107 protein-coding genes, 1 tRNA gene and 1 pseudogene (2 of these 109 only partly in view) are annotated in these 115,343 nt (G+C 45.6%); 66 read left to right on the top strand and 43 right to left on the bottom strand.

Annotated elements, in window-relative coordinates; genetic code table 11:
• Nucleotides 1-947: the 5' portion of a 2-hydroxyacid dehydrogenase gene (locus C1S74_RS26340; RefSeq protein ID WP_045398906.1), read on the bottom strand. It extends 49 nt beyond the left edge of the window; 947 of the gene's 996 nt are visible here — the first part of the coding sequence; its start codon is at nt 945-947; its stop codon lies beyond the left edge, outside the window.
• A gap of 176 nt (nt 948-1,123) precedes the next feature.
• On the opposite strand from C1S74_RS26340, the gene C1S74_RS26335 reads away from it, so the two are divergent.
• Nucleotides 1,124-1,606: a L,D-transpeptidase family protein gene (locus tag C1S74_RS26335; RefSeq protein ID WP_045398904.1), complete on the top strand. Its 483-nt coding sequence runs from the start codon at nt 1,124-1,126 to the stop codon at nt 1,604-1,606.
• A gap of 29 nt (nt 1,607-1,635) precedes the next feature.
• Here C1S74_RS26335 and C1S74_RS26330 read toward each other — a convergent pair whose 3' ends face one another.
• Nucleotides 1,636-2,343, bottom strand: coding sequence for a glycerophosphodiester phosphodiesterase family protein (locus C1S74_RS26330; protein WP_045398902.1), 708 nt, complete (start codon nt 2,341-2,343; stop codon nt 1,636-1,638).
• Nucleotides 2,344-2,633: 290 nt separating this feature from the next.
• Here C1S74_RS26330 and C1S74_RS26325 point away from each other — a divergent pair, with 290 nt between their 5' ends.
• The 20 genes from C1S74_RS26325 to C1S74_RS26230 all read left to right on the top strand — a co-directional run bounded on the left by C1S74_RS26325 (nt 2,634) and on the right by C1S74_RS26230 (nt 20,682).
• Nucleotides 2,634-3,299 (top strand): response regulator transcription factor, encoded by a 666-nt coding sequence (locus tag C1S74_RS26325; protein ID WP_045398954.1) that lies wholly within the window; start codon nt 2,634-2,636, stop codon nt 3,297-3,299.
• Nucleotides 3,299-4,672, top strand: coding sequence for a sensor histidine kinase (locus C1S74_RS26320; RefSeq protein ID WP_045398899.1), 1,374 nt, complete (start codon nt 3,299-3,301; stop codon nt 4,670-4,672). The genes C1S74_RS26325 and C1S74_RS26320 overlap by 1 nt, the downstream gene beginning before the upstream one ends.
• Before the next feature lie 209 nt (nt 4,673-4,881).
• Complete coding sequence (locus tag C1S74_RS26315; RefSeq protein WP_045398897.1) at nt 4,882-6,972, top strand: TonB-dependent siderophore receptor; 2,091 nt, start codon at nt 4,882-4,884, stop codon at nt 6,970-6,972.
• A 75-nt stretch (nt 6,973-7,047) separates the two neighbouring features.
• Nucleotides 7,048-7,815: a DUF3450 domain-containing protein gene (locus tag C1S74_RS26310; protein WP_045398895.1), complete on the top strand. Its 768-nt coding sequence runs from the start codon at nt 7,048-7,050 to the stop codon at nt 7,813-7,815.
• Nucleotides 7,816-9,183, top strand: a complete 1,368-nt coding sequence (locus C1S74_RS26305; RefSeq protein WP_045398894.1) for a MotA/TolQ/ExbB proton channel family protein — start codon at nt 7,816-7,818, stop codon at nt 9,181-9,183.
• A complete protein-coding gene (locus C1S74_RS26300) occupies nt 9,183-9,737 on the top strand; it encodes a MotA/TolQ/ExbB proton channel family protein (RefSeq protein ID WP_009705136.1) in 555 nt (184 codons plus the stop codon). The genes C1S74_RS26305 and C1S74_RS26300 overlap by 1 nt, the downstream gene beginning before the upstream one ends.
• Complete coding sequence (locus C1S74_RS26295) at nt 9,734-10,138, top strand: ExbD/TolR family protein (RefSeq protein WP_005438299.1); 405 nt, start codon at nt 9,734-9,736, stop codon at nt 10,136-10,138. Before C1S74_RS26300 ends, C1S74_RS26295 begins: the two co-directional genes overlap by 4 nt.
• Nucleotides 10,138-10,758 (top strand): energy transducer TonB, encoded by a 621-nt coding sequence (locus C1S74_RS26290; protein WP_045398893.1) that lies wholly within the window; start codon nt 10,138-10,140, stop codon nt 10,756-10,758. The genes C1S74_RS26295 and C1S74_RS26290 overlap by 1 nt, the downstream gene beginning before the upstream one ends.
• Nucleotides 10,755-11,927 carry a tetratricopeptide repeat protein gene (locus tag C1S74_RS26285; protein ID WP_045398892.1) on the top strand — a complete coding sequence of 391 codons (1,173 nt, stop codon included), beginning with the start codon at nt 10,755-10,757 and terminating at the stop codon, nt 11,925-11,927. Before C1S74_RS26290 ends, C1S74_RS26285 begins: the two co-directional genes overlap by 4 nt.
• Nucleotides 11,928-12,101: 174 nt before the next feature.
• Nucleotides 12,102-12,959 carry a CPBP family intramembrane glutamic endopeptidase gene (locus C1S74_RS26280; protein ID WP_045398891.1) on the top strand — a complete coding sequence of 286 codons (858 nt, stop codon included), beginning with the start codon at nt 12,102-12,104 and terminating at the stop codon, nt 12,957-12,959.
• Nucleotides 12,960-13,095: 136 nt separating this feature from the next.
• On the top strand, nt 13,096-13,725 hold the full coding sequence (locus tag C1S74_RS26275; protein ID WP_045398890.1) for a PepSY-associated TM helix domain-containing protein: 630 nt from the start codon (nt 13,096-13,098) through the stop codon (nt 13,723-13,725).
• Nucleotides 13,726-13,748: 23 nt separating this feature from the next.
• The gene (locus tag C1S74_RS26270; RefSeq protein WP_045398889.1) at nt 13,749-14,288 is read left to right on the top strand and encodes a DUF2271 domain-containing protein; all 540 of its coding nucleotides are present in this window, start codon (nt 13,749-13,751) and stop codon (nt 14,286-14,288) included.
• Between the two features lie 16 nt (nt 14,289-14,304).
• On the top strand, nt 14,305-15,135 hold the full coding sequence (locus tag C1S74_RS26265) for a DUF4198 domain-containing protein (RefSeq protein WP_045398888.1): 831 nt from the start codon (nt 14,305-14,307) through the stop codon (nt 15,133-15,135).
• Between the two features lie 44 nt (nt 15,136-15,179).
• A complete protein-coding gene (locus C1S74_RS26260) occupies nt 15,180-15,500 on the top strand; it encodes a hypothetical protein (protein WP_045398887.1) in 321 nt (106 codons plus the stop codon).
• Nucleotides 15,497-16,051, top strand: a complete 555-nt coding sequence (locus tag C1S74_RS26255; RefSeq protein ID WP_045398886.1) for a DUF6162 family protein — start codon at nt 15,497-15,499, stop codon at nt 16,049-16,051. The genes C1S74_RS26260 and C1S74_RS26255 overlap by 4 nt, the downstream gene beginning before the upstream one ends.
• 23 nt (nt 16,052-16,074) lie before the next feature.
• Entirely contained in the window at nt 16,075-17,001 is a 927-nt protein-coding gene (locus C1S74_RS26250) for a metal ABC transporter solute-binding protein, Zn/Mn family (RefSeq protein WP_045398885.1), read from the top strand.
• Complete coding sequence (locus C1S74_RS26245; RefSeq protein ID WP_045398884.1) at nt 17,001-17,726, top strand: metal ABC transporter ATP-binding protein; 726 nt, start codon at nt 17,001-17,003, stop codon at nt 17,724-17,726. The genes C1S74_RS26250 and C1S74_RS26245 overlap by 1 nt, the downstream gene beginning before the upstream one ends.
• The gene (locus tag C1S74_RS26240; protein WP_045398883.1) at nt 17,726-18,601 is read left to right on the top strand and encodes a metal ABC transporter permease; all 876 of its coding nucleotides are present in this window, start codon (nt 17,726-17,728) and stop codon (nt 18,599-18,601) included. The genes C1S74_RS26245 and C1S74_RS26240 overlap by 1 nt, the downstream gene beginning before the upstream one ends.
• 14 nt (nt 18,602-18,615) lie before the next feature.
• Nucleotides 18,616-19,485 (top strand): metal ABC transporter substrate-binding protein, encoded by an 870-nt coding sequence (locus C1S74_RS26235; RefSeq protein ID WP_045398882.1) that lies wholly within the window; start codon nt 18,616-18,618, stop codon nt 19,483-19,485.
• A gap of 213 nt (nt 19,486-19,698) precedes the next feature.
• Nucleotides 19,699-20,682 (top strand): porin, encoded by a 984-nt coding sequence (locus C1S74_RS26230; protein ID WP_045398881.1) that lies wholly within the window; start codon nt 19,699-19,701, stop codon nt 20,680-20,682.
• A 109-nt stretch (nt 20,683-20,791) separates the two neighbouring features.
• Here the strand turns inward: C1S74_RS26230 and C1S74_RS26225 are convergent, their stop codons facing one another.
• The 4 genes from C1S74_RS26225 to speA form a co-directional block, all read right to left on the bottom strand.
• The gene (locus C1S74_RS26225; protein WP_045398880.1) at nt 20,792-22,957 is read right to left on the bottom strand and encodes a S9 family peptidase; all 2,166 of its coding nucleotides are present in this window, start codon (nt 22,955-22,957) and stop codon (nt 20,792-20,794) included.
• A 266-nt stretch (nt 22,958-23,223) separates the two neighbouring features.
• Nucleotides 23,224-24,429 carry a multidrug efflux MFS transporter EmrD gene (gene emrD / locus C1S74_RS26220; protein ID WP_045398878.1) on the bottom strand — a complete coding sequence of 402 codons (1,206 nt, stop codon included), beginning with the start codon at nt 24,427-24,429 and terminating at the stop codon, nt 23,224-23,226.
• Nucleotides 24,430-24,692: 263 nt separating this feature from the next.
• Entirely contained in the window at nt 24,693-25,613 is a 921-nt protein-coding gene (gene speB, locus C1S74_RS26215; protein WP_045398877.1) for an agmatinase, read from the bottom strand.
• Between the two features lies 1 nt (nt 25,614).
• Nucleotides 25,615-27,525, bottom strand: coding sequence for an arginine decarboxylase (speA, locus tag C1S74_RS26210; protein WP_045398953.1), 1,911 nt, complete (start codon nt 27,523-27,525; stop codon nt 25,615-25,617).
• Nucleotides 27,526-27,861: 336 nt separating this feature from the next.
• On the opposite strand from speA, the gene C1S74_RS26205 reads away from it, so the two are divergent.
• The gene (locus C1S74_RS26205; RefSeq protein WP_045398951.1) at nt 27,862-28,596 is read left to right on the top strand and encodes an MBL fold metallo-hydrolase; all 735 of its coding nucleotides are present in this window, start codon (nt 27,862-27,864) and stop codon (nt 28,594-28,596) included.
• A 74-nt stretch (nt 28,597-28,670) separates the two neighbouring features.
• Here the strand turns inward: C1S74_RS26205 and C1S74_RS26200 are convergent, their stop codons facing one another.
• The 3 genes from C1S74_RS26200 to C1S74_RS26185 form a co-directional block, all read right to left on the bottom strand.
• Nucleotides 28,671-29,099, bottom strand: coding sequence for an ATP-dependent zinc protease family protein (locus C1S74_RS26200; protein WP_005432588.1), 429 nt, complete (start codon nt 29,097-29,099; stop codon nt 28,671-28,673).
• Between the two features lie 61 nt (nt 29,100-29,160).
• Nucleotides 29,161-30,066, bottom strand: coding sequence for a 30S ribosomal protein S6--L-glutamate ligase (gene rimK, locus C1S74_RS26195; RefSeq protein ID WP_005438260.1), 906 nt, complete (start codon nt 30,064-30,066; stop codon nt 29,161-29,163).
• 322 nt (nt 30,067-30,388) lie between these two features.
• Nucleotides 30,389-31,003, bottom strand: a complete 615-nt coding sequence (locus C1S74_RS26185) for a TetR/AcrR family transcriptional regulator (RefSeq protein WP_005438259.1) — start codon at nt 31,001-31,003, stop codon at nt 30,389-30,391.
• Nucleotides 31,004-31,158: 155 nt separating this feature from the next.
• Here C1S74_RS26185 and C1S74_RS26180 point away from each other — a divergent pair, with 155 nt between their 5' ends.
• Both C1S74_RS26180 and C1S74_RS26175 read left to right on the top strand, forming a co-directional pair.
• Nucleotides 31,159-32,172 carry an MBL fold metallo-hydrolase gene (locus C1S74_RS26180; protein ID WP_045398875.1) on the top strand — a complete coding sequence of 338 codons (1,014 nt, stop codon included), beginning with the start codon at nt 31,159-31,161 and terminating at the stop codon, nt 32,170-32,172.
• A 96-nt stretch (nt 32,173-32,268) separates the two neighbouring features.
• Entirely contained in the window at nt 32,269-32,613 is a 345-nt protein-coding gene (locus tag C1S74_RS26175) for a DUF5329 family protein (RefSeq protein WP_045398874.1), read from the top strand.
• Here C1S74_RS26175 and C1S74_RS26170 read toward each other — a convergent pair.
• Complete coding sequence (locus C1S74_RS26170) at nt 32,581-33,480, bottom strand: LysR family transcriptional regulator (RefSeq protein ID WP_038896566.1); 900 nt, start codon at nt 33,478-33,480, stop codon at nt 32,581-32,583. The genes C1S74_RS26175 and C1S74_RS26170 overlap by 33 nt on opposite strands.
• A 527-nt stretch (nt 33,481-34,007) precedes the next feature.
• A complete protein-coding gene (locus C1S74_RS26165; RefSeq protein ID WP_045398872.1) occupies nt 34,008-34,253 on the bottom strand; it encodes a hypothetical protein in 246 nt (81 codons plus the stop codon).
• Between the two features lie 167 nt (nt 34,254-34,420).
• On the opposite strand from C1S74_RS26165, the gene C1S74_RS26160 reads away from it, so the two are divergent.
• Entirely contained in the window at nt 34,421-35,287 is an 867-nt protein-coding gene (locus tag C1S74_RS26160; protein WP_045398871.1) for a helix-turn-helix domain-containing protein, read from the top strand.
• 696 nt (nt 35,288-35,983) lie between these two features.
• Here the strand turns inward: C1S74_RS26160 and C1S74_RS26155 are convergent.
• Complete coding sequence (locus C1S74_RS26155; protein ID WP_005438242.1) at nt 35,984-36,322, bottom strand: YggL 50S ribosome-binding family protein; 339 nt, start codon at nt 36,320-36,322, stop codon at nt 35,984-35,986.
• 210 nt (nt 36,323-36,532) lie between these two features.
• Between C1S74_RS26155 and C1S74_RS26150 the strand changes: the two genes are divergently transcribed.
• Complete coding sequence (locus C1S74_RS26150) at nt 36,533-38,569, top strand: PhoX family protein (RefSeq protein WP_045398869.1); 2,037 nt, start codon at nt 36,533-36,535, stop codon at nt 38,567-38,569.
• A gap of 107 nt (nt 38,570-38,676) precedes the next feature.
• Here the strand turns inward: C1S74_RS26150 and C1S74_RS26145 are convergent, their stop codons facing one another.
• Both C1S74_RS26145 and C1S74_RS26140 read right to left on the bottom strand, forming a co-directional pair.
• Complete coding sequence (locus C1S74_RS26145) at nt 38,677-40,068, bottom strand: glycoside hydrolase family 1 protein (RefSeq protein WP_045398867.1); 1,392 nt, start codon at nt 40,066-40,068, stop codon at nt 38,677-38,679.
• A gap of 147 nt (nt 40,069-40,215) precedes the next feature.
• The gene (locus C1S74_RS26140) at nt 40,216-42,276 is read right to left on the bottom strand and encodes a sensor histidine kinase (RefSeq protein ID WP_045398866.1); all 2,061 of its coding nucleotides are present in this window, start codon (nt 42,274-42,276) and stop codon (nt 40,216-40,218) included.
• A 178-nt stretch (nt 42,277-42,454) separates the two neighbouring features.
• On the opposite strand from C1S74_RS26140, the gene C1S74_RS26135 reads away from it, so the two are divergent.
• Nucleotides 42,455-43,804 (top strand): sigma-54-dependent transcriptional regulator, encoded by a 1,350-nt coding sequence (locus tag C1S74_RS26135; RefSeq protein ID WP_045398864.1) that lies wholly within the window; start codon nt 42,455-42,457, stop codon nt 43,802-43,804.
• Between the two features lie 48 nt (nt 43,805-43,852).
• Here C1S74_RS26135 and brnQ read toward each other — a convergent pair whose 3' ends face one another.
• Complete coding sequence (gene brnQ, locus C1S74_RS26130; RefSeq protein WP_045398863.1) at nt 43,853-45,163, bottom strand: branched-chain amino acid transport system II carrier protein; 1,311 nt, start codon at nt 45,161-45,163, stop codon at nt 43,853-43,855.
• Nucleotides 45,164-45,999: 836 nt separating this feature from the next.
• Between brnQ and C1S74_RS26120 the strand changes: the two genes are divergently transcribed.
• The 4 genes from C1S74_RS26120 to C1S74_RS26105 all read left to right on the top strand — a co-directional run bounded on the left by C1S74_RS26120 (nt 46,000) and on the right by C1S74_RS26105 (nt 51,400).
• Nucleotides 46,000-47,010, top strand: coding sequence for a TAXI family TRAP transporter solute-binding subunit (locus C1S74_RS26120; protein ID WP_005374185.1), 1,011 nt, complete (start codon nt 46,000-46,002; stop codon nt 47,008-47,010).
• A gap of 88 nt (nt 47,011-47,098) precedes the next feature.
• The gene (locus C1S74_RS26115; protein ID WP_045398861.1) at nt 47,099-49,222 is read left to right on the top strand and encodes a TRAP transporter permease; all 2,124 of its coding nucleotides are present in this window, start codon (nt 47,099-47,101) and stop codon (nt 49,220-49,222) included.
• An 8-nt stretch (nt 49,223-49,230) separates the two neighbouring features.
• Entirely contained in the window at nt 49,231-50,463 is a 1,233-nt protein-coding gene (gene lhgO, locus C1S74_RS26110; protein WP_045398860.1) for an L-2-hydroxyglutarate oxidase, read from the top strand.
• A gap of 415 nt (nt 50,464-50,878) precedes the next feature.
• Nucleotides 50,879-51,400: a GrpB family protein gene (locus tag C1S74_RS26105; protein WP_045398858.1), complete on the top strand. Its 522-nt coding sequence runs from the start codon at nt 50,879-50,881 to the stop codon at nt 51,398-51,400.
• Nucleotides 51,401-51,447: 47 nt separating this feature from the next.
• On the opposite strand, the gene C1S74_RS26100 is transcribed toward C1S74_RS26105, so the two are convergent.
• Nucleotides 51,448-51,855 (bottom strand): cystatin, encoded by a 408-nt coding sequence (locus tag C1S74_RS26100; RefSeq protein WP_045398857.1) that lies wholly within the window; start codon nt 51,853-51,855, stop codon nt 51,448-51,450.
• Between the two features lie 169 nt (nt 51,856-52,024).
• Between C1S74_RS26100 and C1S74_RS26095 the strand changes: the two genes are divergently transcribed.
• Both C1S74_RS26095 and C1S74_RS26090 read left to right on the top strand, forming a co-directional pair.
• On the top strand, nt 52,025-53,269 hold the full coding sequence (locus C1S74_RS26095) for an NADH:ubiquinone reductase (Na(+)-transporting) subunit B (RefSeq protein ID WP_045398856.1): 1,245 nt from the start codon (nt 52,025-52,027) through the stop codon (nt 53,267-53,269).
• Between the two features lie 294 nt (nt 53,270-53,563).
• Nucleotides 53,564-54,964: pseudogene (locus tag C1S74_RS26090) on the top strand (tryptophanase).
• Between the two features lie 99 nt (nt 54,965-55,063).
• Here C1S74_RS26090 and C1S74_RS26085 read toward each other — a convergent pair.
• Both C1S74_RS26085 and C1S74_RS26080 read right to left on the bottom strand, forming a co-directional pair.
• Complete coding sequence (locus C1S74_RS26085) at nt 55,064-55,675, bottom strand: DUF2913 family protein (protein WP_045398854.1); 612 nt, start codon at nt 55,673-55,675, stop codon at nt 55,064-55,066.
• Between the two features lie 30 nt (nt 55,676-55,705).
• Nucleotides 55,706-55,789, bottom strand: a tRNA-Leu gene (locus C1S74_RS26080).
• Nucleotides 55,790-56,350: 561 nt separating this feature from the next.
• Here C1S74_RS26080 and C1S74_RS26070 point away from each other — a divergent pair.
• The 3 genes from C1S74_RS26070 to C1S74_RS26060 all read left to right on the top strand — a co-directional run bounded on the left by C1S74_RS26070 (nt 56,351) and on the right by C1S74_RS26060 (nt 59,950).
• Nucleotides 56,351-57,559 carry a NupC/NupG family nucleoside CNT transporter gene (locus tag C1S74_RS26070; protein WP_038875278.1) on the top strand — a complete coding sequence of 403 codons (1,209 nt, stop codon included), beginning with the start codon at nt 56,351-56,353 and terminating at the stop codon, nt 57,557-57,559.
• Nucleotides 57,560-57,766: 207 nt separating this feature from the next.
• Nucleotides 57,767-59,041: a sugar phosphate nucleotidyltransferase gene (locus tag C1S74_RS26065; RefSeq protein ID WP_045398853.1), complete on the top strand. Its 1,275-nt coding sequence runs from the start codon at nt 57,767-57,769 to the stop codon at nt 59,039-59,041.
• Between the two features lie 111 nt (nt 59,042-59,152).
• Nucleotides 59,153-59,950 (top strand): helix-turn-helix domain-containing protein, encoded by a 798-nt coding sequence (locus tag C1S74_RS26060; protein ID WP_045398852.1) that lies wholly within the window; start codon nt 59,153-59,155, stop codon nt 59,948-59,950.
• Between the two features lie 24 nt (nt 59,951-59,974).
• Here C1S74_RS26060 and C1S74_RS26055 read toward each other — a convergent pair whose 3' ends face one another.
• Both C1S74_RS26055 and C1S74_RS26050 read right to left on the bottom strand, forming a co-directional pair.
• Entirely contained in the window at nt 59,975-61,060 is a 1,086-nt protein-coding gene (locus C1S74_RS26055; RefSeq protein WP_045398850.1) for a DUF3541 domain-containing protein, read from the bottom strand.
• Between the two features lie 69 nt (nt 61,061-61,129).
• Nucleotides 61,130-61,738 (bottom strand): alpha-ketoglutarate-dependent dioxygenase AlkB family protein, encoded by a 609-nt coding sequence (locus C1S74_RS26050; RefSeq protein WP_045398849.1) that lies wholly within the window; start codon nt 61,736-61,738, stop codon nt 61,130-61,132.
• A 140-nt stretch (nt 61,739-61,878) separates the two neighbouring features.
• Between C1S74_RS26050 and C1S74_RS26045 the strand changes: the two genes are divergently transcribed.
• A complete protein-coding gene (locus tag C1S74_RS26045; protein WP_045398847.1) occupies nt 61,879-63,237 on the top strand; it encodes a diguanylate cyclase in 1,359 nt (452 codons plus the stop codon).
• Nucleotides 63,238-63,608: 371 nt separating this feature from the next.
• On the opposite strand, the gene C1S74_RS26040 is transcribed toward C1S74_RS26045, so the two are convergent.
• Nucleotides 63,609-65,165, bottom strand: coding sequence for a DUF3612 domain-containing protein (locus tag C1S74_RS26040; protein ID WP_080774276.1), 1,557 nt, complete (start codon nt 65,163-65,165; stop codon nt 63,609-63,611).
• A gap of 174 nt (nt 65,166-65,339) precedes the next feature.
• On the opposite strand from C1S74_RS26040, the gene C1S74_RS26035 reads away from it, so the two are divergent.
• Nucleotides 65,340-65,918: an aldolase/citrate lyase/malate synthase family protein gene (locus tag C1S74_RS26035; protein WP_045398845.1), complete on the top strand. Its 579-nt coding sequence runs from the start codon at nt 65,340-65,342 to the stop codon at nt 65,916-65,918.
• Between the two features lie 104 nt (nt 65,919-66,022).
• Here the strand turns inward: C1S74_RS26035 and gefA are convergent, their stop codons facing one another.
• Nucleotides 66,023-67,036 (bottom strand): diguanylate cyclase GefA, encoded by a 1,014-nt coding sequence (gefA, locus tag C1S74_RS26030; protein WP_045398950.1) that lies wholly within the window; start codon nt 67,034-67,036, stop codon nt 66,023-66,025.
• 298 nt (nt 67,037-67,334) lie between these two features.
• Here gefA and C1S74_RS26025 point away from each other — a divergent pair, with 298 nt between their 5' ends.
• Genes C1S74_RS26025 through C1S74_RS26015 form a run of 3 tightly spaced genes read left to right on the top strand, consistent with a single transcriptional unit; the run spans nt 67,335 to nt 70,938 of the window.
• Entirely contained in the window at nt 67,335-68,687 is a 1,353-nt protein-coding gene (locus C1S74_RS26025; RefSeq protein WP_045398843.1) for a DASH family cryptochrome, read from the top strand.
• Entirely contained in the window at nt 68,687-70,231 is a 1,545-nt protein-coding gene (locus C1S74_RS26020) for a cryptochrome/photolyase family protein (RefSeq protein ID WP_045398842.1), read from the top strand. Before C1S74_RS26025 ends, C1S74_RS26020 begins: the two co-directional genes overlap by 1 nt.
• A complete protein-coding gene (locus C1S74_RS26015; protein ID WP_045398840.1) occupies nt 70,231-70,938 on the top strand; it encodes an SDR family oxidoreductase in 708 nt (235 codons plus the stop codon). The genes C1S74_RS26020 and C1S74_RS26015 overlap by 1 nt, the downstream gene beginning before the upstream one ends.
• A 62-nt stretch (nt 70,939-71,000) precedes the next feature.
• Here the strand turns inward: C1S74_RS26015 and C1S74_RS26010 are convergent, their stop codons facing one another.
• Both C1S74_RS26010 and msrB read right to left on the bottom strand, forming a co-directional pair.
• On the bottom strand, nt 71,001-71,147 hold the full coding sequence (locus C1S74_RS26010; RefSeq protein WP_082039034.1) for a DUF2256 domain-containing protein: 147 nt from the start codon (nt 71,145-71,147) through the stop codon (nt 71,001-71,003).
• Nucleotides 71,148-71,456: 309 nt separating this feature from the next.
• Nucleotides 71,457-72,599, bottom strand: coding sequence for a peptide-methionine (R)-S-oxide reductase MsrB (gene msrB, locus C1S74_RS26005; protein WP_027726693.1), 1,143 nt, complete (start codon nt 72,597-72,599; stop codon nt 71,457-71,459).
• A gap of 185 nt (nt 72,600-72,784) precedes the next feature.
• Here msrB and C1S74_RS26000 point away from each other — a divergent pair, with 185 nt between their 5' ends.
• The 3 genes from C1S74_RS26000 (at nt 72,785) to C1S74_RS25990 (ending at nt 74,230) form a co-directional block, all read left to right on the top strand.
• The gene (locus tag C1S74_RS26000) at nt 72,785-73,183 is read left to right on the top strand and encodes an OsmC family protein (protein WP_005530136.1); all 399 of its coding nucleotides are present in this window, start codon (nt 72,785-72,787) and stop codon (nt 73,181-73,183) included.
• 110 nt (nt 73,184-73,293) lie between these two features.
• On the top strand, nt 73,294-73,848 hold the full coding sequence (locus C1S74_RS25995) for a sugar O-acetyltransferase (RefSeq protein ID WP_045398838.1): 555 nt from the start codon (nt 73,294-73,296) through the stop codon (nt 73,846-73,848).
• A gap of 148 nt (nt 73,849-73,996) precedes the next feature.
• Nucleotides 73,997-74,230 carry a hypothetical protein gene (locus C1S74_RS25990; protein ID WP_038868564.1) on the top strand — a complete coding sequence of 78 codons (234 nt, stop codon included), beginning with the start codon at nt 73,997-73,999 and terminating at the stop codon, nt 74,228-74,230.
• Nucleotides 74,231-74,303: 73 nt separating this feature from the next.
• Here the strand turns inward: C1S74_RS25990 and C1S74_RS25985 are convergent, their stop codons facing one another.
• Nucleotides 74,304-74,486 carry a hypothetical protein gene (locus tag C1S74_RS25985; RefSeq protein WP_009705084.1) on the bottom strand — a complete coding sequence of 61 codons (183 nt, stop codon included), beginning with the start codon at nt 74,484-74,486 and terminating at the stop codon, nt 74,304-74,306.
• A 199-nt stretch (nt 74,487-74,685) separates the two neighbouring features.
• Here C1S74_RS25985 and C1S74_RS25980 point away from each other — a divergent pair, with 199 nt between their 5' ends.
• Entirely contained in the window at nt 74,686-75,303 is a 618-nt protein-coding gene (locus tag C1S74_RS25980) for a TetR/AcrR family transcriptional regulator (RefSeq protein WP_231578796.1), read from the top strand.
• A gap of 23 nt (nt 75,304-75,326) precedes the next feature.
• A complete protein-coding gene (locus tag C1S74_RS25975) occupies nt 75,327-75,644 on the top strand; it encodes a DnaJ family domain-containing protein (RefSeq protein ID WP_009696887.1) in 318 nt (105 codons plus the stop codon).
• A 43-nt stretch (nt 75,645-75,687) separates the two neighbouring features.
• Here the strand turns inward: C1S74_RS25975 and C1S74_RS25970 are convergent, their stop codons facing one another.
• Nucleotides 75,688-76,596: a LysR family transcriptional regulator gene (locus C1S74_RS25970; protein ID WP_045398835.1), complete on the bottom strand. Its 909-nt coding sequence runs from the start codon at nt 76,594-76,596 to the stop codon at nt 75,688-75,690.
• Nucleotides 76,597-76,745: 149 nt separating this feature from the next.
• Here C1S74_RS25970 and yjjG point away from each other — a divergent pair, with 149 nt between their 5' ends.
• Entirely contained in the window at nt 76,746-77,420 is a 675-nt protein-coding gene (gene yjjG, locus C1S74_RS25965) for a pyrimidine 5'-nucleotidase (RefSeq protein ID WP_041054186.1), read from the top strand.
• A gap of 85 nt (nt 77,421-77,505) precedes the next feature.
• On the opposite strand, the gene C1S74_RS25960 is transcribed toward yjjG, so the two are convergent.
• Nucleotides 77,506-77,997, bottom strand: coding sequence for a hypothetical protein (locus C1S74_RS25960; RefSeq protein WP_005442324.1), 492 nt, complete (start codon nt 77,995-77,997; stop codon nt 77,506-77,508).
• Nucleotides 77,998-78,256: 259 nt separating this feature from the next.
• Between C1S74_RS25960 and C1S74_RS25955 the strand changes: the two genes are divergently transcribed.
• Nucleotides 78,257-78,796, top strand: coding sequence for an NUDIX domain-containing protein (locus tag C1S74_RS25955; RefSeq protein WP_045398833.1), 540 nt, complete (start codon nt 78,257-78,259; stop codon nt 78,794-78,796).
• Nucleotides 78,797-78,916: 120 nt separating this feature from the next.
• Here C1S74_RS25955 and C1S74_RS25950 read toward each other — a convergent pair whose 3' ends face one another.
• The 3 genes from C1S74_RS25950 to C1S74_RS25940 are packed head-to-tail and all read right to left on the bottom strand — an operon-like array spanning nt 78,917 to nt 80,043.
• Nucleotides 78,917-79,330 carry a DUF6559 family protein gene (locus C1S74_RS25950; protein WP_045398832.1) on the bottom strand — a complete coding sequence of 138 codons (414 nt, stop codon included), beginning with the start codon at nt 79,328-79,330 and terminating at the stop codon, nt 78,917-78,919.
• A 35-nt stretch (nt 79,331-79,365) separates the two neighbouring features.
• Nucleotides 79,366-79,686: a DUF4377 domain-containing protein gene (locus C1S74_RS25945; RefSeq protein ID WP_045398830.1), complete on the bottom strand. Its 321-nt coding sequence runs from the start codon at nt 79,684-79,686 to the stop codon at nt 79,366-79,368.
• A gap of 18 nt (nt 79,687-79,704) precedes the next feature.
• Nucleotides 79,705-80,043 (bottom strand): hypothetical protein, encoded by a 339-nt coding sequence (locus tag C1S74_RS25940; RefSeq protein ID WP_045398829.1) that lies wholly within the window; start codon nt 80,041-80,043, stop codon nt 79,705-79,707.
• Between the two features lie 182 nt (nt 80,044-80,225).
• Between C1S74_RS25940 and C1S74_RS25935 the strand changes: the two genes are divergently transcribed.
• Nucleotides 80,226-80,729 (top strand): hypothetical protein, encoded by a 504-nt coding sequence (locus tag C1S74_RS25935; protein ID WP_045398828.1) that lies wholly within the window; start codon nt 80,226-80,228, stop codon nt 80,727-80,729.
• On the opposite strand, the gene C1S74_RS25930 is transcribed toward C1S74_RS25935, so the two are convergent.
• Together C1S74_RS25930 and C1S74_RS25925 are read right to left on the bottom strand one after the other, a co-directional pair.
• On the bottom strand, nt 80,726-81,577 hold the full coding sequence (locus C1S74_RS25930; RefSeq protein ID WP_045398827.1) for a DUF3626 domain-containing protein: 852 nt from the start codon (nt 81,575-81,577) through the stop codon (nt 80,726-80,728). The genes C1S74_RS25935 and C1S74_RS25930 overlap by 4 nt on opposite strands.
• Nucleotides 81,578-81,704: 127 nt before the next feature.
• Complete coding sequence (locus tag C1S74_RS25925; RefSeq protein WP_045398826.1) at nt 81,705-82,961, bottom strand: SGNH/GDSL hydrolase family protein; 1,257 nt, start codon at nt 82,959-82,961, stop codon at nt 81,705-81,707.
• 437 nt (nt 82,962-83,398) lie between these two features.
• Here C1S74_RS25925 and C1S74_RS25920 point away from each other — a divergent pair, with 437 nt between their 5' ends.
• Both C1S74_RS25920 and C1S74_RS25915 read left to right on the top strand, forming a co-directional pair.
• Nucleotides 83,399-85,774: a S8 family serine peptidase gene (locus tag C1S74_RS25920; protein WP_045398824.1), complete on the top strand. Its 2,376-nt coding sequence runs from the start codon at nt 83,399-83,401 to the stop codon at nt 85,772-85,774.
• Nucleotides 85,775-85,783: 9 nt separating this feature from the next.
• The gene (locus C1S74_RS25915; protein ID WP_045398823.1) at nt 85,784-86,146 is read left to right on the top strand and encodes an ATPase; all 363 of its coding nucleotides are present in this window, start codon (nt 85,784-85,786) and stop codon (nt 86,144-86,146) included.
• Nucleotides 86,147-86,231: 85 nt separating this feature from the next.
• On the opposite strand, the gene phnX is transcribed toward C1S74_RS25915, so the two are convergent.
• The 3 genes from phnX to phnW form a co-directional block, all read right to left on the bottom strand.
• Nucleotides 86,232-87,047: a phosphonoacetaldehyde hydrolase gene (gene phnX, locus C1S74_RS25910; RefSeq protein ID WP_045398821.1), complete on the bottom strand. Its 816-nt coding sequence runs from the start codon at nt 87,045-87,047 to the stop codon at nt 86,232-86,234.
• Between the two features lie 356 nt (nt 87,048-87,403).
• Nucleotides 87,404-88,783, bottom strand: coding sequence for an aspartate aminotransferase family protein (locus tag C1S74_RS25905; protein WP_045398820.1), 1,380 nt, complete (start codon nt 88,781-88,783; stop codon nt 87,404-87,406).
• Between the two features lie 26 nt (nt 88,784-88,809).
• Nucleotides 88,810-89,913 carry a 2-aminoethylphosphonate--pyruvate transaminase gene (gene phnW, locus C1S74_RS25900; protein WP_045398818.1) on the bottom strand — a complete coding sequence of 368 codons (1,104 nt, stop codon included), beginning with the start codon at nt 89,911-89,913 and terminating at the stop codon, nt 88,810-88,812.
• 266 nt (nt 89,914-90,179) lie between these two features.
• Here phnW and C1S74_RS25895 point away from each other — a divergent pair, with 266 nt between their 5' ends.
• From C1S74_RS25895 to C1S74_RS25865, 5 genes are all read left to right on the top strand, one after another.
• The gene (locus C1S74_RS25895; protein ID WP_005384363.1) at nt 90,180-91,190 is read left to right on the top strand and encodes a putative 2-aminoethylphosphonate ABC transporter substrate-binding protein; all 1,011 of its coding nucleotides are present in this window, start codon (nt 90,180-90,182) and stop codon (nt 91,188-91,190) included.
• A 1,083-nt stretch (nt 91,191-92,273) separates the two neighbouring features.
• Nucleotides 92,274-93,380, top strand: a complete 1,107-nt coding sequence (locus tag C1S74_RS25880) for a putative 2-aminoethylphosphonate ABC transporter ATP-binding protein (RefSeq protein ID WP_045398817.1) — start codon at nt 92,274-92,276, stop codon at nt 93,378-93,380.
• 8 nt (nt 93,381-93,388) lie between these two features.
• The gene (locus tag C1S74_RS25875; protein ID WP_045398816.1) at nt 93,389-95,113 is read left to right on the top strand and encodes a putative 2-aminoethylphosphonate ABC transporter permease subunit; all 1,725 of its coding nucleotides are present in this window, start codon (nt 93,389-93,391) and stop codon (nt 95,111-95,113) included.
• A gap of 9 nt (nt 95,114-95,122) precedes the next feature.
• Entirely contained in the window at nt 95,123-95,827 is a 705-nt protein-coding gene (gene phnR, locus C1S74_RS25870; protein ID WP_005442366.1) for a phosphonate utilization transcriptional regulator PhnR, read from the top strand.
• 66 nt (nt 95,828-95,893) lie between these two features.
• On the top strand, nt 95,894-96,799 hold the full coding sequence (locus C1S74_RS25865; RefSeq protein ID WP_045398815.1) for an EamA family transporter: 906 nt from the start codon (nt 95,894-95,896) through the stop codon (nt 96,797-96,799).
• 67 nt (nt 96,800-96,866) lie between these two features.
• On the opposite strand, the gene C1S74_RS25860 is transcribed toward C1S74_RS25865, so the two are convergent.
• Both C1S74_RS25860 and C1S74_RS25855 read right to left on the bottom strand, forming a co-directional pair.
• Complete coding sequence (locus C1S74_RS25860; RefSeq protein WP_045398814.1) at nt 96,867-97,418, bottom strand: outer membrane beta-barrel protein; 552 nt, start codon at nt 97,416-97,418, stop codon at nt 96,867-96,869.
• Nucleotides 97,419-97,454: 36 nt separating this feature from the next.
• Entirely contained in the window at nt 97,455-98,360 is a 906-nt protein-coding gene (locus tag C1S74_RS25855) for a VirK/YbjX family protein (protein ID WP_045398813.1), read from the bottom strand.
• 483 nt (nt 98,361-98,843) lie between these two features.
• Between C1S74_RS25855 and C1S74_RS25850 the strand changes: the two genes are divergently transcribed.
• The 6 genes from C1S74_RS25850 (at nt 98,844) to C1S74_RS25820 (ending at nt 105,572) form a co-directional block, all read left to right on the top strand.
• On the top strand, nt 98,844-99,203 hold the full coding sequence (locus tag C1S74_RS25850) for a DUF3316 domain-containing protein (RefSeq protein ID WP_045398811.1): 360 nt from the start codon (nt 98,844-98,846) through the stop codon (nt 99,201-99,203).
• Nucleotides 99,204-99,460: 257 nt separating this feature from the next.
• Nucleotides 99,461-100,861, top strand: coding sequence for an FAD-dependent oxidoreductase (locus C1S74_RS25845; protein ID WP_045398810.1), 1,401 nt, complete (start codon nt 99,461-99,463; stop codon nt 100,859-100,861).
• A gap of 113 nt (nt 100,862-100,974) precedes the next feature.
• Complete coding sequence (locus C1S74_RS25840) at nt 100,975-102,099, top strand: M14 family metallopeptidase (RefSeq protein WP_045398809.1); 1,125 nt, start codon at nt 100,975-100,977, stop codon at nt 102,097-102,099.
• A 613-nt stretch (nt 102,100-102,712) separates the two neighbouring features.
• Nucleotides 102,713-103,678, top strand: coding sequence for an outer membrane beta-barrel protein (locus C1S74_RS25830; RefSeq protein WP_038868247.1), 966 nt, complete (start codon nt 102,713-102,715; stop codon nt 103,676-103,678).
• Between the two features lie 119 nt (nt 103,679-103,797).
• Nucleotides 103,798-104,667 carry a LysR substrate-binding domain-containing protein gene (locus tag C1S74_RS25825; RefSeq protein WP_038868249.1) on the top strand — a complete coding sequence of 290 codons (870 nt, stop codon included), beginning with the start codon at nt 103,798-103,800 and terminating at the stop codon, nt 104,665-104,667.
• Nucleotides 104,668-104,786: 119 nt separating this feature from the next.
• A complete protein-coding gene (locus tag C1S74_RS25820) occupies nt 104,787-105,572 on the top strand; it encodes a phosphotransferase enzyme family protein (RefSeq protein ID WP_045398808.1) in 786 nt (261 codons plus the stop codon).
• Here the strand turns inward: C1S74_RS25820 and C1S74_RS25815 are convergent.
• The gene (locus C1S74_RS25815) at nt 105,569-106,459 is read right to left on the bottom strand and encodes a LysR family transcriptional regulator (protein ID WP_045398807.1); all 891 of its coding nucleotides are present in this window, start codon (nt 106,457-106,459) and stop codon (nt 105,569-105,571) included. The two genes, C1S74_RS25820 and C1S74_RS25815, sit on opposite strands and share 4 nt — an antisense overlap.
• 209 nt (nt 106,460-106,668) lie before the next feature.
• Here C1S74_RS25815 and C1S74_RS25810 point away from each other — a divergent pair, with 209 nt between their 5' ends.
• A complete protein-coding gene (locus tag C1S74_RS25810) occupies nt 106,669-106,908 on the top strand; it encodes a VPA0252 family protein (protein ID WP_009705043.1) in 240 nt (79 codons plus the stop codon).
• A 226-nt stretch (nt 106,909-107,134) separates the two neighbouring features.
• Nucleotides 107,135-108,406 (top strand): Nramp family divalent metal transporter, encoded by a 1,272-nt coding sequence (locus C1S74_RS25805; RefSeq protein ID WP_038868255.1) that lies wholly within the window; start codon nt 107,135-107,137, stop codon nt 108,404-108,406.
• A gap of 82 nt (nt 108,407-108,488) precedes the next feature.
• On the opposite strand, the gene C1S74_RS25800 is transcribed toward C1S74_RS25805, so the two are convergent.
• Both C1S74_RS25800 and C1S74_RS25795 read right to left on the bottom strand, forming a co-directional pair.
• Nucleotides 108,489-109,964: a peptide MFS transporter gene (locus C1S74_RS25800; protein ID WP_038876517.1), complete on the bottom strand. Its 1,476-nt coding sequence runs from the start codon at nt 109,962-109,964 to the stop codon at nt 108,489-108,491.
• 373 nt (nt 109,965-110,337) lie between these two features.
• Nucleotides 110,338-111,708, bottom strand: a complete 1,371-nt coding sequence (locus C1S74_RS25795) for an L-serine ammonia-lyase (protein WP_045398806.1) — start codon at nt 111,706-111,708, stop codon at nt 110,338-110,340.
• Between the two features lie 144 nt (nt 111,709-111,852).
• Between C1S74_RS25795 and C1S74_RS25790 the strand changes: the two genes are divergently transcribed.
• Nucleotides 111,853-112,689, top strand: a complete 837-nt coding sequence (locus C1S74_RS25790; protein ID WP_045398805.1) for a YdcF family protein — start codon at nt 111,853-111,855, stop codon at nt 112,687-112,689.
• Nucleotides 112,690-112,704: 15 nt separating this feature from the next.
• On the opposite strand, the gene C1S74_RS25785 is transcribed toward C1S74_RS25790, so the two are convergent.
• Both C1S74_RS25785 and C1S74_RS25780 read right to left on the bottom strand, forming a co-directional pair.
• On the bottom strand, nt 112,705-113,364 hold the full coding sequence (locus C1S74_RS25785) for a hypothetical protein (RefSeq protein WP_038868264.1): 660 nt from the start codon (nt 113,362-113,364) through the stop codon (nt 112,705-112,707).
• 261 nt (nt 113,365-113,625) lie between these two features.
• A complete protein-coding gene (locus tag C1S74_RS25780; protein ID WP_038876511.1) occupies nt 113,626-113,886 on the bottom strand; it encodes a putative hemolysin in 261 nt (86 codons plus the stop codon).
• Nucleotides 113,887-114,114: 228 nt separating this feature from the next.
• Here C1S74_RS25780 and C1S74_RS25775 point away from each other — a divergent pair, with 228 nt between their 5' ends.
• The gene (locus tag C1S74_RS25775; RefSeq protein WP_005443683.1) at nt 114,115-114,633 is read left to right on the top strand and encodes an NUDIX hydrolase; all 519 of its coding nucleotides are present in this window, start codon (nt 114,115-114,117) and stop codon (nt 114,631-114,633) included.
• 403 nt (nt 114,634-115,036) lie between these two features.
• On the opposite strand, the gene C1S74_RS25770 is transcribed toward C1S74_RS25775, so the two are convergent.
• Nucleotides 115,037-115,343 carry the end of a lytic transglycosylase domain-containing protein gene (locus tag C1S74_RS25770; protein WP_045398948.1) on the bottom strand. 371 nt of this gene lie beyond the right edge of the window, so only the last 307 of its 678 coding nucleotides appear in the window; its start codon lies off the right edge, out of view — the gene reads right to left on this strand; it ends in the stop codon at nt 115,037-115,039.

The raw sequence follows: 115,343 nt of genomic DNA, 5'->3' as shown, positions 1-115,343 counted from the left end.
ACGTTACTTAGGGTCACAGACGCGATGTTGTTGAGGGCTTCATGAGTCAAGAACGCTTGGTGTCCAGTGAATAGTACGTTGTGACATGCAGACAAGCGGCGGAACACGTCATCGACAATCACATCATTGGATTTGTCTTGGAAGAACAGGTCTTTTTCATTATCGTACACATCTAAGCCTAAAGCTCCGATTTTGCCTTGTTTTAGCGCCTCAATCGCCGCAACTGAATCAAGTAGTTCGCCGCGGCTAGTGTTGATGATCATTACACCGTCTTTCATTTGCGAGAATGCTTTCTCATTCAACAGGTGGTAGTTCTCTTCACTCATCGGACAGTGTAGCGAGATGACATCTGCGTTAGCATAGATCTCTTCAAGAGAGCAGTAACGCGCGCCCATCTCCAACGCAAGAGGGTTTTCATATGGGTCGTAACAAAGAACTTCCATCCCCAGCCCTTTAAAGATGCGCATGGTGGCGATACCTATCTTACCAGTTCCTACGACACCAACAGTCTTGCCATAAAAGTTAAAGCCGACTAGACCTTCTAGGTTGAAGTTTGCGTCACGGGTACGCTGGTAAGCTTTATGCAAGCGTCGATTCAGACACATCATCATTCCGACAGTGTGCTCCGCCACGGCTTCTGGTGAATAGGCAGGAACGCGAACAACTTGTAAACCAAGTTCTTTCGCCGCTTCCAAATCGACCTTGTCGAAACCTGCACAACGCATCGCAATCAGTTTCGTGCCGCCAATGGAAAGTTGTTTTAGAACCGGAGCAGACAAGTCATCGTTTACAAAGGCGCAAACAACCTCGCAGCCCTGTGCCATTTTTGCAGTTTTAGACGTTAATCTAAAATCATGATAGTGAAATTCGAAGTCTCGGTTGTTTTTGATTTTGTTGAAAGAGGCTTCGTCATAGGATTTTGCACTGAAAAAAGCAATGTTGAGCATAATACCCTCTCTATTTGTGCTGAATTTGTAAAGTAATCTCCTTATAAAGTAAGCCAATTTTAGTGTAATGAGTAGTTAAATTTGCACACATTAAGTTTGCTTTAGTGTGACCATCTGACTAGCATGGTTGCTCTTTTTTGTGTTCCCCTTAAGTGGATGAGTTAGGCGTTCTGGCGATGTCAGTAAAATGGTTGTCTTTGATCTTGTGTTGTACGTTTATGTCCGGTGCTCACGCAGCGGTCGATTTGGTAAAAGTTGATAAGTCGAAGCGTAGGATGTACCTGATGGAGAATGGCGAGGTCGTTAAAGAGTATCGCATCGCATTGGGTGCTAATCCAAAAGGGCACAAGCAAGAAGAGGGTGACAATAGAACTCCAGAAGGTGATTACACGTTAGATTACGTGATCAACGATTCTGCTTTCTACCGTTCTGTGCATATCAGTTATCCTGACGCGATTGACCGTTTGGAAGCGCATCGTCGCGGTGTCGCACCTGGAGGGGCAATTAAAATTCACGGTCTTAAAAATGGTGAGACTCAATCACCTCAATTTATTCAAAGCTTCGATTGGACTAACGGTTGCATTGCCATTACTAACGAAGAAATGGACGAATTTGTCAAGCTAGTCAAAATGGGAACCCCAATTACTATTGAATGGTAATGAAGTTCCTAATATCGACATCTCAGCTACTACATAAAACGACTTGGATGGTCACTAAAGATGCCATCCAACATTGGCAGATGTTTTAGTTTGTTGGGATTGTTCACTGTGTAGCACATCACCTTATAGCCTGCTTGTTGTAGCTTATTGATTTGGCGTGAGCGAACCCAGTTAATATTGAGGTTACAGCTGTAGGCATCTACTTCTTCGAGCAATAATCGGTCTTTTCGAGTAAAGAATTCACTTAGCACACCTAGTCTATAACCCTCACAATGCTTGTGCAGTGCTCTAATTACGTCATGACTGAAGCTTGATAAAAGGATGCGTTCTTTAGGTAAAGGACCGTCTAGAAGAGTTTTAGCCGCCATTTTAGCAACGTCATTGGCAGAGTGATGATCTACTTTAACCTCGATATTAAGGTTTAGGTCATTTTCTGCTGCAAGCTCTAGGAGTTCAGATAATGTCATGATGGATTCATTGGCGAATTCATCGCTGAACCAACGACCAAAATCTAACGCTTTGAGCTCAGATAATGTCATTTGGTCAACTCGACCTTTACCGTTGCTACAGCGGTTTACTGTATGATCGTGGCAAACCACCAAAACGTTATCCTTGGTCGGTTGTACGTCGACTTCAACCCAATTTAACCCTAAATCGATCGCAGCTTGAACGCTGACTTTCGTATTTTCGGGGAACTTACCTGCCACACCTCGGTGGCCAATCAAAAGCGTTGTCATATTAAGTCTGTGTCTCAAGAATGAAGTGCCCAGAATTGTACTCTTTTTTATGGAAAATAAAGTGCGAGTTTTGTTTCTTGTGGTATCCGATGATTATCGATGCATATTTAAAGAAAGATATTTCATCTATAAACAGCGGCGATGAGAACATAACTAATTGGTTTGTGTAGCCCTTTTTGATAAGGGCTTTTTTGGTATTTTTTATGCTCAAAAACCCTAAAAACTATAGTTGTTTAATCTGCAAATGAGTAATAGAATGCGAACCATTTTTATTTAACTGGTAGTGGATGATGTCACGAATTTTGGTCGTAGATGACGATGTTCCGTTGTGTGAACTATTGGAAGCCGTGTTGCAAGAAGAAGGGTATACGGTCTCGTCAGTCCACTGTGGTGAAAGCGCGTTACAGTACATGGAAAAAACGCCTGTTGACCTCGTCTTACTCGATGTAATGTTACCTAACCTCAGTGGTATGCAGGTGGCTCGCCGTATTTGCCAACGATTCGCTACCCCTATACTGATGTTGACAGCATTAAACGATGAGAACTCGATGCTTGATGGCTACCAAGCTGGCGCTGACCAATACATCGGTAAGCCATTCAACGTCCCCGAACTGCTTATGCGTATTAAGGCGATTCTTCGTCGTGTTGGCTTAGAGCGTCAAAGACAGGCTATGTGTTGTACTGTACAGAGCATGAGTGACCATCTCAACAGCCTTCCTTTAACTGGAACGGAAGCAGAGCTGTTGAGTTACCTCGTAAAAAACCAAGGTGTCGTGATCTCTAAAGCGGAATTACAAACAAAAGTCCTTAAAAAGGAACTGAGCCCGTTTGATCGAAATCTGGATATGCACATCAGTAATATTCGACGTAAATTGGTAGAAGCTGGCTTATCCAAACAGCACATCAAAACGTTTCGAGGTAAAGGCTACAGCTATCTAGAGGCGGTGACTGGCTAATGAAGTTAGTTTGTCCATCTTATATTGCTAAGCGCAAAGACAGTCTTGCTTTTCAATTATTTAGCTACATGACGGCGATTGTTATTAGTATTTTGGCGGTCCAAGCGGTTGCCGAGCAAGCGTTAGTGAAAGCCATGCTTAAGGTTCCAGCGAGTGTGAAAACTGAAATGTTGGACCTAGCTCATCAAGCTAACGTGCTGATCGAAGACGGCGATATGGACGAATTAGCGGATTGGGCGAATGCACAACACTTTTATTTGTTTGTACTAGATGAAAATCTACAGCCACTGACGCATCGTTTGATGCACCCTCACTTCGAATTTAAATTGAAATTCAAAAGAAGCCTTGATGAGCAACTAGAAGGTAAGGTCAGCCGACCAATTTTTAGTATCCCCTTAGTCGGTAATAATAGTTTAGTGATTCAGTTGCCGCATCGCTTGCACCCTGCTCATGCTTTTATTTTGTATTTCTCGATCATAAAAGTGGTTATCGCAGCCGTGATTCTTGCGTTATTTTCGCTCTTAATGGCAAGGAATCTACAACAACCTTTAGACCGGTTACGAGAGGCGAGTAAAAGGCTATCAAACGGTGATTTCAATGTTAGCGTAGTCGATGAACTCCAATCCAATACGCGAGAGTTTAATGAATTAGCTCAAGACTTTGACCATATGACAAGGGAGATCCATTCTCTGGCTGAAAAGCAACGACGATTGATTCGCGACGTTTCCCATGAATTACGTACACCACTTGCTCGTCAAAACTTAGTCTTACACCTGTTGCGTAAGCGTGTCGGTGAAAGCGAACAAAGCCTTGTGACGCGAATGGAAGAAGAGGCGAATGAGCTAAACCATTTAATTGGTGAAATCCTAGAATTTAGCCGATTAGAGAACGCTCGCTATGACACCGAGCTAAAGCGTAGCGATTTAGAGGTATTGCTCGTTCCTCAAATTGAGCGTTGTAAGATTGACTTGAAAGCGGGGCAAGGGTTGTATTTTGCGTCTGATGCAATGAGAACAAAAGTACAATGTGATGAGACTTTGGTTGTTCGTTGTTTGAATAATTTGGTTGGAAATGCAATCAAATATGCAGGGGAGTCAGCTCATATAGAGATTTCTCTCTCGAATAAATCAACAGACAATAATCACTATTTAGCTGTCACCATTGCTGATAATGGGCCAGGTATTCCACAAGGCAAGCTGTCTGACATCTTTGACCCATTCACGCGCTTGGATGCCTCTCGAGACAAAAAGCTAGGTGGTTATGGTCTTGGATTAGCGATTGTAAAAGAGTCCATGCGTATGATGGGCGGAAAAGCGATGGCATCGAATCGTCTCGAAGGTGGGCTTGCCGTCACGTTGTTCTTTAGACAGTAAAAAACCATGTTAAATGCAATGCTTAAGTGTGATTTTGATCACGAATGGTGATTGCTTGACCGCTTTGTGCTTTACAAAACTTTACGAATGCAAAGAATGTAAATTTAATGCAAATGGTAATGGTTATCACTTATATTCACTGCCGAAATAATTAGAAGGGAATCGCATAGCTTTTATGTGCGACCCGAGAATAGTCGGAGTGAAAGGATATGTTTACTAAGAGCCAGTTGGCATTAGTGATCGGTGCGGTGCTAGCGGCACCAGCAGTGGCAGAAGTTCAAGCAGCAGATGAACACCTAGTAGTAGAAGGCCGTGAGTTCGGTTACAAAGCGGATACCAATACAACAGCCATGCGTATGGAAATGACGCAACTGGAAACTCCAGGACAAGTTGCTGTCATTGATGAAGCGGTTATCGATGAGCAACGTGCAAGTACGCTAGGTGAAGTACTACAAAACGATGCGAGTGTTAGCGCAGGAGGCACCAGCCGTAACCGTGAGCGCTTCTCGCTACGTGGTTTTGAACTGAGCAGTTCAGATGGCTTCCTACGTGATGGTCGTCAGCATTGGTCACACTACCGTCAGCCAATTGAGCTTTTAGAGCGTGTTGAAGTTCTGAAAGGTCCGTCAGGTCTACTTTATGGTAAATCTGAGCCGGGTGGCCTTGTGAACATGGTTTCTAAGAAGCCAACAACAGAAACGCAAGCAAGCTTAAGCCAAGATATCGGCTCAAATGATCATTCACGAACTGTACTTGATGTCAGTGGTGCGCTGAATGATGCTGAAACATTACGTGCGCGTGCGATTCTTGCAAAAGAAAGCTACGGCTCATGGCGTAAATACGGTGATGGTACAGAGCCACAAACTGACCGCGTAGTAGGTGGTTTGGTCGTGGAATATGACATCACAGAAAACGTCATGGTTTCAGCACACTATGACCGTACGAAAGATGACGGCGGCGTTGATTCTGGTGCTTACATCGTTGATGGCAAAGCCGTTCGTGGTGACAAGTACATCTGGGATGCACAGTGGTCAGAGATTGACAACGATGTTGAAAACTATGGTATCGACATCAATGCTCAAGTGACAGACAACGTGAATGTTAAAGCGGGTTACAACCGTCAAGACTTTAAACGTTTCGATGTAGAGTCTTACCCTAAATTCGATATGTACGAAGAAAACGGTACGATCAAGCACAAGGGTAACGAGCGTTCTGATCACTGGGTGTTTGATACTGCTTATGTAGATGTAACGACTGACTTTTCTCTGTTTGGTACAGATAACACTTTCTTAGTCGGTGCAAACTACTTGGATTACAGCTACGACCGCTTTATGGCTTTCCATGATGGCGAGTACGTACCAGCTGGTGAGACGGTTGTGAAGCCAGAGCCAACAAGCTCAAAGAGATGGCCAACAAGCGAATATGATACTTGGGGTATCTACGCACAAAACATGATGACGATTAACGATTACTGGCAAGTACTTGCGGGTGTTCGTTACGATGAAAAACGCAGCGATGAGCTGACAGAAAGTCAGGTGTCACCAAAACTAGGTGTGATTTTCCACCCTGCAAGCAATGGTTCTATTTACGTTCAGTACTCTGAAAGCTTTATGCCTCAAGGTACGGTAAATGGCACAGATTACACCAACGATGGTGAAGAGCTTGATGCAGAACGCGGGATCTCTTACGAGATGGGTACTAAATGGGAGCTGTTTGACGAGCGTCTATTGGTCTCTGGTGCTGTGTTCGATATCACGCTAGAAAACATCGCGCTTGATGTTGAAAATGGCGTTAACGCTGGCGGTGACGTTATGTACAAGAAGACTCAAGATGGTGAGCAAGTACACCGCGGTGCAGAAATTCTAGCTCAAGGTTTTGTTACTGAAGAACTTTCGCTAACTGCTTCTGCAATGTACTTAGACGCAGAAATCACAGAAAGTGCGGACTACAAAGGCAACCGTCCAGCGGACGTTCCTGAGTTTTCAGCAAGTGTTTGGTCGAGCTACAAAGTTCAGAACAACACAGATGTGAACCTAGGTCTGATTTATGAAGGTGAGCGCTACGGTGACGCAGCGAACACATTTAAGAAAGATGGGTATGCACGTATTGATATGGGCGTTGCGTACACTCACAAGTATGATGAGAACTTAGATATTGTGGCTCGATTCAATGTAGAAAACTTGTTTGATACTGACTACCTAGCAGGTGGGGGTAGCACTAACAGTAAACAAGAAGGAGCTAGCGGTGTAGTGATAGGCGAGGGCCGAAACTACATGGCGACAATTCAGTTCAAGTACTGATAACAAACTGATTTTTAAAGGGGAAGGGTTGTCTTCCCCTTTAGTCGTTTTTGGAAAACAGAAAATATAACTCGTATGAATCTAATGAAATCAAGTATCGCTCTGTTGATCACATCGGTTTTGATTCCCGTTCAAGCGGAAAATCTTAACGATGCTCAAGCTGTGCAGAGTAAAACTAACCAAGCGTCTGCGGTAAGCCAGAAGCGTATCGATGCAAGTGCCGAGAAGTCTCTGTCACTAGAAGCTGAAATTGAACAGTTGAATGAAGAAGTCAGCAACTTGACGATTTATCGCGACCACCTTTCAAACCTTGTTGATAGCCAAAACGAGGAAGTGGCAAGTTTGAATGAGCAAATTGAGCAAATCGCTCAAACTCGTCAAGGTGTGGTCCCGCTTATGTATCACATGCTGGATGGTCTAAAGACTATCGTTGCGAATGATAAGCCGATCCGCAAAGCGCAGCGTGAGGAGCGTATTGCTAAGCTTGATGCCATGATGACTCGAGCAGATGTCGCGGATGCTGAAAAGTTTCGTCGTATTCTAGAAGCGTACCAAATCGAAATGGATTACGGCACTAAGATTGGTATCTACCAAGGCAAGATTGCATTGGAAGGCAACGATCAAGTTGAAGCTGATATTCTTTACTTAGGTCGCGTGTCTCTGGTTGCGCGTAGCCTATCTGGTGAACAGTTCTGGAGCTGGTCACAACAACAGAACGCATGGCAGTCCGTTGGCTCAGAACAAAAATCTGAACTCGATAAAGCGTTTGCCATGGCAAATAAACAGATCGCACCAAGCATGCTAACTCTGCCAGTGTCTCTAAACGTAGCGGAGGGCAAATAAATGATGAAGAAATGGCTATCGGTTGCATTAATTTCTACTGCTGCGCTTTTACCGCATACGACGTTTGCAAGTGACACTCTGCTGCAAAAAGCACAACAAGAAAATCGCCAACAGCAATCCCATAACGTGGCTCGTGAATCTGGTTTTAACAAGACTCAACAAGAGCTACAGGCAATGAAGAATAAGCTTGTAGCAGAACGTGCAGCGCTACAAGCGGAAGCTGATACGCTGAGCGTAACGTTCGGTGAAAATGAATCTGAGCTTGCTCAACTAGAAGAAAAGCTTCGTCTAGAAACGGGCAGTTTAGGTGAGCTATTTGGTGTTGTTCGTCAAAACGCAAAAGAGCTGGAAGCAGAACTTAAGCATTCCGTTACTGGTGTAGACGCAAACTCATACCAGCAAAATATCGATGATATCGTTGCCGCTAAATCACTACCAACTTTGCCTCAGCTTGAAGCGATGTGGCGCAGTATGGAAGAACAAGTTAAAGCAAGTGGTGAGCTGGCGAAAGTGTCATTCACTCTGCTTGATGGTGAAGGTCGTGAACAAACGGTTAGCGGTGTTCGCCTTGGCTCAATGGCGCTATTGGATGACGCTGGTTACGTGAAGTGGAACGGTCAACGCGGTGATGCGGTGAGCTACCTCCGCCAACCAGAAAATGGACCAACAGCAAGCTCGCTGAACTCGGGTGAAATCGATTCTTTAGTGATTGACCCATCACGTGGGATCTTGCTTGAGCAATTGGCAAATTCACCGACAATGGCGGATCGCCTGAATGCCGGTGGTGTCGTTGGTCAGATCATTCTTGGCTTGTTAGCGGTTGGTTTGATCATCGCGTTGGTTCGTGGTGTGTCATTGATGATTGCTCGTCAAAAAATCGCCAAACAGTTAAAGACCCCAGCTCAGCCAGAAGACAACCCGCTTGGTCGTATTCTTGCGGTATACCAAAAAGACAAACATCGTAGCGTTGAAGCGTTAGAGCTTCGTCTGTTAGAAGCAGTAGTTGACGAGCAGACTCACCTTGAGAAGGGTTTGTCGATGCTGAAACTGCTTGCTGCTCTAGCACCGATGCTTGGTCTATTAGGTACGGTAACAGGCATGATCGAAACGTTCCAAGTGATCACTCAGTTTGGTAATGGCGATCCAAAAGTCATGGCAGGTGGTATCTCTATGGCGCTAGTTACAACTGTTCTTGGCCTTGTTGCGGCAATGCCATTGCTTCTTGCTCACAACGTATTGAGCTCTCAAGCAGAGAACATTCGCAATATTCTTGAAAAGCAAGGCATTGGTCTTGTTGCGGAACAAGCTGAGCGCGATATGCCAAAAGGCAAAAACAACCCTAACACGACAGCGGAGAACGCAGCGTAATGGAGCAGATCCTACTCAACACATTGGGTTTGATCAGTGAGGATTGGGCCTCAACCTTGATGAGCTTTATGCAGCAAGGTGGCCAAATCCTATGGTGGCTAGCAGCCGTTGTTGCGGTGTGTTGGCTACTGGTTATGGAGCGTGTACTTTACCTGACAACGGAGTTTCCGAAGGTGAAGAAACAGCTTTGTGAGCAGTGGCTAGCAAGACCTGACCACCACTCTTGGTACGCGCATCAAATCCGCGAAGGATGGATTGCAAAAGCACACATTGAACTGCGCCAAAACCTATCAACCATCAAAGTACTCGTGGCGATTTGCCCGATGTTAGGTTTGCTAGGTACGGTGACTGGCATGATCACGGTCTTTGATGTGATGGCCACACAAGGCAGTAGCAATCCAAAATTGATGGCTTCAGGCATTTCACTTGCAACACTGCCAACCATGGCAGGTATGGTTGCGGCACTTGCAGGCATGTTTGTCCATGCACGTTTGAGCAAAGTGTGTGAGCGTAAAGCCCTCCAGTTAGAACAATCTTTAAGGAGTCAGAAGTGAGACTCGGACGTAGAAATAATCAACAAGATGAAGCCCAGATCGATTTAACATCGATGTTGGATATCGTGTTCATCATGCTGATCTTCTTCATTGTGACCAGTTCATTTGTACGTGAGTCAGGTGTAGAAGTTAACCGACCACAAGCCTCGAACGTGGTTAGCCAAAAAGACGCAGGCATTTTTATTGCGGTAACAGCGGCGAACGATGTGTACATCGATAAACGTTTGGTGGATATCGAACGTGTAGAAGCGACCATTGAGCACTTGTTACTTGAGCAACCAGAGGCATCACTTGTCATTCAAGCGGATGAACATGCATACAACGGAACGGTTGTGAAGGTGATGGATGCGGCGAAAGGTGCTGGTGTGAAGAACATCGCATTGGCAGCGGAGAAACCTTAATGGGCAGGCTACTACTCGCGCTACCAGCGTCAATTTTGATTGCGGTGAGCTTGTTTAGCTTTATGGCGTGGATGGTCGACAAAGGCAATCAACGCGCACCTCAACCGTCAGAGGCGGTGCGCTTTGACATGGTGATGGTCGAGAATGATGCTGATGTTCAACGTCGTCAACGTTCTGTTCCTGAACAGCCAGAACCACCAAAAGCACCAGAACCGATGGATTTGTCTCAAGCGGAAACCCAAGTAGAGCCGATGAGCCAAGTCACGCCAATCAGCGCATTGGGTTTGAACACTGTGCTAGATGGCATTGCGATCAGTGCACCTAACTTAAAAGGCACGATGGGCAACCAGCAAGCATTGCCTCTGTACCGCGTTGATCCTCGTTATCCAAGCAAAGCACTGAAACGTAAAATGGAAGGTTACGTCATCATGCGATTCACGATAGATGCCGCGGGTCGCCCAAAAGACATTGAAGTGATTGATGCCAAGCCAAAGCGTATGTTTGAGAAAGAAGCGGTTCGAGCGCTTAAAAAGTGGAAATATCAACCAAAAGTTGAAGATGGTGTTTCAATTGAACAGTTCGGGCAAACCGCTAGAGTGGAGTTCAAGTTAGCCAAATGATGAAGAAATTCTTAATCGGTGCTGTGTTAAGCCTAAGTGCTTTTACCACCGTCGCGAATGAACTCAGTCAATACACGGCGACTCGTGTTCAACGTGCCCATAATATGGCTCAAGAAGACAAGCTAAAAGAGGCCATTTCAACATTAGAAGCTTTGGATTTGTCCCGTGGTTATGACCAGGCGTTCGTTGCCCGTATGTTGGGTATCTTTTATTGGCAGAATGACCAAGTTAAGTCTGCGATTAAACAGCTTGAAATCGCTGTTAACAGTGGACTGCTGGAAGATGAACAAGCATGGCAAACGCGCAAAATGCTGGCTGATATGTTGCTTAATGAACAGCAGTTTTCTAAAGCCTTGCCACATTACTACGACTTGAGTAAATCGGTTCCTGAGAGCCAAAAGGCGTATGAAATTTGGCTGCGTATTGCACAGTCTCATTACCAGTTAAGTCAGTGGAATAAAGTTCTCTCTGCAATGGCTCGTTATGAGAAATATGGCCAGCCAGACGAGATGGCACCATTATCCATCAAGCTATCTGCAGAACTTGAACTGAAAAAATGGCAGCCTGCGATTGGCACGATCAAACGTTTGATTGCGATTGAACCTGAGCGTGTGGAATGGTGGCGTCAGCTTGTTGCTCTGTATCTACGTGTGGATGATGATAAGCGTGCTCTTGACGCTTTGGCTCTTGCGAAGCTGAAAGGCGTAGAGTTGAACCAAGATGACCTCAAACTTCTTGCTCAACTTTATGGAAAGCGCGGTATTCCGGAACGAGCGGCTTTAATATTGGGCGAACTAAATGGTGTGAATTCAGATAGTAAACTCAAAGCTCAGCAGGCAACTTACTGGCAAATGGCGAAAGAGTGGGAAAAGTCGATCGCAAGCTGGCAAGTTGCAGCGAAGCTAAACCGCCAGTATTACTGGAATTTGTCGCAACTGCTTGTTCAAGAGGGACATTACAAAGATGCTTTGATCGCCTTGGATAAAGTCTCTGGTCGTAAAGCGGATGTGGCTTTGGTAAAAACGCGTGCATACTACAAGCTAAAACGCATTGAAGATGCGCTTGCCAACGCAAAACGTGCGAATGAAATTGAGCCTTCAACTCAAGCTGAGAGTTGGGTGAAATACCTATCCCAGTTGCGTAAAGCGAAAGCAAGCCAGAATAGCTAAGTACATGTGATAGTAGACCATGTATCAATGATCGAAAGGCCCGGGTTATATCTCGGGTCTTTTTGTTTGTAAATATTGAGTCTGGTTCGATCTCTTTTTAAATATCATAACGTTATATTACCGGTATCCAGCGATAAGACTGGAACGTCAGCTTTTGTTTATAAGGATAATACAATGATTCTCGATTCCGACATCTGGCTATGGTGCCCACTAATTTTGGCGATAGCTGCGGCTTTTCTCCGCCATACTGGAGTCACGCTAGTATTGCTTGGCATCACCTTGTTTGGCGGCTTTATTCTCGGCCGTATTGAACCTATCGCCTTGGTCAGTTCTTTGTTTGTGCTTGGCGTGTCGTACCGAATTCCAAGTCTCGCTCCAATGCTTAAAGCGCAGCCAAAAACGAAATCCATTTTCTATTTGGGGTGGGGAGTCGTGATTGTTTGGTGTGTCTTGTTGTTTGTCCATCTGATCCCGGGATTCAATAATCTGCAAGTGCTCGACAAGGTATCTGCGGGGCCGTTGAGTACCCCATTCTCTATGTACCTTAACTTAGACAAGCCACTTGCCTTCTTTGCGCTCTTACTGGCTTATCCTATTTTGCTAGGTGGTGAGTCAAAGGTAAGAGTCAAACCGGCATTGCTGGTGATGACTCCTTTGCTCTTGTTGCTGCCTATTGCGTCAGTGCTTGGTGCTTTAAAGCCTGAATTGAGTTTGCCATCTTGGTGGTGGTTATTTGCTTTGAACAACTTAGTGCTGACTTGTGTGGCAGAAGAAGCGCTATTTCGTGGATTTATTCAGCAGTCGCTATCCCGTCGCTTTGACTGGCGAGTAGGCTTGGTAGTAGCGAGTCTTTTATTTGGTTTGGCTCATTTTGCTGGTGGTCCACTATTAATGGTATTTGCCGTGCTTGCAGGGGCTGGGTACGGTTTGGTCTTCCATTTTACTGGCCGTTTATGGTGCGCTGTGCTCGCTCACTTCGTGTTTAATTTCTGCCACTTGGTTTTCTTTACTTATCCAATTTTAGCTCGATAACGCCCCTCCTATTTGCTCCCGTCAGTATCGACGGGAGTAATGCTTTTTGACCAAACGTAAACAATGTAAATTAAATGCCAATACGAATGATTATCACCTAAATTACATCCTCATTTACTGGTGATGATTGTTTTCTATGTTGCTCAAAAGCAAAGGCGTCCAAACTTGGGCACGTCGTCTGCACATTTATATTTCTATGGCTCTTTTATTAGTGACGCTGTTTTTTGCGTTAACTGGTATTACGTTGAACCGACCAGAACTGTTTGAGCGCAGTGAACCCATCATTCAGCAACACACACTCACAGTTCCTTCCGAGCAACTATTTGCGAGTGAGGGAAGCTTCCAACCTAATCGCTCTGCTCTGTTGAGTTTCTTAACACAAGAAACAGACCTACGAGGCACACCATCAGCACTCGATGTGTATACCGAAGTAGAGGATGGTGAATTGATGATTGGTGAGCTCTCTTTAGATTTCAAAGGCCCTGGCTACAACGCCACTGTTTTCGTCGATATGACGACCGGTGAAGCTGAAGTTGAAACCACTAACTACGGTTTGATCGCACTACTTAATGACCTGCATAAAGGACGTAACAGTGGTGATACATGGAAATGGTTTATCGATATAACAGCGCTTCTTATGGTGTTTTTTGTGCTAACCGGTGTGTGTTTGCTGCTTCCAAAGAAAAAGACTTTTAGAACGTCAATGCAGTGGATGAGTTTTGGCACTGCGTTATCGCTCGTTATTTATTTTTTCGCTGTGCCATAACAGCCTATTCAGAGAAAAAACCGATGTTAAACACAGGCCGAATTTTTCGCCGTTACCCGTTTAGTAAAGCCGCATTGCTCGCGGCTTTATCTCCTTTGCCGCTTATGGCCGCTCCTTTTCCAGATAATGCCAAAGTCGACTTTGAGTTTGAGTTACCAAAGATTGATACCTCGATGTATGCAAGACCTTATGTCGCAGTATGGATCGAAGATGAAAAGCGTAAACCAGTCAAAACCATTCAGCTTTGGGTAGGTAAAGATGAGTGGTTGAAAGATCTTCGTAGTTGGTGGCGCAAAGTGGGTCGTTACGATCGCGAACTGGTCGATGCTGTAACGTCAGCCACTCGACCTGCAGGCCAATACCGATTCGTTTGGGATGGCACCAATGATGATGGTCAACGACTCGAACAGGGCAATTACACCCTACATGTAGAAGTAGTGCGTGAACACGGTGGCCGTAATTACCTACGTCAAAAAATGCAGTTAGCGGACAGTGAAGTGCGCTACCAAATAAAACCAACGGAAGAGACGGGCGTAATTACCGTCAATTACCAAGTTAAGTGATAGAGAAGGAATAACAATGAAAACCAAAATGAAAGCGGTGGCATTAGCAAGTGTAATGGCAATGGGGTTAGCGGCCGCGACAACAGCACAAGCGCACCCTCGTTGGGTTCTCCCTTCTCACTTTACCGTATCAAAAGAAGGCGGTGATTGGTTAACGTTCGACGTGACAGCGTCTCACGGTACGTTTGTATTCGATAAGCCTGCAGGTAGTGAGCAAGCATTCGTGGTCATGCCAGATGGTCGTTCTGAGCGTCCGAACTTTGTGGTACGCGGTAAGCGCCGTTCGATGTTTGACTTCTACTTCGAAGAAGAAGGCACACACAAAGTGGCTATCAACAACCAACCTAGCTACTACACCCAGTACAAAGCGGGCCGTCGCGATACAGTTAAGTGGTCGAAAGCAAGTAAAGCAGACCGCGCAAGTGTGATTCCTGAAAAAGCACGCGATGTCGTTACCCAACTTAGTTACACACGTGCAGAAAGCTATGTGACAGTTGGTATGCCAACAGAGAAGGCATTGGAGATTGAAGGCAAACTGCTAGAAATGAAGCCTCTTACACACCCTTCAGACATTATTGAAGGTGAAGAGGTGACATTCCAATTCTTCTTTAATGGTGAGCCTCAGAAAGGTGTTACGGCGGAAATCACTCGCGAAGGTACTCTGTATCGCAACCACCAAGAGCAAATCGATGTGGTCAGTGACAAAGAGGGAAAAATCACTTTCACCCCAGATGTAGCAGGGCGCTACCTAATGAAAGCAAACTACAAGGGTGAGCTGAAAAACGATCCACTTGCAGACAAAGCAAGCATGAACGTGCATCTAACGTTTGAAACTCAACTTAACTAATCAAAATTTGGCTCAGCCTTACGCTGAGCCAATTTGGATACATCATGAAAAACATTTCTATTCTTAAAACTTCGGTTTTTGTTGCTGGTTTGGCTTCCTTTCAAGCAATGGCCCATTTCCCTTTGATGAGTTGTCACTTAGAGCAAGAAAAAGTGATTTGCGAAGCTGGTTACTCAGATGGTTCAACCGCTGTGGATTACGATGTCGAAATGTACGACTACGACGATAATCTGATTGCCAAGGTGACTACCGACAAACGTTCTATTGCCGAGTTTTCTCACCCTCAAACCGACTTTTATCTTGTCTTTGATGCTGGACATGAAAATCCGGTAGAAGTGGATGTGGTTGAGTTAAAAGAGAAATGATCACACAGAAGATTCGACCGGATAACGGCAGTCGAGAAGGCAAATGGGTTGCTTTGACCATCGCAGGTATTCTTGCGGTCTCCACGATTTTGCTGCCTCACCATCAAGCCGAGACAGAACATACTGAAGTGCTGGTTCATCAAGTTCTCATCACTGACCTTGAACAAGAAGAACTTGCGATGATTGCCGAGTTAAAGTTGGCACATGAAGAAATTCGAGATCTTCATCTAGATACTGGCAAGTGGCCTGCCGTCAGCGAATTGGAAGAATTTTGGGTTGCACCATTTGTACAAGATCAAAGCTGGCAGCGAAAAGGCTCTCATCAATGGCAACGGTTAGATGCAGGGATTTACCTCGGTGTAAGGCAAGATGAAAAAGGCGCGGCTTCCATGCTTCTCGATAGTCGTAATGAACACGCCGACATTTGGTTTATTCAATCCACAGCAAAGGCGTCTGATTTATCTCTTGCGGAAATAAGCGAACGCCAGAAGCAAGGTTGGCAACAAATTGTTCTTGTCCCTGCTACGTCTTCAAATGCTCACGCCCATTAAGCTCAATTTTAACGATAACAACTATGATGAAACGATCTTTTCTACGTCGAATTATAACGGCTAGTGCATTTCTGGCAGTAGCTTCATCGAGCTTTGCAGCAGATAAGCTCAATATTGGTATTACGCTTCAACCTTACTACAGCTATGTGAAAGCTGTGGTCGGTGACAAAGCAGAAATTCTACCGCTGGTGGATGCAGGCTTTAACCCTCATAACTATTTACCTCAACCTAATGATTTAAAGCGTTTGAAGCAAATGGATGTGATTGTGGTCAATGGTATCGGCCATGATGATTTTGCTCTTAAAGTGATTCAAGCTTCACAACGTGACGATCTTGTGGTGATAGAGGCTAACAAAGAAGTCCCACTGTTACCTGCGATGGGGCAATCAGTCGGTAAAGGCGCAGTTAACCCGCATACGTTTGTTGGCCTATCGACCACGATTCAAAAGGTTTACACGATTGCGAGTGAGCTAAGCAAGCTCGACCCAGAAAACGCGGCGTTTTATCGTAAGAATGCGCGCTCTTACGCAAAAACATTCCGCCTTTTGAAGCGTGATGCCATGTTGTCTTTGGGGCAACTTGATACAGCAGGCATGAAGGTCGCTACTACGCATAATGCTTATGGTTACATCTTGCAGGAATTCGGCGTTGACGTCGCAGCAGTTATCGAACCTGCTCATGGTGTAGAACCAAGCGCGAGCCAGTTACAAGAGACGATAGAGAAGATTCGTCAATCTGGCATTGATGTGCTGTTTTACGAATTAAACATGCCAAATCGTTTTGTTGATACGATCGAAGAAGCGACCGGTGTTCAGCTTTATCGCTTTTCTCACATGACTCATGGCGAATACGAAGCCAATAAGGTTGAAGTCGAAATGCGTGAGAACGTCGCGACTCTGATTGAAGCGATGAAGTTCGTTGCAAGCAAGCACGAACAGGAGAAAGCTTGATGTTAGGGCCTTCTATCTCTCTCAACAGGGTAAGCCTTCAATATGGCGACAACCTGATTCTACAAGATATCCAAACCAAATTTGATGCTGGCCAATGTCACGTCATCATGGGGCCTAACGGTGGTGGGAAGACCTCTCTTTTGCGCTCTGTTTTGGGCTTAACCCCATTTACTGGTGACATTTCTGTCCATTGGCCAGACAGCAAACATGCTGCGAGAATCGGCTATGTACCGCAAAAAGCCATGTTTGAAGCCAGTCTGCCGCTCACGGTTATGGATTTCGTATTGCTTAACCAAACCAGAGTGCCGCTGTTTTGGCGACGTAAGACCAAGCAAACTCAACAAGCGCTTGCTCAACTAGAGCGCGTTGGTATGGCTTCACGCAGCGACCGACGAATGGGGCAGTTATCGGGTGGTGAGCAGCAGCGTGTTTTATTCGCTCAAGCTTTATTAGACGATCCAAGTCTGCTTGTTTTGGATGAGCCAACGACAGGCATGGATGAGCAAGGTGTTCGTTACTTAGAAGGTTTGATTCATGAAGTGGTTGCTGAAGGTAAAACAGTGCTAGCGGTTCATCATGATGTAACCGCAGTACGTCGTTTAGATGCGCAAGTGCATGTCGTGAATCGTCAGATTGTGTCATCAGGCCATCACTCTGAAGTGCTAAGTCCAGAACGTATTGAATCTCTATTTAAGCACTACACTGCAAAAGTGGAGGCGGCGTAATGGATTGGTTAAGAGAGCTCGCTCTGCATGGTGTGGAAGCTGGTTGGCTAAGTGACAGTTTTGCTTACGCGTTTATGGTCAACGCGATAGTGGCTGCGCTCATTCTTGGTCCCTTGCTGGGTGGTTTAGGCACGCTAGTCATTGCGAAGCGTTTAGCGTTCTTTTCAGAGGCGGTCGGTCATGCAGCACTAACGGGTATTGCAATTGGTGTACTGCTTGGTGAGCCACCAGAAAATCCTTTCATCGGCTTATTCAGCTTTTGTATGATTTTCGCATTGTTGCTGCATTTCGTGCGAAATCGAACCAATGTGCCTTATGACACGTTAGTCGGTGTGTTTCTTGCGCTGGCTTTAGCGGTTGGTGCGGCGTTGCTGATGTATGTCGCACGTAAGATCAATATCCATATGCTAGAAAATGTCCTATTTGGCTCGATATTAACCGTAACCGACAGAGACATTACGATTCTAGCGGTCAGTTGTTTGATTATTCTGCTATTGCTGATCCCGACATTTAACCGAATCTTACTGACTTGCATTAGCCCTGATATCGCGCGAGTTCGTGGTTTCAATACGAGCTTCTACGATTACTTGTTTGTCATGATGATCACATTAGTCACCATTGCAGCTGTAAAGATCATCGGAGCTGTGTTGGTTGGTGCATTGCTGCTAATTCCGGGAGCGACGGCGAGACTGTTAACTAAACGTATGGGAAGCTTTGTTCTGCTTTCTTCTTTGCTTGCTACTATCGCTTGTTTAGTTGGAACCGTGTTGCCTATGGAGTTGGAGTTACCCGTGCCGTCGGGCGCATCGATAATCATCGTTTCTGCGATCTTCTTCTTAATGGCAACGATTTACCGAATCGTGCGCAAAGCTTAATTGAGTACTCGAACATGAATAGCAAAAAGTTAATGATGAGCTTGGGTTTAGTCGCGGCGAGTACGTTCGCTCCTGTTACCTTCTCTAAAGACATTCTTACCAGCACACCCGTTACTTACATGTTGTCAGAACAACTGATGCAGGGAACTGGGGTAGAAACATCTTACTTGCCACCAAAGCGTTATGGTATTGAGCGACTGGTAAACTGGTTTTCAAGCAAAGGTCAGCAACAAGCAATTAAAGCAGGACAGGATGCAACAGTTGCCATCACGTTAGGAGCTATTTGGCAACAAGACCCAACTTATGTTTATGCTCGTCAAGGAAACATTCGGTTGATAGAGATTGACGCTTCTCAAGCCATCTCTCCAAGAGCACAAGGCGTTGCTGCGTTGACACTGGATAATGGTGAAACGTCTAAATATGCATGGATGAACCCCACAAACTTAATCCGAATGGCTTCGATAGTGGGCGAGGATCTACAAAAGGTTTATCCTCAATATCAAGCTCAAATAGAAAAGAATCAGCAAGTGTTGATGTTGGATGTGCGTGAGCTAATCAACCAACAACAAGAATTCATTTTCGAAAAAGAGATCGATTCGGTGGTATTACTAGGCGAATCACTAGAAGATTTTGCCTCTGGAAATCAACTGTTCGTTGTTGACCGTCAATTCAAGCCAGAATTAGAATGGTCGGAAGCAGACAAACTATCTTTAAAAGCTCAGTTTGAAGAAGATGAAACTCTGTGGCTGGTGACGGACAAACGTCCATCAAAAATGCTTATTTCTTTGGTTTCACAGGATCGCATACTGCAAGTTGATGTTATTGACCGCTGGGGCAGTAAAGGTATCAAAAGTGAGAAACCACTCGCACGCTGGCAGTTGTAACACGTAAAATGCTACACAAATTATGAAGGGAACTGAAAAGTTCCTTTTTTTTATGTGATAAAGGTCAAAAAATAACCACTAATACCACTAATTGCATAAGAAAGTATTTGTTTCATTTATATTTCATTACTACGTTGTTATCTGTTCGTTGCGATTAATGCGTTTTTTTGCTGTCGGGACGAACCAGTACAAACAACTATATGGATGTTAACAATGAAAATGAAAACTCTAGCCGTTGCAGTGGCGGCTCTAGCAGGTGGTTCTCAAGTCTTCGCAGCAGAAGTTTACAACAGCGACGGCACATCTCTTTCTATCGGCGGCCATGTATCTGTGGGCGTTGGTGAGTACTTCGAAGAAGACGTTAAGGTTCATCAAGTATCTCCACGTATCAACGTTGGCGGTAAAAAGGACATTGGTAATGGCGTAACTATCGACGCTAAAGGCGAATGGTCTCTGAACTACCTTAATGGTGGCGACAACTCCTTCTCTACTCGTCTAGGTTACATTGGTGCTACCCATGACCAATACGGCCGTTTAGTAGTTGGCACACAATGGGCACCATACTACGATGTAGCAGGTGTGGCAGATATTCCAATCGCTTTTGCCAATGATTTCTTATACGCATCTGGTTACTACGAGCTAGGCTCTTCTCGTGCAGAGAAAATGGTAAGTTACCGCAAAGGTTTTGAATTTGGTGAGGGCTTTGGTCTAAACCTAGGTCTAGGTTGGCAAGGTCAGAATGGTGACTTTGATGATCGTGGGCAAATCGCACTAAGCACTGAGCTAGCAGGCTTTGGTCTTGGTTATGTATACAGCGGTGGTGATGTTAAGTTTGGCACTAAGTCAGAGTCAGCAACTTCTCACGTGTTCTCTGCTAACTACGGTAAATACGGTTCAGGCCTATACGCAGCATTAGTATACGGTATGAATGACTACTTCTACCTTGGCTTAGAAGAAACTAGCCAGCTTGAAGGTCTATTAGCCTACGGTGTTAACGACTGGACATTCAGTATTAACTACGAAGGTGTAGAGAACGATAAAGACAGCAAAACAATCACTAGCGAGACTGCCCTACAGGCTGAATACGCAGTAACTCCTGCTTTCGTTACATTTGCTGCATACCAGTTTGATCTAGGTAACGACTACAACAACGAAGAAAACGACTACTGGACGCTAGGTGCTCGTTACTACTTCTAATAAATAGGACAGTTTCTACTGCCTAAACACATTTATTGTGTTAACGCCTACTCGCTGTGAGTAGGCGTTTTTCTTTTTATATCAGCTCAAAAACAGCCCCTAATAGAGCTTATTTCGTTTCCAACAAATCTAAGAAGAAAGCGTACTCAAGCGCATCTTCTTTCAATCGTTTAAATCGGCCAGATGCACCACCGTGACCTGCTTCCATATCGGTTTTAAACAACAAGACATTATCATCGGTTTTCATTTCACGAAGTTTGGCTACCCACTTCATCGGCTCAAAGTATTGAACTTGCGAGTCATGCAAACCCGTTGTCACTAACATGTTCGGGTAATTCTGAGCTTTCACGTTGTCGTAAGGTGAGTAGCTCAGCATGTAGCCGTAGTAGGTTTTATCGTTCGGGTTACCCCATTCATCGTATTCGTTGGTTGTTAGAGGAATCGACTCATCCAACATGGTTGTCACTACGTCAACAAACGGAACGTGCGCGCCAATACCACGGTAGAGCTCTGGTGCTTGGTTGATAATAGCGCCCATCAATAGGCCGCCCGCAGAGCCACCAACAGCAAACACTTTATCTTTTGCGCCATAACCTTCTTCAACCAGTCCTTTGGTTACGTCGATGAAGTCATTGAAGGTGTTTTGTTTAGTCAGCTTTTTGCCATCTTCATACCAAGGACGACCAAGCATTTCTGAACCACGAATATGCGCGATTGCGTACACGAACCCGCGATCAAGTAAGCTCAGGCGGGTTGAGCGGAATGTTGGCTCGATGGTTGAACCGTATGAGCCGTAACCGTACTGGTAGATTGGGTTGGTTCCGTCCTTCTTGAATAGGTCTTTGCGGTAAACCAATGAAACTGGTACTTGTTTGCCATCACGAGCAGTCACCATGATTCGCTCTGACTGGTAGTTATCGGCATCAAAATCACCAAGTACCGGTGTTTGCTTCATGATTTCAGATTCACCTGTATTTAGGTCGAAATCATAGTAAGTCCCCGGTGTCGTCAGGCTGCTGTAGTAGATGCGAACTTTTGAATTGTCTAATTCAAGGTTGCCCGTTAGGTAAGCGGCAAAAGCCGTATCATTAAACTCGAGTGGAAACTCTTTGCCTGTCGATAATTGACGAACCTTCACGGTCGACAATCCATTCGTGCGCTGCTCGTAAACAAGGTGATCGTCGAACAAGTCGAAATCGACTAGCTGAGAATTATCGTTAGCAGGAATGACATCGACCCATTTAGAACGATCGCGCATCTCTTCCGCTTTCACTTTCATCAAACGGAAGTTTACTGCTTGGTAGTTGGTGTAGATGTAGTACCAATCGTCCAGTTTAGCAATACTGTATTCAATGCCGGTCTCTCTAGGGTAGAAAGCTTCGGCTTTGGCGTTCGGGTTGTTTGCATCAATTACAGACACGCCACTTGTCTCGGTACTTGAGTGCCAAATGTAAACTTGCTCACCATCCTTACTTTTACTCAAGAAGGTGTAGTAAGCGCTGTCAGTTTCTTCGTAGATAAGCTCATCGCTAGTCTGAGGTGCACCCAATACATGACGGAAAACCTGGTAACCTAACAGCGTTTGAGGGTCTTTCTTGATGTAGTAGAAGGCTTGGTTATCGTTTTGCCATGCGATTGCACTTGATGCACCTTCAATTTCATCTTTTAGATATTCACCCGTCGTGAGGTCTTTGATCTTGATGGTGTAAATACGGCGACTCAGCGTATCTTCGCCATAAGCCAACAAGTTTTCATTTGGGCTAATCGTTAAGCCGCCAATACTGAAAAACTCATGTTCTTTTGCCAGCTCGTTAACATCTAAGATGACTTGCTTATCTTTACCTGCAAAGTCTTTCGCACGCAGATGTACTTCGTATTCGTTGTCGCCTGTCACTTCATTTGAGTAGTAGTAACTGCCTTTACGAACTGGAACTGAATTGTCATCTTTTGCAATACGCCCTTTGATCTCTTCAAAAAGCTGTTCTTGCAGTGCTTCGGTGTGTTTTAAAACGGTTTCTGTGTACTGATTCTCTTGCTCAAGGTGTTGCAAGATTTCTGGATCTTGGCGTTCATCATCGCGCATCCAGTAGTAATTATCGATTCGTGTATCACCATGAATATTCATTGCATGAGGGACTTTTTTTGCAACGGGTGCTTGGGTTTGTTGAGCAACGAGTTGCGATTGGGAGTAATGGTTCATGGTTGGTAATCCTTGATTGCTGCATCCGGCGACTAGCGCGACCGATACGGCCAACGTGGTTAAAGTGAAACGCATCTGTGTATCCTTATTGTGTACTCTTCTCGTGTTTTTTCGCCATTCATTTATCTTGCGAGTAAAAGTACGTTTGTGTTCTTCCAGTGAATATCTTTATATCGAATGGCAAACGAATAATTTCTGTATAAGCAACTGTTCTTTTTAGCAAAGATTGGATGGGATGTTAAATGCAATTGCTGGTGGATGAGAGCTAAAGGGTAAGATGTGTGCAACAAAAAAGGGACACACTTTTCAGCATGTCCCTTTTGGGTGATGAGAGTCAGATTTTAGATCGCCAATGGCATTTCGTTTGAGTGATCGTGCTTGCGATTAACCCAACGCAAACCAAACATAGCAATGATCGACATTGCCATCATCAAACAACCTAGCGGCATTTGGTCTTGTGCCGGGAAGAACGAAGCCAACAGCGTCGCGATACCCGCACCTAGGTTTTGCATGCCACCCAAAATCGCACCGCCAGTGCCCGCGTGGTATGGGAACGGTGAAAGTGCGCCTGTTGTTGCCGCTGGGAACAAAATGCCCGCACCCAAGAAGTAAATGGTTGCACCGCCAATCAGAGTCAATGCCGTTGTTAGACCAAACAGACCTGGAATCAATACCACTGCTGAGCCAACTAAGATAGCCACTAGACCAACATTTAAAGCACGGCGCTCAGAGCGACGTTGTGCGATGTAGCTCGATAAGCCCGCGCCGACCAAGTAACCCGGAATCGGCAAGACAAACAGCAAGCTTACTGTGGTTGCTGGTAAACCAAGTACACCACCCAGTAGCACACCTGCAGCGGCTTCAAATACGGCTACGCCAGCGAATGTTGCGACCAGTACTAACAAGAAACCTTGGAAGCGTTTGTCAGACAGAACGAATTTGTAGCTGTTGGCAACCGACTCATGTTTGCGTCGTTCTTTTGGCAGTGTTTCCATCATGCTAGTCATCATTGTGATCACAACGGCGATACCAAACAGTGCAAGGAATAAGTAGCTAGAACGCCAACCGAAAGCTTCTGTTAGGTAACCGCCCAATACTGGCGCGATCAATGGTGAGAAAATCACACACATGCTGATTAGGCTGTTTGCACGGTGTAGCTCTGCGCCTTCAAAGCAGTCACGAGTCAGTGTTCGAGACATCGCGCCACCACAACCGATACCTAAACCTTGGATAAAGCTACCCGCCAAGAACCATTCGTACTCATGAGCAAATAGCGCCACCAAAGTACCAAGAATGTAGATGATCAAACCCGCAATGATGATCGGCTTGCGACCAAGACGATCAGAAAGCGTACCGTACACGAACTGCGATAGACCATAAGGGATCAGGTAACACGCCATCACAGCTTGAAGTGAAGACGCTGATACCAAGAACTCACCCGCCATATGACCGATAGAAGGCACGTACATCGTTTGAGTCATTTGACCTACGGCAGTCAGAATTGCGATTAAAAAGGTAAGTTTCGCTAATGGAAACGAGGCGGACATTTGCGTATCTCTCCAGAAATTTAAGACGTAAAAAGCCTTAGCGCTCCATATAGAAGAGCCAAATAAACAAAGTGATTAGGGAATCTAGGCGCGAGATATTAGAGCTTGAGTGCCGACTTAGCAATTAAAAAGTGTGAAGTTGAGCAAGATAAAAATCTATAATTTGGATTAGAAAAACTAATCTAATTTTGAGGTGCTTTAAAAACAGAAAAGGGAGCCGAAACTCCCTTTGAAATACAGTAATGACTTTGAATAAACTTTCGTTATTCGCGACCTGAAGCGTAGGCATAAAGCAACTCAAGTGCGATAGTTGCGCCAGCCAATGCCGTTACATCGCTGTGGTCGTAAGGAGGAGAGACTTCCACTACGTCCATACCTACGATGTTCATGCCAGCGAAACCACGAATGATCTTCAGAATTTTATCTGAGTTCAGACCGCCACAAACTGGTGTACCTGTACCTGGTGCAAACGCCGGATCCAGACAGTCGATGTCAAAAGTGACATACACAGGCTTATCCGCAACCGTTCGACTAACCTCTGCCAGAATCTCTTCCACTGACATGTCGTTCGCTTGCATCGCATTGATGACATTGAAACCGTGATCTTGCTGGTCATACTCTGTACGGATACCGATTTGAACAGAGTTCTTCGCAGAAATTAGACCTTCTTTTGGCGCATGGTAGAACATAGTACCGTGGTCGTAAGAACTGCCGTTTGCGTAAGTGTCAGTGTGCGCATCGAAGTGAATCAAAGCCATTTGACCATGGTGTTTTGCGTAAGCACGTAGGATTGGTAGCGTGATGAAGTGGTCACCACCCAAGCCTAGCATTGTCTTACCGCTCTTTAGAATTTCACTTGTTGCTGCTTCTAGACGGTAAGTGAAATCTTCAGCATCACCACAATCGAACACAAGGTCACCTGCGTCGATCACTTTCAATTTATCAAATACGTTGAAGTCCCAAGGGAACTTCTTGCCTTCCCAAGCAAGGTTTACTGACGCACGACGAATCGCATCTGGACCCATGCGCGCACCAGGACGACCAGATGTCGCCATGTCCAGAGGAACGCCAAGCACTACTACATCAGCGTCTGCCGAAACAGGGTTCTTAATGTATGGACGACGTAGGAACGACATAGAGTTGGAGTAAAGCGAATAATCGGTTTTAGTAAACAAATCATTCATATCAGAAGTCCTCTAAATAGGTGTAGCCAGCCAAACCTTGTTCAAGTTCAGCCAGAATTTGTTCTTGTTCATTGGCTTCAACACGTTCAGAAACCAATTGTTTGTAATTGTCACGAATCGCATCTACGTCGATATGAACGTAGCGCATCATGTCCTCTACGCTATCACCTTCGTTGATGTAGCTGATCTCAAATTGACCTGCTTCATCAACGTTGACTACTGCACTGTGGGTGTCACCGAATAGGTTGTGCATGTCACCAAGGATCTCTTGGTATGCGCCTACTAGGAAGAAGCCCATTAGGTACGGTTTGTCTTTGCTCCATGCTGGTACTGGTAGCGTGCTCTCAATGCCTTGGCCATCAACGTAGTGGTCAATTACGCCATCGGAGTCACAAGTGATGTCCAACATCACCGCACGACGCTCTTCCACATCACCAAGACCAGAAAGCGGCAGAACAGGGAATACCTGATCAATACCCCATGCGTCTGGCAGGGATTGGAAAAGAGAGAAGTTCACGAAGAACTTGTCTGCAAGACGTTCGCTCAACTCATCCAAAATAGGACGGTGGAAACGGTTCTTAGTACTCATTTGGCGACTTAGCTCGAAGTAAATGCGTAGCGACAGTTGTTCTGCCCACGCACGTTGTTCAAGGTTTAGTACGCCAGTCGCGAATTGTGAGTGAACCTCTACCAAATCGCTTTGGGTATCGTTGTAAATTTCAATTAATGCACGCGCATCCGTACCATCTTGCAGGTTCTCCCAGTTTCGCCACATGTTTTGTAGCAAGAATGGAGCGTCTGCAGCTGGCTCGAACACTTCTTCCGGTTGGTATGTTTCAGTACCAATAACGTTAGAAATCAACACTGCGTGGTGTGCAGTCAAAGAACGACCCGATTCAGAGATGATCACTGGCATCGGTTGTTCGTACTGCTGACATACATCGCCTACCGTGTTCACGATGTTGCGTGCGTATTCTGCAAGGCCGTAGTTCATCGAGTTCGAAGACTGGCTGCGTGTGCCGTCGTAGTCTACTGCTAAACCACCGCCAACATCGAAGTAATCAATGTTTGCACCCGTGGCACGTAATTCACAGTAGAAACGTGCGGATTCATTCACACCATTACGCACGTCACGGATGTTTGCCATCTGTGAGCCAAGGTGGAAGTGAACCAATTGCATGGTGTCCAGTTTGTCTTCGCGTTTTAGACGATCAATCACGCTCAATACTTGAGATGCAGATAGACCGAATTTCGATTTTTCACCGCCGCTTGCTTGCCATTTACCCGCACCTTGAGATGCAAGGCGGATACGCAAGCCAAGACGTGGTGTTACGCCCAAGCTTTTTGCTTCTTCAAGTACTAGATCAAGCTCAGATAGCTTCTCTAGTACGATAAATACTTTGTGACCAAGCTTTTCACCGATCAGTGCAAGACGCACGTATTCACGGTCTTTGTAGCCATTACACACGATCACGGAGCTGCCTTGTTGAGCTAGTGCAAGTACGGCCAATAGCTCTGGCTTACTGCCTGCTTCAAGACCCAGCTGTTTATTTTCTAGCTGTGCTTGGCTTGCTAAGATCTCATCAACCACTTCACGTTGTTGGTTTACTTTAATTGGGTACACCAACAGGTATTTGTTTGGATATTGGTATTCTTCAATTGCTTGGTTGAAAGCTTGGCAAATGCCATGCACGCGTTGGTGTACGATTTGTGGGAAGCGCACTAACACAGGCAGATTCAACTGCTTAGCTTCTAGTTCATTTACAATCGCACTGAAAGGGATTTGGTGTGCACGGTCACTACGAGGAGATACGTAAACCTCGCCTTGGTTATCAATTCCGTAGAAGCCTTGGCTCCAGTAGTGAACGTTGTAGTCCGCGCGGATGCGGTCTAATTTAGTTGCTTTTTCCAACTCGATTCTCACAAAAATGTATTTAAGCCCTCATTGGAAATAGAGGAGAAAATACAAAAAAGCAAATCATGAGGCGCTAACCTCATACCCTGACACGAACTCCGTGTGCGCGCATTAACGGATAAAACCCAACCAGAGTCTAATGATTAAAATTTGTGATTTCGATTAACAACTGTTGTTGATGGTTGGTGTCAACATTTATTTAACAGACTGTCCATTCTGCTGTTATAGTTGGTCTGACCAGTAAGGATTTGGTCGAAGAAAAATAAGAACAAAGACTCAACAAAACAAGGACATGTTTTGCAGCTGCACAGAATTCAGGGATACATCCAAACCATGTATCTCGCCGAGTATCCAGACAAATTGATGCTGCTTGATGGTGCAAGTCGAGCGGATATTCCTCACCTCAAAGATTTTATTGAGCACCAGCTCAATCGCCCGTTCACCGACCTAACACTGGTTGTCGTTACACACATGCACCCAGACCATGCTGGTGCGGCGCACAAGCTAAGAGATTTGACGGGTTGCCAGTTATTGGCAGCAAAACGAGACACGCATTGGTATGGTGGTTTTGATGGCTGGTTGATGCATCTAACAGATCTGATTTTGGCACGATGGATGGCGAACCGAATGCGCAAACCCAAGCGCAACTTATGGTATTCGCGAAAACTAAGGCCGGATATTGAGCTTGTGGATGGAGAGGAGATTCCAGGTTTTACTGATTGGCAGATATTGGAAACACCAGGGCATACCGACAGGGATTTATCGGTTTATCACGCCGAACAGAGTGTGTTGTACGTAGCGGATTTAATGGTGCAGGTAAAAAGCCATTTGATCGCGCCATTTCCTATTTTTCATCCCAACCAATATCGCAGTTCGTTAAAGCGCGTTTTTGAGATGAAACCAAACTGTTTATTGGCGGCACATGGGGGAGAGGTTGAGTTTGATGAAGACGCGTATCAACACATCATCAATACCGCACCAGTTAGACCCATTACGCATTGGCGAGTAACGAAGATCAAACTTAAAGGATTAATGCGTTCTGTTCTGAAAAGGAAGAACGACAGATAGTAGAAGGGCAGCTAGAAAATCAGAGAAGAGCCAGATGAGCGACCACGGAGTTCGCTCATCTGAAGCTACGGGGATTATGGAGCCAATAAGTGAGATTGGCTCGGGTCTACCAGAACTTTGTCTGCCATACCCTGACGACCTAACAACATCATGTAAGTCATCTTTTCACGGTTAGTTAGCGTGATGTCGATTGGCCACTCTTGGTCGCCCATGCGTAGCATCGTTGTGATCACGCAGCGGTGTTCGAAAGTACCGTTTGATGATTTCACTTTGCGGTTCGCCTTCAGTGGAGCTTTACAGCGAACGACTTGCTCTAAGTGGTAAACATCTGGGTGTAGATCGAACTCTACGTATGACTGACCGTCTTGTTCAGTGCACTCTAGGTTATCTACGTGCAGAGAAGAAGTCTGTGCGCCTGTATCAATACGCGCTTCAAGGTGAGTAATCCCTAACTCAGGTAAGCAAATTGCTTCGGCGTTCCCAATGATCATTTTCTGATTCATAGTGTCATCCTAGCGATGAGTTAAAAGAGAGCCCTTTATCAGGCTCTCACTCAAACAATTATCAGCCTTTACCGCGAGTACGGTTAGCGTTTGGTTTTGCGTTCTTCTCGATGAAGTCGAAGATCATGCCAGCAACGTCTTTTTCAGTTGCTGATTCGATACCTTCAAGGCCTGGAGAAGAGTTCACTTCCATTACCACAGGGCCGTTCTTCGATTGAAGAATATCAACACCACATAGGTTTAGACCCATCACTTTCGCTGCGTTGATTGCTGTTGCGCGCTCTTCTTTGCTTAGTTTTACAAGCTGAGCAGAACCACCACGGTGAAGGTTAGAGCGGAACTCGCCTTCTTTTGCTTGGCGTTTCATTGCTGCGATAACTTTGTTACCTACTACGAAACAACGGATGTCTGCGCCGTTTGCTTCTTCAATGAACTCTTGCACCATGATGTTTGCTTTTAGGCCCATGAATGCTTCGATCACGCTTTCTGCTGCTTTCGTTGTCTCAGCAAGAACAACACCGATACCTTGAGTACCTTCAAGTAGCTTGATAACCAATGGTGCGCCGCCAACGTTTTTGATCACGTCCTGAATGTTGTCAGGGTGGTGAGCAAAACCTGTGCGAGGTAGACCAATGCCTTTACGTGATAGCAGCTGCATAGAGCGTAGCTTGTCACGAGAACGGCTGATTGCTACTGACTCGTTCACACAGAATGTGCCCATCATTTCAAACTGACGTACAACCGCTGTACCGTAGAAAGTGATAGATGCACCGATGCGTGGAATAACCGCGTCGTACTTTGGCAATTCTTCACCCATGTAACGGATCTTAGGGTTGTTACTCGTAATATCCATATAACAGTGCAGAGTATCGATAACATCAACTTGATGTCCGCGCTCTTCACCCGCCTGCTTTAGGCGCATGGTTGAATATAGATTCTCATTACGAGAAAGAATAGCAATACGCATGGCAATTCCTTAGTAAGTCAGTACCAAATTAAAAATGTAAGTATAGAGTATAGTGAGTGGGTGTAATTGATGTGACAGAATCCACTCTCTTCAGCGACTTAGAATTGTGGTTGGACAACCACGTCGTCAGAGGTGCGAACCTTAGGGCGTTTTCTCAGTAGATGAAAACGAAAAAATATCGTCGATACGACAAAAATAATTTATCGAACTCTCACGCCTTGCTGCATGCGACTGTCAAGGGAATGAAAAAGAAAAATGAGTCAAAATTTCATCAATTTACTATGGCATAAATCACAAAAAGCGGCCATGCAGCCGCTTTTTGTTATTGAACTAAGTAATGACTTAGGAAGAGTTCAGCCGTTTGGGTGGCTAAAACCCTAGATTCTTCCAAGGTTAGCGAAGCTCGCATCCCCATCAATTGTGGCCAGAATGCGCTGCCTTTAATTAAGTTGTGCAATTGAATGCTTGCCACGTCCACATCATCCACCTTCAATGTGTTTTTCTCTGATTGTTGAGTGAGCCAACGGTACAAGGCCGTTTCTTGCTTCGACATGTGTTCCGCTTGTTCTTTGAGATCTTCCGGCTTAAACAAGAAATGTCCGAAAGCCACTTTCGCCAGTTCAATATAATCAGGTGCGGTTACCACGATAATTTCGCTGTACAACAATTCGACCAGTTGATCTTTGAGAGGAAGTGTTGGTAAACGTTCAATGTCGCTATCCATCATTGAAGAACGCCATAGTTCGGTTAGTAACTCTGTCACGATCGCTTCTTTAGAAGGGAAGTGGTTGTAGACCGTACGCTTAGAGACTTGTGCAATAGCAGAGAGCTTATCCATGCTGGTGTTTTGCACCCCAAACTCTTGGAACGCTTGCTTTGCTGCGCACAAGATGGCTTCTCTTTTGGTCTCACTGCGACCTTTTCTTTTTACATTCATAAACTTGCCGAGTTAAGAAGATCATTTCTGGATCTATTTTACACTAAGTAGTTTACTTTTGATAATTAGAATGTAAACTGCACCGTGTAGTTTACTTTTGTTCGGGTTAACTTTTTATGAAAAAAACTTTGCTAGCCACAGTAGGAGCGTTCGCGATGGGTACATCAATGATTTCTTGTTCTAATGTTGATACTGAAAAAGCGCCAACATACCCGGACAAATTTGCAAACACAGAGTTGGAATACAAAAGCAGCTTGGGTGACATGTTCGGCATCATGAAAGCCTACTTTACGACTGAGCGCCTCAATCCAACGCCAACGATTGAAATTCCGGTTCATGCAATGACCGCGAATCAACTGCTAGAAGAGCAAGATGACGTTATCTACCGTTTAGGTCACTCAAGCGTATTAATGAAGCTCGATGGCAAACTGGTCATGACTGACCCTGTATTCAGTGATCGCGCGTCTCCTGTGCAATGGGCGGGGCCAAAACGTTTTCACCAAACACCAATCACGCTAGAAGATTTACCAAGTATCGATGTGGTAGTGATCAGCCATGACCATTACGATCACCTAGATAAAGCTTCTATTAAAGTGCTAGGCGATAAAGTGGGCACTTTCTTGGTGCCGTTAAAAGTCGGTCAGTTGCTAGTCAACTGGGGCGTGCCTAAGGAGAAAGTGATCGAGCTAGATTGGTGGGAGTCACATTCTGTCGACGGCATTGAATATACACTGACTCCGACTCAGCATTTCTCTGGTCGAGGTTTGACAGACCGTGATACGACACTGTGGGGCAGTTGGGTTATTAATGCACAGCGACACAAAGTGTTCTTCAGTGGTGACTCTGGTTACTTCAATGGCTTTAAAGAGATTGGTGAAAAGTACGGTCCGTTTGATTTCACTATGATTGAAACCGGCGCATACAATGAACTTTGGTCAGACATTCACATGTTCCCAGAGCAAAGTGTTCAAGCACACATTGATGTGCAGGGCAAAGTAATGATGCCGATTCACAACAGTACGTTTGATCTGTCGATGCACGATTGGAATGAACCGATGCAACGTGCGTTAGACATTAGTGAAGAGCGCGGTGTAACGTTAGTGAGCCCTGAGATTGGTCAACGTTTGGCGATTGCGGAGCCTCAGCCTGCTAAGGCGTGGTGGCAATAATGGCTGAGCTAAACAGCCAAACACCAGAATAGTTAAGTCACTTATTAGTAGTTACTTGGTAGTAGTTACGTGGTCAGGGCTAAGGATAAAGATGCAATGAAAGCAAAGTGGACGCTGTTACTTACATTAAGCATTCTGCCTACCTTTGCACTAGCAGGGGTAGAGCAAGATATCTCGACGTTGATAAAGCGAGTTGAGCAATCCTCTTGCACCTTTATCCGCAACGGCAAGGCGTACACTAATCAAGAAGCGGCAGAACACATGCGCAATAAATGGGATTACGCCAAAGATGACGTTGATTCTGTAGATGTGTTTATAAAAGAGGTTGCGTCAAAGAGCTGGTTATCTGGCAAACCATATTGGGTGGATTGCCAAGATAAACGCATTACCAGCGAAGAGTGGCTAACATCATTGATGAGCCCCACCAATCACATCCAATAATACTTCTTTGATGGTCTGGTATCGCAGCGGCAGAGTGCGGCTGCGTTTTCTCACCAAAAACAAATCTTCGTATACTGGTTGTTTTAACTCAGCCACATACAACTCTTCTCTTAATGGAAAGCTTTCCACCGCACTGTAGGGCAAAACGGTAAAACCCAGTCCTTTGCTGACGGGCAATAGAATCTGACTGAGTTGGTTAACGTAGCCCGATAATGGCATGTCACTGACCTTGATCTCTTTGAGTAAAGGCTCTGCACATTGGTCGAAAAACAACGTCATATAATGTTCAGCATCAGGGTGACCAATCACGCCGCAACTTCGAAGCAGCTCAGGTGTTAACGTTTTTCCATGATAGGACTTTGGTAAGATCAAACACAGCGCTTCTCTGCCAATTTGTTCACTTTGGAAAACACTCTTGTTGGGAGAGTAAGTCACGATGCCCATATCAATACGGCCGTCAGCAACCCCATTTAGAATCGACTGGTTTGGTGCCGCTTCCAAGTGAATCGACAATCCGCGATGCTGGGTTTGTTTTTCAAGCAGTGGATCAAACAGCATCAAGGCAAGTGCTCCGGAACAAGCCAGCTTGCAATGACCTGCAAAAGGATCATCGAAGCTCAGATCTTCCAGTAAGTTTTTCTCTTTCTCTTCCAACTCTAACGCGTAGGCATACACCATTCGGCCTTGCTCTGTCAGCTCAAAGCTTTTGTTCTCGCGCTTAATCAATGGGTGCTGACAAGCTTGCTCTAGCTTTTTGATGTGCTGACTGACACCGGGCTGAGTCATATAGAGCTTTTCTGCTGTCTGAGTAAAGTGGCCGACTTCGACAAGAGTTTTGAATGTGTGTAACCAAACTGGATTAAGCATAGGACGTTGTTTGCTCAGCGTTTATTAAAGAAAGCGTTTCGAGAGAAAGTGTAGAAATAATAGCATGATGCGTGGAATAACGCAGAGGAGGATGGTAAATGACAGGCAAAATAAAACCCCGCCTGGTTTCCCAGACGGGGCTTATTCTTTTTCGCAGCAATCCGGCTACTAATAGGTGCTCCCTGCATCTATCCTTGATTGTGGCTAAGTCCTTTAACCGAGTTCCTTGTTCATCGCCTTCCTAGCGGTGTCCATTCTTGCCTATCATCCTGACGGGCGAACTCTATCCTAGAGCTTAACTACATCCTTGCTGACAACTCATCCTAAGCTATCAAATCTTCATCCTGAAGATACCCAATCCTTTAGGCTTTTTTCCTGTTCCCGCCAACATCCTGTCGACACACTTAGTATTGTTGTTTTGCTGATTACTCTCAATCAGCGAGGTAAAAAAACTTTGGCAGCGAATATTGCTTAAAAAAGGATAATTATTAATTTTCAGTTAGTTAGGTTTGTTGTTCGATTTGTTCTTAGTCAAAAATGGTCGATTTGCTTACATCGCTTGTGAGAGATCTCGCACAAGGTGACGAGCGAATGTACGAATCGGCGTCTTTATCGTCTTGTTTAAGAGTTTGCTCAAGATCACAACTCGACTTGTAGCCATAAGATTTGGCGATGGTATTGGATGAAATCCCCATTTCTTTTATCGCAAACGCAGCCCACTCATCACGAGTTTTTTGCATGATCTGGCGTAGCTTGGTTTTAAAGTTACTCATAAAAGCTCCTTAGTTAGCTTGTCTTTACAAGAGAAGAATAAGGAGCGTGATGAGGCTTAGTTGATAGTATGCCGCTCAATATCAATACTATTGAGGCGTGATGAATAAAATGCTCGTAATACTGATATTATTTGCGCGTGAAACAATACTATCTTGTGGGGTATCAAATGGCGCACATCGAAAAAGTACCGCAAAGGCCTGGTTTTTCTTGGCGCTACCGTCGTATTGATGAACCAGCGAAAGAATACGATTTTCATTTTCACGATGACGTTTTTGAGTTGGTTATCCACCGCCACTTTACTGGAATCTTACACATTGGGCATCACGAGCTAGAGGTGACCCACAACCAGATGCTGTTAATTGCGCCCGGTGTGCCTCACTCTATTCACTCCACGTTGGTAGAAAGCAACTGCGAGACTCATGTGATTTGGTTTAAGCGTGAGTGGATCGCGAACCTAATGTTCTATTGTACTGAGTTACGCAAACTGGACCCGTTGTTGAAAGCCGCAAATAAAGGAGTGGTGTTCTCTGAGAGGACTGCACAGCAAGTCGTGGATCTTCTGCAAGAGTTGATGAAAGTGCCCGCGATGGAGCAATTGTCGAGATTCATTCATATCCTATCTTTGGTTGCCCATGACGAAGCGGCAAAAACCTTGATGACGCATTCTTATCTTTCGATGAGTGAACACGAGCAACAAGAAAGAGAGCGCGTCGCAAGTGTGAATGCGTATCTTGAGCAGCATTTTGCCAGCAAGGTGACATTGGCCGATTTAGCCAATTACTTGTCGTTGAGTGAAAGTGCGGTCACACGATTGTTTCAAAAGCACTTTAAAGAACCGTTTAGCCAACGCTTGATGAAGCTACGAATCAACCATGCCGCGGATTTGTTGCAATCGACGGAGTTACCAATAGGAATTGTGTTTGAGCGAGTTGGGTATCGCAATCAAGCTTTGTTTAATCGCCACTTTAAAACCTACAAGGGACTGACTCCGAGAGATTACCGACAGCATTACCAGCAGCGAATCCAACCTTAGTTTGAGCATGTGCGTACTTTTGTTGTGTACTAAACTGGAATTTATGTGCAACTGGTATATTATTTGCTAGGTTATCTAAGAATCGTTATTAAGATTCGATGACAGGTAAAATTGGGAACTTGATTGCCATATTTCTGTCATAAGTGATGAGTAAGTTGACCGTATCAACAAGATAAAAGCAGCTTTACTGGTCAAAAAATGACTGCAACGCTTCTACTTTTATCATTATGTTGTGAAATTAGTCACGGTTAATTGATTCGTTCCTCGATAGATTGAAGAGGAATACAACCTTAGACAATAAGCTCAAGATGAGCGTTACCTATATAGATGAGGGAGATTGCTATGAAAAAGATGAGAAGAGCTCAGCTACATCGTGTTCGAATCCAATACTGGAAAGACACAAAGACTGAGACTGCTAAAAAAGCATAGTAAACCATACTCAATGGCACTGAGCTGGCAATGGACGGATAACCTTCCATAAAATGCCAGCTCTAAAATTATCTAGCACATCCATACTTTCCAAGACTCTAAGCTTCCTGCTTTCCTAAACAAAGCTTCCAAAACAGCCAAACGTTCCACTCTTTCTAGCTTCATCATTTCAGCACAAAACCATAGCCTTAAATGCAAAAAAGCCAGTCCGAAGACCAGCTTTCTCATTACTTGCTCAACTCTGTTTGTTACAGAGTGATTCCGTAATTACAGGTAGTTTGCGTCAACCAGTTCGCCAGCTTTTGCGCTGCTTACTTCTGGGCGAGCTTGTAGCCAAGCTAGAACCTGTGCTTTTTGTTCTTCAGTTGCGCTTTCGTAACGCTCTGTTGAACATAGGAAGCCTTCAAACAGCTCTAGACCGCCGCCACCGAAGCAAAGGTTTAGGCCATCAATGTAGTCGATAAACTCATCAACGAATGCATCGTAACGGTCAAAGTCGTTGATGTCAGTCTCACAGCTGATCTCAAAACCTAGGATTGCGAATTCGCCTAGGAACAGCTTCTTGCGAAGACGACGATTTTTGTTATCGATTTTATCTAGTTTCATGATTATTTCTCGTAGATGATTTGAGTAAACCTTATACCTCCAAATCTAGCTCAGCCCAAGCAAAATCGAAAGTACATAGAATAGAGGGAGGATTTATAACATTTTCTAAACACAAAGTTCATAAAGATAGACTAGTTCTGTCACTTTTCTCTTCCAAACTTCCCTCGCTCACAAACCTATAATTCAACCTAACACTGGGAAAGCAACACCATGAGTAAGGAAACCTTCGACGCGACGCGTTACAACCAGAGTAATAACAAGCCTTTTGAAGAAGTACTGGAAGCGAGCCTATCTCGACGCAGTATCCTGAAAGGTGGCCTAGGTATCAGTGCGATGACCGCTTTTGGCGCATTTGGTCTATCAGGGTGTAACTCATCTGACTCGGGCACTTCTGCGGGGAGTGGTTCTGGCGTTTCAAGTGCAGTCCTCAATTTTGATTCGATTCCGGGCTCTCTGACGGATGCAGTATCGATTCCGCAAGGTTACGTAGCACAAGTATTGGTGCCATGGGGGACGCCTCTAAACGCACAAGGTAACGCTTGGAAAGACGACGGCAGCAACACAAGTACCGACCAGCTGAATGCATTGGGTATGCACCACGACGGCATGCACTTTTTCTCGCTAAACGACAGCGACACTGACGGCTTGTTGTGTATCAACCATGAGTACATTGATACCGCTGCTCTGCACCCAAGCGGTCCGACAGCTGTGGGCGGTGTGCGAACTATCGTCGATGAAGTTCGTAAAGAAATCAACGCACATGGTGTGTCTGTGGTTCGCGTTCAACTTGAAGACAACATGTGGAAGTTGGTGGATACCGATCCACTAAACCGCCGTTACACTGGCGCGACAGTCATGGATCTTTCTGGCCCTGTCGCGAATACAGAATTGACCGTAACTCGCTTCTCACAAGATGGCAGCCAAGCGCGCGGTACACTGAACAACTGTGGTAATGGTTTCACGCCTTGGGGGACTTACCTAACGTGTGAAGAGAATTGGCCGGGTTACTTCGTTAACGCTGGCGTTCGTACTGAAGAACAAGATCGTATTGGTGTCGATGACACTAGCACTCGTTACCTATGGGAAACGTTAGCGGGTAATGCCGAAGAGCGTTTGGACGAATTCACGCGATTCAATGTAGAACCAACAGGCGCAAGCGCATTGGACGATTACCGTAACGAGGCGAACGGTCATGGTTACATTGTTGAAATCGACCCTTACACGCAAAACTCACGTGCGAAGAAGCGTACTGCACTGGGGCGTTTCCGCCATGAAGGCTGTACATTCGGCAAGCTTGAAGAAGGCAAACCAGTGGTCTTTTACTCTGGTCACGACTCTCGCTTTGAGTACCTATACAAATTTGAATCTGCGGCAACGTGGGATCCTGCGGATGCTAACCCTGATAACCGCTTGGCGATGGGTGACAAGTACATGGATGAAGGCACGCTATATGTGGCGCGCTTCAACGAGGACAGCTCTGGTACTTGGTTACCATTGACGCTAGACAGCACGACAGTTTCTGGTGGTACTTTGGCAGATAGCTTCAATTCTCTAGCAGAAATCATCCTGAATACGGCGGGCGCAGCCGACCTTGTTGGCGCGACACCAATGGACCGCCCTGAGTGGTGTACTGTTGACCCATTCACAGGCTCGGTTTACCTGACGCTAACGAACAACACTAAGCGTACAGAGGAAACTAACCCTGCAAACCCACGTTTGAATAACAAGTTTGGTCACGTAATCCGTTGGGATGAAGGCGAAGCAGCAACAGACTTCACGTGGGATATTTTTGTGTTTGGTTCTCCAGCAAACGGTGATGCGGACACTAACCGTTCGAGCTTGACCGAGCTTAACCAGTTTGCGAGCCCAGACGGCTTAGCGTTTGACCCTCGCGGAATCCTATGGATTCAAACGGACAACGGTGCAGATGAAGTGACGTCTTACACCAATGACCAAATGCTTGCAGTTGTACCTTCAAAACTGACGGATGAAAACGGCACACAAGAAGTGATCGGTGCAGAAAACCAAGCTGAATTGAAACGTTTCTTTGTTGGCCCTAACGGCTGTGAAGTAACGGGCTTTACCATCAGCCCAGATTACAAATCGCTGTTTGTGAACATCCAGCACCCGGGTAACTGGCCATACAGCGACAATGCTGCAGAAGAAACACCTGCTGGGATGACACTGCGTCCACGTGCCGCGACGGTGGTTATTCGCCGTGAAGACGGTGGTGAAATCGGTGTTTAACCAATAGGTCATACGACTGAAAATCGGGAATAAGAAAAGCCCTGCGTTTGCAGGGCTTTGTTGTTTTCTATCTAAATAAACATGCACTTTACATCTAGACAAGTAACTTAGTTTTTGAGCGAGCCGCCCGCAGTGCGAATCACATCTTGATACCAGAAGAAGCTCTTCTTACGTTTACGTTCTAACGTACCTTGACCATCGTTGTGGCGATCAACATAGATGTAACCGTAACGTTTGCTCATTTCAGCGGTTGAGTTTGCGACCAAATCGATTGGTCCCCAACTGGTGAAGCCCATCAGCTCAACGCCATCAAGAATCGCTTCGTGTGCTTGTACAAGATGGTCGTTCAAGTAAGCGATGCGGTAATCATCTTGAATCTCACCGTTTTCATCGAGTTCATCACGCGCACCCAAGCCGTTTTCTACGACGAACAGTGGTTTTTGGTAGCGATCGTGAAGGAAGTTCAGCAGAACTCGAAGGCCTTTTGGATCGATCAACCAACCCCATTGGCTCTTCTCAAGATATGGGTTTGGTACGCTATCGACGATGTTACCCACTTCTTTCTGTTTCGGATCCGCACTTGCACAGCCACTTGCGTAGTAGCTGAATGAGATGAAATCGACACTTGCCGATGCGATCTCTTCTAAGTCGCCTGCTTCCATCTGAATTTCAATGCCATTTTCACGGAAGTAACGCTTCATGTAGCCAGGGTACTGACCACGTGTTTGTACATCACCGAAGAACAACCACTTGTTGTTTTCATGCATTGCAGCAAGCACGTCATCAGGGTTACAGGTGTATGGGTAGTTGATGGCGCCAAGCAGCATGTTACCAATCTTGCCGTTTGGTACGATTTGCTGACACAGTTTTACCGCTTTTGCGTTTGCGACTAGCTGGTGGTGAATCGCTTGGTAAATCTCTTGTTCACTGGCGTCTTCTTGCAAACCAACACCAGTAAATGGTGCGTGTAGAGACATGTTGATTTCGTTGAACGTTAACCACAGCTTCACTTTGTCTTTGTAGCGTTCCAGCACGGTGCGGGCATAACGTTCGAAGAATTCGATGACGCGACGATCGCCCCAACCGCCGTAATTTTCAACCAGTGCGTAAGGCATTTCGTAGTGAGATAAGGTCACGAAAGGTTGGATGTTATGCTTCGCCAGTTCATCAAAAATTTTATCGTAGAACGCCAAACCTTCTTCGTTAGGTTCTAGCTCGTCCCCGTTCGGGAAGATGCGGCTCCATGCCAAAGACAGGCGCAGACAGTTAAAGCCCATCTCTTTGAACAGCGCAATGTCTTCTGGGTAGCGATTGTAGAAGTCGATCGCCACGTCTTTAATACCCGGCGTACGCTCTTCACGGGTTTGATGCGGACTCAAAATACCGTTTGGCAGCATGTCTGATGTCGATAACCCTTTCCCCCCAAGGTTGTACGACCCTTCTACTTGGTTTGCAGCAATGGCACCGCCCCAAAGAAAATGTTCAGGAAACTTAATCATGTTTCTCACTCTTTATCGTTCGGAAGTTATTCGTTTTATTTGTTTGAGAATAGTGTAGGTCAAGGAGGGATTCTTGTATCGAGATCGTGTTTTTCTCAAACAGCGGGGATGCCTAGTTCTAATGATGATTTTGTAATCAATATCAACTTAAGCTGATTTGAACAATAAAGTGAAAGTCAGCCCATTTTGTTCATTCTTTTGCACGGTAATATGTCCGTTCATATCACGCATATTGTTGGCCGTAATCGCTAACCCCAGCCCCAATCCTTCACCAATTTTCTTTGAGGTTTGGAAGGGCTCGAACATGGATTCGAGCATCTCATCCGACACGCCGCAGCCATTATCACTGACGATCAGTTCGACCTGATTACCGGTTGGGTTGACGATCAAGTTGAGCTGCGGGTTGGTGGCGTTGTTCATTGCGTCTAGCGCATTCGAGACAAGATTACCGAGCACCTGAAGCAGCCGTTGTTCTTCACCCATGATGTTAGGTAAGTCATGAGGAACTCGAACACGCACATCCACCTTGTCTAATTGGGATTGATAAACGCGTAAGGTCTCTTCGAGTGCGGAGGTAAGAGAAATCGCTTGTAGGCTTTCTGGTTTGTTGTAGGCGAACGTCTTCAATTGGCTCGTCATGCTCGCCATACGATCAATCAGTTTTTGCACCAGCACATTGTTGGCTTTCATCATCTCTGTTTCGCCACGTTCTGCCAATAGCTCATTTGTCGTGAGAAGAGTGCGTAAGCCCGTCAGTGGTTGATTAAGTTCATGAGTAATCGCGCTCGACATGCGACCCAAGGCGGCCATTTTGCTTGATTCAATCAACTGGCTTTGTGCTTCTTTTAGCGCTTGAGTTCGCTCTTCTACCCGCTGCGCCAGTTCTTGGTTGATTTGTTGCAGCGATTGCTCGGCTTTTTTTCGCTTGCTGATGTCGATGATCGTCGCAAGGAAATACTGTTCGCCATGCCAAGGGAAACTGGTCAGCGAGAACAAGACAGGGAAGACGCTACTGTCACTGCGTCTGGCAATGGTTTCGACCGTACTGATCTCTGCAAGCTCTTTATGTTTAGGTAAATCCTTGAGCAACTTAAGTGTGGTGGAATTGGGATTGCCTGCGTCGAATAATTCCCAAGCAAAAGCATGTCGATTGACGCTTTCTGGTAAACAGAACAAACGCTTCGCCATTGGGTTGAGATCGAACAGTTGTCCTTGTTCATCAATCAATAGCAAACCAACGTGGGTCTTATTGATCATCTGTTTCAAGCGGCGTTGAGACTCTTCCAACAGAGCTTGAATTCTTTGTTGGTTGATGTGCTTTTGGCGGCGTTGTAAGCCAATGATGACGAGTAATACAACCAATAAGAGCAGCGCTGCTACGCTCCAACCAATCACATTGATGGTTTGTTGAATCGGCTGAGAAGGGGTGAGGTAGCTTACGTACCAATTCAAATCATCTAACTTTACGGTGTGCGCAAAATAGCGTTGCTGATTGAGCGTCCATAGGTTGATATTGGTGTTGTCGTACAAACGTTGAGTTTCTAATTGAACGGTGTTGCTTGGTTCGTTAAACCAATCAGCGTTGTAGAGAGAACTGCTTGATAAGAAAAAGCGTTGTTGTCGGTTTTGTAGCGTGATGATGTCTTGGCTGGTAATGGTCTGTTCGGTCAGCAAGCTTAGGTTAATTTGCACCACTACAATGCCCGCGATATCTAAACCGTCGTAAATAGGGGCTGCCAGATAATACAAGGGGCTTGAACCTTTGGTTTTGTTCACCAAAGAGACACCACCGGCTTGACTGTGAATTTGTTCCACAATCGCTTTTCGGTCAGACAGGCTAAAGCGCTCTTCGATTAAACTCGAGACCAATACTTCGCCAGAGTTAGACAGGATTAGCCAACCTTCGGTATTGGCAGCTTTATCGAGTTGAGTCAGTTGGGTTTGCAATGGCTCGTAATAAGTCAGATTCCCTTTCACAAACGCGATGGTTTCTGGATTGTTGGTGACGAGGTAAGGTAAGTGGTAGAAGCGTTTAAGTGCACGACGAACTTCACCGATATAGTCGAGCAGTTTTTGTTGAGCTTCGGTTTGAGTTTGCACACTCAACCATTGACGGGCGATTTCTCTACTGGCGCTATAGCAAGACAACATCAGCACTGCCGCAATTGCGACCATAAGCCATGTTTTGCCATTCCTTTTGCGCTGCATACTGACTCCATTTAGCTAATGCGTTCTCGCCGACAGTCATTAAAGAGTGCGCCTAACTGGTTGGATGTTAAAGACTTGTAAGCAAGAAGTGAGATCTAGCTCCTTTTCTCCTCAGTGGTTTTTGCTACCGTTAATAAAGAGTGATTTCTTTCCCACCCCATAAAGCAGGCAGTAACTCATGGCTTTTGACGATACCCCTAAAATTGCACTTATCGAAGACGATGACATTGTTCGTCAAGCTACCAGCCAATGGCTGCAACTGGCTGGGTTCGATGTGACCGCATTCAGTTTAGGCGAAGAGGGCAAAGCGGCCATTCTTAGCCAAGAATTTGATGCGATTGTCAGTGATGTTCGCCTGCCGGACACCGACGGCTTGTCGATACTAGAAAGCCTGATTGCCAATCACATTCCAACGCCGGTTATCTTGATCACCGGACATGGTGACGTCGATATGGCAGTAGGTGCATTACAAAACGGTGCGTTCGATTTTATCGAGAAACCTTTCCAACCTGAGCGCTTATCCCAACGAGTGACCGAAGCGGTCGAGAGCTATCGTGCACAAACTTCTACCCAAGATCGCCAAGAGTATCTATCTAGCGTTAGCGGCTTAGAAGAAGTGCTGATTGGGCGAAGCCGAGTGATGCAACAGCTTAGAGAACAAGTTGCCAAGTTAGCACGCATTGATACTAACGTGATCATTTACGGCGAAACAGGTTGTGGTAAAGAGCTGGTGGCGACCAGTTTGCATCATGAAAGCCAACGTAGAGCCCATCATTTTGTACCAATCAACTGTGGCGCTATTCCTGAGAACCTGTTTGAAAGTGAGCTGTTTGGGCACGAAGCAGGGGCATTTACTGGAGCGGGTAAAAAGCGCATTGGTAAATTGGAATACGCGGATAAAGGCACCTTATTCTTTGATGAAATCGAGAGTATGCCGCTATCTATGCAGGTGAAAGTGTTGCGTTCATTACAAGAACATACGGTAGAGCGCGTTGGGGGCAATCAACAGATCTCAGTTGATTTGAGAGTGATCGCCGCCGCGAAAGAAGATCTCAATGATCATGATGAGTTTCGTCAGGATTTGTATTATCGACTCAATGTAGCGCAGATCTATTTGCCACCGCTACGTGAGCGAGAAGAAGACGCGTTGATCTTGTTCGAACACTTTGCTTTAAAAAGTAACCCTGAGAGTCGTTCGCTGAGTGAAGCCGATAGAAAAGCCATTCTTGCTTACGCTTGGCCAGGTAACGTTCGTGAGTTGAGAAATGTAGCAATGCGGTTTGCATTAGACAATACGGTTTCAGTTATGGAAGTACTCTCTAGTCGGCCATCTTCCACGACCGAAGAAACCCAATCTGGCGTGCCGTTAGCTATTCAGTTACACAACTTTGAACGTAAGGTGCTGCATGATTCATTAGTTCGACATCAAGGCCGAATAGCGGATGTGATGGTCGAGCTAGATTTACCCCGCCGAACCCTCAACCAAAAGATGCAGAAGTTTGGTCTGAATCGATCTGATTACACATAGAAAAAACGGCTTCTGAGGAAGCCGTTTTATGTTGAAGTACTTGCCAATCTAGGCTTGGTTTACCAACTCGGTTTGTTGTTGGCTTGCCTTGCGGGTAAATACTACACCCACAATCACCATAGCAATCGTCGGAACAATCCAGCTTGCAAAGTAGTGGTACAGCGGCATGTTGCTGTCTAACCATTGGTTTGCTGCTTCTGGCATGTAACCTAGGATGTGCAGCGCATCAACACAACCAAACGCTAGAGCAGTGAGTGCGGTCGCTACTACCATGATTTGCGACATCTTGTTGCGCACTGGTGCCATGATCATCAACGCAATCGCTACAGGGTGAAGCGCCACAACCGCTGGCAATGTGATAGCCAATAGTTGCTCCAGACCTACGTTAGCGATCAAACCAGCCAATACCATGGTCGTGATCACGCAGCCTTTGTAGTTCACTTTGTTGAAAGTGTTGTCGTAAAACTCACTGCCTGCTGTGGTTACGCCGATAGCAGTAGTCAAACACGCCAATACCATCACGGCACCTAGTAATAGTGAGCCAAATGCGCCGAAGTGGCTGAAGGTGAACGCCGTTAAGATGTCGCCACCATTGCTGAACTCAGAACCCAAGTATGAGCTTGTCGAGCCAATGTAAGCCAATGAGATGTAAACAAATGCCATGGCAACCGCGTACATCAAAGCAGCAATTAGTGTGTATTTTGCAGTGGCTTTCGGACAATCCACACCCATGCTGCGAATCGCGCGGAAGATAATCCAACCAAAACCGATAGAGCCTAGTGCATCCATGGTCATGTAGCCTTGGGTCAAGCCTTCAGCAAATGCGCCAGATACGTATGGTCCCGTTGCGGCAGTTAGCTCGCCAGCAGGAGAAACCAAAGCTGTCACAGACATGATGATTAAGATACCCATCAATGCAGGCGTTAAGATCTTACCTAGGTTGTCGACCAACTTACCCGGATATAGGGCAAATAGAATGGTGATAGCACAGAAGGCAATAGTGAAAGGCACCAAAGCGGCATCACCAAACATTGGCGCAAAGCTGAATTGGTAAGCCACGGTAATCGCACGTGGGATCACGAACGCAGGACCGATCACGATAAATACCATTACCCAAAAACTGGTCGCCAAAGGTTTAGGTAGGGCAGCGGTTAATTTGTCTGAACCGTTTACGATAGCCACCATCACCAGTGCCATCGCAGGCAGACCTACACCCGTCAAGAGGAAGCCAGACATCCCGCTCAGAAAGTTTTCACCTGCTTGGTAACCCAAAAATGGAGGGAAGATCAGGTTACCCGCGCCTAAGTACATGGCGAAAGTCATGAAGCCCAAAGCGGCGATATTGCGTGCGCTTAACATTGTTATTCCTCTTATGTTTCGCTTGGATGAAACTGAAAGGAATGGGAGGAGTATGTGGTGTTCCCGTCAGCTTCTTCTCAAGCTGACAGAAAGTTTAGATATAGCCTGTCAGCTCTGAATCAGTTTCAGAGAGAGCAGGAGGATCGCAGCAGCAACGCCAGATGGGCGTTTTAAAGCGAATTGTAATTGCGCAGTTGCTGACATGGGTGATCCTTAATGACGAAAAAATACCAAGGAATACGTTTGCCTTGGCGTGTTGTTACCCTAACGAACATAGGGCTATTGGCACAACCCCGAAGTAGAAAATAAGTTGATACGGTCAATGTTTGTTTCTGAACTGGTGGATCGAACTGCTTTTTTAATTCAAAATTAGAATAAATGACTTTTCATTTCTGTAACATGGCTTGTTTTGCTGTATTTTTGTGCTATTTGTAGTCGTTTAGGCTATAAACCCCCGCTGATAAAGTGAGCAGTTTAGAATGATGCGCTTTTTCTTCTTATTGTTAAGACGCTCATTAGTTGCAGTTCAACCTAAAATCACGTCGGCAAAATATTGCTTATTAGCGAATTAGGCATTTGTTTCGTGTTGGTCACATTTCATTAACCTTTTGCGATCTAGGCGTGCAACCTTCTTCTCTTCAATGAGCAAGATCTTGCTCATTACTTTGCTATCAAATCAGCATGATTTTGCTCATTCTTGATGTCTTTCAGCGCTTAGTTCAATAAATACAAAGGGTTAAAAGTTGGCATTTCAATTGCTCTAGGGAATGTATTGTTAATAAAGATTTAACATGATGTAAATCCCCAATCGTGAAACGACTACACGGAGAGTAATAATGAAAATGAATAAGCTGGTAAAAGCTTTGGCTGTCGCTGTGACTTCTTTTGGTATTGCTGCTAACGCTGCGGCAGAAGATCGTAGCTACATTCTTGCAACGGCATCGACAGGTGGTACTTACTACCCTGTGGGCGTAGCACTGGCGACGTTAAGCAAAGTGAAATTGGCACCAAAGCACCACTTCTCCCTTTCTGCAATCAGCTCTGCGGGCTCTGGTGAAAACGTTAAACTGCTGAACGAAAACGAAGCACAGTTCGCGATTCTGCAAGGTCTTTACGGTGCATGGGCTTGGTCTGGTGAAGGTCCTTATGAGAAGAGCGGTCGCCAAGAGCAGCTGCGTTCAGTCTCTATGCTGTGGCAAAACGTTGAGCACTTTATTGTTCGTTCTGACTTAGCAAAAACGGGCACAGTGACTGACCTGAACAACCTAGATGGCAAGAAGTTTTCTATCGGTAAGAAGAACTCAGGTACTGAAAACTCTGGTCGCCAAATCATGAAAGGTCTGAAGGTAGACCCTGATAAATTCAATCTTGCTTACATGGGCTACGGCGGCAGCGCGAGCGCACTTCAAAACGGTACCATTGACGGCATGAACACGCCTGCAGGTGTACCTGTTGGTGCGGTTACTCAAGCTTTTGCTGCGCTGGGTAAAGACATTTCGATTCTCTCGTTTACTGACGAGCAAATCAAAGAGGCGAACGGCAATTACAACCTATGGACGAAGTACGAAATTCCTGCGAACACGTATCCTGGTCTAGATAAGCCGATCACTACCATTGCACAGCCGAACTTCTTGGCTGTTCGTGAAGATATCTCGGAAGAAGACGTTTACCAACTAACCAAAGCGATCTACGAGAATCTGCCTTTCCTACAAGGTATCCACAAAGCAACAAAAGCAATGGCGATTGAGAAAGCGATCGCTGGCTTGCCAGTGCCTCTTCACCCAGGCGCGGCGCGTTACTACAAAGAAATGGGCATCGAAATCCCATCAGATCTAATGGCGAAATAACGCTAACTTGGCCCCGAGTTTCGGCTCGGGGCATTTTATCCCTACCGATTTCAAAGATGGAAAAAGCCGCCAGAGCTTGGAGTATGAGATGAGCGACTCAATAGAAAAGGAATTGCAGAAGTTTGAGCTGCCCACGCGCACTGATTTTCCGTGGGTAACCACCACAATCACAGTGTTTGGCGTGGTGTTGTCTGCTTTGCACATTTGGTTTAATACCTTATCGACGCTACCAGAGTTATGGATTTCCGCGACCCACTTTGCTGGCTTTGCGGTGATTTGTGCGCTTTGGTATCCGGCTCATATCTCTCTCAAGCAGAGTAAGATTGCACTCGGCATTGATGTGTTTATTGCCATGGGTGCGGTCGCGTGTTTGCTCTACATTCCTTATGCCGAAGATGCGCTGTACGAACGCGGTGTGAAGTTCGTGACCAGCGATTGGGTCTTCGCCATCATGGCAATTTTGATTGTTATCGAACTGATTCGACGCACCATGGGCTGGTTTATTCCAGTGCTGATTGTTGTGTGTCTCAGTTACGTAGTGCTTTGGGGTAAGTGGGCAACAGGTATTTTCCATTTCCCGGGTTTGAGCATGGAAACCTTGCTCTACCGCAGCTTCTATTCTTCTGAGGGCATGTTTGGCTCTATCTCGCGCATTAGTTGGACTTTCGTATTCATGTTCATTCTGTTTGGTGCGTTTCTTGTGCGCTCTGGTGTCGGTGATTACATCATCAATGTGGCATGTGCTGCGGCAGGCAAAATCATCGGCGGTCCGGGTTTTATTGCGGTGATTGGCTCGGGATTGATGGGCTCAGTATCTGGCTCTAGTGTGGCAAATACGGTTTCAACCGGTGTTATCAGTATTCCTTTAATGCAAAAAGCAGGTTTCCCTTCGCGCTTTGCGGCGGGTGTTGAAGCTGCAGCGTCAACAGGTGGTCAGTTGATGCCACCAGTGATGGGCGCGGGTGCTTTCATCATGGCGTCTTACACACAAATTCCTTATGTTGATATCATTGCGGTTTCTTTCATTCCTGCTCTTATCTATTTCTTGTCTGTGGCGTTCTTTGTGCGTATTGAAGCCAAACGCAGCGGCGTTCAAAAAATCACGACCAGCGATGAATCTCTACTGAAAGTGTTGATCAGCGGTTGGCACAACCTTATCCCACTGGCGGTATTGGTTACTCTTTTGGTTCAAGGCTTTACGCCAACTTACGCTGCGGGTTTGTCGATCATCTCAGTGGTCGTGGCTTCTTGGTTTTCGAAAGATCATAAGATGGGACCAAAAGCGATCATCGAAGCGCTATCGCAAGGCGCGAAAAACATGGCGACGACTGCCGTATTGCTGGTGGGTATTGGTTTGGTGATCAACGTGATCAGTACAACAGGCATCGGCAACACCTTCTCATTGATGATCGACGGTTGGGCGAATGGCGACTTGTTCATCATGATCGTTCTGATTGCACTCGCTTCTCTTGTTTTGGGTATGGGTTTACCCGTGACAGCGGCGTATATTGTATTGGGCACACTGTCTGCCCCTGCGCTTTACAAGTTGATTGCGGAAAACCAATTGCTTGAATTGATGGTGTCAGGTCAATTGCCTGAACAAGCAAAAGCCATCTTTATGTTGGCGGCGCCAGAAAAGCTGGAACTGCTTAATGCACCAATGGCGTTGGAAACCGCGAAAGAAATGGTGGCGTTAGTACCTGCGGACTTTATGGAAACCCTACTAGAGCAAAGTCTGGGTATGGAAGCAGTAGGTTTGGCATTGCTGGCTGCTCACCTCATCATCTTCTGGTTATCGCAAGACAGCAACGTTACGCCTCCAGTCTGTTTGACCGCCTTTGCTGCGGCAACCATTGCTAAAACACCGCCAATGCGTACCGGTTTGATGGCGTGGAAAATCGCCAAAGGTTTGTATCTTGTCCCGCTGTTGATTGCTTACACAGGCTTGGTCAGTTGGGATGTGACGTCGGTGATTACCGTGGGCTTTTTTGCCATCATCGGTACCTATGCATTGATTGGTGCGATTGAAGGTTACTTGGAAGGTCCTCTAAACATTCTGACGCGTCTCTTGTTGGTAGTGGTAGGTACATTGCTGGTTTGGCACGACATCCCAATGTTGGTTCGTGTGGCAAGCTGCGCGGTATTTGTCGCGGTGTTTATTTACAGTGGTCGCAAGTTCAAATTGCAACAATCTCAACTATCGGTTTTATAAGAGGTCGTATGAAATCAGTCTATGACTACATCATTGTTGGTGGCGGTATCGTTGGTGTGTCGACAGCGTGGCAACTGCAGCAACGTCATCCAGACAAATCCATTTTATTGGTTGAGAAAGAGTCCGGTTTTGCCAAGCACCAAACCGGACACAATAGCGGCGTGATTCATGCCGGGGTGTACTATGCACCGGGCAGCTTAAAAGCCGATTTTTGTAAGCGTGGGGTAGAGCGAACCATTTCGTTCTGCGCTGAGCACGATATTCCGGTGGAGAACTGTGGCAAGTTACTGGTTGCGACCAATGAGCAAGAAGTCGAACGCATGAATGCCCTCTATGAGCGCTGCCATGTAAACGGTATCGACGTAAAGCTACTCGATGAAGTTCAACTCAAGCTAGCTGAGCCAAACATCACAGGCTTGGGTGCGATTTATGTCAAAACCACTAGTATTGTCGATTATCGTTTGGTCACTGAGCAAATGGCGGAAGAGTTCAAAAAGCTCGGCGGGCAAATTAGCCTGAGAACCAAAGTGGTGGCTGCCGAAGAGAAGGATGAAGAAGTTCAACTGACCTGCATCTCAGACGGGCAAACCATGCAGCTCAATGCCAAATTCTTGGTCACTTGCAGCGGCTTGATGGCGGATCGTATGACTAAGATGATGGGTATTCCAACTGACTTTCAGATCATCCCTTATCGTGGTGAATACTACCGCTTAGATAGCAAACACGACCAAGTGGTGAATCATCTTATTTACCCAATTCCCGACCCTGATTTGCCATTCTTGGGCGTCCACCTGACTCGCATGATTGATGGCAGTGTGACTGTTGGTCCAAACGCGGTGCAAGGCTGGAAGCGAGAAGGGTACGACAAGGTTAACTTTAGCCTACAAGATACCATGCAAATGCTTAGTTTCTCCGGTTTCTGGAAAGTGACACAAAAGCATCTTAAAACCGGATTGGATGAGTTTAAGAACTCTTGGTGGAAGCCGGGTTATCTCAAATTGGTCAACAAATATTGTCCTAGTATCAAGGTCGAAGATCTCAAACCATATCCTGCGGGTATTCGCGCGCAAGCGGTGTTATCTGATGGAACCTTGGTTCATGACTTCTTGTTTGCCGAGAGCGCAAGAAGCCTGCATGTTTGCAACGCCCCCTCTCCCGCAGCGACATCTGCAACGCCCATCGGAGAGTACATTTGCGATAAAGTGAATGAGAAGATAGAAGCGAAAACCGAGACGGTTTAACAGTAAAAAACCAAACTAAAAGTACACTATACCCAAGTGACTTCAAGATGCAGGATTCAGAGCGTTGTCATTGATTCGATGGCAAGGAAAACAATGCCGTGTAATAGCCAGCTCTTTCCAAGTTGTTTGACGCAGTAATCGAGTCAATGACACGCTCCCGAAGGGCGAGTTGACTTGGCTCGTATACTTTGTTGTCGATTCTTGATTTAGACCCACTAGACCTTTAAATCGCCGCCGCGTCTACAACCCAAGTCATTCTCGCTGAACCAAGCATCTCGAGGTTACTTGGGTATAGAACAAACAATGACTCTATTTGTTGGGTTATTAGTGTTGGGTGTGCCGGAAGTTTGGCTTTTACTTTGGTGGTTGGGTAACTTCCTTCTTATGATACTCGGGTTTATCAGGAGAGGGATGGATGAAATTAGGATTAGCTAATCACAAAGTAGACGTCGTTAAACATGACCCAGCATGGCGACAGGAGTTTGCACGTTGTCGCTCTGAACTGGCGTTAGTGACAGAGATTGCGCCAACTAGAATCGAGCATATTGGCAGTACTGCCATTTTGGATATGCCTGCCAAACCTATTCTCGATATGGTGCTAGGTATTGAGCATTTTCCTCATGTTTCTCCAAAGCTGAGCGATGCCCTTAAAGATGTGGGTTTCCTGCGTTTGAAAGTGGAAAAGCCAGAAGAAATTGTCTTTGCGAAATTCAACGATGATTCTTATCAAGTCAAAACACACTATCTGCACCTCACTCAGTATCGAGGGCAGTTGTGGCGAGACTGGATTCAATTTCGAGATAGACTAAATGAAAGTGCTGAGCTTAGAAGTGAGTACTTAGCTCTGAAGCTTTCTTTGGTGGAGCACACTGAAATTACCATCGAAAAATACACAGACGCCAAAGCAGCGTTTGTGAAGAAAGTCATCTCGACATAAAACAAAGGCGACGTAACTGTCGCCTTTATTGTATTTGAATCTGGGAATTAGGAGTTGCCATCTTTAGGGCAGAGTTCGCCCTTCTTGGCGTGCCTCTCGATCATGTAATCGCCGCGAGCACTGTGCAGGACAATCGCGTTCCAGACTTCTCCATCTTTAAGCTCAAACTCCATCGCATAGTGCGTTCCGCCGACGATTTGAGTTCTCACATCATTGATTTGTTTTAACTTATCTGTCGCATTCATTTGATGCAGAATCATGCTGAGAGAGCGCTCGGCATCCGGTGTCACTTTCGCCACTTGCCAACCTCCAGGGACACCACCCTGTGAGCCACAGATGGCTTGCATTTTCTTCTTCAAACCAGGAGACATTTGCTTGTCTACGGCCAATGCGTTACCCGCAAATGAAAAAGCGGCCAACGACATCATCGCGGTCCACATCATCCTTAACTTCATAATCCACTCCATTGTTTTGTTATTGATTGAGTATAAGCACGCCTTTCACGGTTTACATAATCGCAAGGTCTTCTGTGCCAACAGATAAATACGTAATGAGGGAGTTAAACAGGCTAAAAACGATCGCTTTTGATAGCGGCTCGTAACATTCTTTAGAGGAGGAGACGTTATGAGTCTGAAGCATTATTTTGAAAAGGTCTCACCAAAGTTTGAACCGGGAGGCCAATACCACAAGTTCTACCCACTCTTCGAAGCTGTTGAAACCCTTTTTTACACGCCAGGTAAGGTGAACCACGGTGTTACCCATGTTCGAGACAGCATCGATTTAAAGCGCATCATGATCATGGTGTGGTTAGCCGTATTCCCTGCGATGTTTTGGGGCATGTATAACATCGGCCAGCAATCCAGCGATGCTTTGCTTTATGGTCTTGACCAAGCTGCCGCGCAACAAGCCATTGATGCCTCTTGGGGCCTGAGTTGGGTTTGGGGTTCAGTAGAAGCTGCGAGCCAAGCGGGTTGGGCAAGCAAAATGCTGGTCGGTGCAACCTACTTTTTGCCTGTCTACGCGACTGTATTTGTGGTTGGCGGCTTCTGGGAAGTGCTGTTCGCTATCGTCCGTAAGCACGAGGTGAATGAAGGCTTCTTTGTTAGCTCTATTCTGTTTGCGCTAATTCTCCCGCCAACCATCCCATTGTGGCAAGCCGCGTTAGGTATCACTTTTGGTATTGTGGTGGCGAAAGAAATCTTCGGTGGTACGGGACGTAACTTCCTAAATCCCGCATTGGCAGGGCGTGCGTTCTTATACTTCGCTTATCCAGCTAATATGTCTGGCGGCGCAGTTTGGGTCTCGGCTGACGGCTATTCTGGTGCAACCCCCCTCAGCCAATGGTACGAAGGTGGTCAGAGCGCTTTGATCAACAACATGACAGGCCAGCCTATCTCTTGGATGGATGCTTTCGTTGGTAATTTGCCGGGTTCTATGGGGGAAGTATCGACCCTGCTGATCGCGCTCACAGGTCTGGTGCTGATCTTTATGAAGATCGCGTCGTGGCGGATTGTTGCTGGTGTCTTTGTTGGCTTGACCGCGACGTCGCTATTGCTTAATTCGATTGGTTCAAATACGAACCCCATGTTCTCTATGCCTTTCTATTGGCACTTTGTGATTGGTGGCGTCGCGTTCGGTACGTTCTTTATGGCGACAGACCCAGTATCGGCTGCATTCACCAACGGTGGCAAGTGGGCTTACGGGATCTTAATTGGTGTGATGACGATATTTATCCGCGTACTCAATCCAGCCTATCCGGAGGGCATCATGTTAGCGATTTTGTTTGCCAACTTGTTTGCTCCATTGTTCGACTACATGGTCAAAGAGAGCAGCATTAAGCGCAGAATGAAAAGGGCAAGACCTTCGTAAAATGAGGTGAGCTTCACTGAAGTTTGATTGAAAACTGCACTATATTGAAAAGGTCAGGGACATGGGGTTTCTGGCTTTTCTTTTTATCAGGAGGACGAAGACGATGAGAATCAAGAATATTCTTGATAGCCGTTTGGTGCTGTCGTTCTGGTACAACCTAGACTTCTGCCTGTCTCTTCTTAGTAAAATTTCTGTTCGTTAATTTCCTCAATGCTCTCGCATTGAAAAGCAATTTATCTGTTTGTTTTACTCTTCGCTTAAGTGCGTAGGGTCATGCGTATAAGGAAATTAAAAATGAAACGTATCCCAGAACCGTTCCGTATCAAAATGGTTGAGCCAATCAAAATGACGACCTTGGCTGACCGTGAAATTGCCTTGGAAAAAGCGGGTTTTAACCCATTTCTTCTTCGTAGTGATGATGTTTATATCGATTTGCTGACTGACTCTGGCACTGGTGCTATGAGTGACAATCAGTGGGCAGGCATCATGATGGGTGATGAGTCCTACGCGGGGAGTCGCAACTACTACAACTTGTGTGATGCGGTAGAGCACTTCTTTGGTTACAAGCTGACGGTGCCTGCTCACCAAGGCCGTGGTGCCGAGCAAATCTTATTCCCAGCCTTGATTGAGCGTATGCGTCAGGTTCGCGGTGGTGAGACGCCAGTGTTTATATCAAATTACCACTTCGACACCACAGCGGGCCACATTGAGCTCAATGGCGGTAAAGCGATTAACGTGGTAACAGAAGAAGCATTCGACACTACCACGCCATACGACTGGAAGGGGAACTTTGACCTTAATAAGCTGGTGGCAACGATTGAAGAACATGGTTCTCACAACATCTGTGCGATCATCACAACGGTCACGTGTAACAGCTCAGGCGGTCAGCCTGTGTCGATGGAAAACATGCGCAGCGTGTACGAAATCGCAACCAAGTACGACATTCCAGTGGTGATTGATTCGGCTCGTTACTGTGAGAACGCTTACTTTATCAAGCAACGCGAAGCGGGTTACGAGACCAAATCGATTCTCTAAATCATCCGCGAGATGTACCAATACGGCGACATGCTCACTATGTCAGCGAAGAAAGACCCAATGGTAAACATTGGTGGTATGTGTTGTATTCGCGATCATCAAGAGCTGTTCCAAGCGGTTCAAACACGATGTGTACCGATGGAAGGTTTTGTAACTTACGGTGGTATGGCTGGCCGTGATATGGAAGCCTTGGCTCGTGGTCTGTATGAAGGTGCGGATGGGGATTACCTTCACTACCGCATCAGCCAAGTGCAATACTTGGGTGAGCGTCTGCGCGAGGGTGGTATTCCAATTCAATATCCAACGGGTGGTCATGCCGTGTTTGTTGACGCAGCGAAAATCCTACCTCATATACCCGCGGATCAATTTCCTGCACAAGTGTTGTGTAATGCTTTGTACTTAGAAGCGGGGATTCGTGCAGTAGAGATTGGTTCACTGTTGCTTGGTCGAGATCCGGATACGGGTGAACAGAAAGCATCAGAACTCGAATTGATGCGCTTGACCATCCCGCGTCGCGTCTACACCAACGATCATATGGACTACATCGCCGATGCAATCATTGAGTTGAAGGACCGAGCGCATGAGTTGAAGGGGTTAACCTTTGATTACGAGCCGCCTGTGCTTCGTCACTTTACGGCACGCTTTCGCGAGCTGGATTGATCGAGAAAACGTTATGTTTCGATAAGCAAGAGGCCGCGAAATTCGTGGCCTTTTAGAATTTGGCTTACAACGTCAATGGTATGTTTATATCAATCAAACTTACGCTAACTCGAGTGAGATACGTACAAATTGTTCGTCTTGATATTGCACTTCATAATTGAAGGTGTTGCTGGCGTAAATGCTACCTAAGAACAGTGAACGTTGACTCATTGGGCCACGGAAAAGCATCGAAATAGGTACGATCATGGCGTTATTATCATCGAAGTGTTGGTTTAAGTTGTCAGAGAGGACACACAGTAAGCAGCCATGCTGGTCGTGTGATAAATCGACATCTTCAGGACGAGAGAGCAGTACGGTCGTACCGAGTTTTTTCTCTACTTCGTTAATCAGTAGCAAGTAACTATCGAGGTGAGGTTGCGGATTGCTCGGTTTATTCGCACCCACACAGCGTTCAAGCAAAGCTTCAAGGTTGCCATTTTCCCCTTTTGCCTGTTGAGTCAGAGACTTTAATGGCTTTTTAATCAGTTTGTAGCGATTGCTTTTTAGTTTCGGCTTTAACCACTTCTGGAGCAGGTCGTTACGTTCTTTTAAGGGAATAGGTCGCGAGGACGCATGGAGTTTGAAGTGCAGGTGTAATAGGGCGTGCACTGCAAGCTCGCTTAGAAGTTGGTTAGCATCAGCGGATTGTCTTGCCTGCTTAGAACTTTGCATTACACTCTAAATTTCTTATAGGAAGAATAATGGTGCCGAGAGAGGGACTCGAACCCTCACACCTAAGGCACTAGCACCTCATGCTAGCGTGTCTACCAATTTCACCATCTCGGCATCATGATGCTCTGAATACACAGAGGCTTCGGAAAGAAGCGTTCCAAATTGTATATCCAAAATCCATAGATTGGCGAGAGCAAAATTACTCATTTTTGGACTTTGGTGTTCGATTGAACATTTATTGTCCGTTTTTGGCCGTTTCACCATGCGTTCCCCTCTTAATACCCCTATTTTCACTACAAGTATGAACACAAATTAGCATTCTTGCGCAAAAAATGAACGCTTGAACGTTTGCGTAAATAAATGTGATGAAACTCTCGTTTTGATGGCTATACTTGCGACCCGTTTAAGCGGGAATTAGGGTTCGTTGTTCAGGACCCTTACCCATACAAGCCGTCACATGGAGCGGGATGAGTCGAATACTCTCCAGCAGTGAATGACCCCACGGACCGGACCAGCTAAGTTCAATTGCTTGTATAAGGTAAAAATAAGATGTCGAACTATCCGTTCTGTCGCCATGTTAGATCTACGAGTGCCTTGTCACTCGATACGTTGTCCCTTTCTTTTGCCAATTCCTTTGGCGTTTCTTTCTTTTTCAACGTTCAGTAGGTCTGATTCATGAGTGTTCTATTTAGTTTATTTGGTATTGTTGCACTACTAGGTTGTGCGTTCCTACTGTCAGAGAGCCGTTCTTCAATCAATTGGAAAACCGTTTCTCGTGCTTTGTTGCTCCAAATGGGTTTTGCTGCTCTAGTGCTTTACTTCCCTTGGGGACAAGCCGCGTTGGCCAGTTTGAGTAGTGGCGTTGCGGGTCTTTTAAGTTTTGCTGATGAAGGGATCAAATTCCTCTTTGGTGACCTTGCTTCTACTGGTTTTATCTTTGCTGTCCGCGTTCTTCCTATCATCATTTTCTTCAGCGCTCTTATCTCTGCCCTTTACTACTTGGGTATCATGCAAAAAGTGATTCAATTTATCGGCGGTGCTATCCAAAAGTTTTTGGGTACCAGCAAAGCAGAATCATTGGTTGCAACAGGTAACATCTTCCTATCCCAAGGCGAATCACCACTTCTTATCCGTCCATTTCTACAAAACATGACCCGCTCTGAGCTGTTTGCGGTAATGGCTGGTGGTATGGCGTCAGTCGCAGGTAGTGTTTTGGGTGGTTACGCAGGTCTAGGTGTAGAGTTGAAATACCTAATCGCGGCTAGTTTCATGGCGGCGCCTGGTAGTTTATTGATGGCAAAAATCATCGTGCCTGAGCGTCAAACCCCAAGTGATTACAACAACATCGAGCTGGATAAATCAGAAGAAAGCAACGTAATCGATGCGCTAGCTAGTGGTGCGATGGGTGGTATGAAAGTTGCCGTTGCGGTCGGTACGATGCTTATTGCCTTCGTGAGTGTAATTGCGATGGTAAACACGGGTTTAGAAAACTTAGGTGAAATGTTCGGTTTTGCTGGCATCACACTACAGGCTATTTTCGGTTACCTATTTGCACCTCTAGCATGGTTGATTGGCGTTCCGGGCCACGAAGTACTTGCAGCGGGCTCTTACATCGGTCAGAAAATCGTAATGAACGAATTCGTCGCATTTATCGACTTCGTACAACATAAAGCGACACTGACTGAGCACACGCAAATTATCATTACTTTTGCTTTGTGTGGCTTTGCCAACATCGGTTCGATTGCGATTCAACTTGGTTCAATTGGTGTGATGGCACCAGAGCGTCGTAAAGACGTAGCAAATATGGGATTGAAAGCGGTAGCAGCAGGTACCCTAGCAAACCTAATGAGCGCTTGTTTAGCTGGTATCTTTATTTCTCTTTAAGGGATGCCCGCACATAAAAATAAATCAAAACCCGCTTCTACAGCGGGTTTTTGTTTATAAAACGCTTGAATGAGAGGTTGCTTAAATATTTAAGAGTACATTGATCTGTAATATTATTTTTTGAGCACATTGCTCCCAATATTGAATAGTACTACCGTACGGTTTGCGTTTACTTTCTAAACTATAAATAAGACAAGGAAGTAAAACATGACGTCAAAAGTAGTATCGATCGTGTTAGCCGATAGGGAGAGTAGTGGGCTAGAGCCTCTATCTGAAACGTGCTGTAAATCTATTACCCCATTCGCGGGTGCCCATCGTTTGATTGACTTTGCGTTGAGCAATCTAATTCAATCTGGCATAAAGCGTAATCTTGTCTTAAGTCGATTCCATTGCCCTGCTTTAAATGAACACATTAAGCGTGCATGGAGCAAGTACGAAGCGAACATCGACATTCTTGAGCCGATATACCCCCATAATAAGTTTTTGCCTGCGTTGCAGTACAATTGGACGGATGCTTTGCTGCAAAACCTAGAGACCATTAACCATCCGACTGATGAGCATGTACTGTTAGTTGGTGGAGAACAAATTCATCGGCGCTACCTTTCTTCATTGCTGCAATACCACAGAATCCAAGCGTCTGAGTTAACGCTTGTTGTAGCTCAAGTTCCTACCGAGCGAGCGTCTGCTTATCATGTTGTAGAATTGGATGAGCAAAACCAAGTAACAAGCATTCAGCACCAGCCACAGCAACCCGCAGAGATACCAAACAAACCAGGCCTCTCTCTAGTGCTTACCGAGAACTATGTGCTTAAGCGTGCGACCCTAGTCAAAGGCTTGTTCACCAATGCAAAAAACTTAGACGGCCGACATGATTTAACTTGTGATGTGATTGGTAAACTGGTTCAGAAGGTCAAAGTGGCACTATTCGATTTGGGAGCAGTTGATTCAGACCAAGCCCCTTTGTATTGGCATGGTTTGAATAGTGTTGATGACTATTGGTCGGTGCAAATGGCGATGTTGGTTGAGCAAAATGATACGCAAAAGAAAAGCTCAGAGCCCTTGCTTAGTAAAGAAGTCGTCTCACAGCGATCCAGCTTATGTAATGATGCAGGAGGCATTAAAGTTCGCATTAAAGACAGCTATATCGCTTCAGGCTGCCGAATTGAAGGGGCGTGCTCTATCCGTTCTGTGATTGGGGTTGATTGTGATTTAGGTAGAAACAGCATGTTGCATGAGGCGGTATTGATGGCGCGCTGTAAGGTTGGAGCAAACAGCCGCATTACACGTGCCATTATTGAAGAGGATGTCCATATCGCTCCAGGGACAGTCATTGGTGAGAAACTTGAGAAAGACAGTGAGCGGTTTTTTGTAACGGAGGGGGGATTGGTCGTGATTCCCAAAGGCAGTCGCGTCGGTTTTGAACAACCACTGACATCACTGCATGACAATTACCCCGAAGGCGTTACAGCGAATACGATTTAAGTCAGGTAAGGTTTATTGTGTTTCTCATTTTACGAAACACTGAAATCTTATCTATTTTAATTAAAAGATTTATAACACATTGATATTGAGCCCAGTTGGCTAGGAGAGAGGATGAAGTTCGATCGTCTTCATTTTGCAAATGCATTGAAGCATTACCGAAAAAAATCAAAATACTCGCAGGATGGGTTGGCCGAACTCCTCTCTTCCGCTCATCGTGTTTTTTCCAGTTTAAACCAAGCCACATTGAGCCAGTGGGAAAGGGGGAAGATTGAACCCACTCTACTGCGCCGCCTCGGGATTGCTCACTTCTTTCAGCAGCCTTATCACTATGATGAACAAGAGCTAAAAAGTGTCAAAAAAGCATTGCAACATCCGGTGAATTTCCAAAATCTGAATACGGTGTATGACTATGAAATCACGCATCGCAGTCATGTTGCTTTTGACAAGCTGGGCGAGGATGACAAACAGCTGATCTTCGATTCGCATTTCAGACAAAACGGCAATGCAGTCACAGATACGCTTGACGCCTTATGCTTGACCCAGCCTAAAGTGTTTTGTTTTTACTATAAAAAGATGTTGGTTGGTCATGTATTGTATGAGCTAAAGCAAGGGGCGATTTATCTTATCAGTGTGGTCTTTCTCACTAAAACCATTCGAACCGCATTACTTAATCATATCGCGGAGATCAGCCGAGGTTTGATGGTGTATTTTCCGATTCGAGACCACAGTCTCAACCAGTTTATGAGTGACTGTTTCCTAGAAAAGTGTTGTTATAGCCACTGCGTCACCTTTTATACTGGAACCAGTGAGCAGTTTTTTGATAACCCGATGATTATCAGTGTGATGGAAGGTTATCAAGATTTTCGTTTAGTCCGTTATGAACAAGTACAGAAAAAGCAGAACGCCTAACTTTAATGTTTAAATTGCACCATATTACGATTTCGGAACCAGTCCGTAAGGTAACGATTGAAAAGCGAATGGCTGATTAGCAACCGTCGGTGCTTGGTGAACCCCCTTCCAGTCTAATAACATGATTGCTAAGACGTTTCTATGCTCTCCATATTTTAAGTCGAAGTCGCCATCGACCGATGGGATCATGCCTTGATCGAGACTGATTGAGCCTTGAATCGCTTGACGTGTTTTCTCGACGACTGGGTCATTCTCTAGCCCCGCAAGAAGAAACGTAATACCTACCTCGGCAATCACATCTTCTTTAGAGCGTAAGATAATCGTATCGATATTGTCGCGGAAGTAATCGTATATCCATTGATGGTCAGATTCATTGACCTGTTTTTGATAGTATTGAGAATCACCAAAAATAATGTGTGTCATGCCGTAGATTTTGTTGCTGTATTGCTGCGGTGACAACTTCTTATCCTGTGAATCTGGATAGGTGCTTTTAAAGGCTTTGGTGAAATCATTGACGACATCTTGCTCACCCAGTTGACGTAGCCAATAAACTTGATTGGCCAGTTGCGCTGCCCATGCCTCGATCATTTCAGGATCGGTCGCGTATTTGGTGAAATCATAACGTCGAATGACGCTTCTCAAGGTCTTATCGTGTTTGTGTTTAAGGCCGTATTCGTCAGCTCTTGCCATTGCACCCAGCAAATCGACCCCTAGGTAAAAATACTCAGGTTGATGTTTGGTCACGGTGTAGCGACGCTGGCCTCGTTCGTCTTCTTGATCATGGTAATTGGCAAGGCGTTCTTCTGAATACAATATGATTTGTTCTGGCGTATTCACATCACTGGCAAAGTGATTCAAACGGCTGGCGATTTGAGCCATGCCTGTCCACACCGCAGGAAGGTATTTATCATCTAGAGTTTGGCGGTACATGCGCAACCCAAAATGGCCTTCTTTAAATGCTGGTAGGGAATAAAGCTGCGACTCAAACGTATCTTTTATTAACTGTGCAGATTGAGGGTAGCTCAACACAGGTGAGTCCTGATCGGCTTGAACGTTAAAGACCAACGAACAAGAGAGCAAGATAGCTAAGTTGAGAGGTTTGATACGCATAATCACATTCCACAAAAAGGCCAGAATTCAAACCTAGCATCAATGCTTCTTTGCTATGTAATGCCTCAGTCAATAGTTGGTCACGATATGGCGGAAGGTCAGGTTGATACGTTCACCTTTCGGTTTTGCCGTTTTGGGCACCGCGTGTTTCCAATGATGCTGCAGTTCTCCTGCCATAATTAACAAGGCACCATGGCTAAGTTCATACTCTAGCTGAGTTTTACAATGTAAATTCCGCAGTAAAAAGCGTCGAGTTTCGCCAAGGTTTACAGAAGCGATAACCGGATTTCTTCCAAGCTCTGGCTCATTATCTTGGTGCCATCCCATGGAGTCCTGTCCATGACGATATAGGTTTGCCAAGACCGAGTTGAATTGGACTTTGGCGATGGCTTCACAGCGCGCTTTTAGCTCGTTGAGATCCGGTGTCCAAGGGTGTGGCGACATGGTTAATCCTGAATATGTATAGGTAACATCGCCATGCCAAGCTTGTAAACGAGGTTGCAGTACTGAGCGGCCGAACATGGTGATGCGCTCTTGTTGCCATGGGAGAGTAGAGCGAAGGTTAGAGAAATAACGATCAGCTTCTAAGTTACTGAGAAAGTTAGGGTCATAGTAAATTCTGCCCTGTGCTACTTCTTGCCAAAATGAGCTTTTAAATAAATCACCTTGTACTTGCATCTCACTTTACCTTTCTCATTTATAAAAATGGTCGATATTTATTACCTTTGCGATAGCTATTGGTTATTCTTAAGGTAAATAAGCATTTTAACAATAATGAATAAGTCTCGTTGTAGTCAGGACGAGATAGTGAGGAACAAATGCGCTATTCACCCAGAAAGCAGGGCTATTTTGCATTGTTCTTTCTCACTTTTTTTGCCTTGTGTATTGGGGTGATTGAGCTGTTACATCGGAACCAGCAAAGCCTCTACCAAGAGCGAGTTCAAGTTGAGGCCAAAGAACAACTTTCTATTCTCCGTTCCAATTTGGAAGCGGAACTTATGGCTGATATCTATAAAGCCAGCACCCTTGCCACACTCATTACTTTGCTGCCTAAAGATGAGGAGCGCAAGCTTAATCTTGCAGCCAATCGAATCCTAAACAAAAGCAAGCACATCACAGTGATTGGCATGGCAGAAAACGACGTGGTCAGCCATATCTTTCCCTTAAAAGGGAATGAAGCTGTGGTTGGCTTGGATTATCGGACTGTGCCAGAACAATGGGTACAAGTTCAAAAAGCTAAGGAAATTGAAGAAATCTTTATCGCTGGCCCTATCGAGCTAGTGCAAGGTGGGAAAGGGTTGATTGTGCGTGTCCCTGTCTTTCGTGATCCACCGATAAACAATGATTATTGGGGCGTGATCAGTACCGTCATCGACTTTGACGGTTTGCTGAGAGATACGGGGGTTATCGAGTTTTCATATCGTTATTACATGACGATTCGTGGCTATGATAGTGGTGGCGAACTTGGCGATGTTTTCTTTGGTCAAACGAGCGAAAACGGCCAAGTGTATGCCAAAGAGCAAGTGCATTTCCCTTATGGCGGTTGGAGTATTACGGTCTATGCCAACGGAGAGTTGGAAAAACAAGTGTCTTGGCACCGACTTCATATTGCACGACTCGTCGGTTATCCCATTGTCCTAGCGATGAGCATCGCATTGATGGTGATTTATCGCTTGTACATTGTGGCAGATAGCCGTGCGCTGCATGACGAGCTGACTCAGTTGCCAAATCGACGTTACTTTATGCAGTCGTACAAGCATCAGTTTGAAATCGCAAAGCGTTATAAAAAACGTTATAGCTTCGCTCTTGTGAACATCGATTTAGATCATTTCAAACACATCAATGACACACATGGGCATGATGCTGGAGACAAAGTGCTTGTTGCCTGTGCAGAGCGAATCAAAAGCAGCTTGCGTCGCTCTGATATTGTCGCACGTATGGGCGGGGACGAGTTTTTGGTGGTGATCCATAACCCGAAAACAGAAGAAAATATCCAAACACTTTTGAAAAAGTTAAGAACGGCATTGTGCTCCACACCAGTTATCTATGACGGAGAACTGATTTATCTGCGCACTAGCATGGGTTACGCGATGTTTGATCCTGTCATGACATCGTCAGAACAAATGATGAAAATTGCAGATGAGCGGATGTATCAGCAAAAGCATTATGGCGGGTAATACTTAAACGTTGATAGTGCTTTAAACACAGTCAGTGTCTTCCCGCTTTTGACTGTTTTCATTTTAAAGGGGTGTACTCATCAACGAGGCTATTGCTGATAAAGGGATTAGTAGCAATGCGATCTGTAGCATATTTTGCAGTTCTTTGCATTTTGCAAATGCGATTTGCAAAATGTGTGCTCAATAAACCATCAATATGCATCAGGATCGAAGAAAAAATGGTGTTTTAAAAGTTGGCACGCATCGTGCTTTATACAGATTGACCCTTATTAAGCCGAGGGTCACCTAGCCAACTGACGTTGTTAGTGAATACACATTGTTCACAAGTATATACCGCCAATCACCTTTATTGTGATTGGCGTTTTTTCTTTCTATAGGTCAAGAACTTGCACCTCGTCGCCAGTATCTCCTGAATCACCACACTTGTTATAACAACTTGGTTGTCTTGGACATACCGCGCCTCTTGAACAAATCAATCTTGCTTGAGTTTGAATTCCTCGTTCAATCCAATTGATATTGAGGATCTTAGCTATCGTCGTCAGATCCTTTTTGATGTGCTGCGGAATCACCGTACTGCCCCCTGAAGAGACACACAGCGATTTTAGCTCTTCTGCAATTGCAATCGCATCGCCACCTTGTGCAGAAATAGCCGGGTTGAGGTCTATGCCAGCACAAAGCACGCGATTGTTTCCTGCTGGATCAAATACATTGACCGATTCACAACAATAGATGCGTGGTTCATTACCAACATTGAGAATCGAGATCTGTGCTGAGCTGGTATCTAGCGGCTGTGATAGGCGACGGAATACTGCCCAGTGCTGACAAGGGTCATTCACTTTGCGCATGTTCCCCCAAGGGAGTGGAATACCATTACCACGATAAACTGCCTTGAGCTTACCTGGTCCATAAGCATCAAAGTAATGCCAATGCGGGTAGGGTGATACCACCGTCATGCGGCGCATCGCGACAGAAGGGGAAACGCCCGCTTTTTTGTGAACATCGATTTCATAACCTGAGCGGTCGAGCAATTGGCGAAATGGCACTTTTGGACAGAGTAATGCACCTGCAAAGAAACTCGATTCAAAATCCCGCCATGCTTGGAGGATGTCTTGAGAGTTTAGCTCCGAGTTCGACACCGGGCTGTCTGTCTGTTCCCAATTGTTCTGGTGGCCAATAGAGAGCACATTGCTCATACCATCACTGCTGTGTAGCACCCTGTGACCAATATACACAGCCAAGTCGTACTTTAAGCGAGTGGGGTAATCACGCATTCGTTTATTCAGGTAAATCGTGCCAGGGGCTTCCATAAACGAGGTCACGAGCTGTTTGGCGCTGACCCCCAGTTCATCAACCACATCTTGAGGGGCGCGATCAATCCAACGAATGTCCAATCCCAAGCTTTTGGCAATGTCGATCAAGTCTTCAACCGATAGATTCAAACGTTTTAAGCCGACTTCTTCTGCCGCTCTTTCTAAATCTGGAAAGTGGTTTTGATGATTTTCTTGGTGAGCACGAATCAAAAGGTGAGCAAACTGACGCCCTGTGATCCCCGTTTGCGAAAGCATTTCCGGTATCGCGATTTGTAAGATGTCATTAGAAAACAAGAAGCTTGGCTCAAGCGCCATGCCATTAATGCCTCCACGGTTACCTTTATTGGGGGTGATGGCTTCGAGCTCTGGTTCATCATCCAGAAACCAAGCGGGTTCTTTCTGAAAAACTTCGGCGATCACTTCCAACATATCGATGCTCGGCACGCGTTTTCCACGCTCGATCATCGATAGGTAAGAAACGGAAGGCGCGTACTCTGGATTTATCCTCACACAACGTGCAGACAAATCCTCCATTGTTAAATGGTTGTTTTTTCTTAGGTTGCGAATTTTCGTACCCAGGAAATGAGATTGGCGGATAAGACTTTTTGACACAGACATTTTGTAAAATTCACATTGTAAAATTTTTGTTGTGAAATTGTAGTCAATATTTCGCTAGTCTACATACTGAGCAGGCAAGGAAATTAACCATCAACTTCACAGATTTGCCTGAAACTTAAACAGAGGTTTTAAGTTTTTACTCTAGGAAGAGTGTTTAAGTGAGAGGAAACGACGATGAATATGCTGAACTTCGATAAAAAAGACATCCAAGAACAACAACGCCCAATTATCGCTGAAGCCGTATTTGCCGTCGAGGCGGTAAGTGCTGAGCAACAAAGCGAAAAGCAAGTTAAGGCGAAGCAACTACTAGACCGTATGTTCCCACTGGAGAATGGATCTCACCAAGACGTATCTAGCTACGTGATTGACTACCGACATGTAATGGCTTACTTCAAAGACGGCACGCACAGTGGCCTGAAAAGTCCAAAGCATTTCGTGGCGTACACTGGTGAGAAAGAAGATCCGAAATCGATTCTGTTTAAAGACGAATCCGGAAGCCACGCTGAAGTGCTGTTTGGTTGTCACAAAGGCACAGGTTGTGTTGAGTTGATGGACATCGACGACATCCAATTAGAAACCCGTACCACGTTTAGCCCTGAGCTGACGGGTAACGCCCCAACAGCTATGCGTCATTGGATCAGCTTGATCAAAGGCGACAAAAAAGGCAAACCAATGGCGTGCAGTGAAGATAAAGAATTTACCGCGAAAAACGGCGAAGATTATTTCTTAAGTTACTGCTATAGCATTGACTAATGCTTTAAGAAGCTTAAAAAAATAACGACCCAGCCCAAGAAAGCAAAACCCCAAGCGCGTGCTTGGGGTTTTGTTTGAGTGTTTTATGTGCTGGGAAATCAGTCTTACAGCGGCATGACACGGTTGCGGCCGAGTTGCTTCGCTTCATAAAGTTGTTTGTCGGCTTTGTTGACCAAGCTTTCTGGCGTGTCGCCGATTTCAAATTCCGCAACCCCAAACGAGGCAGTAATACTGTGCACTTGGCTACCTGAGCGTTTGTCGCGAACACGCAGCTTCTCAATCATACGTCTTAATGTATCAGCGTATTGACGTGAGATACGCAATGATTTGTTAGGTACAATGACAGCAAACTCTTCACCACCAAAACGATAAGCACTAATGCCATCTCGACAGCTTTGCTGTAAACGACGTGCAATGGCTTTGATTACCGTATCGCCAAACAAATGGCCGTAGTTGTCGTTAAATGCTTTGAAGTGGTCGATATCAAGCATGATCAGCGTCATAGCTTGTTTGCTGTCAATCAGCATGCGCAAGTCGTTATCGAAGGCTCTGCGGTTGTACAACTTAGAGAGACCATCAAATAAGGCGTCTTTCTGGACTTCAGCAAGCTGATTTTTGAGGCGAGAAATTTCTTCACTCGCATTAGTCAGCTGGCTGTTAAGGAACTTGGTTGAATGGCGAATTTCACGAGACTCAACAACAAGCTGGCGTACAACATTCATGACTTCTTCAATGCTGAGGCTGCTGTCTTCGACTTTCTCTAGCTTATCAAAGCTTTTGTCGACCATATCAGAGAAGGAGGAGGTATCGGTGATGGTGTCCGTCATTGAACTGGAGACTTCACCTAATAGCACTTCTACGTTGGTTTTAAGATCTTCTAGGCTCGTCTCCCCCTTGCTTGCTACATAGTTGTTGTAGAGCAGTTTGTGTATTGCTGGAGGGCAAACGTTGTAATTTTCCAGAACCATGTCCATTTCTTGGTTCAATTCTGGAATGGTCTTATCTACGTAGGTATACCAAAGCGCGTAGTTGGCTGGTGTCGCCGCTACGTGGTTTTTGATCATTAATGGCACCGCTTTTTTTAAATTAGCGGTCGATTTCTTAAATTCGTCGGTCATTTCTGCGGTGTTACAAGCAAAATGCAATTAGGCTAAGGGTAACGGATATAAAACAATATCGCTTTAATTTTTATCATTTTTGTACGGTTTTTTTTAAAAACTTGAGCGAATAATCAAATGGTTTCATGAATCCTGATTCAATCTATTATAACTTATAAATTTATCTGTAACATTTTGTTTACTAAGAAACTTTATTTGATGAAGATTTCAGCAATCTAAATGATGCGATGATCGTGACCAATGGTGATGCGTAAAAACTGGCATGCGCGTAACAAAAAAGTGCCAAAAGGAGCTTCTTTTGAACAAAACAATCGGACTGTACTGGTTTACCAACGATTTAAGAGTGCACGACAATCCGCTCCTGCTCCGAGCCTCTGCTGAGGTCGATCAGCTCATTTGTATTTACTGCTACCCAAAAATGTCGCCCTACCTAAAGCAATACGCACAAGTTCCGGAATTTGGGTCCGCCAAACAACAGTTTTTGGACGAGTCACTGCATTGCCTCAACTTGTCTTTGAATGCACTTAATCAACGTTTACAGGTCGTTGACTTACCTCCTTACCAAGCAATCAAACATGCTGCTGACAAGCTTGGTGTGACCCATCTCTTTGTGGATGCGGTCTCTGGTTCAGATGAACAAGATGCGGTCGATAAGATTCAGGTAGAAGTGCCCCATGTATCAATTATTCAAAGCGAAGTTCGGAGCTTGTTCTCTGCTGAACACCTCCCCTTTGACCTTGGTTCACTCCCTGATACCTTTACAAAGTTTCGCAAAAAGGTGGAGAAACTTGCTCTAACTAAACCTGTAGAAGCAGTAACAACGCTGCCTCCACTGCCAGAGGGACTCGCACTGCCGACGTTGAGTTTGACCCGCGATGTCCAGCCAAGCCTGTTTACTGGTGGTGAGCGAGCAGGGCTTGAACATTGTCGTCAGTATTTTGCCTCAACATTAGCAAGTGAATACAAACAAACGCGCAACGGTTTAGATGGCATGGATTACTCCACCAAGTTCTCTCCTTGGCTAGCTCATGGGTGTCTTTCTCCGAAAACCATTTATGCCATGTTGAAACGTTATGAAGCGGCGAATGGCGCAAATGATTCAACCTATTGGATTTACTTCGAACTGCTTTGGCGTGAATACTTTTATTGGTATGCACGTCGATACAAGCGACAGCTCTTCCGATTCGGTGGCATCCAAAATCAAGCACCACTCACCAGCTTTTACGCGCACCGTTTCCAGCAATGGAAGAAAGGTGAAACGCCATTTCCTATCGTGAACGCGTGTATGCACCAGCTTAATGAAACCGGTTATATGTCGAATCGTGGCAGGCAGTTGGTCGCCAGTTGTTTAGTGCATGAGCTTGGCCTCGATTGGCGTTATGGCGCGGCGTACTTTGAGTCACAACTGGTTGATTACGATGTGGCATCAAACTGGGGAAATTGGCAATACCTAGCAGGCGTTGGTGCTGATCCGCGTGGTTCACGACAATTCAACCTCGAAAAGCAAACCGAAATGTACGATCCGCACATGGAGTTCATCGATAGGTGGCAAGGTCGTTGTGCTGGTGCACATTTGGATAGTGTAGACATGGTCGATTGGCCGATTGTGATGGGCAGCAGTGACAAAGCTTCGTCATCGGAGAAACCGTAATGCAATTTGAAACCGTACGATTGATCTTGGGCGATCAACTTAACAGTGAGCACTCTTGGTTTCAGCAACCGGATAAGCAAGTGCTTTACCTGATTGCAGAGCTCAAGCAAGAGAATACTTACGTCACGCATCATACTCAGAAAGTGTGTGCTTTCTTTTCTGCAATGGAACAGTTTGCGAAAGAGCGTCAGAGCGAAGGTCATCAAGTTTTGCACCTCACATTGGATGACACACAATCCTTCGACGATCTTGAGCAAGTCTTGCAACACTACGTGAGCGAAGTTGGTGCAAGTAAGTTTGAATATCAACGGCCCGATGAATATCGTCTGCTGGAGCAGTTAGCCAAACTAAAGCTTGACGGGGTCGTGACGCATTGTGTTGATTCGGAACACTTTTTGTTGCCGTTTGAGGAGATAGAATCGCAGTTTCCTCAAGGCAAACACATCATGATGGAGCACTTTTACCGCCGTATGCGCAAGCGCTTCGACATCTTGATGCAAGACGGAAAACCCGTCGGCGGAAAATGGAATTACGACGCCAATAACCGTAACAAGCTCAAAGCCCAAGACATTGAACAACTGCCACAACCTTTGATGTTCAGTACCGACGTACGCGGCATTATTGAGCGGTTGGTACGACATGACATCAAAACCATCGGAAATCTCGAAGGGGACTTGTTGTGGCCGAACAATCGCGCGCAAAGCCTGTCTTTACTCGCGCATTTCTGCCAAGTCTGTCTGCCGCTGTTCGGCCGCTTTCAAGACGCAATGACAGGTCAGCACGATGCTAAATGGAGCTTGTATCACAGCCGAATTTCGTTCTCGCTTAACAGCAAATTGCTGCATCCGAGAGAAGTCATTGATGCTTCACTTAAGGCATTTCATTCCAACGCTGACATCGACATTTCTCAAGTTGAAGGGTTTATTCGCCAAATCTTAGGATGGCGAGAGTACATCCGAGGTGTTTATTGGGCGAATATGCCTCATTATCCGAAAAAGAACGAGTTGGGCGCAGAAAGAAAGCTGCCAGACTTCTTTTGGAATGGTGAAACCAAAATGGCCTGTATGCGCAATGCGATTGGTCAGTCCCTCGATTATGCCTACGCACACCACATTCAACGTTTGATGGTCACGGGCAACTTTTGTTTGCTAACAGAGATAGATCCAGACCAAGTTGATGAGTGGTATCTCGGCATTTATGTCGATGCGATTGAATGGGTAGAGATGCCCAACACTCGGGGTATGGCATTGTTTGCGGACGGCGGCATAGTTGGTACCAAGCCCTATGCAGCGAGCGGTTCTTACATCAATAAAATGAGCGACTACTGCAAGGGATGCCATTACGACAACAAAGCGAGGAGCGGAGAGGGATCGTGTCCGTTTAACAGTCTTTATTGGCGCTTTATGAATAAACACGATAAACGTCTAGCAACCAATCCACGTATCGGAATGATTTTTCGTTCTTGGGACAATATGGAAGAAGAAAAGCGGAATGCGATATTACAAACCGCAGAGCATTATATGAAAAACTTGGAGAGCTTGTGATGGACATCCTGATTGTTGGTGGCAACGGTGGCATTGGTTTGGCGATGGTTCAAGAAGCCACTTTGCGGTTCCCTCAAGCTCGCGTGCATGCCACTTATCGTAAGCTGCAACCAGATTGGCAACACCCAAATGTAATTTGGTATCAAGTGGATGTATCGCAAGACGAGCAGGTAAAAACGTTCAGTGAGCAGATTGAACATGTCGATTGGTTGGTGAACTGTGTTGGTATGTTGCACACCCAAGAGCAAGGCCCTGAGAAGAATCTCAGCTCGCTCGACGCAGACTTTTTCCAGCAAACGATAATGGTAAATACCTTGCCCAGTTTACTGCTGGCAAAGTACTTTACACCTAAGCTCAAACGCAGCACACAGCCTAAGTTCGCGACTGTTTCTGCCAAAGTTGGCAGTATTAACGATAACCAATTGGGCGGTTGGTATAGCTATCGGATCTCAAAAGCCGCGTTGAATATGTTCCTCAAAACCATGTCAATTGAGTGGCAAAGAATGCTCAAGCATGGCACGGTACTTTCACTTCACCCAGGCACCACGGATACCGCTTTGTCGGCACCTTTTCAAACCAATGTGCCAGAGGGAAAGTTGTTCACACCAGAGCGAGTCGCTAAGGATTTGTTAGGCTTAATAGAAAAAGCGACCCCGCAAGATAGCGGGGCGTTTTGGGCTTATGATGGAACGTTATTGCCTTGGTAAACGACGTCAACTAACTTTGCTATCAAGATGTGATACCCCATCAATGAGAGGTTCGGAGTGACCTACGTTTTCTTCGCTTTAACTCGCCGACAACGCTCAGAACAATAAATGATTTCCTCCCAATTTCGCGCCCACTTCTTTCTCCAAGAAAATGGGCGCTGACAGACCGGACAGACTTTCATGGGAAGGTTGGATTTAAAACCTTTCATCGCGCTGAATGTTCACTCCTAATTTGGTTAGAACAGTGGTTTATACTCAAGTGACTTCAAGATGCAGGGTTCAGAGCGTTGTCACTGATTCAAGTTCAAGGAAAGCAACGAAGCGGAATAGCTAGTTCTTTCCAAGTTGTTTGACGAAGAAATTGCTTCAGTGACACGCTCCCGAAGGGCGAGTTGCCTTGGTTCGCATGCTTCGTTAACAATTTTCGATTTAGAACCACTAGATCTTCAAATTGTTGCCTCGCCTTCAAACCAAGTCATTCTCGCTGAACCAAGCATTTCGAGGTTACTTGAGTATAGCTACTTATCAAATAGGTACAGGTAATCGCCGTAGCCTAAACTCGCCATCTTGTTCACAGGTACAAACTCCATTGCGGCTGAGTTCATGCAGTAGCGTAATCCCGTTGGCTTTGGACCATCTTTAAATACATGGCCAATATGCGAATCACCAAACTTACTGCGTATCTCTGTGCGTGGATAAACCAGTTTAAAGTCGGTTTTCTCTACGATGTAGCCTGGGTTAATTGGTCTGGTAAAGCTTGGCCAACCTGTACCCGATTTGTACTTATCTGTTGACGAGAACAAAGGCTCACCGGTGACTATATCAACGTAAATGCCTGCTTCTTTGTTATCCCAATACTTGTTGTTAAAAGGACGCTCCGTACCTTCTTCTTGTGTCACGTAGTATTGAAGCTCAGTCAATTTAGCTTTGATTTCTTTGTCTGAAGGTTTCTCGTACACCTTCACTTTCGTCACCAACTCTTTTTCGTTGATAAGTTCACGCAGTGTTTTTGGGTTGTCTTTACGATCTTCACCAAACACTTCGTCGAGATACTTATCGCGACCTGATGCGTAGCGGTAGTATTTGTACTTCAGGCTACTCTTCTTGTAGTAATCCTGATGGTACGACTCCGCAGGGTAGAACTTTTCAAACTCGATCAGTTCTGTTTTCAACGGTTTTGGATAGATCATCGCCTTGTCGATTTCCATCATAAACTGCTCAGCAATCTGCTTTTGCTCCGCATTGTGGTAGAAGATCGCCGGACGGTATTGAGGACCACGGTCGACGAATGAGCCTTTGTCGTCAGTCGGGTCGATATGGCGGAAGAAGTAGTCCAGCACTTGTTCGTAGTTCACGACAGCAGGATCGTACTTCACCTCAATCACTTCAATATGGCCAGATTTACCTGAAGAGACTTGTCGATAAGTCGGGTTTTCTAAATCACCGCCTGAGTAACCAGAGACAACGTCTAACACGCCAGGCAATTGTTCTAAATCTGATTCCGTACACCAGAAGCAGCCACCCGCAAGTGTTGCGATGTCAGTTTTACCAGATGCGTTCATCTTATCCATGGTATCGGCGGTACCTGTTTTACTTAGCAAGATGAACAGTACAGGGAGTGTGAATGAGAATCCCACCAATAGCTTAGATACTTTCTTCATAACTTCCTCAAACGTCATTTTTCTCAATGAATGTTACGTAAGAAGACAGAGTTAAGAGCGAAAAAATTGCAGCGATTATGAAAAATTCTTTTCCCTTTTGCACAAGGGGGCTACAGTAACGGCAAGAAACAAGCGCTCATGGGTGGAAGGTTGCCGATGGGGCACAAGCAATAATGAGGTAAACCATGCAAGCAGAAGTAAAATGGGTCGAAGACTTTAAATTCCTAGGTCAGTCTCAATCTGGTCACTCAGTCGTGATGGATGGTAACGGCGGTGCAACCGCACCAAGTCCAATGGAGATGGTATTGATGGCTGCTGGTGGTTGCAGCTCTGTAGACGTTGTTGATGGTTTAAAAACAGCAGGCCAAAAAGTGGCTTCTGTGAATGCGAAGCTAACCACGGAGCGCCGCGAAACGGCACCACGCATCTTCACTCAAGTGAACATTCATTTTGAAGTTTCTGGCGAAGCGCTCGACCCAGAAATCGTGGCGAAAGTCGCGGCGGACTCATTAGAAAAATATTGCTCAGTATGTCTAATGCTGGGCGAAGGTGTTGAGATGACCCACAGTTGGGAAATCGTGTAATCCACGTCATTACATTCACAAAATAGGAAAGAGAAAAGCCAATGCTTTTCTCTTTTTTTATGCCGCTTTTTGCGTAATCTAGTTAGGTCAAAAGTTGTAGGAACTACCCAATGACCGAACTAGAGAAAATGATGTCTGGCCAAGTATTTGATGGTGCAGATAAAGAAATCGATGCGATACGCTCTCACGCAACGCATGCGTTAATGGCCTTCAATACCAATACCGACGAATCTCAACGTGACGCTTTGCAAAATAATCTGTTTGGCAAAGTAGGGAGAAGCATCATTCAAGCACCATTCCATTGTGAATTTGGAAAGACGATTGAAGTCGGTGAAGAGACCTTCATTAATATGAACGTCGTGATGTTGGACGGGGCTAAAATTACCATTGGTAGTCATGTGCTTATCGGCCCTAGTGTGCAACTTTACACGGCATCGCATTCGTTGGATTACCGTAGCCGACTTAAGTGGGAAACGTTTTGTAAGCCAATCATAATTGAAGATAGTGTCTGGATTGGTGGCAACTCGGTGATCAACCAAGGCGTGACCATTGGTGCTCGCTCAGTCATTGCCGCTAACTCAGTGGTAAACAGCGATGTTCCACCAGATTGTCTATATGGCGGTACGCCTGCCAAATTGATTCGTCGCTTAAACGAGGACGAGTAATCACACATACCCACGGCGCTTATTCTCATAATCAATAAGCGCTTGTTTACATATCGGTTTCATTAATTTATAAATTTCATGTGCTTATATCGAAAGCTATGACGTTTTTAACAAGAATGAATTCACCAGAGCGAGTTCAGGAGCTGATATGTCAAATAAGACAGAAGTTGTTATGTGTCCTTCGTGTGGTGTGGAAACGCATCATGTCGTGGTGTTAGTCAGAAAGAAAAGTGCTTTTGAGGGAGATAAGAATCGCAGTAAGAAGGAATTCATTTCTGGTTTTCTAAAAAGCACAGTGTTTGGTGCTTTCCTTGCGTCTATGGATGACTTCTCTCGTCATCTAATCTGCGAAAACTGCGGTAACAAGATCATTCAAGATTGATCGTGATAGTCCACCCACCAATCAAACAAAAATGAGCTCCAATTTGAGCTCATTTTTTATCGATATCTGTTACTTAAGAATGGAAGATCACTTGCTCGTCTTCCGTCATTACAAGCGTCGCTTTGTTTTGCTCAATAAGCTGTGCGGCATAAGAAGGCGTCACGGCTTGCATCTCGCCTTTTGCTTTTAGCGTCAGTGATTCCCACGCTTGGTCACGATATTTACCCGCTTGGGTGTATTGAATCAGTACTTTCATAGCTTCACACTCCGGTGTGGTTGACGTGCTACTTAAGTTAGCGCTCCTATGATGGTTGCGCACCTGTTAAAAATGAAACATTAGATTAACCAAATAAGACGATATGCCATTTTGAATAAATCGCAGTATTGACAGGTTAAGTTAATGGTATTAACTTAACTGCATTAACTTAATGGTGTTAACTATTTATTTTGAGACAATGATGAGCGAAAAAAGCAGCAAAGGGCGTCCTGCACAAATTTCTAGAAAAGAAGTGGTTGAGTGTGCCTTAAACCTAGGGCTAGAAAATGTAAGCATGCATGCACTTGGCAAACAATTGGGGGTTAGCGCGACGGCACTGTACCGACATGTTGGCTCTAAAGATGCGTTGGTCGATTTATGTTGTGACTATGTACTAGGGAAAGTCGCATTGCCGCAAGAGAAAGACTGGGAAGCATACCTTTACACGTTTGCGAAAAACTTCAGACAAGCACTTATGTCTATTCCAGGTTCGGTCGCGTTTATTCGCCATAGTCAAAGTTTCACGCCCGCTTCAAGCATCATCGTCAACGATGTTTTAGGTATCTTCAGAGAGGCCAAATTTGAAGCAGAAGTTGGTTTTATGGCGTTTGCGAGTGTTTATACGCGAGTGACGGACATTGTTGAGCATCAAGAACAAGCTGCACGTAATGAACCGCAATCTTTTCCTGAATTGGACGTCGAGCAACTGCCTCATTTTGCGTGGTTAATGAGTCAAGCTAAGCCCGTGGACTATGACAAGTACTTCGATGATGGTATTCGAATCACGATCGAAGGTCTCAAAGCCGTTTATAAATAGAACGCATTACTCGAGAGGTGAATATGTCGTCATACATTGATAACGCGATCGGTGGTTGGATTCGCAATGCTGAAAAAACAGGTGAGCTGAAAGACAACCCTTACAGAGGCAAAAAGCTCGACCTTGAAGACTATTTTAAAACACCCGCTGAGCACCGAATGGGTATGAAGATTCTTAAAGACGCAAACTGCTTACCGCCAGCGGTGCAAATGATGCAGCTTATTGAGAAGAAGCAGAAAGAATTCGAAAGCTCAGAAGATCCTGAAACTAAAGAAGTGCTGAGAAAGGAAATTATGGCGCTAAAGTTGAAGAAAGATCTTCTGATTGAGGCCAATAACTGATCTCAGCAAAACATGTGTATTCGTCAGTGGGTATTCAAATCGATCAATAGCGATCCCAATACGGTGTATCAGTGCCAAGCTTTTCGCTGATGAAGTCGATGAACACACGTACTTTCAATGGCATGTGTTTGCGCTCTGGAAACACCGCATAGATGGCATGCTCAGGGAGGGAGAAGTCTTCCATCAGTGGTTTTAAGTTACCGGCTGCAAAGTCTTTGGCGGCGATAAAAGTCGGTAATTGGGCGATGCCAGACCCTCTTAATAGCAACTGGCGAATCGCTTCACTGTTGTTGACCACAAAGTTGCCCTTCGGTAGTACCTTGTATTCGTTGCCGCTGTTGATGAACATCCATTCCACCCCGCCTCGGAAATACGAATAACGCAAACAGTTGTGTGTCACCAAATCGCTTGGTTTAGTTGGTACGCCAAACTCTTCTAAGTATTCGGGAGAGGCACACAGCACGCTTTTACACGGAGCAAGGCGTTTCGCGACAAGGTTAGAAGTCGCAAGTTCGCCGATGCGAATCCCCAAATCAAAGCCTTGTTCGACCAAATCCACCATGGCATCTTCTAGCTGTAAATCGACCTCAATTTTCGGGTAACGTGCAAGAAATTCTCTGATAAGTGGCGCAACGTGCAAAACACCGAAAGACATGGGTGCAGTGATTTTGAGCCGACCTTGCGGTGAACCTTGCAACTCAGAAACGGCATCGACACCTTGTTGAGCAAGATTCACTGCTTGTGAAGCGTACTCGAAGTATCGACGTCCAGCTTCGGTTAGGCTGAGCTTTCTTGTGGTGCGATTAATCAAGCGAATGCCGAGGTCATCTTCGAGTTGATTAATGCGTTTACTGATCGCCGATTTAGTCAGGTTTAACTGCTTGGCGGCAAGGGAAAAGCTGCCGCATTCGACGACAGCGACAAATACTGGCAGTGACGCAATGGCATTCACGGCGTGCTCCTAGGTTATTGGGGGTATCTATTATTAATTTTATTGTCGAGAAAAACGATACAATCATTTTCCAATTATAGAGATTATCTTCAAGAAGAAAACAATTAGACTATGCGGCAGAAAACGACCTGGATATTGGAAGGAAGAAAATGAAATACGATTGGATCTTGTTTGACGCTGACGAAACCTTGTTTCACTTTGATGCCTTCAAAGGTTTGCAGCTGATGTTTTCTCGCAAAGGCGTAGATTTCACCGAGCAAGATTTTGCCCACTACCAAACGGTCAACAAGCCACTTTGGGTAGATTACCAAGATGGCAAAGTGACGGCAGATGAGCTTAAGCACAAACGCTTTACGGAGTGGGCAGAAAAGCTCAATACCACAACAGCGGATCTCAACAGCGCATTCCTAGAAGCGATGGCAGACATCTGCACGTTGCTGCCGGGTGCGAAAGAGTTGATGGAAGCGCTACAAGGTAAAGCCAAAATGGGCATCATCACCAATGGTTTTACTGAGCTACAAGCGATTCGCCTAGAACGTACAGGTATGAGCGATTACTTCGAGCACGTGGTGATTTCTGAGCAAGTTGGTATTGCTAAGCCGGATCTGGGTATCTTTGAATACGCGATGACGCAAATGGGCAACCCATGTAAGACGCGCGTATTGATGGTGGGTGACAACCTGCATTCTGATATCTTGGGTGGTAACAACTTTGGCATTGAAACGTGTTGGTTGAACACCACAGGTGCAAGTGTGGATGAGCGTATTGCACCAAGCTACACGGTGGAATCGTTGAACGAACTTAAGAACATCCTTGTGGCTTAAGCGAACGAATAAACGAACAAAGCGCTGAGAAATCAGCGCTTTTTTGTTTTTATCGATGCTGTTTTTTATTCATCGAGCTTGCTTATTAGCTAGCGTTGTTTTCAGCCAATTCACGTTGTGCTTGTTGTTCTTTCTCACCAAGTTTGAAGTAAATTTTACCGACGATGACTTCTGAAATCAGAATGGTAAACACCACCGCAAAGAAGGCGACGACACCGTTCCAAGGGCCACTAAAGTCAACCTTGTCACCGAACAGAATGTTAATGGCTTCTAGCATCACGAACTTCGAACCGACCAAGATAACGTAAGTCGAGATACCACGGTAAATCTTAGGTGCCGTACCCGGCTTCGATTTAAAATACTCTGCAATTTTGTGTTCCGCTTTGATAGACAGCTTCAATAGCAACTGAAGCAACAATGCCGCGGCGAAAGAAATCGTAAATGAATCAATGGTTACGAAATCCCAATATTCGTCATAGAAGTTCAGTACCGTAAGGTCTACCAATACCGCCAAGGTATAACCAACAAACAGACGTTGTGGAGTGTTGAAACCGTAGACTTTATCCGATGCGCTCATAAGAACCCTCAATCAATAATGAACAAGTTTGCAAAGCCATGCCTTGCGTCGATGGGTTAACTATATGAGTTCCTCGAATTGAAAACTTGCCATTTCGCGCCATCGAAATCATTACGATGAATGATTGTTTTGATGCGATATATTGAATGCCAATAAGCGCGTTGAATTTGAAAACCGTCTACAAACTGACACGCAAACAGCGTTAGAATGGCTTTTAATCCAATAACTAATTTCGAAGAATCAAGCAGTAAGGACTCTCATGGCAGACATCAAGCAGCTCGACAGCAAAGTGGTGTATCAAAACAAATGGATGACGGTACGTGAAGATAAAATTCAACGTCCTAGCGGAGCCGAAGGTATTTACGGTGTGGTCGACAAGCCAGACTGTGCGGCGATTCTGGCTATCGATAACGGCGTGATTCACTTAGTACAGCAGTTTCGTTACACCGTAGGGCAACGTTGTTGGGAAATCCCACAAGGTGCCTGGGAATCAAATCCAGATGCGGATCATCTTGAGCTAGCAAAAGGTGAGCTTCGAGAAGAGACGGGCATGCAAGCCAATAAGATGGAGTACGTTGGTGCGCAGTTCATCGCTTATGGGTTCTTAAACCAGACTTGCCATGTGTATTTCGCGAGTGAGTTGGCTGAAGTGGGCAATCAGCTAGACAGTGAAGAAGAAGACTTGATCACACGCTCGTTCTCAGTTGAAGCGTTCGAGCAAATGATGATAGATGGTGATATCAAAGACTGCGTCACCATCGCCGCTTATGGTTTAGCGAAATTGAAAGGCTTGGTGTAAACAAAAGGAAGCTTTTTAGTTATCCAAGGTGATAAGCTAAAAGGCTCGCGATGAGCCTTTTCGTGGTTAATATTGAGATGAGTTAGCGCCGCTTTTATTGCCAAAGGTGCTGGCGTTATGCTATTCACCGCCGCCGCCATCCCCACCGCTATCTCCTCCATCAGCATCGAAATCATCCGAATCGGTGGCGGGCTGTTGTTTGTGGCTGTCTTGAATCTCCGCGTAAGTTAGCAACGCACTGACGCTCACCAGATCCGTCGCTTGATCAAACAAAGCAAGCGAGACCTCTGATTGAAACTCAGCATGTTCCCCTAACTCTTGGCTTAGGCCCATCGGCACGTAATCGGCTTGGTTAATAAACATGCCGTATGCGATCAGGGTAAAGGCATCATCTGTCTTACCATTCTCTTTAAGCGCCCAATCGATCTCTTCCTTCGAGTAATCTGGTTTCTCACCATACTTGAGCGCTAATTTTGGCGTGATGTTCTTTGCGACCTCGCGAATTTGGCGGTTTCGTTTCCAATTTCCAAACATAAAACTTCCTTTTCTATGGGCGGTTAAAATGACGGTTATCGCTTCTCTAATACTTCAATCAGCTCATATCGATACAAGCTCGCATCGGCAGGTGCATTCTCTGGGGTAAATCGCTGAGTGCGTTTGATTTTTAAGGTGTACTCGGAACCTGATTCAAATTCAAAACCGTCGATTTGGTCATAGAAGTAGTTACCATCGACCACCATGCATTTCATTGGCCCGACACCCACACAATCCACCAATTCTGAACCGACATTGACGGTCATGATTTTTGCGGTGTCATCGGACTCGTGCTGAGCACAGCTAAATAGCGCTGCTGCCATCATAGGCAACACAACATAGCGTTTTAGATTCATTCTTTGCTCCTTAAAGGGTTACCAAATCATCATAGCAACATTGACGAAAAGTGATGGTAAACCCGCGATAAAAAAGATAAACCCAAGCTGATAGTTTTTGCTTGTGTCTGTCTCTAAATGCTGACGGTCGACCATTGAGTGCACTTTATACGTGAATTCATCATCGAGGAGCGAATGGCGAGAATACATACCGCCCTCCCAAGTCATTTTTGCTAATACCCAGATGACGACGAGGACAAAAAACAAAAAGTCACTCAATTGGGTAGATTGAAATTGAGGCACAAAGTGAGAAAGTCCAAATACGATCACTGCCGCGACCGCATTTATCAGTACGACTATTTGTAATAATCTAAGCAAACTGATCCCTTGTTATTATTGTTTTATGAAGCAATACATTGACATGATTTATAAAATCTGTCGCTTTGTATTCTTGTTTTAGAGGGTGTAAATCACAAGCAAAAACGATTAAAAAGATGACCTTGAACTTTGCGTTAAGGTCTTTATAGTATTCCATTCACATATCTTGGCGGAGCAGTAACGTGAAATTATTGGCAGATAAAACGGGCGAGCAATTTTTGCAAATTTTAGATGAGCAAGCTGACGCGTTAACGGTGCAATTTATCTCCAACGAAGGCGAGCCAAAAGGACAACCATTCAAAGACTCTCTCAAAGGGTTGAAGCTAGCTGGGTGGTCTCATCGCACGACGTCCACTGCGATTGGTTTATCGCGTTTTAAAAAGGGTCATCTTGAAGATGCGCATGTAAGTTTTGCACTGCATCGTTTGTACCCTTTGGGACGCAAAGTAAAACTGCCAAGCGGCGAGATTGTGCAAATCGCCAGTTACGCCAATACCCACGCAGATGGCTATTACATGTTTGTTCGCCGTGATGATGAGCAAGAGTTGGTGCGTATGAAAATGTCACCAGATTGGCTATTAATGCCATCAGAGAAGCTACTTGCTCTGCCGTATTATCCGCGTCCTCGTACTCAACAAGAGCTTAATGTGATCGATGATTTCGACAAATGGGCTGGTGGCTTTTAATCGCCAGCCTGTCGATAATCAAATCCAAATCGCGCTAAGTAATGCCAGACTTTTTTCAAGTCTTGCTCGTCAAACGCTTTTACTTTTACCGCTTCACCAATAATACGTGGTGTTAGAATGCCATTTTTCGCAACCTGATTCGCGACATCTAAAATAGCTTGTCCTCGATAGTCTGGATAAAGGTTGATGTCTTCTATTGAGGCACAAAAACCACTGTGCCAACGAATTTCAACTGGTAATTCACGAGCGTAATCTTCTACCTCTGTGCCTTTAAATGAAGGGTCGAGCACCAAGGCTTGAATATCTTCCTCCAAGCGCAAGTCACCGTGGATTTGAGTTTCGATATAGGCGTCCAACATGTCAGGCGCTTGTGCGTTTAACTCATCCAACAAGGGTTGAACGCGTTCAATGGTGGCGAAGTGCTCTGGCTCGAAGAAGCTATCTGGGTAACAGAATGTCGCTCGCTTGCTGATCTCTGGTTTCAATAAGAAGTAGCTCGAACCAAATCTTGGTGAAGCGCCAACTTCTGAGCCTGAGAAGTTTAATGCGCCATATTTTGGGCGTTGATTTGGTTGGCTATTGTCGTAAACACCATCAAACACGCGTTGCTCCCAACGCCAACGATCTCCACCTTCGTAAGCCGTCAGTCCGCCATTGCTTGTACCGGTTTCAAATTGGGATTTGAGCTTGCCATCTTGGGCTATTGCCTTAAGCAAAGGCTCGCCTCTTGAGGTGGTTCGATCTGGATGAAAGTTGATGGTCACTACGAAAGGATGTGATTGCGGCGCTCCTGCGGATTTCGAGCGAATCACATCAAGAGCGCGTTGAGTAAATGGATGATCGAGCACGACATTGACCTCTGATTTTTCTTTCAACTTACCGAGTTCAGCCTGCTAATTCAATCTCAGACTATGAATGTAAAGAGAGATTTAGAGGACAGAACCTCTCAAATGTTGAGAGGTTCTAATAGACCGCTTAGAAAGGGTGGTTTGATAGCTGATCACTGCTTTCTAACATCTTCTCTGCTACGTAGCGATGCGTGGCCGTGGTTGGGTGAGTCACATCCCAGAATACAAACTTGTCTGAGCCCGAAGAGGCACACTCAGAACGTAGCGAATGTTTGTACAAGTAGTCTGCTGCCGATGAGCGATTGATGTCTTGGCAGGCTTGGCTTGCATTTACAAACCCATGTTGCTCAGGGTTTGCTGTTAGGCCTTCAAACAGTGCATGAGTATCGTGCAATGTGATGTTTAAACCTTGCGCTGAGTAGTAATCAGCTTGTGCTTTGATAAATTCGTTCATCTCAAGAATTTTTGCTCGAATCGTGGCGATCTCTTCTTGAGTGGAATACTTAAACTGAGGCGCATACGTGGCATCGGGTAGCGTCATCAGGAGAAAGTTTTCTGCGCCTGCATCCGTCAGCTTGATCAAAGCTTCAGCGTAGTCTGATTTTACCTCTGGAACGCTGCGGTTATAGTTCATAAAATCATTCAAACCGAATTCAAGGGTAAATAAGGTATTGGCTGCTTTATAGTTTTTTGCCAGTTTTACGTACGCCAAGTAAGAGGAAACTTGCTCACCAACTCCCGTCAGAGCGATGTATTGATTTTCACCCGCAGCACCACCCACAGCCCAGTTGTACAATGGCAATTTCTTTGCTTGAGCGATGTACTCTGTCCACACAAACCCGTTGGAGAAGTGCCCTAAGAACCAGCTATTTGGATTCGGGAAGCGCCATTGTGATGCGTTAAAGATGTTGCCCGTGTCCGACAAGCTATCACCCAACGCGACCACTTTGTTGATCTGATCTGGCTGCATTACAGGATCGTTACTCCAGATCGAATGATTGTATGACCAACGATTATCAGCGGCAAAGAAAGTGATATCGGCGTTTTCATTCGCTAGATCGAGCGTTTCTTCACAACGTTGTTTGATAACATTTTGTGGCGTATCGGTATAGAACATGTTTTTGAATGAGAGTGCGTTCCACCAATAACCGTTAATAGTGAAGTAGCTGCCATCTGGGTTTTCTGCCCATTCCCAATCAGTTGCTGGATCATCGTGTGAATAACTAGTTCGATACCAGCAGCGAACGTATGTGTAAGTTTGCTTGTCTTGTGTGCTTCTTACTTGTGAAGCACTGATTATCTCCGGAGACAGTGTTGATTCGGCAGCGTGAGCAAGATTGAGTGGTAGTAATAATGCACTAAGTAACGTAATGGTTTTGTTCATGATTCACTCTCTATAATGATTATCGTCATGATTTAGATGAGAAGTTATCTCATCAACTCTCCTCATTCTGGGTAAATACGCTATTCAGTCAAATATCTAATTATTCAAATTGTCAATTTTGGTACCGCAATCGTATTTCAATAGATTTGGTAAATAGAATAATTTTATAAAATCTAGAATAATTACTCACTAACATTAATTTAACATGCACTTTTATTGTTAATAAGTAATTGCTTTATAAGTAAATTGGTTGATTCTAAATGTTCACTATTTCTGTTTATTAAATGATCTTTTATTAACAATTATGTATTCATAAAATGAATTATTTGGATTTTTTAACAAATAACCTATAGCTGAATAACTCATGTTAATGAGGTTTGAATGACTTTTCATGAGTAAAAAGTGAATAAAAATCAGCTCAACAAGGAATAGAGCAAATGCATCACACAACAACTAAATTAAATGGCTTGTTTTCATTGTCTGCCGTTGCAGTAGCACTGACATTTTCGATGTCAGCGCATGCGGCTCCTCTAACGGGGTTCGACGAATCTAACTTGCCGACCAAATACATCGTCAAATTTAAAGAAGATACGTCCAGTCCCTCAGCATTGGGTGGGAACTCATTCTGGGGGCCACGCATCGCGCAAGAGTCGGTATTAGATCAGCTCAAAGCGCTTAAAGTGGAAAAGCTAGGAAACCGCGCGATCTACAGCGTGGAGATGGAAGACTCGGAGTTGGGGCAATTACGTAACCGCAGCGATGTGGAATACGTTGAAATTGACCCACCGCGTTATCTGTTAAGTGAGACTATCCCTTGGGGCTATGAGGCGGTGAACGCTCAGCTTCTGGATGACTCAAATGCAGGTAATCGCACCGTGTGTATCATTGACTCGGGTTACGATCTGGCGCACAACGATCTGAGTGGTAACCGAGTGTCGGGTACAAACGACAGCGGTACTGGTTCTTGGAGTGTTCCGGGGAATAACAACGCTCACGGTACACACGTAGCAGGTACGATTGCCGCGATTGCCAACACGGAAGGCATCAAAGGTGTTATGCCAAACCAAAACGTGAATTTGCACATCGTTAAGGTGTTCAATGAAGCGGGTTGGGGTTATTCATCCAGCTTGGTGAAAGCGGTACAAACTTGTGCTGACAACGGCGCGAACGTAGTCAACATGAGCCTTGGTGGTAGCCAATCGAGTGTGACGGAGAAAAACGCATTGCAAACCATTTATGACCAAGGTGTGCTGCTGATTGCCGCTGCGGGTAACGATGGTAACACTGCGCACAGCTACCCAGCATCTTACGATTCAGTAATGTCAGTTGCGGCGGTGGATGATAAGCGTGATCACGCGGCGTTCTCTCAAGCGACAGACCAAGTTGAAATCGCAGGTCCGGGCGTAGCAATTCTGTCTACGGTGACAGTGGGCGAGGGTAAGCTTTCAGACATTCGCTTGAACGGTGCCAGCCAGTTTGAGCGTGGCATTGTTCCTCATAACCGTTTGATCCAATCTGGCGGCAGTTACGGTCCTGATCCGGTTGCAGGTTCTATCACGGCGACACTAGCAAGCTGTGACGTATCCGGTAGCAGCTTCAGCTGTGGCGATATGTCGGGCAAGATCTGTTTGACTGAGCGTGTAGGTAACCAATCATCAGGCAACTACCCAGAAATCGATGCAGTTCAAGCATGTTACAACGCAGGCGCAAGTGCGGCGATTGTGTACAGTAACTCCGAGCTACCGGGCTTGCAGAATCCTTTCCTTGTCGATCAGAACAACGCGGCGCGTATTGTGTCGGTGACGGTTGATCGTGCCTTCGGTCAGGAGCTGTTGGGCTATGTTGGTCAAGACATCACTGTATCGACCACCAAGGGTGAAGACTACGAGTACTACAACGGTACTTCGATGGCGACGCCGCACGTAACCGGTGTTGCAGGTCTAGTGTGGAGCTACCATCCAACTTGTACTGCAGCGCAAGTACGTAATGCACTGATCAAGACAGCAACGGACATCGACGTAACGGGTCGTGATAACCGCACTGGTCATGGCCTTGTGAATGCTGAAGCAGCGAAACAATACCTAGACGCAGGCTGTAATGGTCAAGATGGCGGTGGTTCTGGCAACGACAACGTTCTCGAAAGTGGTGTGGCGAAAACGCAGCTTTCTGGCGGCAGCAAATCAAGCACAGTATTTGTGTTTGACGTCCCTGCAGATGCAACGCAAGCGACATTCAACATGAGTGGTGGCTCTGGTGATTCTGATCTTTACGTGCGCTTTAACGGCACACCAAGCACCAGCACTTACGACTGTCGTTCATGGGCGGGCGGTAATGGCGAAAGCTGTAGCTTGAACGTATCTGGCGCAGGGCAATATGAAGTATTAGTTTACGGCTACAGCGCGTACTCTGGTGTTTCTCTTGTGGCAGCGCATAACGGCTCGGGCGACTCATCAGGTGGCGGTTCTGCTCCTTCTAGCTACACCAACTCGAATGCAGTAGCGATTCCTGACAACAGCTCTGCGGGTATCGTAAGCCCATTGGATGTGGCTCGCTCTGGTGATGCAGGCTCAGTGACTATCGACTTGGATATCACTCACACCTACATTGGCGATCTTCGTGTCACGCTAACGTCACCTGACGGTGGTCAAGTAGTACTGCACGACAATGCGGGTGGTGGTGCGAACGACATTAAAACCAGTTTCCAAGCGGATTTCTCTGGTTTTGAATCACAAGGCACATGGGAACTTAAAGCGGTGGACAATGCCAGAAGAGACACAGGCACCATCAACAGTTGGACTCTGACCTTTCAATAAGGAGTGACTATGAAGAAGTTGACCTTACTTTCTTTGTCTGCGGTAGGCGCTACCGCACTATTGGCAATCGGACTTAGCTCAAGCAGCTTGGCAAACAATCAAGGATTTCCTCTCGTGGATGAACGCCAAGATCAAGCCGAGCAGCAACCTGCGCGTTACTTTGTTAAGTATCATGAAGGAAAAGAGAGCGAAGTGAGAGCGCTTCTTCGTCAGCACAACATTGAAGTGGTCGACGCTCTGGTGAAACAACACGTGTTGGTTGTGGTGGGTGAACAGGCGGAAGTCGAGAAGCTCGCCGATCACGATGCGGTCGAATACACCGAGCAAGAGCCGACAAGAAAGCTGCTATCTAACGGAAGTACGCTTCAATAAGCCAAACCTCCATAAGATAGTGCCAAAAAGAAAAACGCCCCTCACGTAAGGGGCGTTTGTTTCATTTATTGGTGGAAGATGAAGACTAAGGACGCTCACCTGCCGCTAGGCGACATTCGATATCTGCAACCACTTCAGGGAAGTCAGCAATGGTGTCAATGAGGTAGTGCGGCGAGCTCTTGAGCAATTTTGCACGGGCTTTTTCACGAGCGGCATTAAGCGTTGCTTCATCCGCAGTTTGGTACTCTTTAAACGTCAGACCGGCTTCGTTACCAGAAAGCAGCAGACCAACGGTCCACATACCGGCGTTGTGACCTTCATCAATGCCCGGTGCGGCGTCATCCACTTTGATACACGCGTTAACGTCGGTTACATTCAGCTCAATCACGTTCTTCAGTGCCATAAATGGTGCAGGGCGACCACCTTGAGGCAGGTCATCCGTTGCTACTACGTAATCTGGTTTGTAGCCGTAATCCGCTGCCACTGGAATCAATACGTCCATCACTTCGCGAGGGTAACCAGAACAAGAACCGATCTTGATGCCTTTGTCTTTCAGACCGTTCACAACTTCAATCGCATTTAAGATAGGCTCTGCATGATCAGCCACTTTTGCTTTTTGCAGAGGCATAAATGCTGCGTAGATAGCGTCAATGTCTTCGCTAGTCATTGAGCGACCAAACTTCTCATTCCAGCGTTTATCAACAGCAGGAATACGACCCACAGCTTGGATGTGATCCCACTTACCAAGCCCCATTGGTTCACGCGCTTCTTCAAGGTCGATATTAAAATCAAAGCCTTGCTTGAACGCCTCTACAAAGATACTGGTTGGCGCAAAAGAGCCGAAATCGACGATAGTACCAGCCCAGTCAAAGATCACTGCTTGAATTGGTGAGTTGCTCATGTTCAATCCTTTTTCTTGCTTGCCAGAGCGCTTGCCTTCACGTTGGAACCGCGCTCTGGATAAATTGGTTTTGTTGAGGTCTATTGACTCTAGGTTTTGTTGACCTTTTGCGGTTAAATTTTGTTCGAGATAAAAGCGTTTTAATCGCGGCGAGAGGTTTGTAGCCTAGTCATTCTAAGCACAACACCTCACAACAAAGAGTAAAACGCTTTTAGCCGAACCCTTCGGGCAGCGTTTGTGGTTCCTTTCTTCTGCGTTATCGGCTTATCAGGTAGAACAGCTACAACTCAAAGCCTCTGCCTTGCATAAAGAACCCACAAACTGCTGCAAAAATCAGCTCAAAAGGTCAACAAAACCTAAATGTAGTTAAAGTCTTTACACACTTTGGCGATCGCTTCTTCGAAGATCGCCAACGCTTCTGTCAGTTGTTCGCGAGTTATGATCAGCGGTGGGCTGAGTTGAATCACATTGCCTTGCGATACCTTGAAGCTCACGCCGTTGTTGAGGCATTGGTACAACACAGCTTCCGCTTCGTCATACGCGCGCGCTTTGCTTTCGTAGTCGGTGACCAGCTCAATGCCCCACAACATGCCGATGCCACGCACATCACCAATCACTGGGTATTTGGCTTTCATCTCTAGCAGCTTTTCACGCATGAACTGGCTGTCGGCTTTGGCTTTATCTAGCAAGCCGTCTTGCTCAATGGCTTCCATGGTTGCCAGTGCCGCAGCACAACCGATAGGGCTTTTCTCATGAGTGTAGTGACCCATGGAGATTTGCTCGGCGGTGTTGTATTTGTCTTTGGTCACCATGGCTGCGATAGGCACTAAGCCACCACCCAAACCTTTACCGATGCAGAGCATATCTGGCTCGATGTCGTAGGCTTGGTAGGTAAACCATTCACCGCTGCGACCCATGCCGTTAGGGATGTCGTCGATGATCAGCATGACATTGTGTTTGTCACAGATTTCACGGATGCGTTTCCAGTAGGCTTTGCTCGGCACTTGTACGTCGGTATTACGAACCGCTTCTGCGATAAACGCGCCCACGCCACCTTCTTTCTCAATTACGTACTCAAGGTAGTCGGCGTAATGCACATCGCTACCGTCGGCGACTGGGAAAGCACCACGATAAGACACCGATGGTGGAATGCGCTCAACACCTGCCATTAATGGTCCCATGCCTTGGCGGAAGCACGCTTCGCCACCCACTGAGATGGCATCTAGCGATGCGCCGTGGAAGGAATCCCACAGAGACACCACCTTGTAGTTGCCCGTGATATGGCGGGCTAGTTTAAGTGCCATGCCAACCGCAGATGTGCCACCCGGAGCAAACAACACGCGGTTCAATTCGCCGCCACAGATTTGGGTGAGTTTTTCGGCGCATTCAATCGCGGTCTCGTTGGTAAAACGACGTGGTGAAAAAGGCAGTTTGGCAATTTGCTCTTGCACACGTTTAATCACATGCGGATGACCGTAGCCCAGCTGATGGACGTTATTACCATGGAAGTCCATGTACTTTTTGCCCTTGGCATCTTGGATGTAGATGCCTTCTGCTGCTTCCAAGGTATCTAAGCAAGGCGTCGACATGGCTTGATGAAGAAAGACCTCCGAATCACGCTTCAGTAATGCTTGCGTGCGTTCGTCGTCCATCGATGCATTCCAAGCTTGGCGCGCTGGTGTCGTGTTGACATCACCTTCGCTGCGGAAATGGGTCGGTTTGATATTCTGAGTCATAACGCTCTCTCAATCAGAAGGTTGCTTTACGCAACTTGCCAGTACATTGCTTTTTCAATTGCACCGATTAAGCGCTCGATATCTGCTGGGTAAACTTCGCCAATGTTGCCGATACGGAAGCAATCTGCGTTCGATACTTTACCCGGATAAATCACAAAACCTTGCTCTTTCAAACGCGTGTAGAACGCTTTGAATTGGTAATCACTGTGCGTCGGAGAGTAGAAAGAAGTGATGATTGGCGAGTGCAGATCATCACTCAGTAGCGGTTCGAAACCCAGAGAACGCATACCTGCAACCAGTGTTTTCTGGTTAGTTTGGTAACGGTTATGACGAGCCTCAATGCCGCCTTCTTTTTCCAGCTCTAACAATGCTTGGTAGAAAGCGCGAACCGTGTGCGTTGGAGACGTGAAACGCCATTTGCCGTGGTTCACTTCCATGCATTGCCACTGGTCGTAAAGATCAAGGCTCAAAGAACGTGCCTGACCTTGGCACTTTTCTAGCTCAGTTTGTTTCGCAATCACAAAGCCAAAGCCCGGTACGCCTTGAATACATTTGTTTGCAGAGCTGATCATAAAATCGATGCCTAGCTCTGCGATATCGATAGGAATGCCACCAAAGCTCGACATGGCATCGAGAATCACGACTTTACCGTGTGCTTTTGCCGCAGAAGCAAATGCCTCAATTGGGTTAAGCATGCCAGTGGTTGTCTCACAGTGAACAATCGCCACGTGTGTGATCGCAGGATCCGATGCCAATGCAGTTTCCACCTCGTTCAAGTGTGGCTGTGATGTTTCGCCTGGGGAAACTACATGGCATGGAATATTTAGGTATTCAGCGATCTGAGCGATACGCGCACCGTAAGCACCGTTGTCGACAACCAACAATTTTCCATCTTTGCCAATGGCGCTACCAATTGTCGCTTCCACTGATGCGGTGCCGCTACCTTGCATTAGTACGCTGGTGTAGCCGTCTTGTTGAGTCGCCAGTTTTACAAGCTTAGTGCGGATCACTTCTACAATGTCTTTGTTGTATTCATCATCCCAAGTACACCAGTCTTTTAGCATGGCTTCACGTACTGTTTCAGAAGTAGATAGAGGACCTGGAGTCAGTAGTAGGTATTCGTTTTTCATCTCGATTTCCATCAGAATAAGCTAATTGGTCTACACCAAATTTCGAGTTCACTCTAGCGAGGAAGAAAAGGGCAGTAAATAGGCGAATCTCCAATTTCATAAAACTTTAATATCCAGAAAATAGCGGATCAGTTGAACAATTATTCAGCGCAAATTTTCGTAAAACTGCCATTTAATGGTCATGATTTCGTCACAAAGGCTCAGTAGGGTGGTTATCGTCAACTGGTACAGACCAAATGAAAACTTAGCCAAATTAACTGGAGAAAATGATGAAAAACCGTTTGATGAAAGGATCGCTGGCTGCACTTGTCTCTCTGCTAGCTACGAATGCAATGGCAGCACAGGAAGTCACGGTTTACACCGCTTTCGAAACTGACATTCTTGCTAAATACAAGTCTGCGTTTGAGAAAGATAACCCAGATATCAAGATTAAGTGGGTTCGCGATTCCACCGGTATCATGACGGCGAAATTGCTGGCAGAAAAGAACAACCCTCAAGCGGAAGTGGTTTGGGGTCTGGCTGGCTCGTCAATGGCACTGCTTAAAGATGAAGGTCTTCTTAAGCCTTACACACCAAAAGGTTTGGAAGAGCTGCACGCGAACCTAAACGACCCTCAATCAAACCAAGCTTGGTTTGGTAACGATGCGTTCTTTAACGCAGTTTGTTTCAACGAAGCGGTAGCGAAACAACTTAACCTACCGAAACCAACGTCTTGGGAAGACCTAACAAAGCCGGTTTACAAAGGTCACATTGCAATGCCGAACCCAGCGTCTTCAGGCACTGGCTACATGCAGGTTTCTGCTTGGCTACAAAACATGGGTGAAGATCAGGCATGGAACTACATGCGTGACCTAGACAAGAACATTGCACACTACACGCACTCGGGCTCTAAGCCATGTGTTCAAGCGGGCATGGGTGAAGTGGCTATCGGTATTTCGATGGCGAGCCGTGGCGCGAAGTTGAAAACACAGGGTGCACCACTAGCGGTTATCACACCAAAAGGCATCGGCTGGGAATCAGAAGCCGTTGGTCTAGTAAAAGAGTCTGATGCAGCGAAGCGCGTTGTCGACTGGTCAATCTCTAAAGCGGCAAACGAGCTTTACGTGGAAATGTACCCAGTGGTTGCACATAAAGAAGTGAAAGCGACCGTATCTAACTTCCCTAACGTTCAAGAGAACATGGCGAAGATGGACTTCGCGCAAATGGGTAGCAAGCGTGCAGAAATTCTAGCGGCATGGTCTGAGAAGTTTGATGCGAAATCTGAGCCAAAGTCTTAATTGAATTTGCTTTGAGTTGAATACTGAAATCCACATCGATTGAGGTGGATTTTTTGTCTTTGTAAGAGGCGAAAGTCAAAAGCCTAAAAGCAGCAACCCCACCTAACCTCCCCTTGTATCAAACTCTGAAGATCTCAATACATCCAGCTCAAAGGGGAGGGACTGGTACTGCATTCGCAGATAATTTAATTCACAATGCAACATCACTGTGCGCTTCAAGTAGATTCCGAATACTCGCCTAGGCTCCTTCAGAATGAGGTCGGGAAAGCGCTGAGCTCACCGAAGTAAAGAAAGCTCTCCCCCTTGATAACCAAATTCAAATGCTTGGCAAACCATGCCAAGAAAAGGGGGAGTTGGAGGGGGTTGGAAGCATCTAACTCAACGTTAAACCATCAACCCCACCTAACCTCCCCTTGTATCAAACTCTGAAGATCTCAATACATCGAGCTCAAAGGGGAGGTACTGGTTCTACATTCGCAGATAATTAAATTCACAATGCAATATCACTGTGCGCTTCAAGTAGATTCCGAATACTCGCCTAGGCTCCTTCAGAATGAGGTCGGGAAAGCGCTGAGCTCACCGAAGTAAAGAAAGCTCTCCCCCTTGATAACGACATTCAAATGCTTGGCAAACCATGCCAAGAAAAGGGGGAGTTGGAGGGGGGTGTAAGCACACCTAACCCAACGTTAAACCATCAACCCCACCTAACCTCCCCTTGTATCAAACTCTGAAGATCTCAATACATCGAGCTCAAAGGGGAGGGATTGGGTCTGCATTCGCAGATAATTCAATTCACAATGTAACCAACGCGCTTCAAGTAGATTCTGAATACTCGCCTAGGCTCCTTCAGAATGACGTCGGGAAAGCACAGAGCTTACCGCAACAAAGAAAGCTCTCCCCCTTGATAACGACGTTTAAATGCCTGGCAAACCATGCCAAGAAAAGGGGGAGTTGGAGGGGGTTGCAAGCGTAGAAACAAACCTCATCTCCCTTCATCTATTTGTCATCTTCTGGCTATAAATTTGTCATTGGAACGTAACACTCCAAAACTAAAGTTGGTATATACCATTTGGAGCGTGTGTTATGTCAACTAACCAACATTACCTAAATATCGAAAATGTAGTGAAGCAATTCGGACAGTTCACTGCATTAAAGAAAATCTCGCTAGCGATTGAAAAGGGCGAGTTCGTTTGTTTTCTTGGTCCTTCTGGCTGCGGTAAAACCACTCTGCTACGTGCCATTGCAGGTTTAGACTTGCCAACGTCTGGTGCGATTTTTCAAAACGGTCAAGAGACCACATTCCTACCACCAGAGAAGCGCGATTTCGGCATCGTATTCCAATCTTATGCTTTGTTTCCGAACCTAACTGTGCAAGAGAATATTGCGATGGGTTTGAAGAACCAAGGTATGTCGACCAAAGAAGCGCTAGAGAAGGTGGATTACTGGTTAGAAACCATTGGGCTTCCAACCTCTGGCGAGAAATTCCCCAACCAACTTTCTGGTGGTCAACAACAGCGTGTCGCTTTGGCTCGTGCATTGGCGTTGTCACCGGGTCTACTGTTATTGGATGAGCCGCTGTCAGCGCTGGATGCAAAAGTACGTGTTCACTTACGTGACGAGATTTGTAAGCTGCAACGTAAACTCGGCATCACGACCATCATGGTTACGCACGATCAGGACGAAGCGTTGTCGATGGCGGATCGTATCGTGGTAATGAATCATGGCGTGATTGAGCAAGTTGGCACACCTCAAGAGATCTACCAACAACCAGCTACTCGCTTTGTCGCTGAGTTCGTCGGCAGCATGAACTTTATTGAAACCTCCGTCGCAACCGACTCCCAAGTACGCATTGCTGAAACCCTGATGCCAGCGCCAAGCCTGACCAATCGTAAGATTCAGCGTGGTGATCGCTTCGACCTTGCGGTGCGTCCTGAAAGCATCAAGTTCGTTGAAAACTACACCAACTCTTTACCTGTGCGAGTTACGGCAACCGAGTTTCTGGGGGCGTTTTTCCGCATTGATTGCGTATTGCAAAACGACAGCTCAACGAAAACCATCGTCGTGGATGTGCCTGTGGAAACGGTTCAAAAACTCAATATCAAAGCGGGCGATGTACGTTACATCCAGTTTGCTGAAGAAGGGTTGCATGGTTACGCCGTGCCCTCGGTTGATAAAGCGCTAGCAGCGTAGGTGTAAACATGGATGCGAAGACAATGACGATGAATAGCCTGACCACACAAGACAAAGCAAAATCCCTACTCGGACGTGTCAGCCGCGACAACCTTGTGTTGTTTGGTTTGCTCGCTGGCTTGTCGACCATGATGGTGCTGTTCATCTTAATGCCGCTTTGGGCAATGTTGACCAAGAGTGTGCAAAATGCCAATGGCGAATTTGTCGGTCTGGCAAACTTTGCGACGTACTTTTCTTCTTCAAGCTTGTGGGTGTCGGTGGGCAACACCTTCACTTTGGGCGTGATAGTGACCGCGGTAGTCGGTGTGCTTGCATTTGGCTATGCCTACGCGCTGACTCGTTCATGCATGCGGTTTAAAGGTTTGTTCCAAATTCTAGGTACTGCGCCGATTCTTGCGCCTTCGTTGTTACCAGCGATCAGTTTGATCTTCCTTTTTGGTAATCAAGGCATTGCCAAAGAGATGCTGTTAGGAAGCTCGGTTTACGGTGTGATCGGTATCTCGATGGGTTTGATTTTCTGGACCTTCCCTCATGCATTGATGATCTTGACCACTTCGCTGCGCACTTCAGATGCCCGTTTGTATGAAGCAGCCCGCGCACTTAAAACATCACCCATCAAAACCTTCTTTATGGTGACGTTACCTGCGGCGAAATACGGTTTGATCAGTACGCTTATCGTCGTCTTTACGCTGGTTATTACGGACTTTGGTGTACCGAAAGTGATTGGGGGCAGCTACAACGTTCTGGCGACTGACATCTTCAAGCAAGTTGTGGGGCAGCAAAACTTTGCTATGGGTGCAGTGACCAGCATTATGCTTCTATTTCCTGCGATAATGGCGTTCGGCGCAGACCGTTGGGTTCAGAAAAAGCAAAAGAGCTTATTCGACACACGTTCAGTGCCTTATCAGCCCGAACCTAACAAAGCGCGCGACAGCATTTGTTTGGTTTACTGCAGCATCATTTCTATCGCAGTGCTGGCGGTGCTTGGCATGGCGGTGTATGGCTCGTTAGTTACGTTCTGGCCTTGGAACAAAGCTCTAACGTTAAACAATTACAACTTTGCTGAAATGAGCACTTACGGTTGGAGTCCATTCTTCAACTCACTAACTCTTGCAGGTTGGACGGCAGTTATTGGTACAGCCATCATCTTCGTCGGTGCGTATTGCATTGAGAAAGGGCGTGCATTTGGTCCAATTCGTCAGGTGATGCAAATGCTCAGCGTGGTGCCAATGGCGGTCCCTGGTATGGTGCTTGGCTTGGGTTACATCTTTTACTTCAATGATGCGAACAATCCTCTGAACGTGCTTTATGGCACCATGGCATTCTTGGTGATTAACACGGTAGTGCATTACTACACAGTGGGTCACATGACAGCCCTGACAGCGCTAAAACAGTTGCCATCGGAGATTGAAGCCACAGCAGCATCGGTGAAGCTTCCTCAATACAAGTTGTTCTTTAAAGTGACATTACCTGTGTGTTTACCTGCGATTTTGGACATTGCGACTTACTTGTTTGTTAATGCATTGACCACCACTTCTGCGGTAGTATTCCTTTACTCAACCGATACGATTCCGGCTTCGGTCTCGATTCTGAATATGGACGATGCAGGTCAAACTGGCGCTGCAGCGGCAATGGCTGTGATGATCATGATTGCTGCCGCAATTGCGAAGATTGTTCAGATGACTTTGGGTAAATTGTTAGAGAATCGCACACAAGCTTGGCGCAAAAGATAAGGACACTTCGTGCAATACGTAAAAATTAAAGATTCGATTGTTGAACAGATTGAAGCGGGCATGCTATCGCCGCGTCAAAAACTGCCAGCAGAGCGTAAGTTGGCGGAGTCGTTCGATACTACACGCGTCACTCTGCGTGAAGCTTTATCACTGCTAGAAGCGGAAGGTCGAATCTATCGCGAAGATCGCCGAGGTTGGTTTATCTCACCTGAGCCATTGCGTTATGACCCAACCCAAACGCTGAACTTCCCGAACATGGCGAAAGCGCAAAATCGTGTGCCAAAAACGGAGTTGGTTGCAGCAAAAGGGACGCTGGCAAACAAACAAGCCGCGCGCTTGCTGGACTTACAGCCTTTCTCGGACGTGTACCGAGTCGACCGTGTGCGATACCTCGAAGATAGACCTGTGGTCTTCGTAACAAACTACATTCGCCCAGAGCTGTTTCCGAACCTGCTGGATTACGATTTATCAAATTCATTGACGGACATTTACCGCGATCATTATGGCGTGACGTATCAAAAGATTCGCTACCGCATTTCAACCAGTACTTTGTTGGGTGAAATGGCTCAGGCATTGCGCGCGACAGCCGGCACACCAGCGATGGTAGTGGAGCGCATCAACTACAACCAACACGGCGAGTTGATTGATTGCGATATCGAGTATTGGCGACACGATGCCATAAGCATTGAATCTCTGGCGGAACTCAATCGTTAAGTGGATTTTCTCATCATTTAAGGCTCCATCTCGGGGCCTTTATTTTATTCAGACAGGAACATTGAAATGGATTTGTTGGCGATTGTTCTCGTCGTTTTTTCTGCTGTTCTCCATGCGGGTTGGAATATCCTTGGTAAAAGCAACTCTGGCTCTGGGCTCGCGTTTACCATGGCGGCCAGCTTTTCTGCATGTTTCATCCTTACCCCTTATTTGATTTGGTATTTGACAACCATTGGCTGGACATCATTACCGAGTGAATTTTGGGGATTGCTGTTAATTAGCGGCATTTCACAAATGGTTTATCTGGTCGGTTTGATTGTCGCTTATAAGCACGCAGATGTGGGTGTGGTTTATCCCATTGCTCGAGCGCTGCCTGTGATGATGGTCGGCGCAATCAGTGTGGCATTGGGGCATGAATTATCTAGTCAGCAGTGGCTTGGATTTTTGCTGATTACCCTTGGTTGTATGCTAGTGCCATTGACGAATTTTCGTCAAATGACATTGGGCTCTTATTTGAATGTCGGTGTGTTCTGGGCATTGATTGCTGCAATAGGCACAACGGGTTACTCGGTGGTCGATAAAGAAGCGCTGAGTTTACTCACAGGACAAGCATCAGAGATCTTGAATGATCAGTACAGTGCAATCTTCTACTTGGGCGTGCAGTTTTGGGCGATTGGTATTCCAGCCCTTGTATGGTGCTTAGTTACGGGCAAGCCAGATGAGATTAAGACAGCGTGGCAGATCCGCAAAACCGCCAGCATGGCAGGGGTAATGATGGCATCCACCTACGGCTTGGTGCTGTTTGCGATGACCATGACAGACAACGTTAGCTTGGTCGTAGCACTAAGGCAAATCAGCATTGTGTTTGGATTGTTTATGGGGATTTGGTTTCTGTCTGAGAAATGGTATCTCACCCGAGGACTTGGCGTTACTTCGATCGTGGCGGGGATCATTCTTGCGCTGACGAACTGACACATATTGATGAAAGAAAAAGGCAGCGACTCAGGCCATCGCTGCCTTTTTGTTTATTTGGATGGTGTTAGAAGCGAACTTGAGCGCCAAACATCACGCCGCCAGAATCAAAATCGCGGTTTTTGGAATACGCGTATTCCGCATTTAAACCAAGATGTTTGTAACTCCAGCCAATACCAGCCGCGGCTTCTCCGCCAATGCTCGACTCCTCGATATTTCGACTCTGCCCGTTTACTTTATAGGTGTACTCCAGTGTGTAGGCGGTGACGCCAGCTTTGCCGTACAACTCAAACCCTGCCCCAAGTGGATAGCTCGCATAGCCACTTAGCCTAGGCCCAGAAAAGCTGGTATCCGTGACCTCAGAAATTGGGCTGACAAGTATCGAGCCGATACCGTCAAAGGCGCCTTTAAAGCCCGCTTCGATACCAATGTTTTGCGTTAGCATGTATCGGTAGTAAACCTCACCGAGGAACATATCGCCGGACTCTTCGCTTGTTGGAGCATCGTAATTGACAACGCCGTATCCTAAATTTGTACCAACAATGTGTTTATTGGTTGTTGCGTGCGCTGATAATGAAAGAGTCGACAACACCAAAGCCGTCACGAGTGAATAACGCATGTGACTTTCTCCTTAGTTCTTTGGCTTTTTAGCCTTTTAGCTTTTTAGGATTTGTTCGAATGTGGCTTTGGTGTTGTCTAGCCATTCATAACGACGACGATACATCGAGCGTTTTGAGCGAGACATATCTTCGATATCACGTCTTGGGGCATTCACCGCAAGGGAGTAGAAGTTCCGGTCGAACTCTATCCCGCCCAACTCTTGCCAGAGTGCGTCATAGTCGGTTTTGATTCGTCCTTTGCTGTAGCGTCGCGCGGCGTAAGTGTGGGAGTCGGTTTTGACCGCCAAAATTGTTTCTACACCCCAGATTCGCGCCAGAATAGTCAGCAAACTCACCATCAGGCTTTTTGGACGTTGACCGTAAAGTTTACGTGTTAGCTTTTTGATTTTTGCGCTGCTGGTTTCATTACTGCGTGGACCTTGTAAGCCGCCAATCATGATGCAACGAGCGCCATTCTCGTGCCCGAGCGTAAAAGAGATAGTGTAAAAGTTTCCGTCTTCTTCGCTATGTAATACCAAGCTCATCTCACCTTCTTTTTGGTAGCGAGCTTCATAAACAAGTCGAACCGTATAGAGGATCTCATCAATCTCAAATGTCATCAGAGTTTGGCCTTTAGCATCGGTATAGATTTGTTCAATCAGCTCTGAAGAGAGCAGCTTCGACACCGTATTGTAGTGATCAACCACAAGTTCAGAGCGATCGATTGCTGGGCTATTTTTGATGATGTAAGGACGAAACGGCTTTTCTAAGAAACGATGCGTACGAGAACAAAGCATCTCTAGAAGTGACGCCTCAATATTGTCCGCCAGATAGTTGAATGACTTGCGATAGAACAGTGCACGCGCGATAAACTTAGCGCGGTATGTCCAAATAGGGTGATAGATCTCAGCGTACTCGTCTGAGTAAATGGTTTTGCTGTGATGAAGGATAGATTTATTCATGTCATTTCACTCCAGACTGGCTTTTCGGCGAGCCTAAGTTCGTTATCTGTGCAGTGCCTTGTTGGTCATGGTCGAAAAACACCAAAAGATAAAGAGGACGCCGAGGCATCAAAAGGTGGTGTTCTGGTGTCAGACGCAGTGCCATTACGATCGTTTTGAACGGTGTTCGTTTGTGCAGAATTCTAAGAGAAAAGGGGCGAGAGGTATTGTATGGCTTGGTAAGGGAGTGTCATGACTGAATGGCAAAGTAGCCATAAAGGTTTCTTTATAAGACAATAAAAGCTATTTAGTGACTGCTTTTTAAGATATTTTTATTATGAATAATAAATGGCAGTTTTATGCCTTACGTTTAATTAAAAATAACTTGAAAAATAATTGAATGTTTTTTGAAATTAATTTGACGAGCTAAAGGTCTCTATACGTAACCTACATTCATCGAGTATTTGGAACTCGATATTTTAAAAGGTAAGTAAGGAGCATATTATGAAACGTTTAATCTCTCTAGTCAGTCTTATCGCATTAACTGCCACTCCTATCGCGGCATTCGCTGGTGGTTACCAATGGACGAATAACAGCAAAACGATCCAAGGTCATGTTGTGGATAGCAAGCAAGCTGCCTACGACATGGGCTTTGAAATGATTAAAAACTACCAAAGCAAGTCTTCTAAAGAGCTACGAGATGAGTTTAAGAGTGCATTTGATATGGTAGACCGTCAGTCGTTTTCCATTACTAATGCAAAAGTTACCGTTGATGAGTTTCTTCAAGATGACGGTCAGATTGCCTATCAACCAATATTGAATGTGAAATATGAATACCGCATGCGTGAACCAGGTAATCGTTAATACATCTACTCGCTAGCAAAATATTTTGTTTTCAATATTATCGTTGCCATATATTTATTCTTATTGAATTTGGGGAGTTTTGCTCCCCTTTTTTATTATTTAAATATACATAATTATGGTGAATAAAATAAATAACTAATTTAGGTTTAATATTTTCTAACGTTGAGCGTCAGTTTTTCTAGCTCGTTGATGATTTGGATCGTTTGTAAAGTGGCAACAAAGCAACATTGTATGCGCACACTTACAAAGGATACGTAATGACTCACCCTTCTTATTGGTTTAAGCAAGCGCTTGAAGCCGAGCAACCAGAAACCGCCAAACCACTTCAACAAAATATCCAAGCTGATGTCGCCATTGTTGGTGGTGGATACACTGGGCTCTGGACGGCAATCATGATCAAGCAACAATCTCCGGAGAAACACATCGTAGTGATTGAAAAAGGCTTGTGCGGTAGCGGTGCTTCTGGGGCGAATGGCGGCTGCATGCTGACATGGTCGACTAAGTTCCCTACATTAAAGCGTTTATTTGGTGAAGAACACGCAGCGTGGTTGGTGAAGGAATCGGAGCAAGCGGTATTGGAGATTGACGAATTCTGTCAGCAGTACAATATCGATGCGCAATTGTCGCTAAAAGGCGTCTACTACACGGCAACCAATCAGTCTCAGACGGGTGGAATGCAGCCAGTGGTAGACGAGTTAAAGCGTCTAGATGTGAACAGCTGGCGCCGCTGTCAATCTGAGGAATTGCGTGCCAATGCGGGATCGCCGCGCAATATAGAAGGCTTTCACTCTCCGGTTGCAGCCAGTGTTCAGCCTGCTTTGTTGGCGAGAGGATTAAGACGCGTCGCAATGGAGTTGGGTGTTGAGATCTATGAGAACACGCCGATGACGCGTTTAGATTATGGAAAACCTGCTACTGTTTCTACGCCTAAAGGGAGTATTCAAGCTAAGCAAGTCGTGCTGGCATTAAACGCTTGGATGGTGGAGCAGTTTAAGCAATTCAAAAGCAGTATCGTGGTGGTCTCTTCCGACATGGTTATCACCAAACCGCTTGGTGACGCGCTATCTCAGTCGGGTTGGCAGGTGGGATCGAGCGTTTTGGATTCACGTATCTTCGTCCACTATTACCGAGATACTCCCGATGGCCGTTTGATGTTGGGGAAAGGCGGCAATCAGTTCTCTTTCAACAACCAAGTGAACGCGATGTTCAATAAACCAACGCGCTATCAAAATCTACTGCGTAAGTCGTTCGACAAGTTGTTCCCTCGTTTAAAAGGCGCAGAGTTTGCTTATTCATGGACGGGTGGCTCGGATCGTTCGGCAACGGGCTTTCCATTCTTTGGCCAGTTAAACAAGCAAAGCAATGTCTTTTACGGCTTTGGCTATTCGGGTAATGGCGTTGCACAGACGCGAATGGGCGGAAAGATCTTATCTTCATTGGTATTGGGACTTGATAACGAATGGACGAAAAGCGGTTTAGCCAAAGGACCGTTGGGATACTTCCCGCCAGAGCCATTCCGATGGACGGGAGCGATGGTGGTGCGCAACGCGGTACGTCGAAAAGAGGAAGCAGAAGATAGCGAGAAAACGCCGTTCATCTGGGATAAGTGGCTAGCAAAACTCGCTGGACCAGCAGGCAAAGCGGATAAGCTTGACTAAACTGAATATTTTGATCGCAAACGGATAGGGAAGAAGTGAAAGTGTTAGAGGCACCTCTTCCCTTTGTGTTAGCCTCAGTCTTTCAAGCTCAGATGCAAAAGGTGAGTCATAGAATGAAAGTATTCAGCAACTTCGACAGCGGCAGCATTCACGTAGTGAAAGCGGACGACAAAAACGACATCCAACTCAAAATTCCTAACGACAACATGTCGGAATTCTACCAGTGGTTCCACTTCCGTCTAGAGACAGAAGCCGAGCAATCACATACCATCAAACTGCTCGACCTCGCGAAGTCGGCTTACCCAGAAGGTTGGCAAGGCTACGACGTGGTTGCGTCTTACGATCGTGAAGAGTGGTTCCGTGTGCCGGCAGAGTTCGATGGCGACACGCTGACTTTCACTGTTATCCCTGAACGCAGTTCAATTTACTTCGCGTACTTTGCACCTTACACGTACGACCGTCATCTAGACCTGTTACACATGGCACAAAGCGCGCATCACTGCCAACTTGAGACGCTGGGCCATACATTAGACGGCAATGACATGAGCTTGCTAACGTTTGGTGAGCCAGAAGAAGGCAAAAAGAAAATCTGGATGATTGCGCGCCAGCACCCAGGTGAGACGATGGCAGAATGGTTCATGGAAGGCATGATCCAACGTCTGCTCGATGAGAACGACACGGTTGCGCGTGCATTACTTGAAAAAGCAGTACTTTACGTTGTACCAAACATGAACCCAGACGGCGGTGTGCGTGGGCATCTACGTACTAACGCTGTTGGCGTAAACCTAAACCGTGAATGGCAAACGCCATCAATGGAGAAGAGCCCTGAGGTCTTCTTGGTTCGTGAGCGCATGCTAGAAACAGGCGTGGATATGTTCTTAGATATCCATGGTGATGAAGCTATCCCTTACAACTTCGTGGCGGGCTCTGAAGGTATTCCTTCTTATGACGAAGGCATGGCTGAATTGGAAAACGCGTTTAAACAAGCACTTCTGACTATTACACCAGAGTTCCAAGACGAGATTGGTTACGATAAAGATGAACCGGGCAAAGCGAACCTAACCGTTGGCTCTAACTGGGTTGCTGAGCAATTCAAGTGCTTGTCTTACACCATCGAGATGCCATTCAAAGACAATAATAACCATCCCTACCCACTTTACGGCTGGTCTCCGGAACGTAGCGTGCTGTTTGGCCAAGATGTATTGGCGGCAACGTTGGCGGTTTCCGACAAGATTTAAAGCAATTAGTTCACAGCCTGCTTTTTGCAGGCTGTGTTTTTTGTGCGTTTTTTCCTACCTCAATGTCTGGTGACTGTAAATTTTTTCGCCAATAAAAACAAAAAACCTTCAGTTTCTGGTGCTTATGTGGCTATCGATAAAAAAAACTAATCGTCACGATAAGAAATCTAATTTATGAAAGCGAAGGTTGTTCTGTTAAAGTCTGTTTTGAGATTTATGTCACAAAAGTTATCTCATCTCAATCATTTAGCAATCTTATGCTTTAGCGCCCTTTGTAGGCACAGTAGCTAAAAATAAAATATAGCTGCTATGTACTATTGCGCCTAGCTTAGGATAATTCGCATTTTGGTGTTCTGTTTTTGGAACGATTTGTCCGTTTTGTTTGTGCTCTGAATCATTCGGAATGCGCCAAACAATCGGAGGCTCGTTTCGGATCTGAGCTCTGAGAAAAATGCTTGAAGATAAGTGCTCATTCCAGATGTCTGATGACGTTTTGATTGAGACCAATGGCATAGTTTTTAATCACTCGAAACAGTGTAGGTTCTGACTTGCGTGATGGCAGCTGTATAGTTGTGGATAGTAGTCGGGTCGCCTTCGCATTAAAGGTAAAATAATGAAAAAAATCGCTCTTGCAGTGGCTACCATTCTAGCTGGTGGCGTAATGTCGAATGTTGCTCTTGCTGATACTTACGTTGGCGGTAAACTAGGTTACAACGCACTAAACGACGCTTGTCACCTTGACGCTCCATGTGATGACGATAGCTTCGCAGCTGGCATGCACATCGGTTACAACTTCAACGAATACGTTGCTGCTGAATACGGCGTTGATTACCTAGGTAACTTCACAGCTAACTTCAACAAAGCTGGCCTAAACACAGTAGATGGCGACCTATGGGCAATCACTCTTGCTCCTAAGTTCAACCTACCACTAACAGATTCTTGGAACCTATTTGCTAAAGTAGGTGCTGCATACATGATGGCTGGTGACGAGAAAGATTTCGTACCAACTGGCTCTCTAGGTGCTGAATACCAAATCAACTACAACTGGAGCCTACGTGCTGAGTACCAACGTTACCAAGATATGTCTGACGACATCATCAACGATATGGACGCAGACTTCTTCGGTATTGGCTTCAACTACAAGTTCGGTTCTGAGCCAGTAGTTCAAGAAGAAGTAGTTGAAACTCGTCCAGCGACTCGCATCGTTGAAAACGAGTACCCAGCTCAAACTACAACTCTACAGTTCGGCCTAGAAAGTGCAGAAGTACAAGATGCATCTTCTCTAAACGGCACTGTTGAGCTAATGAACACTTACCCACAAGCTCAAGTTGAAATCACTGGTTACAGTGACACAACAGGTTCTGAAGCTTACAACCAAGAGCTAACTGAGAAGCGTGCACAAGCAGTTGCTGACCAGTTCCAAGCTGAAGGTATCGCAGCAGACCGTATGACTGTTAAAGGTATGGGTGAAGCGAACCCAGTAGAAAGCAATGAAACTCGTCAAGGTCGTGAAGCGAACCGTCGTGTAGAAGTTGTTGTTCCTGCGTTCCAATACCAAACTGAAGAAGCTGCTCAATAATTCCTTATTGAATTAGCTACTTTGAAAGCCAGCGTCTAACGCTGGCTTTTTTGTATCCTTTCATTTATCTGTCACAGCCCCGTCATAGTATTTTCTTACTTGTTCGCGTGGAGCCTGACATGCAAAACTTACCACCTTTAAATTCCCTTAAAGCGTTCGAAGCCACAGCACGCTTGCAAAGCTTTACCAAAGCGGCAGAAGAACTCAATGTCACACGTGCTGCCGTCAGTCAGCAAGTGAAATCCTTGGAAGTTTATCTCGATGCGACCTTGTTTGAGCGCAATGGAGCCAAGCTACTTTTGACACAAGCCGCACACGATTATTTGCCTGTCGTTAGTCATGTATTTCAAAGTCTTTCTGTGGCGACTCTGCACTTGTTCTCACGTCAAAGGCACACTCAATTAACCTTACATGTTGCACATAGTTTTTGTGTCCAGTGGTTGATACCACGCCTAGCCGATTTTCATCGTCAGTACCCTGATATTCGGTTTAAGATTTCGACGACGGCCAATGCTGTACCGAGTAGCAGCGATATTGCCGATGTCGAAATTATCAACGGGTATGGGAACTGGCAGTCAAAACAAGCTGTAAAGTTGACGGATGAAAACTGGATTGTGGTAGCCAGTCCTGGCTTCTTACATCTCAACCCAATGTCGAATTTGTCTGAATTGGCACATACTGCCAAGCTGGCGACGGGTGGGTATCAGGAAACATGGCAATCTTGGTTTGCTTATCATGGTTATCAAGGGAGACTGGCTCCAATGGTCGCAGAATTCGAGCACTCTTTATTATCGATTGAAGCGGCGGTGAATCAGTTAGGGGTATTATTGGTGAGAGACTTCTTGGTTGACGAACATCTGCGACAAGGAAGCTTGGTTCGCATAGGAGAGTGGTCCATGCCGAGCCGTGGTGCGCATTATATGATGGTCAAACACGGAGAAAAACCACATGTTGACGCGTTTACCAAATGGTTATTGAACAGTTTATGATATGGGTTAACTCGTTGACCTAAGCCGCTCGAGGTTACTTGGGTATAATGGTATAAAGCGAATACGTTTCAAGTCGTCGTTACTCATGAGCGGTTTGCTCGACTTTTCAAGGAGGGGTCATGGAAACGTTACAAGGTGGCCGAGAAGGGGCTATTTATCGTAAAGGAGACTTGGTCAGTCGACCTGCAAGTCTTTGGACCATAACCATTCATCAATTGCTTCATCATCTTCATGCCAACGGTTTTCATGCTTGTTCTAAAGCGGTGTCAATTGAAGGTGGAAAAGAGTTGCTGACCTTCGTCGATGGAGAAAGCTATAACTATCCTTTGCAGGGAGAGATTGCTTCGCTCTCGGCTCTTACTTCCGCAGCAAAACTGCTTCGACAACTGCATGATGCTTCTCAAGACTTCCTTTCCAGACATCAAGATGAAGTTTGCCACTGGATGCTGCCAACTCGCTTGCCACACGAAGTCATCTGCCATGGCGACTTTATGCCCTATAACGTTGCGTTAAAGGATGGCGCTGTCGTGGGCATTTTTGATTTTGATACGGCACACCCAGCCCCAAGAATTTGGGATGTGGCTTTTTCAGTCTATGGTTGGGCGCCATTTAAGACCGATGAAAATGACAAAATGGGCACGCTTGAAGAGCAGATTAAACGAGCAAAGCGTTTCTGTGACGCCTATGGTTGTTCAAGGTTAGAGCGGGAAGAACTGGTGGATACGATGACGCTGCGTTTGACTGCACTGGTAGACTTTATGCGTACGTCTGCTGCCACTGGCGATGCGCAATTTCAAGCGAACATGGATGATTGCCACCATACGGCTTATTTACAAGACATTGAGTATCTAAAGAAACATCACCAAGCGATCACACTCGGTGTGTTAGGTGAAGCACCGTTTTAATCGGGTTTTGAATGCTTCGCGATGATCGTTTGGATGACATTGAATAGCCATTGATTTTGCGGGTCATGCTGCTGAGAGCGACGACAACTCATGACAAAGCTGACACCCAACTCCAACCCGTTTGGTAAATCTATACTGCGGCAACTTTCTGGAACATTACCGCTCATGGTGATCCCAAAATGATCGGTTTGCATGATGATGCTATGAATCATTGCGGGGTGTTCCACTTCCACTTTGGGCGTGACATCGAAACCAATGTTCTTTAAACGATCGAGCAATGGGTATTTATGATCATTCCACCCCGGCGTTTTGAACAGTAGTAAGGCGTAGTCACTTAATGATTGGAAGTCTCGTGCTGGATGGTCGTTCCGCACAAAGAACACCGCTTTTCCTTTCCCCAATTCTTTCTGAGCGATTGACTGAGGTAAGTCTTCATCAAAGTAGTGAATTGCAATAGCGTTTTCACCATCGATGATTCGATTACGGGCATCTGCTCCCCACCTTAAAAACGCATATCTCGCGTTAGGTGCTTGCTTGATAAGTTCAATGTACAGTTTGTCGCCAAAGCGATCCCAGAACAGGGTATTGGCGTAAATGGATACTTCACCAGTAAAGTGAGCGGGTGAGAATTCTTGTGGTTTGATGGCATCCACGCTTGCAAGAATCTGCTCAAAATGAGGCATGTTGGCTTCGACAAACGAGGTTGGCTCAAAGCCATTTTTCGTCTGAATAAAGAGCGGGTCATCTAATTGCGCTTTCATTTTAGTAAGGTTTTTGCTGATCGCACCAGATGTTTTGCCTAGCGTCTCTGCCACCAAACGAACGTTACGCAATTCATACATTCGCTTTAACACCAAAACGTTTTGCATATCCAGATTCATTGTCATTCTTTTACTCCAGCCAACGTTGCCACGGCATCATAACTCCGCCTCTCATAAAAAAAGACAGAGGATGGTCAATTCTAAGTTTATGGCAGAAAAGCATTTTTTGACCGAGGATTTCCATTTGGTAAATTCGGGTTTTCCTCGTGCTACTTTGGAACTGTTGCTACAGTTTCTTCATCGAAACGATGTACCACAAATAATCGAGGTGACGTATGAAAAAACTAATCGCACTAGTAGGCTTAATGGCTTGTTCAATGAATGTAGCATTCGCTGGCGATGGCTCATACACGGGTACCATTGATATGGCTACTAGCCAAACAAACCAAGTTAATGTGGAGCGCGCGGATTCTAACCTGACTCTTAAAGGTCGTAATGACGCTACTTACGGTGGCGTGATGATTCAAACAGACGCTTCCAACCAACCGATTCAATTGCGCGGCCGTCGCGACTAAGTAATCGAAACCATCCCCCCGCTTTCAATGCCGCGTCTAACGCGGCATTGTTGTTTTTGGTCGATGGCAAGCCAAATTCAACAGAAGGGTTTTGATAGTTTTTGTTTATCGATAATTAAAAATTAATTGTTGAAATCTTAATTACCATTTTTGCGCACTCAAATGATATTGATTCTCATTTGGGTGGGCGTATGATTCTTCTCATCGACTAGAGAGGAATATCGTCATGAGTAATGTATCGATAAATAATGCATCCATACATTTAGATGCCGCCACAACATCAAAAGTTTCGGCATTCAATAAAATCAAACGCAAAATGCTGATGTTAGGCCCGGCGTTTATTGCGGCGATTGGTTACATCGACCCAGGCAACTTTGCGACAAATATTGAATCAGGATCTTCATTTGGTTACCAGCTACTTTGGGTAGTGCTATGGGCAAACCTAATGGCGATGTTGATTCAGTATTTATCCGCCAAGCTAGGTATCGTCACAGGCAAAAACCTAGCAGAGCATCTACGTGACCACTTACCAAATAAATGGGCGGTGGGCTTCTACTGGATCCAAGCTGAAATCATCGCGATAGCGACAGATCTTGCCGAGTTTATCGGTGCAGCAGTCGGCTTTCAGTTGGTGTTTGGAATTAGCTTAATGGAAGGTGCGATGATCACTGCGGTAGCAACCGTGATGATTTTGATGCTTAACCAGAAAGGTCAAAAACCACTAGAGGTCGTGATTGGTTCACTTTTGATGTTGGTGGCGGTTATCTACATTGCTGAACTGTTTTTTGCGCATCCTGCGGGCGGTGAAATGGTGAAAGGTCTGCTGACTCCAACCTTTACGGATTCACATCAAATCTATCTTGCTGCGGGTATTCTAGGCGCGACTGTAATGCCTCACGTGATTTATCTTCATTCTGCACTGTTCAAAAACAGCTATGGCGAAAGCACCAAAACTCGCCTTCGCACCACTCGCTTTGATGTGTTGATTGCGATGGTAATTGCAGGCTTTGTGAATATCGCAATTGTGGCGATGGCTGCTGCCGTGTTCCATTACTCAGGCAACCAACATGTGGCGGAAATTGAAACAGCGTACATGACGCTAACGCCATTGGTAGGTAAAGCCGCATCTGTGTTGTTTGGTGTTTCGTTGATTGCTTCAGGCTTGTCTTCTACCGTTGTTGGCACAATGGCTGGTCAGGTGGTGATGCAAGGCTTTGTCCGCTTCTCTATTCCAATGTGGGTACGACGCTTTATTACTATGGCACCTTCGTTTGTGGTGATTGGTTTAGGCATGAACACCACCGATATCTTGGTGATGAGCCAAGTGGTGTTGAGCTTTGGTATTGCGTTGGCGATTATCCCATTGCTTATCTTTACCAACAGCGAACGCTTGATGGGTGAGTTCAAAAATAACAAATGGGTCTCTTATGTCGGTATGGTTATCGTTACTTTAGTACTCGCACTCAACGGTTATCTGATGGTTACTTTAACCGCTTAATGATTTCTCTATCCTTCTTCTTTGTCGATAAAAAAAACGGAAGCCGCTTGGCTTCCGTTTTTCGTTTGCTGCTGAGAGAGAATTAGTTTTGCTCAACCACTTCCAATTCAGCTTCACTTTGTTTTGCTGCTTCAAGCATCTTACGAATGATGAATGACGCGCCCAAGGCAATCGCAACCATCACAACCGCTAGGATAGTCAGCAGTTGGAAGTATTCGCCGTAAACGTGTTGTACGATCTCTTGGGTGATCTCTTGGCCTTTCTCTAGTGCGATAGAAGTCGAGAATGCAGCACCAACGATACCACTCAGTGCGATTGCTACAGAGAACAAGCTTACTGAGAAGTTTTCGATGTGCTTAGGCGCCACAGATAGAATGAACGCAACTACCATTGAACCTACGATAACTTCCGCAATTGCTTGGAAGAAGTGAATCGCTAGGAAGATTTCAGGCATGATGATAACGTCTTCGCCAACAGTCGTTACCGCGAACGTTAGGATGCCGAATGCGATAGCGGTTAGCACGAATGCCAATGCAATCTTAGTCGCGGTTGATAGGTGAATATCACGTTTTTCTAGCATGCCAAAGAAGCCAGCAACGATAGGGCCACCAACCATACACCATAGTGGGTTCATCGCCATTGCTGCTTCAGGCTCTAGAGGGATGAAGCCAAATAGAGAGCCTTTCAGAGTGTTAATCGCTACCATGTTCATTGAAGTCATCATTTGACCGTAGTAAACGAAGAAACACGTGGTTAGGAAGGTAACGATAAGGATAGTACCCATCTTCAATGATTCCGCTTTGCTTGCTTTCAACATCAAAGAAACAAAGTAAAGAATCGCTGCACCGCCGATAGCGTAAACGATGTTTTGACCGATATCCATGTTAGAGAACATGAAGAATACCAGTGCAATCATCGCCGCAGAGATAATGGCGAAGAAGATCCAGTTCTTCATGCTTACGCTTTGACGATCCAGATCAGAAGCAACGCCAACCAAGCCTTTGCGGAACACAAGTAGCATCACCAATGCTGCGCCAGCCATCACTGCTGAAATAGTGAAACCACCATTAAAGCCGATGATAAGCACAATCATAGGGAACAAGTATTGGCCTAGGAAAGCGCCCACGTTGTTCACTGAGTAGTTAATTGGGTAGCCTTTCTCGAAGTCTTCTTGCGACTTAAAGGTACGTTTGTACAAGCTAGGGTAAGAAGGAGACATTAAACCACGGCCGTAACTTGCCAATGCGATACCACACATGGAAAGCGGTACGTTGGTTGCCGAAGCACCAAGAACAAGCAGTACATAGCCAGATGCGAATGCTAAGAAGGCAATCGATAGAGAGCGGTAAGCACCTAAAAATTTGTCAGCGATAAAGCCGCCAGCAATCGCAAATAGAGGGCCAATCGCCGAAAAGGCACCCACGATCATCATGGTATCAGCTTCGTTGTAATTCAGATCCTCTAAGAAAAAACGCGTCAGACTGACTAACACGCCATAAAATGATAAGCCAAACATCATTTGGCAGAACATCATAGATTTATTTAGTTTATTCCACATAATTAAATACTCACTATTGCGAGAAAGGTAGTTATTATTTCTGTTAAATGTTACTTAAACGCTATGTTACATATTGAAACAATTGTCGCATAAACTGAATTTAATGCACTAAAATTTCTAATGCGAAACGTTTGCCTCACTAATGTGTTGTTCTAGATCAACTAGAAATTATGTGAATAAATGACCAAAAAGTAACAATTTATAAGATGATTGTTCTCATATGGTTTTTAAGGTTTTGAAAAGTCGTTGAAATAATAAACAGACGGGAGAGTTTGAGTAAATAAGGTGGTTTTTGATAAGAAAACAGGCGTTGGCGGAATTTTGTCCGCCAACAATGAAAAATATTAATTAGCAATAACTGATATAAAGTATGCTATTCGCATGGTGGGGCCATATGAATCACCGCGAGTCCACCAAGTGATGTCTCACGATATTTCTTATTCATGTCTTTGCCCGTCTGGTACATGGTTTCGATAACTTTATCTAATGAAATAAGGCATTTGCTGGTGCGTTTCAGTGCCATGCGTGATGCGTTAATGGCCTTCATCGCGCCCATCGCGTTTCGCTCAATACACGGCACCTGAACTAGACCGCCTATTGGGTCACAAGTCATGCCAAGTGAATGCTCCATGGCGATCTCTGCGGCAATACAGATTTGCTCATTGCTGCCTCCACGCAGTGCCGTTAAGCCTGCGGCCGCCATCGAAGAAGATACGCCGACTTCGCCTTGGCATCCGACTTCTGCTCCTGAGATGGAAGCGTTGGTTTTGTACAAGATGCCAATTGCCCCCGCCACGGCTAAGAAGTCTTTCAGTTGCTTGTTATCGAGCTCTTTAATGAAGCGATGGTAGTACATAAGCACGGCGGGAATAACACCAGCAGCACCGTTGGTTGGCGACGTCACTACCTGACCACCTGCGGCGTTCTCTTCACTTACTGCGAAAGCAAACAGGTTAATCCAATCCATGATCTCCATTGGATCGTTCTCTACTGCCGCATTGGCTTCGAGTTTTTTGAGTAGGTTTGGCGCTCGGCGCGTTACGTTCAACCCGCCTTCGAGAATCCCTTCGGTATCAAAGCCTCGTTGCATGCAGAGCGACATCACTTTCCAGATCTGTTCGGCTTTTTGATCGATCTCTTCCTGCTCACGGAAAGTGCGTTCATTTTGCAGAATCATTCCACCTAAACTGAATCCGTTTTGCTCGGCTTTTTCTAGCATTTCATCGGCGGATTTGAATGGGTAAGGTACCTGTACTTCCGCTTCGGTACTGCCATTTTCCAACTCGGCAGCGGTTGCAATAAAGCCACCACCGATAGAATAGTAAGTTTCAAACGCCACCTGATCACCAGCAGCATCATAAGCCGTGATGGTCATGCCATTTTCATGAAGGGGAAGGTTATCACTGTGGAAGACGATATCGTGCTCATAGCTAAACACGATTTCATGAACACCTGCGACTGAGAGGGTGCCATGTTCAATGGTATGTTGCAGTGCACTTTTGGCACTGGTCATTTTAATGGTATCGGGCTTATTGCCCATCAAACCAAGGACGGTGGCACGGTCTGTATGGTGGCCTTTGCCAGTCAGCGATAAAGAACCGTAAAGGTCAACTTGCACCTTGTGCACTTTCGCCATAGAGTCGCTAAGTAATTGAGTGAAATGGTAACCTGCGAGCATTGGGCCATTGGTGTGGGAACTGGATGGACCGACACCGACCTTAAAAATATCGAAAATCGACAGCATAATTGACTTCCTTTCTCTGCGGACCTTTGTTCAGGTCTCTAGAACGACATTGTTAATTAGATGTTAATGCCTGAAAGAGTATTGGCAAAGCAAATTTTTGTATACAAATTGTTCGCTAAAGTATGAGTAATTGAGATCTGGGTAATGAAGTTAAACAAGGTAGTGATCATTCTAGGTAAGCGCTTAGTGCACGATCAGTTGAGTGCTGAAGGCCGATCACGCGTGGAAGCGCTGTTGAACGTTTTAAACGAATTTTGCTTTGAGACGACTGCCTTGGTTTTTTGTGGCGGTGTGACTCAAGGACAAACCGACTCAGAAGCGGATGCGATGTACCGCTACTTTTGCCAGTTAGCCAAGACTAGGGAAATCGATTTTCCTGAGCAGCAGGTCATTATCGAGAATCGTTCACTCAATACGGTGCAGAACATGCAAAATGCTGCTGCGGAATTATTGAGAAGTGGTCTTTGCGAGGCAGGGCAAACCATCGAAGTCACATTACTCTCCAATGACTATCACCTAGAGCGCATCATCGAGATTCAAACCTTAATGGATGAACAGGGCTTATTGCGCGTCTTGAAGTCGCGCTGTGCGGACATGGGGGTAAAGCTCAATATTCCACTCGATCTCTCGCATCATGTGAGTGTGCCTTACCCCAATACAGGCGTTTTAGCGGAAGCATTTTTGTTGTTTGATGAACTCACGACTTACCGCGTGTATCTCGAGGGAGTTAAGCGTGGAGCCTTTGAACGTGATCTCGCTGAGGTACGAGCAAAGCCTTTAGCCATTGGTCTTAGTGCGATAGAAAAGCTTCAAGCGCTCGATTTAGAGCCTGAAGTGCGAGAGCTAATTGCAGAGATGAAAAAGGCCATCGAAATGACGGCCTTTGATGATTCAGTGGTTGCAGCAGAGCAAGCGTTGGCAGTATTTCATCCGATATTAACGGCGTTGAATCTGCAATTTGACCCCGAAGCGAATGGCTAGTTAAGCAACTTCAACTTACTGACGCTTAAGTTCGCGACGTGTGCGTACCGCACTCAGCGCGATTAGGCTGTAACACAACAGCTCCATGCCTTCTTCTGAGATGTTTTTCACATCGCGTACGTAGTGCTCGCCCATTACGTGTTGCCAGAAGCTGCCCATGCCGTATAGGCGAGAGAACACCAACAACAAGATCACTGAGCCGATAAGTAGCTTCATGTAAGGTGATTGTAGAATGGTTGCCATTTCGTTCACGGTGCCTTTACCACCTTGGTACGCTTTCGCACAAGCCAGTGCCGCTAACGCAAGGGCAGGAAAGACCCAAGAACCGTGGTGGATCATGTCAAACCAGTAATCCATTTCACGGATCATCAATACCGCAAAAAAGCCTGAAATAAGTATCGCGGCATGTGAGACATGAGTCTCTTGTTTAGACATGCGGAAGAAAGACCAAGATGCAACCGCCAGCATGATCAATTGCAGTGTTTCAGTAATAGAGGTTTCGCCCAATGAAGAACCTAATAAAACGTAGTCCACTCGGATACTTAGGTTGACTAAAATACTGATGGCAACAATGGTGAGTGCACTTAGCATCGACTTATAGATGATGCGTTTTGATTCTTCTGTAATGACGTTCGTTTGTGCCGATTCGGCCTGCTTAACAGTATTTGTTTTCATCCTGACCACCCGCTCCGATAAAAATGTGGAAAAAACGTGAAATTTCGTGATGTGTGCAAGGGATTTTATTGACCACTTGGAAAGTAATGTCAGGGAAATGTCAGAATAAAACGCCGTTCGATATCGTATCGCTATGCGGTAAGGCTGGTGGATAAAGGGCTAAGTATCAGAATGTAGGGAAATTTACGGTAAACAAAAAGGAGCTTAACGCTCCTTTGTTGATAAAATTGTAATCTTAGATTGCGCAAATGTTAACGTTGTTTACGACTCGCCATCTTCTTTGTGGTTGTTGCGGTAGTATTCCCACTGCTCAAAGCGCTCGTTTTCAGACAGTTGGCAGTAAGTTACGCGTTCACCATTTTCCGTTACTGTATCTAGCTCGCCGCCTTGCTGTACGCAGTATACCGCTGCTGGGTTTGCTGCTGATGTGTATTCATTTGAGCGAGTCGCACCTTCATAAGTTGAACAACCTGCCAACACCATCGCTGCTGCCACTGCCGTTACTAAAGTTGTCTTTTTCATTCTTGATCTCCGCATGGGATTAACGAGTAGTGTGTTGATTATAGGAGAGTTTCAGAAAAATATTGTCTTATGTTTGTTAAAAGCACGACGCTTGTAAGGGAATTCTGTGCAATTTTAGAATTTGCTCACTGTTCGCCTATATTTGTTTCAGACGTGCTCAAATTGAAACTTGGGAATGCGCATGAATTTCGGTAGTATGCGCGCAAAACATTCACAGCGGAATCTGCGATGAGACATTTGAAAACCACCACGCACCCAGATATCGAACATCTGGATGACAAAATCATCTTCCAACGCAATGCGGCGCGCGCCATTGTATTAGATGGTGAAGATGTCCTGCTTCTTTACACAGAGCGTTACCACGATTACACCCTGCCTGGCGGTGGCATCGATGACGGTGAGGATGTGATTGCAGGTTTGGTTCGTGAGTTGGAAGAAGAAACGGGTGCGAAGAACATTCACAACATCAAGCCTTACGGTATCTTCGAAGAATTTCGTCCTTGGTACAAAGACGATGCCGATGTGATGCACATGACGTCTTATTGCTACACGTGCAAAATTGACCGTGAGCTAGGTGAAACGGCTTATGAAGATTACGAAGTGAAGAACGGCATGCGCCCAGTTTGGATGAATGTTCACGACGCGATCGCGCACAATGAAAAGACGATGGCGGAAAGTCCGAAGAAAGGCATGAGCATTGAACGCGAAACCTTCTTGCTACAACTTATCGCAAAAGAGTTGTTGTAACCCTCCTCAGATCAAAATTGTAACTTCCCAGCAATAAAAAAGTCCGAGCTCCCCCCCGGAACCCGGACTTATTCCAGACGCGCAAGCGAAGCGTCATCTTGATATTCTGTTTTTTGTATCAATCTGTGAAAACAATAGCGGCTTTATATTTGTTGTGTAAATAATTAATAGGTCTAACTATTGGTTTTCACTTTATTTGCACACGTAATGTGATGGATATCTAGTCAATATACAAGTGCAAGTTGGTAAATTATCAGCAAACCACTGCTCTTTCTTATCTTTGAGATACATTACCGTAACTTTTATGCACGCGTTTGCATCGAGATCACGAGTTTGCAAATTGGCAGAACAGGATCTTGTAATTTTACGTGCTTCTAACATTGGTGGAATTTAGTGAGAGTGTTCACAATTCCACGAGTGGGGGCAATCGACTAAGGTCTATAAGCGGTTCGGCGTAGATGGTGGAATGGTTTGCAAACAAAAGTAATGGCTGGAAAGAATCGGTACGCAATTGCTGTATGTTCACCAAACGTTCCAACGCGTAAAAGCGATTGACGTATTGCTGAGTCTCTTTCGGCAAAGTAAGTGCCGTGAAATCTTGGCTGCCTGCTTTTTTGATGGCACGTGCAACGCGACCTTCACCTGCGTTGTAAGCGGCCAGAGTGAGCGCAATATCTTGATCAAACTTGTTATACAGAAATTCTAAATAT

It is taken from the genome of Vibrio hyugaensis (assembly GCF_002906655.1).
GTDB classification, from domain to species: Bacteria; Pseudomonadota; Gammaproteobacteria; order Enterobacterales; family Vibrionaceae; genus Vibrio; species Vibrio hyugaensis.
This window is presented reverse-complemented; position numbering and strand designations above follow the sequence as displayed.

Coding starts and splice junctions, on each gene's coding strand:
- C1S74_RS26315 (WP_045398897.1), top strand. CDS start 4,882: ATGTTTACTAAGAGCCAGTTGGCATTAGTGATCGGTGCGGTGCTAGCG.
- C1S74_RS25795 (WP_045398806.1), bottom strand. CDS start 111,708: ATGCTGTCGATTTTCGATATTTTTAAGGTCGGTGTCGGTCCATCCAGT.
- C1S74_RS25880 (WP_045398817.1), top strand. CDS start 92,274: ATGTCAACTAACCAACATTACCTAAATATCGAAAATGTAGTGAAGCAA.
- C1S74_RS26265 (WP_045398888.1), top strand. CDS start 14,305: ATGAAAACCAAAATGAAAGCGGTGGCATTAGCAAGTGTAATGGCAATG.
- C1S74_RS26095 (WP_045398856.1), top strand. CDS start 52,025: ATGAGTCTGAAGCATTATTTTGAAAAGGTCTCACCAAAGTTTGAACCG.
- C1S74_RS26205 (WP_045398951.1), top strand. CDS start 27,862: ATGTATCTCGCCGAGTATCCAGACAAATTGATGCTGCTTGATGGTGCA.
- C1S74_RS26070 (WP_038875278.1), top strand. CDS start 56,351: ATGAGTGTTCTATTTAGTTTATTTGGTATTGTTGCACTACTAGGTTGT.
- C1S74_RS26300 (WP_009705136.1), top strand. CDS start 9,183: ATGGAGCAGATCCTACTCAACACATTGGGTTTGATCAGTGAGGATTGG.
- C1S74_RS25975 (WP_009696887.1), top strand. CDS start 75,327: ATGTCGTCATACATTGATAACGCGATCGGTGGTTGGATTCGCAATGCT.
- C1S74_RS26305 (WP_045398894.1), top strand. CDS start 7,816: ATGATGAAGAAATGGCTATCGGTTGCATTAATTTCTACTGCTGCGCTT.
- C1S74_RS26165 (WP_045398872.1), bottom strand. CDS start 34,253: ATGAGTAACTTTAAAACCAAGCTACGCCAGATCATGCAAAAAACTCGT.
- C1S74_RS25830 (WP_038868247.1), top strand. CDS start 102,713: ATGAAAAAAATCGCTCTTGCAGTGGCTACCATTCTAGCTGGTGGCGTA.
- C1S74_RS26310 (WP_045398895.1), top strand. CDS start 7,048: ATGAATCTAATGAAATCAAGTATCGCTCTGTTGATCACATCGGTTTTG.
- C1S74_RS26120 (WP_005374185.1), top strand. CDS start 46,000: ATGAAAATGAATAAGCTGGTAAAAGCTTTGGCTGTCGCTGTGACTTCT.
- C1S74_RS26045 (WP_045398847.1), top strand. CDS start 61,879: ATGCGCTATTCACCCAGAAAGCAGGGCTATTTTGCATTGTTCTTTCTC.
- C1S74_RS26020 (WP_045398842.1), top strand. CDS start 68,687: ATGCAATTTGAAACCGTACGATTGATCTTGGGCGATCAACTTAACAGT.
- C1S74_RS26145 (WP_045398867.1), bottom strand. CDS start 40,068: ATGATTAAGTTTCCTGAACATTTTCTTTGGGGCGGTGCCATTGCTGCA.
- C1S74_RS26160 (WP_045398871.1), top strand. CDS start 34,421: ATGGCGCACATCGAAAAAGTACCGCAAAGGCCTGGTTTTTCTTGGCGC.
- speB (WP_045398877.1), bottom strand. CDS start 25,613: ATGAATGATTTGTTTACTAAAACCGATTATTCGCTTTACTCCAACTCT.
- C1S74_RS26235 (WP_045398882.1), top strand. CDS start 18,616: ATGAATAGCAAAAAGTTAATGATGAGCTTGGGTTTAGTCGCGGCGAGT.
- gefA (WP_045398950.1), bottom strand. CDS start 67,036: ATGACCGACGAATTTAAGAAATCGACCGCTAATTTAAAAAAAGCGGTG.
- C1S74_RS26085 (WP_045398854.1), bottom strand. CDS start 55,675: ATGCAAAGTTCTAAGCAGGCAAGACAATCCGCTGATGCTAACCAACTT.
- C1S74_RS26280 (WP_045398891.1), top strand. CDS start 12,102: ATGATTCTCGATTCCGACATCTGGCTATGGTGCCCACTAATTTTGGCG.
- phnX (WP_045398821.1), bottom strand. CDS start 87,047: ATGAGCAACTCACCAATTCAAGCAGTGATCTTTGACTGGGCTGGTACT.
- C1S74_RS26240 (WP_045398883.1), top strand. CDS start 17,726: ATGGATTGGTTAAGAGAGCTCGCTCTGCATGGTGTGGAAGCTGGTTGG.
- C1S74_RS26320 (WP_045398899.1), top strand. CDS start 3,299: ATGAAGTTAGTTTGTCCATCTTATATTGCTAAGCGCAAAGACAGTCTT.
- C1S74_RS25790 (WP_045398805.1), top strand. CDS start 111,853: ATGAAGTTAAACAAGGTAGTGATCATTCTAGGTAAGCGCTTAGTGCAC.
- C1S74_RS25780 (WP_038876511.1), bottom strand. CDS start 113,886: ATGAAAAAGACAACTTTAGTAACGGCAGTGGCAGCAGCGATGGTGTTG.
- C1S74_RS26335 (WP_045398904.1), top strand. CDS start 1,124: ATGTCAGTAAAATGGTTGTCTTTGATCTTGTGTTGTACGTTTATGTCC.
- C1S74_RS26290 (WP_045398893.1), top strand. CDS start 10,138: ATGGGCAGGCTACTACTCGCGCTACCAGCGTCAATTTTGATTGCGGTG.
- C1S74_RS26180 (WP_045398875.1), top strand. CDS start 31,159: ATGGGTACATCAATGATTTCTTGTTCTAATGTTGATACTGAAAAAGCG.
- emrD (WP_045398878.1), bottom strand. CDS start 24,429: ATGTCCGCCTCGTTTCCATTAGCGAAACTTACCTTTTTAATCGCAATT.
- C1S74_RS26245 (WP_045398884.1), top strand. CDS start 17,001: ATGTTAGGGCCTTCTATCTCTCTCAACAGGGTAAGCCTTCAATATGGC.
- C1S74_RS25785 (WP_038868264.1), bottom strand. CDS start 113,364: ATGAAAACAAATACTGTTAAGCAGGCCGAATCGGCACAAACGAACGTC.
- C1S74_RS26200 (WP_005432588.1), bottom strand. CDS start 29,099: ATGAATCAGAAAATGATCATTGGGAACGCCGAAGCAATTTGCTTACCT.
- C1S74_RS26250 (WP_045398885.1), top strand. CDS start 16,075: ATGATGAAACGATCTTTTCTACGTCGAATTATAACGGCTAGTGCATTT.
- C1S74_RS26230 (WP_045398881.1), top strand. CDS start 19,699: ATGAAAATGAAAACTCTAGCCGTTGCAGTGGCGGCTCTAGCAGGTGGT.
- C1S74_RS25925 (WP_045398826.1), bottom strand. CDS start 82,961: ATGAACAAAACCATTACGTTACTTAGTGCATTATTACTACCACTCAAT.
- C1S74_RS26100 (WP_045398857.1), bottom strand. CDS start 51,855: ATGAAGTTAAGGATGATGTGGACCGCGATGATGTCGTTGGCCGCTTTT.
- C1S74_RS26270 (WP_045398889.1), top strand. CDS start 13,749: ATGTTAAACACAGGCCGAATTTTTCGCCGTTACCCGTTTAGTAAAGCC.
- C1S74_RS25815 (WP_045398807.1), bottom strand. CDS start 106,459: ATGACAATGAATCTGGATATGCAAAACGTTTTGGTGTTAAAGCGAATG.
- C1S74_RS25995 (WP_045398838.1), top strand. CDS start 73,294: ATGACCGAACTAGAGAAAATGATGTCTGGCCAAGTATTTGATGGTGCA.
- C1S74_RS26260 (WP_045398887.1), top strand. CDS start 15,180: ATGAAAAACATTTCTATTCTTAAAACTTCGGTTTTTGTTGCTGGTTTG.
- C1S74_RS26115 (WP_045398861.1), top strand. CDS start 47,099: ATGAGCGACTCAATAGAAAAGGAATTGCAGAAGTTTGAGCTGCCCACG.
- C1S74_RS26155 (WP_005438242.1), bottom strand. CDS start 36,322: ATGAAACTAGATAAAATCGATAACAAAAATCGTCGTCTTCGCAAGAAG.
- C1S74_RS26105 (WP_045398858.1), top strand. CDS start 50,879: ATGAAATTAGGATTAGCTAATCACAAAGTAGACGTCGTTAAACATGAC.
- C1S74_RS25875 (WP_045398816.1), top strand. CDS start 93,389: ATGGATGCGAAGACAATGACGATGAATAGCCTGACCACACAAGACAAA.
- phnW (WP_045398818.1), bottom strand. CDS start 89,913: ATGAAAAACGAATACCTACTACTGACTCCAGGTCCTCTATCTACTTCT.
- C1S74_RS25985 (WP_009705084.1), bottom strand. CDS start 74,486: ATGAAAGTACTGATTCAATACACCCAAGCGGGTAAATATCGTGACCAA.
- C1S74_RS25895 (WP_005384363.1), top strand. CDS start 90,180: ATGATGAAAAACCGTTTGATGAAAGGATCGCTGGCTGCACTTGTCTCT.
- C1S74_RS26135 (WP_045398864.1), top strand. CDS start 42,455: ATGGCTTTTGACGATACCCCTAAAATTGCACTTATCGAAGACGATGAC.
- C1S74_RS25990 (WP_038868564.1), top strand. CDS start 73,997: ATGTCAAATAAGACAGAAGTTGTTATGTGTCCTTCGTGTGGTGTGGAA.
- C1S74_RS25820 (WP_045398808.1), top strand. CDS start 104,787: ATGGAAACGTTACAAGGTGGCCGAGAAGGGGCTATTTATCGTAAAGGA.
- C1S74_RS25860 (WP_045398814.1), bottom strand. CDS start 97,418: ATGCGTTATTCACTCGTGACGGCTTTGGTGTTGTCGACTCTTTCATTA.
- C1S74_RS25960 (WP_005442324.1), bottom strand. CDS start 77,997: ATGAGCGCATCGGATAAAGTCTACGGTTTCAACACTCCACAACGTCTG.
- C1S74_RS26035 (WP_045398845.1), top strand. CDS start 65,340: ATGAATATGCTGAACTTCGATAAAAAAGACATCCAAGAACAACAACGC.
- C1S74_RS25980 (WP_231578796.1), top strand. CDS start 74,686: ATGATGAGCGAAAAAAGCAGCAAAGGGCGTCCTGCACAAATTTCTAGA.
- C1S74_RS26140 (WP_045398866.1), bottom strand. CDS start 42,276: ATGCAGCGCAAAAGGAATGGCAAAACATGGCTTATGGTCGCAATTGCG.
- C1S74_RS25945 (WP_045398830.1), bottom strand. CDS start 79,686: ATGAATCTAAAACGCTATGTTGTGTTGCCTATGATGGCAGCAGCGCTA.
- brnQ (WP_045398863.1), bottom strand. CDS start 45,163: ATGTTAAGCGCACGCAATATCGCCGCTTTGGGCTTCATGACTTTCGCC.
- C1S74_RS25915 (WP_045398823.1), top strand. CDS start 85,784: ATGAAGAAGTTGACCTTACTTTCTTTGTCTGCGGTAGGCGCTACCGCA.
- C1S74_RS26065 (WP_045398853.1), top strand. CDS start 57,767: ATGACGTCAAAAGTAGTATCGATCGTGTTAGCCGATAGGGAGAGTAGT.
- C1S74_RS26000 (WP_005530136.1), top strand. CDS start 72,785: ATGCAAGCAGAAGTAAAATGGGTCGAAGACTTTAAATTCCTAGGTCAG.
- C1S74_RS26225 (WP_045398880.1), bottom strand. CDS start 22,957: ATGCGTTTCACTTTAACCACGTTGGCCGTATCGGTCGCGCTAGTCGCC.
- C1S74_RS26040 (WP_080774276.1), bottom strand. CDS start 65,165: ATGTCTGTGTCAAAAAGTCTTATCCGCCAATCTCATTTCCTGGGTACG.
- C1S74_RS25920 (WP_045398824.1), top strand. CDS start 83,399: ATGCATCACACAACAACTAAATTAAATGGCTTGTTTTCATTGTCTGCC.
- C1S74_RS25955 (WP_045398833.1), top strand. CDS start 78,257: ATGGCAGACATCAAGCAGCTCGACAGCAAAGTGGTGTATCAAAACAAA.
- C1S74_RS25810 (WP_009705043.1), top strand. CDS start 106,669: ATGAAAAAACTAATCGCACTAGTAGGCTTAATGGCTTGTTCAATGAAT.
- rimK (WP_005438260.1), bottom strand. CDS start 30,066: ATGCGTATTGCTATTCTTTCTCGTAATGAGAATCTATATTCAACCATG.
- C1S74_RS25845 (WP_045398810.1), top strand. CDS start 99,461: ATGACTCACCCTTCTTATTGGTTTAAGCAAGCGCTTGAAGCCGAGCAA.
- C1S74_RS26055 (WP_045398850.1), bottom strand. CDS start 61,060: ATGCGTATCAAACCTCTCAACTTAGCTATCTTGCTCTCTTGTTCGTTG.
- C1S74_RS26255 (WP_045398886.1), top strand. CDS start 15,497: ATGATCACACAGAAGATTCGACCGGATAACGGCAGTCGAGAAGGCAAA.
- C1S74_RS25850 (WP_045398811.1), top strand. CDS start 98,844: ATGAAACGTTTAATCTCTCTAGTCAGTCTTATCGCATTAACTGCCACT.
- C1S74_RS25905 (WP_045398820.1), bottom strand. CDS start 88,783: ATGACTCAGAATATCAAACCGACCCATTTCCGCAGCGAAGGTGATGTC.
- C1S74_RS26050 (WP_045398849.1), bottom strand. CDS start 61,738: ATGCAAGTACAAGGTGATTTATTTAAAAGCTCATTTTGGCAAGAAGTA.
- C1S74_RS26170 (WP_038896566.1), bottom strand. CDS start 33,480: ATGCTTAATCCAGTTTGGTTACACACATTCAAAACTCTTGTCGAAGTC.
- C1S74_RS26330 (WP_045398902.1), bottom strand. CDS start 2,343: ATGACAACGCTTTTGATTGGCCACCGAGGTGTGGCAGGTAAGTTCCCC.
- C1S74_RS26325 (WP_045398954.1), top strand. CDS start 2,634: ATGTCACGAATTTTGGTCGTAGATGACGATGTTCCGTTGTGTGAACTA.
- C1S74_RS25840 (WP_045398809.1), top strand. CDS start 100,975: ATGAAAGTATTCAGCAACTTCGACAGCGGCAGCATTCACGTAGTGAAA.
- C1S74_RS25950 (WP_045398832.1), bottom strand. CDS start 79,330: ATGTTTGGAAATTGGAAACGAAACCGCCAAATTCGCGAGGTCGCAAAG.
- C1S74_RS25805 (WP_038868255.1), top strand. CDS start 107,135: ATGAGTAATGTATCGATAAATAATGCATCCATACATTTAGATGCCGCC.
- C1S74_RS26015 (WP_045398840.1), top strand. CDS start 70,231: ATGGACATCCTGATTGTTGGTGGCAACGGTGGCATTGGTTTGGCGATG.
- C1S74_RS26010 (WP_082039034.1), bottom strand. CDS start 71,147: ATGAAAGGTTTTAAATCCAACCTTCCCATGAAAGTCTGTCCGGTCTGT.
- C1S74_RS26150 (WP_045398869.1), top strand. CDS start 36,533: ATGAGTAAGGAAACCTTCGACGCGACGCGTTACAACCAGAGTAATAAC.
- C1S74_RS25800 (WP_038876517.1), bottom strand. CDS start 109,964: ATGTGGAATAAACTAAATAAATCTATGATGTTCTGCCAAATGATGTTT.
- C1S74_RS26285 (WP_045398892.1), top strand. CDS start 10,755: ATGATGAAGAAATTCTTAATCGGTGCTGTGTTAAGCCTAAGTGCTTTT.
- C1S74_RS26275 (WP_045398890.1), top strand. CDS start 13,096: ATGTTGCTCAAAAGCAAAGGCGTCCAAACTTGGGCACGTCGTCTGCAC.
- msrB (WP_027726693.1), bottom strand. CDS start 72,599: ATGAAGAAAGTATCTAAGCTATTGGTGGGATTCTCATTCACACTCCCT.
- C1S74_RS25855 (WP_045398813.1), bottom strand. CDS start 98,360: ATGAATAAATCTATCCTTCATCACAGCAAAACCATTTACTCAGACGAG.
- C1S74_RS26185 (WP_005438259.1), bottom strand. CDS start 31,003: ATGAATGTAAAAAGAAAAGGTCGCAGTGAGACCAAAAGAGAAGCCATC.
- C1S74_RS25865 (WP_045398815.1), top strand. CDS start 95,894: ATGGATTTGTTGGCGATTGTTCTCGTCGTTTTTTCTGCTGTTCTCCAT.
- C1S74_RS26060 (WP_045398852.1), top strand. CDS start 59,153: ATGAAGTTCGATCGTCTTCATTTTGCAAATGCATTGAAGCATTACCGA.
- C1S74_RS26175 (WP_045398874.1), top strand. CDS start 32,269: ATGAAAGCAAAGTGGACGCTGTTACTTACATTAAGCATTCTGCCTACC.
- lhgO (WP_045398860.1), top strand. CDS start 49,231: ATGAAATCAGTCTATGACTACATCATTGTTGGTGGCGGTATCGTTGGT.
- C1S74_RS25775 (WP_005443683.1), top strand. CDS start 114,115: ATGAGACATTTGAAAACCACCACGCACCCAGATATCGAACATCTGGAT.
- yjjG (WP_041054186.1), top strand. CDS start 76,746: ATGAAATACGATTGGATCTTGTTTGACGCTGACGAAACCTTGTTTCAC.
- C1S74_RS25825 (WP_038868249.1), top strand. CDS start 103,798: ATGCAAAACTTACCACCTTTAAATTCCCTTAAAGCGTTCGAAGCCACA.